The 111,194-nt window shown below is 70.0% G+C and carries 102 protein-coding genes, 2 tRNA genes, 1 rRNA gene and 1 riboswitch (1 of these 106 running past the window's edge); of the genes, 55 read left to right on the top strand and 50 right to left on the bottom strand.

Translation table 11 applies throughout. From position 1 onward, the window contains the following. Window positions 1-112 (top strand): 5S ribosomal RNA (gene rrf, locus FZN60_RS00005); the annotation flags it as partial. 899 nt (window positions 113-1,011) lie between these two features. Here rrf and FZN60_RS00010 read toward each other — a convergent pair. Beyond that, entirely contained in the window at window positions 1,012-2,019 is a 1,008-nt protein-coding gene (locus tag FZN60_RS00010) for a sugar-binding transcriptional regulator (RefSeq protein WP_246726491.1), read from the bottom strand. Window positions 2,020-2,132: 113 nt separating this feature from the next. Between FZN60_RS00010 and FZN60_RS00015 the strand changes: the two genes are divergently transcribed. From FZN60_RS00015 to FZN60_RS00120, 22 genes are all read left to right on the top strand, one after another. Next, window positions 2,133-3,086, top strand: coding sequence for a sugar ABC transporter substrate-binding protein (locus FZN60_RS00015; RefSeq protein WP_246726492.1), 954 nt, complete (start codon window positions 2,133-2,135; stop codon window positions 3,084-3,086). A gap of 100 nt (window positions 3,087-3,186) precedes the next feature. Then, complete coding sequence (locus tag FZN60_RS00020) at window positions 3,187-4,701, top strand: sugar ABC transporter ATP-binding protein (protein WP_158869818.1); 1,515 nt, start codon at window positions 3,187-3,189, stop codon at window positions 4,699-4,701. After that, window positions 4,698-5,684, top strand: coding sequence for an ABC transporter permease (locus FZN60_RS00025; RefSeq protein ID WP_158869820.1), 987 nt, complete (start codon window positions 4,698-4,700; stop codon window positions 5,682-5,684). The genes FZN60_RS00020 and FZN60_RS00025 overlap by 4 nt, the downstream gene beginning before the upstream one ends. A 56-nt stretch (window positions 5,685-5,740) precedes the next feature. Further along, window positions 5,741-6,805, top strand: a complete 1,065-nt coding sequence (locus FZN60_RS00030) for a thiamine pyrophosphate-dependent dehydrogenase E1 component subunit alpha (RefSeq protein WP_246726493.1) — start codon at window positions 5,741-5,743, stop codon at window positions 6,803-6,805. Window positions 6,806-6,808: 3 nt separating this feature from the next. Further along, on the top strand, window positions 6,809-7,783 hold the full coding sequence (locus FZN60_RS00035; RefSeq protein WP_158869822.1) for an alpha-ketoacid dehydrogenase subunit beta: 975 nt from the start codon (window positions 6,809-6,811) through the stop codon (window positions 7,781-7,783). Further along, entirely contained in the window at window positions 7,780-9,339 is a 1,560-nt protein-coding gene (locus FZN60_RS00040; protein ID WP_158869824.1) for an alpha/beta fold hydrolase, read from the top strand. The genes FZN60_RS00035 and FZN60_RS00040 overlap by 4 nt, the downstream gene beginning before the upstream one ends. Further along, window positions 9,336-9,659, top strand: coding sequence for a carboxymuconolactone decarboxylase family protein (locus FZN60_RS00045; protein ID WP_158869826.1), 324 nt, complete (start codon window positions 9,336-9,338; stop codon window positions 9,657-9,659). Before FZN60_RS00040 ends, FZN60_RS00045 begins: the two co-directional genes overlap by 4 nt. A gap of 64 nt (window positions 9,660-9,723) precedes the next feature. Next, entirely contained in the window at window positions 9,724-11,259 is a 1,536-nt protein-coding gene (locus tag FZN60_RS00050) for an FGGY-family carbohydrate kinase (protein WP_158869828.1), read from the top strand. Then, complete coding sequence (locus tag FZN60_RS00055) at window positions 11,256-12,023, top strand: SDR family NAD(P)-dependent oxidoreductase (RefSeq protein ID WP_158869830.1); 768 nt, start codon at window positions 11,256-11,258, stop codon at window positions 12,021-12,023. Before FZN60_RS00050 ends, FZN60_RS00055 begins: the two co-directional genes overlap by 4 nt. A 10-nt stretch (window positions 12,024-12,033) precedes the next feature. Beyond that, window positions 12,034-12,795 (top strand): SDR family NAD(P)-dependent oxidoreductase, encoded by a 762-nt coding sequence (locus FZN60_RS00060; protein ID WP_158869832.1) that lies wholly within the window; start codon window positions 12,034-12,036, stop codon window positions 12,793-12,795. A 198-nt stretch (window positions 12,796-12,993) separates the two neighbouring features. Beyond that, window positions 12,994-13,719 (top strand): DeoR/GlpR family DNA-binding transcription regulator, encoded by a 726-nt coding sequence (locus FZN60_RS00065; protein WP_158869834.1) that lies wholly within the window; start codon window positions 12,994-12,996, stop codon window positions 13,717-13,719. 35 nt (window positions 13,720-13,754) lie between these two features. Further along, a complete protein-coding gene (locus tag FZN60_RS00070) occupies window positions 13,755-14,567 on the top strand; it encodes a BtpA/SgcQ family protein (protein ID WP_158869836.1) in 813 nt (270 codons plus the stop codon). 10 nt (window positions 14,568-14,577) lie between these two features. Continuing rightward, complete coding sequence (locus FZN60_RS00075; protein ID WP_158869838.1) at window positions 14,578-15,567, top strand: ABC transporter permease; 990 nt, start codon at window positions 14,578-14,580, stop codon at window positions 15,565-15,567. Then, entirely contained in the window at window positions 15,564-16,676 is a 1,113-nt protein-coding gene (locus FZN60_RS00080; RefSeq protein WP_158869840.1) for a M42 family metallopeptidase, read from the top strand. Before FZN60_RS00075 ends, FZN60_RS00080 begins: the two co-directional genes overlap by 4 nt. Beyond that, window positions 16,673-18,169 (top strand): FGGY-family carbohydrate kinase, encoded by a 1,497-nt coding sequence (locus FZN60_RS00085; protein ID WP_158869843.1) that lies wholly within the window; start codon window positions 16,673-16,675, stop codon window positions 18,167-18,169. Before FZN60_RS00080 ends, FZN60_RS00085 begins: the two co-directional genes overlap by 4 nt. Window positions 18,170-18,214: 45 nt before the next feature. Further along, a complete protein-coding gene (locus tag FZN60_RS00090) occupies window positions 18,215-19,210 on the top strand; it encodes an autoinducer 2 ABC transporter substrate-binding protein (protein ID WP_158869845.1) in 996 nt (331 codons plus the stop codon). Between the two features lie 102 nt (window positions 19,211-19,312). Next, window positions 19,313-20,797 carry a sugar ABC transporter ATP-binding protein gene (locus tag FZN60_RS00095; protein ID WP_158869847.1) on the top strand — a complete coding sequence of 495 codons (1,485 nt, stop codon included), beginning with the start codon at window positions 19,313-19,315 and terminating at the stop codon, window positions 20,795-20,797. Then, complete coding sequence (locus tag FZN60_RS00100; RefSeq protein ID WP_246726494.1) at window positions 20,797-21,816, top strand: ABC transporter permease; 1,020 nt, start codon at window positions 20,797-20,799, stop codon at window positions 21,814-21,816. The genes FZN60_RS00095 and FZN60_RS00100 overlap by 1 nt, the downstream gene beginning before the upstream one ends. A 32-nt stretch (window positions 21,817-21,848) precedes the next feature. After that, window positions 21,849-22,847: a dihydroxyacetone kinase subunit DhaK gene (locus FZN60_RS00105; RefSeq protein WP_158869849.1), complete on the top strand. Its 999-nt coding sequence runs from the start codon at window positions 21,849-21,851 to the stop codon at window positions 22,845-22,847. A gap of 14 nt (window positions 22,848-22,861) precedes the next feature. Further along, window positions 22,862-23,488: a DAK2 domain-containing protein gene (locus FZN60_RS00110; protein WP_158869851.1), complete on the top strand. Its 627-nt coding sequence runs from the start codon at window positions 22,862-22,864 to the stop codon at window positions 23,486-23,488. Beyond that, complete coding sequence (locus FZN60_RS00115; protein WP_158869853.1) at window positions 23,485-24,546, top strand: aldo/keto reductase; 1,062 nt, start codon at window positions 23,485-23,487, stop codon at window positions 24,544-24,546. The genes FZN60_RS00110 and FZN60_RS00115 overlap by 4 nt, the downstream gene beginning before the upstream one ends. 131 nt (window positions 24,547-24,677) lie before the next feature. Beyond that, window positions 24,678-25,718 carry a zinc-dependent alcohol dehydrogenase family protein gene (locus FZN60_RS00120; RefSeq protein WP_158869855.1) on the top strand — a complete coding sequence of 347 codons (1,041 nt, stop codon included), beginning with the start codon at window positions 24,678-24,680 and terminating at the stop codon, window positions 25,716-25,718. A 151-nt stretch (window positions 25,719-25,869) separates the two neighbouring features. Here FZN60_RS00120 and FZN60_RS00125 read toward each other — a convergent pair whose 3' ends face one another. Then, window positions 25,870-26,586, bottom strand: a complete 717-nt coding sequence (locus FZN60_RS00125; RefSeq protein ID WP_158869857.1) for a hypothetical protein — start codon at window positions 26,584-26,586, stop codon at window positions 25,870-25,872. Window positions 26,587-27,341: 755 nt separating this feature from the next. On the opposite strand from FZN60_RS00125, the gene FZN60_RS00130 reads away from it, so the two are divergent. The 4 genes from FZN60_RS00130 to FZN60_RS00145 all read left to right on the top strand — a co-directional run bounded on the left by FZN60_RS00130 (window position 27,342) and on the right by FZN60_RS00145 (window position 31,512). Next, the gene (locus FZN60_RS00130; RefSeq protein WP_158869859.1) at window positions 27,342-27,896 is read left to right on the top strand and encodes a dihydrofolate reductase family protein; all 555 of its coding nucleotides are present in this window, start codon (window positions 27,342-27,344) and stop codon (window positions 27,894-27,896) included. Window positions 27,897-28,065: 169 nt separating this feature from the next. Beyond that, window positions 28,066-29,013 (top strand): DMT family transporter, encoded by a 948-nt coding sequence (locus FZN60_RS00135; protein WP_199266445.1) that lies wholly within the window; start codon window positions 28,066-28,068, stop codon window positions 29,011-29,013. A gap of 238 nt (window positions 29,014-29,251) precedes the next feature. After that, a complete protein-coding gene (locus FZN60_RS00140; RefSeq protein ID WP_158869861.1) occupies window positions 29,252-29,578 on the top strand; it encodes a hypothetical protein in 327 nt (108 codons plus the stop codon). 311 nt (window positions 29,579-29,889) lie between these two features. Next, window positions 29,890-31,512, top strand: coding sequence for an ABC-F family ATP-binding cassette domain-containing protein (locus FZN60_RS00145; RefSeq protein ID WP_158869863.1), 1,623 nt, complete (start codon window positions 29,890-29,892; stop codon window positions 31,510-31,512). A 387-nt stretch (window positions 31,513-31,899) separates the two neighbouring features. On the opposite strand, the gene FZN60_RS00150 is transcribed toward FZN60_RS00145, so the two are convergent. Next, window positions 31,900-31,984 (bottom strand) — tRNA-Leu (locus tag FZN60_RS00150). A gap of 349 nt (window positions 31,985-32,333) precedes the next feature. Here FZN60_RS00150 and FZN60_RS00155 point away from each other — a divergent pair. Beyond that, entirely contained in the window at window positions 32,334-33,347 is a 1,014-nt protein-coding gene (locus FZN60_RS00155) for a complex I NDUFA9 subunit family protein (RefSeq protein ID WP_158869865.1), read from the top strand. After that, a complete protein-coding gene (locus FZN60_RS00160) occupies window positions 33,344-34,126 on the top strand; it encodes a TSUP family transporter (RefSeq protein WP_246726495.1) in 783 nt (260 codons plus the stop codon). Before FZN60_RS00155 ends, FZN60_RS00160 begins: the two co-directional genes overlap by 4 nt. Here FZN60_RS00160 and FZN60_RS00165 read toward each other — a convergent pair. The 6 genes from FZN60_RS00165 to FZN60_RS00190 all read right to left on the bottom strand — a co-directional run bounded on the left by FZN60_RS00165 (window position 34,116) and on the right by FZN60_RS00190 (window position 40,639). Further along, the gene (locus tag FZN60_RS00165; RefSeq protein WP_422570198.1) at window positions 34,116-34,922 is read right to left on the bottom strand and encodes an ABC transporter ATP-binding protein; all 807 of its coding nucleotides are present in this window, start codon (window positions 34,920-34,922) and stop codon (window positions 34,116-34,118) included. The two genes, FZN60_RS00160 and FZN60_RS00165, sit on opposite strands and share 11 nt — an antisense overlap. Continuing rightward, window positions 34,919-35,770: an ABC transporter ATP-binding protein gene (locus FZN60_RS00170; RefSeq protein ID WP_158869867.1), complete on the bottom strand. Its 852-nt coding sequence runs from the start codon at window positions 35,768-35,770 to the stop codon at window positions 34,919-34,921. Before FZN60_RS00170 ends, FZN60_RS00165 begins: the two co-directional genes overlap by 4 nt. After that, window positions 35,767-36,693 (bottom strand): ABC transporter permease, encoded by a 927-nt coding sequence (locus FZN60_RS00175; RefSeq protein ID WP_158869869.1) that lies wholly within the window; start codon window positions 36,691-36,693, stop codon window positions 35,767-35,769. The genes FZN60_RS00170 and FZN60_RS00175 overlap by 4 nt, the downstream gene beginning before the upstream one ends. Further along, window positions 36,690-37,748, bottom strand: a complete 1,059-nt coding sequence (locus tag FZN60_RS00180) for an ABC transporter permease (RefSeq protein WP_158870596.1) — start codon at window positions 37,746-37,748, stop codon at window positions 36,690-36,692. Before FZN60_RS00180 ends, FZN60_RS00175 begins: the two co-directional genes overlap by 4 nt. Before the next feature lie 63 nt (window positions 37,749-37,811). Continuing rightward, on the bottom strand, window positions 37,812-39,443 hold the full coding sequence (locus tag FZN60_RS00185) for an ABC transporter substrate-binding protein (protein ID WP_158869871.1): 1,632 nt from the start codon (window positions 39,441-39,443) through the stop codon (window positions 37,812-37,814). Between the two features lie 137 nt (window positions 39,444-39,580). Continuing rightward, entirely contained in the window at window positions 39,581-40,639 is a 1,059-nt protein-coding gene (locus FZN60_RS00190) for a dipeptidase (protein ID WP_158869873.1), read from the bottom strand. Window positions 40,640-40,834: 195 nt separating this feature from the next. Here FZN60_RS00190 and FZN60_RS00195 point away from each other — a divergent pair, with 195 nt between their 5' ends. From FZN60_RS00195 to FZN60_RS00215, 5 genes are all read left to right on the top strand, one after another. After that, window positions 40,835-44,191, top strand: coding sequence for a response regulator (locus FZN60_RS00195; protein WP_158869875.1), 3,357 nt, complete (start codon window positions 40,835-40,837; stop codon window positions 44,189-44,191). Further along, window positions 44,188-44,595, top strand: coding sequence for a response regulator (locus FZN60_RS00200; protein ID WP_158869877.1), 408 nt, complete (start codon window positions 44,188-44,190; stop codon window positions 44,593-44,595). Before FZN60_RS00195 ends, FZN60_RS00200 begins: the two co-directional genes overlap by 4 nt. A 232-nt stretch (window positions 44,596-44,827) precedes the next feature. After that, window positions 44,828-46,093, top strand: coding sequence for a putative DNA modification/repair radical SAM protein (locus FZN60_RS00205; RefSeq protein WP_158869879.1), 1,266 nt, complete (start codon window positions 44,828-44,830; stop codon window positions 46,091-46,093). Continuing rightward, window positions 46,093-47,601 carry a UdgX family uracil-DNA binding protein gene (locus tag FZN60_RS00210; protein ID WP_158869881.1) on the top strand — a complete coding sequence of 503 codons (1,509 nt, stop codon included), beginning with the start codon at window positions 46,093-46,095 and terminating at the stop codon, window positions 47,599-47,601. Before FZN60_RS00205 ends, FZN60_RS00210 begins: the two co-directional genes overlap by 1 nt. A gap of 69 nt (window positions 47,602-47,670) precedes the next feature. Next, window positions 47,671-48,552, top strand: coding sequence for an aldose 1-epimerase family protein (locus FZN60_RS00215; protein ID WP_158869883.1), 882 nt, complete (start codon window positions 47,671-47,673; stop codon window positions 48,550-48,552). Between the two features lie 159 nt (window positions 48,553-48,711). Here the strand turns inward: FZN60_RS00215 and FZN60_RS00220 are convergent. Both FZN60_RS00220 and FZN60_RS00225 read right to left on the bottom strand, forming a co-directional pair. Then, window positions 48,712-48,787: transfer RNA gene (locus tag FZN60_RS00220), tRNA-Ala, on the bottom strand. A 203-nt stretch (window positions 48,788-48,990) separates the two neighbouring features. Then, window positions 48,991-49,392, bottom strand: coding sequence for a TIGR02300 family protein (locus tag FZN60_RS00225; protein ID WP_158869885.1), 402 nt, complete (start codon window positions 49,390-49,392; stop codon window positions 48,991-48,993). Window positions 49,393-49,657: 265 nt separating this feature from the next. Between FZN60_RS00225 and aroA the strand changes: the two genes are divergently transcribed. From aroA to rpsA, 3 genes are all read left to right on the top strand, one after another. Further along, window positions 49,658-51,052 (top strand): 3-phosphoshikimate 1-carboxyvinyltransferase, encoded by a 1,395-nt coding sequence (gene aroA / locus FZN60_RS00230; protein ID WP_158869886.1) that lies wholly within the window; start codon window positions 49,658-49,660, stop codon window positions 51,050-51,052. 438 nt (window positions 51,053-51,490) lie between these two features. Then, window positions 51,491-52,150, top strand: coding sequence for a (d)CMP kinase (gene cmk / locus FZN60_RS00235; protein WP_158870598.1), 660 nt, complete (start codon window positions 51,491-51,493; stop codon window positions 52,148-52,150). 123 nt (window positions 52,151-52,273) lie between these two features. After that, window positions 52,274-54,187, top strand: a complete 1,914-nt coding sequence (gene rpsA / locus FZN60_RS00240) for a 30S ribosomal protein S1 (RefSeq protein WP_255475851.1) — start codon at window positions 52,274-52,276, stop codon at window positions 54,185-54,187. Window positions 54,188-54,254: 67 nt separating this feature from the next. Here rpsA and FZN60_RS00245 read toward each other — a convergent pair whose 3' ends face one another. Then, window positions 54,255-54,701, bottom strand: a complete 447-nt coding sequence (locus FZN60_RS00245; RefSeq protein ID WP_199266446.1) for a DUF2141 domain-containing protein — start codon at window positions 54,699-54,701, stop codon at window positions 54,255-54,257. Window positions 54,702-54,764: 63 nt separating this feature from the next. Between FZN60_RS00245 and FZN60_RS00250 the strand changes: the two genes are divergently transcribed. From FZN60_RS00250 to tal, 3 genes are all read left to right on the top strand, one after another. Further along, window positions 54,765-55,046 carry a hypothetical protein gene (locus FZN60_RS00250; protein ID WP_158869888.1) on the top strand — a complete coding sequence of 94 codons (282 nt, stop codon included), beginning with the start codon at window positions 54,765-54,767 and terminating at the stop codon, window positions 55,044-55,046. A 190-nt stretch (window positions 55,047-55,236) separates the two neighbouring features. Then, a complete protein-coding gene (locus FZN60_RS00255) occupies window positions 55,237-55,650 on the top strand; it encodes a helix-turn-helix domain-containing protein (RefSeq protein ID WP_158869889.1) in 414 nt (137 codons plus the stop codon). Between the two features lie 207 nt (window positions 55,651-55,857). After that, window positions 55,858-56,835 (top strand): transaldolase, encoded by a 978-nt coding sequence (gene tal, locus FZN60_RS00260; protein ID WP_158869890.1) that lies wholly within the window; start codon window positions 55,858-55,860, stop codon window positions 56,833-56,835. A 34-nt stretch (window positions 56,836-56,869) separates the two neighbouring features. On the opposite strand, the gene FZN60_RS00265 is transcribed toward tal, so the two are convergent. Both FZN60_RS00265 and FZN60_RS00270 read right to left on the bottom strand, forming a co-directional pair. Continuing rightward, window positions 56,870-57,883: an MBL fold metallo-hydrolase gene (locus FZN60_RS00265; protein ID WP_158870602.1), complete on the bottom strand. Its 1,014-nt coding sequence runs from the start codon at window positions 57,881-57,883 to the stop codon at window positions 56,870-56,872. A 10-nt stretch (window positions 57,884-57,893) separates the two neighbouring features. Continuing rightward, a complete protein-coding gene (locus tag FZN60_RS00270; RefSeq protein ID WP_158869891.1) occupies window positions 57,894-59,615 on the bottom strand; it encodes a catalase in 1,722 nt (573 codons plus the stop codon). A 192-nt stretch (window positions 59,616-59,807) separates the two neighbouring features. On the opposite strand from FZN60_RS00270, the gene FZN60_RS00275 reads away from it, so the two are divergent. Beyond that, window positions 59,808-60,119 (top strand): YkgJ family cysteine cluster protein, encoded by a 312-nt coding sequence (locus tag FZN60_RS00275; RefSeq protein ID WP_158869892.1) that lies wholly within the window; start codon window positions 59,808-59,810, stop codon window positions 60,117-60,119. A gap of 13 nt (window positions 60,120-60,132) precedes the next feature. Here FZN60_RS00275 and FZN60_RS00280 read toward each other — a convergent pair whose 3' ends face one another. The 8 genes from FZN60_RS00280 to FZN60_RS00315 all read right to left on the bottom strand — a co-directional run bounded on the left by FZN60_RS00280 (window position 60,133) and on the right by FZN60_RS00315 (window position 68,000). After that, complete coding sequence (locus FZN60_RS00280) at window positions 60,133-61,074, bottom strand: DMT family transporter (protein WP_158869893.1); 942 nt, start codon at window positions 61,072-61,074, stop codon at window positions 60,133-60,135. Between the two features lie 28 nt (window positions 61,075-61,102). Then, on the bottom strand, window positions 61,103-62,806 hold the full coding sequence (gene lhpI / locus FZN60_RS00285) for a cis-3-hydroxy-L-proline dehydratase (protein ID WP_158869894.1): 1,704 nt from the start codon (window positions 62,804-62,806) through the stop codon (window positions 61,103-61,105). Beyond that, window positions 62,803-63,804, bottom strand: coding sequence for a 4-hydroxyproline epimerase (locus FZN60_RS00290; RefSeq protein ID WP_158869895.1), 1,002 nt, complete (start codon window positions 63,802-63,804; stop codon window positions 62,803-62,805). Before FZN60_RS00290 ends, lhpI begins: the two co-directional genes overlap by 4 nt. 14 nt (window positions 63,805-63,818) lie before the next feature. Then, the gene (locus FZN60_RS00295) at window positions 63,819-65,072 is read right to left on the bottom strand and encodes an NAD(P)/FAD-dependent oxidoreductase (protein ID WP_158869896.1); all 1,254 of its coding nucleotides are present in this window, start codon (window positions 65,070-65,072) and stop codon (window positions 63,819-63,821) included. 1 nt (window position 65,073) lies between these two features. Then, window positions 65,074-65,796, bottom strand: a complete 723-nt coding sequence (locus tag FZN60_RS00300) for an amino acid ABC transporter ATP-binding protein (protein WP_158869897.1) — start codon at window positions 65,794-65,796, stop codon at window positions 65,074-65,076. Further along, window positions 65,789-66,442, bottom strand: a complete 654-nt coding sequence (locus FZN60_RS00305; protein WP_158869898.1) for an amino acid ABC transporter permease — start codon at window positions 66,440-66,442, stop codon at window positions 65,789-65,791. Before FZN60_RS00305 ends, FZN60_RS00300 begins: the two co-directional genes overlap by 8 nt. Window positions 66,443-66,455: 13 nt before the next feature. Beyond that, window positions 66,456-67,121, bottom strand: a complete 666-nt coding sequence (locus tag FZN60_RS00310; RefSeq protein WP_158869900.1) for an amino acid ABC transporter permease — start codon at window positions 67,119-67,121, stop codon at window positions 66,456-66,458. A gap of 72 nt (window positions 67,122-67,193) precedes the next feature. Beyond that, on the bottom strand, window positions 67,194-68,000 hold the full coding sequence (locus FZN60_RS00315; RefSeq protein WP_158869902.1) for an ABC transporter substrate-binding protein: 807 nt from the start codon (window positions 67,998-68,000) through the stop codon (window positions 67,194-67,196). Between the two features lie 179 nt (window positions 68,001-68,179). Between FZN60_RS00315 and FZN60_RS00320 the strand changes: the two genes are divergently transcribed. After that, the gene (locus FZN60_RS00320) at window positions 68,180-69,217 is read left to right on the top strand and encodes an Ldh family oxidoreductase (RefSeq protein WP_158869904.1); all 1,038 of its coding nucleotides are present in this window, start codon (window positions 68,180-68,182) and stop codon (window positions 69,215-69,217) included. 5 nt (window positions 69,218-69,222) lie between these two features. Here FZN60_RS00320 and FZN60_RS00325 read toward each other — a convergent pair whose 3' ends face one another. From FZN60_RS00325 to recQ, 4 genes are all read right to left on the bottom strand, one after another. Then, a complete protein-coding gene (locus FZN60_RS00325; RefSeq protein WP_158869906.1) occupies window positions 69,223-70,194 on the bottom strand; it encodes a dihydrodipicolinate synthase family protein in 972 nt (323 codons plus the stop codon). A 117-nt stretch (window positions 70,195-70,311) separates the two neighbouring features. Further along, the gene (locus tag FZN60_RS00330; protein WP_158869908.1) at window positions 70,312-71,016 is read right to left on the bottom strand and encodes a GntR family transcriptional regulator; all 705 of its coding nucleotides are present in this window, start codon (window positions 71,014-71,016) and stop codon (window positions 70,312-70,314) included. A 181-nt stretch (window positions 71,017-71,197) separates the two neighbouring features. Next, on the bottom strand, window positions 71,198-72,226 hold the full coding sequence (locus tag FZN60_RS00335) for a trans-3-hydroxy-L-proline dehydratase (RefSeq protein ID WP_158869910.1): 1,029 nt from the start codon (window positions 72,224-72,226) through the stop codon (window positions 71,198-71,200). 92 nt (window positions 72,227-72,318) lie between these two features. After that, window positions 72,319-74,214: a DNA helicase RecQ gene (gene recQ, locus FZN60_RS00340; protein WP_158869911.1), complete on the bottom strand. Its 1,896-nt coding sequence runs from the start codon at window positions 74,212-74,214 to the stop codon at window positions 72,319-72,321. 273 nt (window positions 74,215-74,487) lie between these two features. On the opposite strand from recQ, the gene FZN60_RS00345 reads away from it, so the two are divergent. Further along, window positions 74,488-74,970, top strand: a complete 483-nt coding sequence (locus FZN60_RS00345) for a GNAT family N-acetyltransferase (RefSeq protein ID WP_158869913.1) — start codon at window positions 74,488-74,490, stop codon at window positions 74,968-74,970. 48 nt (window positions 74,971-75,018) lie between these two features. On the opposite strand, the gene FZN60_RS00350 is transcribed toward FZN60_RS00345, so the two are convergent. From FZN60_RS00350 to FZN60_RS00360, 3 genes are all read right to left on the bottom strand, one after another. After that, window positions 75,019-75,804, bottom strand: coding sequence for a VOC family protein (locus FZN60_RS00350; protein ID WP_158869915.1), 786 nt, complete (start codon window positions 75,802-75,804; stop codon window positions 75,019-75,021). Next, entirely contained in the window at window positions 75,801-76,523 is a 723-nt protein-coding gene (locus tag FZN60_RS00355) for a DUF1428 domain-containing protein (RefSeq protein ID WP_158869917.1), read from the bottom strand. The genes FZN60_RS00350 and FZN60_RS00355 overlap by 4 nt, the downstream gene beginning before the upstream one ends. A 91-nt stretch (window positions 76,524-76,614) precedes the next feature. Further along, on the bottom strand, window positions 76,615-77,307 hold the full coding sequence (locus tag FZN60_RS00360) for a glutathione S-transferase family protein (RefSeq protein WP_158869919.1): 693 nt from the start codon (window positions 77,305-77,307) through the stop codon (window positions 76,615-76,617). Window positions 77,308-77,615: 308 nt separating this feature from the next. On the opposite strand from FZN60_RS00360, the gene FZN60_RS00365 reads away from it, so the two are divergent. Beyond that, the gene (locus tag FZN60_RS00365; RefSeq protein ID WP_158869921.1) at window positions 77,616-78,440 is read left to right on the top strand and encodes a VOC family protein; all 825 of its coding nucleotides are present in this window, start codon (window positions 77,616-77,618) and stop codon (window positions 78,438-78,440) included. Between the two features lie 6 nt (window positions 78,441-78,446). Here the strand turns inward: FZN60_RS00365 and FZN60_RS00370 are convergent, their stop codons facing one another. Both FZN60_RS00370 and FZN60_RS00375 read right to left on the bottom strand, forming a co-directional pair. Next, window positions 78,447-79,583, bottom strand: a complete 1,137-nt coding sequence (locus tag FZN60_RS00370; RefSeq protein WP_158869923.1) for a GGDEF domain-containing protein — start codon at window positions 79,581-79,583, stop codon at window positions 78,447-78,449. A gap of 135 nt (window positions 79,584-79,718) precedes the next feature. Then, window positions 79,719-80,177: a MarR family winged helix-turn-helix transcriptional regulator gene (locus FZN60_RS00375; protein ID WP_158869925.1), complete on the bottom strand. Its 459-nt coding sequence runs from the start codon at window positions 80,175-80,177 to the stop codon at window positions 79,719-79,721. Window positions 80,178-80,400: 223 nt separating this feature from the next. Between FZN60_RS00375 and FZN60_RS00380 the strand changes: the two genes are divergently transcribed. Beyond that, window positions 80,401-80,691, top strand: a complete 291-nt coding sequence (locus FZN60_RS00380; RefSeq protein WP_158869927.1) for a hypothetical protein — start codon at window positions 80,401-80,403, stop codon at window positions 80,689-80,691. A gap of 13 nt (window positions 80,692-80,704) precedes the next feature. Here the strand turns inward: FZN60_RS00380 and FZN60_RS00385 are convergent, their stop codons facing one another. Then, a complete protein-coding gene (locus FZN60_RS00385) occupies window positions 80,705-82,060 on the bottom strand; it encodes a hypothetical protein (RefSeq protein ID WP_158869929.1) in 1,356 nt (451 codons plus the stop codon). A 63-nt stretch (window positions 82,061-82,123) separates the two neighbouring features. Beyond that, the gene (locus FZN60_RS00390; RefSeq protein WP_158869931.1) at window positions 82,124-83,380 is read right to left on the bottom strand and encodes an MFS transporter; all 1,257 of its coding nucleotides are present in this window, start codon (window positions 83,378-83,380) and stop codon (window positions 82,124-82,126) included. Between the two features lie 104 nt (window positions 83,381-83,484). On the opposite strand from FZN60_RS00390, the gene FZN60_RS00395 reads away from it, so the two are divergent. Genes FZN60_RS00395 through FZN60_RS00410 form a run of 4 tightly spaced genes read left to right on the top strand, consistent with a single transcriptional unit; the run spans window position 83,485 to window position 86,225 of the window. After that, complete coding sequence (locus FZN60_RS00395; RefSeq protein ID WP_158869933.1) at window positions 83,485-84,030, top strand: sigma-70 family RNA polymerase sigma factor; 546 nt, start codon at window positions 83,485-83,487, stop codon at window positions 84,028-84,030. Then, window positions 84,014-84,790: an anti-sigma factor family protein gene (locus tag FZN60_RS00400; protein WP_158869935.1), complete on the top strand. Its 777-nt coding sequence runs from the start codon at window positions 84,014-84,016 to the stop codon at window positions 84,788-84,790. The genes FZN60_RS00395 and FZN60_RS00400 overlap by 17 nt, the downstream gene beginning before the upstream one ends. A gap of 39 nt (window positions 84,791-84,829) precedes the next feature. Then, window positions 84,830-85,552 carry a Bax inhibitor-1/YccA family protein gene (locus FZN60_RS00405; RefSeq protein WP_158869937.1) on the top strand — a complete coding sequence of 241 codons (723 nt, stop codon included), beginning with the start codon at window positions 84,830-84,832 and terminating at the stop codon, window positions 85,550-85,552. 46 nt (window positions 85,553-85,598) lie between these two features. Then, entirely contained in the window at window positions 85,599-86,225 is a 627-nt protein-coding gene (locus FZN60_RS00410) for a DUF2076 domain-containing protein (protein WP_158869939.1), read from the top strand. Window positions 86,226-86,379: 154 nt separating this feature from the next. Here the strand turns inward: FZN60_RS00410 and arsC are convergent, their stop codons facing one another. Next, complete coding sequence (gene arsC / locus FZN60_RS00415) at window positions 86,380-86,781, bottom strand: arsenate reductase (glutaredoxin) (protein WP_158869941.1); 402 nt, start codon at window positions 86,779-86,781, stop codon at window positions 86,380-86,382. Between the two features lie 164 nt (window positions 86,782-86,945). Here arsC and FZN60_RS00420 point away from each other — a divergent pair, with 164 nt between their 5' ends. Beyond that, a complete protein-coding gene (locus tag FZN60_RS00420; RefSeq protein ID WP_158869943.1) occupies window positions 86,946-87,302 on the top strand; it encodes a RidA family protein in 357 nt (118 codons plus the stop codon). Window positions 87,303-87,380: 78 nt separating this feature from the next. Beyond that, entirely contained in the window at window positions 87,381-90,023 is a 2,643-nt protein-coding gene (locus FZN60_RS00425) for a bifunctional acetate--CoA ligase family protein/GNAT family N-acetyltransferase (RefSeq protein WP_158869945.1), read from the top strand. Here the strand turns inward: FZN60_RS00425 and FZN60_RS00430 are convergent. The 3 genes from FZN60_RS00430 to FZN60_RS00440 all read right to left on the bottom strand — a co-directional run bounded on the left by FZN60_RS00430 (window position 90,020) and on the right by FZN60_RS00440 (window position 94,340). After that, window positions 90,020-91,654, bottom strand: coding sequence for a Na+/H+ antiporter (locus tag FZN60_RS00430; protein WP_158869947.1), 1,635 nt, complete (start codon window positions 91,652-91,654; stop codon window positions 90,020-90,022). The two genes, FZN60_RS00425 and FZN60_RS00430, sit on opposite strands and share 4 nt — an antisense overlap. An 82-nt stretch (window positions 91,655-91,736) precedes the next feature. After that, on the bottom strand, window positions 91,737-92,966 hold the full coding sequence (locus FZN60_RS00435) for an alpha/beta hydrolase (protein WP_246726498.1): 1,230 nt from the start codon (window positions 92,964-92,966) through the stop codon (window positions 91,737-91,739). A gap of 123 nt (window positions 92,967-93,089) precedes the next feature. Continuing rightward, window positions 93,090-94,340: an ROK family protein gene (locus FZN60_RS00440; RefSeq protein WP_246726499.1), complete on the bottom strand. Its 1,251-nt coding sequence runs from the start codon at window positions 94,338-94,340 to the stop codon at window positions 93,090-93,092. Window positions 94,341-94,546: 206 nt separating this feature from the next. On the opposite strand from FZN60_RS00440, the gene xylF reads away from it, so the two are divergent. The 3 genes from xylF (at window position 94,547) to FZN60_RS00455 (ending at window position 97,858) form a co-directional block, all read left to right on the top strand. Further along, the gene (gene xylF / locus FZN60_RS00445) at window positions 94,547-95,596 is read left to right on the top strand and encodes a D-xylose ABC transporter substrate-binding protein (RefSeq protein WP_158869951.1); all 1,050 of its coding nucleotides are present in this window, start codon (window positions 94,547-94,549) and stop codon (window positions 95,594-95,596) included. A 115-nt stretch (window positions 95,597-95,711) separates the two neighbouring features. Then, window positions 95,712-97,025, top strand: a complete 1,314-nt coding sequence (locus FZN60_RS00450; RefSeq protein WP_158869953.1) for a sugar ABC transporter permease — start codon at window positions 95,712-95,714, stop codon at window positions 97,023-97,025. An 80-nt stretch (window positions 97,026-97,105) separates the two neighbouring features. Beyond that, window positions 97,106-97,858 carry an ATP-binding cassette domain-containing protein gene (locus FZN60_RS00455; protein WP_158870606.1) on the top strand — a complete coding sequence of 251 codons (753 nt, stop codon included), beginning with the start codon at window positions 97,106-97,108 and terminating at the stop codon, window positions 97,856-97,858. A gap of 15 nt (window positions 97,859-97,873) precedes the next feature. Here FZN60_RS00455 and FZN60_RS00460 read toward each other — a convergent pair whose 3' ends face one another. From FZN60_RS00460 to FZN60_RS00470, 3 genes are all read right to left on the bottom strand, one after another. Continuing rightward, the gene (locus FZN60_RS00460; protein WP_246726500.1) at window positions 97,874-98,896 is read right to left on the bottom strand and encodes a glycerophosphodiester phosphodiesterase family protein; all 1,023 of its coding nucleotides are present in this window, start codon (window positions 98,894-98,896) and stop codon (window positions 97,874-97,876) included. 94 nt (window positions 98,897-98,990) lie between these two features. Then, window positions 98,991-99,659, bottom strand: coding sequence for a ribonuclease HII (gene rnhB / locus FZN60_RS00465; RefSeq protein WP_158869955.1), 669 nt, complete (start codon window positions 99,657-99,659; stop codon window positions 98,991-98,993). 154 nt (window positions 99,660-99,813) lie between these two features. Next, window positions 99,814-100,977: a PA0069 family radical SAM protein gene (locus tag FZN60_RS00470; RefSeq protein WP_158869956.1), complete on the bottom strand. Its 1,164-nt coding sequence runs from the start codon at window positions 100,975-100,977 to the stop codon at window positions 99,814-99,816. Between the two features lie 154 nt (window positions 100,978-101,131). Here FZN60_RS00470 and FZN60_RS00475 point away from each other — a divergent pair, with 154 nt between their 5' ends. Continuing rightward, window positions 101,132-101,647, top strand: a complete 516-nt coding sequence (locus FZN60_RS00475; protein ID WP_158869957.1) for a glycosyl transferase family 2 — start codon at window positions 101,132-101,134, stop codon at window positions 101,645-101,647. Window positions 101,648-102,266: 619 nt separating this feature from the next. Here FZN60_RS00475 and FZN60_RS00480 read toward each other — a convergent pair. The 10 genes from FZN60_RS00480 to FZN60_RS00525 form a co-directional block, all read right to left on the bottom strand. Next, window positions 102,267-102,836, bottom strand: a complete 570-nt coding sequence (locus tag FZN60_RS00480; RefSeq protein ID WP_158869958.1) for a biotin transporter BioY — start codon at window positions 102,834-102,836, stop codon at window positions 102,267-102,269. A gap of 5 nt (window positions 102,837-102,841) precedes the next feature. Beyond that, window positions 102,842-103,465, bottom strand: coding sequence for an energy-coupling factor transporter transmembrane component T family protein (locus tag FZN60_RS00485; protein ID WP_158869959.1), 624 nt, complete (start codon window positions 103,463-103,465; stop codon window positions 102,842-102,844). Further along, window positions 103,462-104,139 carry an energy-coupling factor ABC transporter ATP-binding protein gene (locus FZN60_RS00490; RefSeq protein WP_199266447.1) on the bottom strand — a complete coding sequence of 226 codons (678 nt, stop codon included), beginning with the start codon at window positions 104,137-104,139 and terminating at the stop codon, window positions 103,462-103,464. Before FZN60_RS00490 ends, FZN60_RS00485 begins: the two co-directional genes overlap by 4 nt. 182 nt (window positions 104,140-104,321) lie before the next feature. Further along, complete coding sequence (locus tag FZN60_RS00495) at window positions 104,322-105,113, bottom strand: ABC transporter ATP-binding protein (protein WP_158869960.1); 792 nt, start codon at window positions 105,111-105,113, stop codon at window positions 104,322-104,324. After that, complete coding sequence (locus FZN60_RS00500; RefSeq protein ID WP_158869961.1) at window positions 105,110-106,156, bottom strand: FecCD family ABC transporter permease; 1,047 nt, start codon at window positions 106,154-106,156, stop codon at window positions 105,110-105,112. The genes FZN60_RS00495 and FZN60_RS00500 overlap by 4 nt, the downstream gene beginning before the upstream one ends. After that, a complete protein-coding gene (locus FZN60_RS00505) occupies window positions 106,153-107,172 on the bottom strand; it encodes an ABC transporter substrate-binding protein (protein ID WP_158869963.1) in 1,020 nt (339 codons plus the stop codon). The genes FZN60_RS00500 and FZN60_RS00505 overlap by 4 nt, the downstream gene beginning before the upstream one ends. A gap of 212 nt (window positions 107,173-107,384) precedes the next feature. Next, a riboswitch (cobalamin riboswitch) is annotated at window positions 107,385-107,661 on the bottom strand. 38 nt (window positions 107,662-107,699) lie between these two features. Continuing rightward, on the bottom strand, window positions 107,700-109,064 hold the full coding sequence (locus FZN60_RS00510; RefSeq protein ID WP_158869965.1) for a PepSY-associated TM helix domain-containing protein: 1,365 nt from the start codon (window positions 109,062-109,064) through the stop codon (window positions 107,700-107,702). Window positions 109,065-109,181: 117 nt separating this feature from the next. Beyond that, entirely contained in the window at window positions 109,182-109,571 is a 390-nt protein-coding gene (locus FZN60_RS00515; protein WP_158869967.1) for a hypothetical protein, read from the bottom strand. A 70-nt stretch (window positions 109,572-109,641) separates the two neighbouring features. Beyond that, window positions 109,642-110,799, bottom strand: a complete 1,158-nt coding sequence (locus FZN60_RS00520; protein ID WP_158869969.1) for a metal ABC transporter permease — start codon at window positions 110,797-110,799, stop codon at window positions 109,642-109,644. After that, window positions 110,799-111,194: the 3' end of a metal ABC transporter permease gene (locus FZN60_RS00525; protein WP_199266448.1), read on the bottom strand. The gene runs 735 nt beyond the window's last position; only the last 396 of its 1,131 coding nucleotides appear in the window; the start codon falls outside the window, past its right edge — the gene reads right to left on this strand; it ends in the stop codon at window positions 110,799-110,801. Before FZN60_RS00525 ends, FZN60_RS00520 begins: the two co-directional genes overlap by 1 nt.

The raw sequence follows: 111,194 nt of genomic DNA on the forward strand, positions 1-111,194 counted from the left end.
GGTGGTTCTGGCGGGGCGGCCGCACCCGATCCCATTCCGAACTCGGCCGTGAAACGCCCCAGCGCCCATGATACTTCGTCTCAAGACGCGGGAAAGTCGGTCGCCGCCAGGTCCGCCAAACGCAACAACTGTCCCATGAAAGCTCTCATCCGCCCGCCCCTACAGGGCTCAAGCGGTTGAGCGAGCCAAACGGCAGGCAGGCCGTCTTCACCACCATCCCAGATCCAGAACACGCCGCCAAAATCGGAACACGCCGACCCATCGGCCCGCATAACCTCAGCAAAAGATCATCATCAAAGCCCCGCAGAGCAACACGCTCGCGGGGCTTTGACGCGTTTGGAGGGCCGCTGACCGCGGAGGTCCGCCGCCGAAGGCGCGGACCAGCAGCGCGGGCACAGGAGAGGACGCAGCCTCACGGCGAGCCAATAGCGTCAGGACGATAGCCGACAACGAACCCCACCACCTGCGCCGACGACATCTCGCACGGCTTCAACGCGCTCCGACCGCCGGACAGGCGCCACCCTGGGCGCCTGATTCTCGACATGATGAGCATCACCCTCACTCCCCGCCGGTTTCGACCAAGCCAGCGTCGGTGTCCAACCGCCGACCGCCGGGGAAGGGCGTCGTGACAATCTTCGATCTCTGGGCATGGTCCAGCGGCGAGGGCGGCGCTTACATGAACGCGGCGGCGAAAGCTGTGGAGGTCGTCGGCCTTTGACTCGCCGCGGGTGGGCACCTTCGCGCCTCTTACCGCGGCGGTTTTACATTTTCCTTCGCATGTCCGTTGAGCTCGTAGGTTGGAGGGGCTGCAGCAACAGGAGAGTTGGGTTTCTCATCGACGGTACGAGTCTCGAGCCGGCGTCGTCGTGAAGGCGACCCGCATCGTTGACGAAGCGGATGTGGGTTCCTTACGCGCCGGTCAGCGGCAGTAACCGTGTTCATGACGGCTCGCGGCCCGGTCCCCGGGGAGATCGCACTTGGTCGATCCCCCGCTTGGCATGCGCAGAGACGTCAGCCGGGCTTCGCGAGGAGCTGCAGGGCGGCGTCGCCGTCGATGATCAGGCCCTTGACGAGGCCGCTCGACAGCAGGGCCGCCGCGGCGCGCGTCTTTTCCGGGCTCGCCACCATCAGGACGACGTCGAGATGGCGCAGCGTGTCGAAGGACACGGCGATGGTGCGCCGGTTCAGCTCGTGGTCGACCGGCCAGCCCGACTCGTCGAAGAAGATGCCGTTGGTGTCGCCGATGGCCCCGGCCGCGCGCAGGCTCGCGACGTCCGCCTTCGACAGCATGCCCTGCCGGCGCAGGAGCGAGTTCTCTTCCAGCTCGCCGACGCTGATCATGCAGAGCGTCGCCTCCTCGGCGATCGCCATGGCCTTCGTCACCGAGCGCTGGGACAGGAGCACCTGACGGTCCTCCAGCGTGTCGGCGATGAAGGGCACGGGTAGGAAGTAGCCCTCGCCGCCCGTCCGCTTGGCCAAGGTGTAGACGAGCTCGAACGGGTTGAAGGCCGAGTTCGCGGTGAGCGACCCCATCAGGGAGATGAAGCGGGCGCCCGGCGCGCTGACACCGGCCAGGTGCAGCGTCATTTGCTCGACCGTGCGGCCCCAGCCGAGCCCGACCGTGGAGGGCTCGTCGCGCGCGAGATGCGCGCGCAGGTGATTGGCGGCTAGGAGCCCGACCGCACGGAAGGCCACCTTCTGCGTCGCGGACAGGCCGGCGCGGTCGGTCTCCTCGCGCCCGGCGGGCTTCAGGTCGAGCGCCGGCGTCGCCTGGCAGAAGCGAAGGCCGTAGCGCCGACGCAGCTCCTCCTCCACCGGCACCATGCCGGCGAGCTGCCGGTCCACGGTGATCGACACTACGCCCTCTTCGAGCGCGTCTGCCAGGAGGCGGTTGACCCGCGCTCGGGTGAGGCCCAGCCGTTCGGCCGCTTCCGCCTGGTTGAGGCCGCCGACGTGATAGAGCCAGGCGGCCTTCACCATCAGCGTCTCGTCGTTCTCGATCATCGCGGCCTCGTACATTTGTATTTCCGCTTGACGTTTGTAACAGGTCGGAGCTAGCATTCAACTCGCGTCTGGGAGCGACGCTGGGAGCCGCGCGGAACGAGTGCCCGCGGCATGGGAGGAACTTCAAAATGCAGTTTCGTGCAATGAGGAACGGCGTCCTCGCGGCGCTGGCCGGCCTCGGCGTGTCCGTCAGCGCCCCGGCGCTCGCGCTCGACATCGCCTGGGTCCATGCCAACGCGGCCGCGCAGTCCGAGCAGCGCGTGAAAGCCGGCTTCGACGCCTGGCTGAAAGAGACCGGCAAGGCCGACTGGACCGTCAGCTACCTCGACTCCGGCGGCTCCGGCGAGAAGACCGCCGCCAACATCCAGGACGCGGCCTCGCGCGGCGTCGGCGCCATCATCGTCACCATGGCGGACCTGCGCGCCTCGGCCGCTGCCATCCAGGCGGCAGTCGACGCGGGGATCCCGATCTTCACCGTCGACAGCGGCGACGTGAAGGGCACGATGGTGGACGTGACCACCAACAACTGGGCCATGGGCGCGACCGTGTCGCCCTTCTTCCTCAACGAGCTCGGCCCGGGCTCGAAGATCATCTTCCTGCGCATGGCCGAGCACCACGGCACCCGCAAGCGCGGCGACACCATGGCGACGGTGCTCAAGGAGTATCCGGACATCGAGGTGCTGGCCGAGCACAACATCGACTACACCGCCTTCTTCGAAGACACGACGCGCTCCATGCAGGACTACGCGACGCGCTTCGGGGACGAGATCGACGGTGTCTGGGCGCCCTGGGACGAGCCGGCCCAGGCCGCGCTGAACGCCCTGAAGGCCGCCGGCAACACCCACGCCAAGGTCATCGGCATCGACGGCCACCCGCAGGCGATCGCCGAGGTCTGCAAGGAGGGCAGCCAGATGATCGCGACGGTCAGCCAGCCCTTCGAGAAGATGGGCGCGCAGACCGGCGAGTGGATCGAGGATGTCGTCGTCGAGAAGCAGGACGCGGCCGCCGTGATCCCCTCCAAGGTCGTCTATCTCGACGCCCCGCTGGTCACCAAGGCGAACTGCAAGGACTTCGTGCAGTGATCGCCCGGCCGGCGGCGGGCCTCACGCGCCGCCGGCCGGCCCCTCGCGGCCCGTGCCACGGGCCTCGTCCGTCCTCAGCCAAGCGAGGCATTCCGGCGGCATGGCCATCGTCCTCAGCAACATCGTCATGGACTATCCCGGCACCCGCGCCCTCGATCGCGTCAGCGTCGACTTCCGCGACGACGAGGTTCACGGCCTCATCGGCGAGAATGGCGCGGGTAAGACGACGCTCGTCTCGATCCTCGGCGGCAGCCGCGCCTTCACCGACGGGCGAATGACGCTCGACGGCGAGGAGCTGCGGCTCGCCGGAGCCGGCGACGCGCTCGCCCGCGGCATCGCCCACGTCTCGCAGGAGGGCAGCCTCGTGCCGGGACTGACGGGCGCCGAGAACATTCTCCTCGGCGCCGAGCCGAAGCGCCTGGGTGCCGTGGTCGACCGCCGCGGGCTCAAGCGCCAAGCCCGCGAACTCCTCGCCCGCTGGTTCCCGGACGTTTCGATCGACCTCGACGCGCCGGTGGAAACGCTTCCCTACGCCGACCAGAAGATCGTCGAGATCGTGCGGGCGCTGCGCGGCCGGGTCCGCATCCTGATCCTCGACGAGCCGACCGCGACGCTGCCCGCCCGCGAGAAGGAGCGGCTCTGGGCGATCGTGCGCCGCCTGCCCAAACAGGGCGTCGGCGTCGTTCTCATCAGCCACTTCCTCTCGGAAATCCTGGCGCTGTCCGACCGCATCACCGTTCTTCGCGACGGCCGGCTCGTCGAGACCTTCCCCGCGGACGGCGCCGACGAGGCGCGGCTGGTGAGCCTGATGCTCCAGCGCGGCCAGGCGGCGAGCGCCCGCGAAGCGCCGCGCGAGGCGATTGACGCGGCTGCCCCGCCGGTCGTCGAGGTGTCCGACTGGCAGACGACGGAAGCTGGCGCCGAGCACTTCGCCGTGCGCCCCGGCGAGATCGTCGGGCTGATCGGCCTGACGGGCTCGGGCCACTTCGCCTTCGCCCGCTCGCTCTACGACGCGCCGGACCGCGTCGGGGGACGCTTGCGCTTTCTCGGCGAGCCGGTGGCGGAGGTTTCCGCCGCCGCGATGCGCCGGCGCGGCGTCGCCTTCGTGCCGGACCACCGCATGATCCACTCGCTCGTCGGCGACTGGAGCGTGCGCGAGAACCTCGCGATGGTCCATCCGGACGCCGGCGCCCTGTCCGGCCTCGGCGTCCTCAGCCCGGCGCGCGAGACCCGCGAGGCGCGCCGCGTCATGGAGCGCCTGGCCGTCAAGGCTTCCTCGCCCGAGCAGGTCGTCGCCGAGCTGTCCGGCGGCAACAAGCAGAAGATCTCGATCGGCAAGTGGCTCTACGGCGCCGAGGGGCGCTACCGGCTGATGATCTTCGTGGAGCCGACGGAGGGCGTCGACATCGGCGCCAAGCGCGAGATCCATCAGCTCCTGCGCGATCTCGCCCGCGACGGCTGCGCGGTCGTCGTCGCCTCGTCCGACCTCATCGAAATCGCCGACCTCGCCACCCGCGTCGTGTCCTTCGCCGGCGGCCACGCAATCGGAGAACTGCATTGGCCCAACTTCTCGGAACAGAGCTTCATCGCGGCCATGGCGGGAGTGCGGGCATGAGCGCGACCCTGACCGGCCCGCGCGACGAGGCCGCAGGCCGCCGGCGCCTGAAGCAGGGCCTCCTGCGCTATTCGACGCTGATCGTCCTGGCGCTCCTGTTCATCGGTTTTTCGATCGGCGTCGACCGCTTCCTGACCACGACGAACCTCCTCAACATCCTCCAGCAGATCTCGATGCTGACCATCGTCGCGATCGGGCTGACCTTCGGCTTCGCCGCGCGCGAGATGGACCTATCCGTCGGCTTCATGGCGGGGCTCGCCGGTCTCATCGCGCCGCTCCTCCTCGTCGCCGGCTGGCCGATGCCGGTCGCCCTTCTCGCCGGGCTCGGCGCCGGGCTCGCGGTCGGGCTCACCAACGCCCTTCTCGTCACCCTCGTCGGCGTGCCCTCGCTGATCGCGACGCTCGCCATGGGATCGATCCTCTTCGGCGTGAACTTCCTCCTGTCGGGCGGGCGCGCCATCTATGGCGGGCTTCCCGACAGCTACCTCGTGCTCGGTCAGGGCCGCATCCTCGGCATCCCCGTCGTCGCCTTCATCATGCTCGGCGCCGTCGCGCTCGCCTGGTTCGTGATGGAGCGCACCATCTTCGGCCGCTACGTCTACGCCGTCGGCGGCAACCTCAAGGCCGCCGAACTCTCGGGCATTCGGGGGCGGCGCTACCGGCAGGCGGCGCTGGTGATCTCCAGCCTCTTCGCGGCGATCGCCGGCATCCTCCTGTCGGCGCGCCTCGGCTCGGGACAGCCGAATGCCGGGCAGGACTACCTCCTCGACGGCCTCGCCACCGTGTTCATCGGCATGACCATGTTCCGCCCCGGCACCGCGACGATCGCCGGCACCTTCTTCGGCGCCCTGTTCATCGGCGTCATCAACAACGGTTTGAACCTCGTCGGCCTCGACACCTACATCCAGAGCATCGTGAAGGGCGTCATCATCATCGTCGCCGTCGCGGTCGTGTCCCGCACCACGAAGCTGAAGCTGATCTGAGGGCGCATGCCCCGTTTCGCGCCCCGTCCGCCCCGACACTCAGGACATCCCGCCCCATGACCGAACTTCGACCCGACATCCGCGCGGCCGCGAGCGCGCCCGGCGGCAATTCCGGCCTCCTGCCGCTCTACCGGACCATGCGGCGCATCCGGTCCTTCGAGGAGCGCGTCGGCGAGCTCTTCGTGCGGGGCCTCTCCGCCGGCTCCATGCTGCACCTCTCGATCGGCGAGGAATCGGCCGCGGCCGGCGTCGTGAAGGCCATGGCCCCGGAGGATACGTTCACCACCCACCATCGCGGCCACGGGATCTTCCTTGCCCGCGGCGCGGACCCTGCGCGCATGATGGCCGAGATCGCCGGCAAGGAAAGCGGCTACTGCGCCGGCAAGGGCGGCTCGATGCACATCGCCGACATGGCGCTCGGCCACCTCGGCGCCAACGCCATCGTCGGCGGCGGCATCCCGGCCGTCGTCGGTGCGGGCCTTTCGGCCAAGCGCCTGAAGAAGGACTCCGTCTCCGTCGCCTTCTTCGGCGACGGCGCGACGGGGCAGGGGATCCTCTACGAGAGCATGAACATGGCCGCCCTCTGGGATCTGCCGGTGCTGTTCGTGTGCATCAACAACCAGTACGGCATGGGCACGCGCATCGACCAGGCGACGCGCAACCAGGCCTTCGACGAGCGCGCCCGCGCCTTCGGCCTCAACGGCGCGATGGTGGACGGCGACGACGTCGAGGAGGTCGCGGCGACCGCCCAGGAGCTGATGGACGAGGCGCGGGCCGGCCGCCCGGGCTTCCTCGCGGTGTCCTGCTACCGCTTCTACGGCCATGCCCGCATGGACAAGAGCCCCTACCGCGCCGAGGACGAGGAGGCCGAGGGGCGCCTGCGCGATCCCGTCCTGAAGGCCCGGCTGCGCCTGATCGAGCGCGGCGGCGCGGTGGAAGGCCAGCTCGACGCGATGGACGCCGAGATCGCGGCCGAGATGGACGCGACGATCGATTTCGCCGCGGCGAGCTCCGCCCCGCCGCTCTCCTCGATGTTCCGCGACGTCTACGCCGTGGGCGAGCCGGAGCCCGAACCCTTGCGCGTCCGCCTGAACCGCATCCTGTCCAAGGGAGCCGCCTGAGTCATGGTCCAGATCACCTATCGCGACGCGCTGCGCCAGGCGCTGATCGACGCCATGCAGGCCGACGAGACGGTCGTCGTCATCGGCGAGGAGGTCGGCCGCTACGGCGGCGCCTACGGCGTCACCAAGGATCTCATCAAGACCTTCGGGCCCGAGCGGATGATCGACACGCCGATCTCGGAGCCCGCCATCGTCGGGGCGGCGGTCGGGGCGGCGATGACGGGCCTCAGGCCCGTCGCCGAGCTGATGTATGTCGACTTCCTCGGCATGACGATGGACCAGCTGACCAACCAGGCCGCCAAGATCCGCTACATGTTCGGCGGCCAGATCGGCGTGCCGATGGTGCTGCGCACGCAAGGCGGAACCGGGCGCTCGGCCGGCGCGCAGCATTCCCAGAGCCTGGAAGGCTGGATCATGCACATGCCGGGCCTGCGGCTCGCCATGCCGGCGACGGCCGAGGATGCCTACCACCTCCTGCGCCATGCCCTGACCATGCCCGACCCCGTGGTCTTCATCGAGCACAAGTCGCTCTACACCCGGAAGGAGGAGGCGGACCTGTCCGCGCCCAAGCTCCCCTGGGGCAAGGCGGCGGTGCGGCGCGAGGGCAAGGATCTCGTGATCGTCACCTATTCGCGCCAGGTCCACTATGCGCTTGAGGCCGCGGAAGCCATGGCCAAGGACGGGATCGAGGCAACGGTCATCGACCTTCGCACGCTCAATCCGCTCGACATGGACACGGTCCGGACTCACGTCGAAAAGGTCGGCCGCTGCGTCGTCGTTTCGGAAGGGCCGCTGACGGCGGGCGTCGCGGCGGAGCTCTCCGCGCGCATCACCGAGGAATGCTTCGACTTCCTGCACGAGCCGGTGATCCGCATCGCCGGCGAGGACATCCCGATTTCGGTGTCCCAGGCGCTGGAAGCCGGCAGCGTGCCTTCGCCCGGCCTCATCGGCGACACCGCGAGGCGGCTCGTCGCATGAGCGCCCTCCTCACCATGCCCCGGCTCGGCGAGACGATGGAGGAGGGGCGCATCGTCGGTTGGCTCATCGCGCCCGGCCAGGCCTTCAAGCGCGGCGAGTCGATCCTCGAGGTCGAGACCGACAAGACGGTGGCCGAACTGCCGGCGCTCGCCGACGGGGTGCTCGCCGAAACGCTGGTCGCCCCCGGCGAGATGGTATCGGTCGGCGCGCCCATCGCGCGGCTCGCGGGGGGCGCTGCGCCTGCCGAGGCGAGCGACACCGTGGTGCGCACCCTCGCCATGCCCCGCCTCGGCGAGACCATGGACGAGGGCAAGGTCGTCGGCTGGCTCGTGGAGGCCGGCGCGCGCTTCAAGCGCGGAGATGCGCTCCTGGAGATCGAGACCGACAAGACCGTCGCCGAATATCCCGCCCTCTTCGACGGACGCCTCGTGGAGGTGCTCGTCGAACCCGGCGCCACGCTCGACGTCGGCGCGCCGATCGCCCGCGTCGAGGTCTCCACTGCGAGCGCCAAGCTGGAGGGCTTCGTCGACGAGGCGCCGGACGGGCTCGACGCGGCCGAGGAGGTCGTGCCGGCGCCCGAGCCTGACGCCGTGGCCGCCACGCCCGCGCCGCTCGCGGCGAGCCCGGCCCCCGCCCCGTCGGGGAGCGGGCCGGTGCGCGCCACACCGATCGCCCGGCGCCTTGCGGCGCGGCGCGGCCTCGATGTCTCGACCATCGCCGGCACCGGCCGACGCGGCCGCGTCGAGCTGCGCGACGTCGAGAGCCACGTCGGCGGAGCGCCCGCCGGGTCCGCCGCGGCCGGCCAAGGCGCCATCGCCTTCGACCGCCTCGTCGCGAAAGGCGCCCTGCGCGGCCGTGCTCTCCTTCTCCACGGCTTCGCCGGCGACCGGACGACATTTGCCGGCTTATCAGCTGCGCTCGCCCGCGTCGGCTTCGACGTCCTCGTCCCCGACCTGCCGGGTCACGGCGAGACGCGTGCCGAGGCCGGGCGCGTCGCCGACCTGTCGGCGCCGCTCGGCGCGCTCCTCGCGGCCGAGGATTTCGCGCCGACCGAGATCGTCGCCCATTCGCTCGGGAGCCTCGCCGCCGTCGCGCTCGCCGAGGGCTTGCCCGGCTTGAAGCGCCTGACGCTTCTGGCGCCCGCCGGCCTCGGCCTGGAGATCGACACGGCCTTCGTGGCGGGCATGGCGGCGCGGCCCTCGGCCGGCGCGCTGCGCCACCTGCTGCGCCGCCTGACCGCCCAACCGGCACCGCTCTCCGACGCGGCTGTCGCGGCGCTTGTCGCTGCGCTCGGCGCGGGTCGGCTCGATGGACTGGCCGCCGACGCCTTCGGGCTGGGCGGCCAGCGCGTCGACATCGTCGAACCGCTCGCGCGCCTGGCCAAGCGCATCGAGGTGCGCGTCGTCGTCGGGCTGGAGGACCGGATCATCCCCTGGCGCCAGGTCGAGGCGCTCCCGTCCGCGGTCGCGATCCACCTCGTCGCCGGAGCCGGGCACATGCCGCATTGGGACCGGCCGGCGGAGGTCGCAGCCCTTTTCGAAAGGACCGCCGGATGAGCGAGATCAGGGACATCAACGCGCGGCTCGGCGCGCTCGCCAAGGCGCTGCCCGAGGTCGCCGGCGGCTTCCGCCAGCTTGCCAAGGGCGTGCATGCCGGCTCGCGCTTCACGGGCGCGCAGAAGGAGCTCCTCGCCGCCGCCTTCGGCGTCGTGCGGGGCTGCGAGGATTGCATCGTTTATCACCTCGACGCGGCGAAGAAGCAGGGCGCCGAGCGGGAGGACCTCCTGGAGCTTCTCGGCATCGCCGTCGAGATGGGCGGCGGTCCGGCCATGGTCTACGCGGCGAAGGCCTTGAGCGCCTTCGACGCCGGGAACTGACACCAGAGCGACGATCGGGGCCGCAGCGCAGGAGGCGCGCGGGTCCCGCGGGGAGGAGGAACCGATGGCCTATGTGGTCGCCGTGGACGGCGGAACGGAAAGCCTGCGCGCCGGGATCTACGATCCCTCCGGCGCCTGCCTCGGCCAGGCGACGCATTCTTACGAGACGATGTTCTCGGCCGGCGCGCGTGCCGAGCAGAACCCCGAGGACTGGTGGAGCGCCCTGGGCCACGCGACCAAGGGCGCGCTCGCCAAGGCGGGCATCGATCCGGCCGCCGTCGAGGCGATCTGCCTGACCACCACCTCCTGCACGGTGGTGGCGCTGGACGAGGAGGGCAACGCGCTGCGGCCCGCGCTTCTCTGGATGGACGTGCGCGCCGGCGAGGAGGCGCGCGACGTCCTGGCGACGGGCGACGCCGCGCTCGCCGTCAACGGCGGGGGCCAAGGCCCGGTTTCGGCCGAGTGGATGATCCCGAAATCGCTCTGGCTGAAGCGCCACGAGCCGCACGTCTTCGAGCGCGCCGCCACGATCGGCGAATACCAGGACTTCATGACGCTGCGCCTCACCGGCCGGCGCGTCGCCTCGCTGAACAACGCCTCGATCCGCTGGCACTATTCCACCGCCCGGGGCGGCTTCGCGGCCTCGCTGGTGCGCGCCCTCGGGCTCGACGCGCTTCTCGACAAGTGGCCGGCCGCAATCGTGCCGCCCGGCGGCGTCGTCGGCACGCTGACGGGGCGGGCTGCCGCCCATCTCGGCCTCCATACGGGCGTGAAGCTCGTCCAGGGCGGGGCGGACGCGCTGATCGGCATGATCGGCCTCGGCGTCGCGAAACCCGGCCAGCTCGCGCTCATCACCGGGTCCTCGCACCTCCAGTTCGGCGTGTCCGAGCGGGCGGTCCATCATCCCGGCCTCTGGGGCTCCTACCCGGACGCGGTCTATCCCGGCCGCCACGTCATCGAGGGCGGCCAGACCTCGACGGGCTCGATCCTGCAATGGTTGAAGCGCCTGATGAACGGGACCATGGACCTCGACGCGCTCAACATGGCGGCGGCAAGGTTGGAGCCCGGCTGCGACGGCCTCGTCGTCCAGGACCATTTCCAGGGCAACCGCACCCCTTACGTCGACCCGCTCTCGCGCGGCGCGATCGTCGGCCTGACGCTCGCCCACGGGCCGGAACACGTCTTCCGCGCGGTGATCGAGGGCATCTCCTTCGGCACGCGCGCGATCCTCGACGAGATGGCGGCGGCCGGCTTTCGGGCGGCGGAGCTGACGGTCGGCGGCGGCGCCACGGCCTCCGAGCTCTGGCTGCAGATCCACGCCGACACGGCCGGTATCCCGGTCTGCGTGCCCGCCTCCAGCGCCGCCCCGTCGGTCGGCGCGGCGGTGCTCGCGGCCCACGGCGCGGGGCATTTCGCCTCGATCGACGACGGCATCGCCGCCATGGTCAAGCCCGGCCGCCGCATCGAGCCGCGGGCGCGCGAGAGCGCCCGCTACGACGAGATCTACCGGGGCTACCGCGCGCTCTACCCCGCGCTGAAGGACGTGGCGCGGGCGGCCGCCCCGGCCGCGGCGAAGACCCGGGAGCCCGTCGAGGCATGAGCGGCGACTTCGACCTGTCGGGCCGCACTGCGCTCGTCACGGGCGCTGCGCGCGGCATCGGCGCGGCGATCGCCCGGCGCCTCGCCGAGGCGGGCGCCCTCGCCATCCTGGCCGACCGCGACGCGGCGGAGGCCGCGCGCACGGCCGCGGGCATTGCGAAGGACGGCCTGTCCGCCCAGTCGCTGGAGCTTGACGTGACGCGGCGCCAAAGCGTCGCGGCCGCGGTGGACGAGGTCTCACGCCGCTTCGGCGCGCCGCACGTCCTCGTCAACAATGCCGGCATCGTGCGCAACACGCCCGCCGTCGACACGCCGCCGGAGGAGTGGAGCGCCGTCATCGACGTCAACCTCAACGGCGTCTTCCACTGCTCGCAGGGCTTCGGCCGCCTGATGCTGGAGGCCGGCCGCGGCTCGGTGGTCAACATTTCCTCCATGTGCGGCGAGATCGTCGTCCATCCGCAGCCGCAGGCCGCCTACAACGCGGCCAAGGCCGGCGTGAACCTCCTGACCAAGTCGCTTGCCGTCGAGTGGGCGCCGCGGGGCGTGCGGGTCAACGCCGTCGCGCCGGGCTACGTCGCGACCGAGCTGACGCTCGCCGGCCGCTCCAACGCCGAATGGTTCGACATCTGGATGCGCATGACGCCGATCGGCCGCCTCGGCGAGCCGCGCGAAGTTGCCAATGCCGTGCTCTTTCTCGCCTCCGACGCCGCGAGCTTCGTCACCGGGTCGGTGCTGGCGGTGGACGGCGGCTATACCGCCCTTTGAGGACCGATCCATGATCCAAGCGACCACCGCCCGCACCGTTCTCGTCACCGGCGCCAGCCGCGGCATCGGCCGCGCCATCGCGCTCGGCCTCGCGCAGCGCGGCTTCGACGTCGTCGCCAACGACATCGAGCGCCAGTCCGCCCATCTCGACGGGCTCGTCTCGGAGATCGAAGGGCTCGGCCGCCGCGCCTTCGCCCTCCACGCCGATGTCAGCGACAAGGCGCAGGTGACGGCCATGGCGGCGGCCGCCATCGAGCGGGCGGGCGCGATCGACGCCGTCGTCAACAATGCCGGCATCCTGATCACCAGCCCGGTCGAGACGCTCGACGACGGGATCTGGGACGCCGTCATGGACGTCAACGCCAAGGGCACCTTCCTGGTGATCCAGGCGCTCCTGCCGCACATGCGCGCGCGCGGCTACGGGCGCATCGTCAACATCGCCTCGATCGGCGGCAAGCAGGGCGCGCCCGAGCAGGCGCACTATTCCGCCTCCAAGGCGGCCGTCATGGGCTTCACCCGAGTGCTCGCCCAGGAGGTCGGCGCGCTCGGCATCACCGCCAACTGCGTCTGCCCCGGCATCATCCTCACCGATATGGGCCGCACCAATCTCGAGGACCCGGCCGTCAAGGCGAAGTGGACCGCCAACACCGCCATGCGCCGCATCGGCGCCCCGGAGGACGTCGTCGGCCCCGTCGCCTTCTTCGCTTCCGACGAGAGCGCCTTCGTCACAGGCCAGACCCTCAACGTCGACGGCGGCATCGTCTTCGACTGAGCCGGCTTCGCGGTCGAACGCGGCAGCCGCGGAAGACCTTGTTCCGCGGCAGTGACCTCGATGATTAGGCGTCGATGCATTCCCGTGGTGAGAGCCGGATGGGGTTCGTTGACCGAGACGAAGTGATCATTAATGATCATCTCCATGGGTGACCCGACTCGGCTCCAGATCCGGTTTCCGCAGGAACGCCATCAGCGCATGGCGGACCTGATCGCGGCGCGCGGGCAGATGACGATCGGCGAGCTGATCGAACATTTCCGCGTCTCGGGTCCGACGGCCCGGCGTGACCTGGAGGTGCTGGCACGGGCGGGGCTCGCGACGCGCATCCACGGCGGAGTCATGGCGCCGGGGCGCGGCGGCTCGGTCGAGCCGCTGTTCATGGAGAAGCTGCGCGTTCACCAGGGTGCCAAGGGTCGGCTCGGCGCGGCCGCCGCGCGTCGGGTCGCGGACGGGCAGACCGTGCTCATCGATTCCGGCACGACGACGCTTGCCGCGGCCCGGGCCCTGGCCGGCCGTCCGGTGCGCATCGTCGCCAGCGACGTGAAGGTCGCGGAGATCGCGGCCTCCGGCGAGACGCGTGTCTCGCTCCTCGGCGGTGAGGTGCGCAACGGCTATTTCAGCCTCGTCGGCGCCTGGGCGCTCTTGGCGCTGAAGGATCTGCGCTGCGACGTCTTCCTGATGGGCGCCGACGCGATCGACGCGGACGGCATCTCGAATTCGACCGCGGAAGAAGCCGAGGTGAAGCGCGCCGGAATGGCCTGCGCCGCCCGCACCATCCTCCTCGCCGATCATTCCAAGCTCGATGCGCGGGCGGCGGAGCCCGTCTGCGATCTCGCCGCCGTCGATCTCTTCCTCACCGACCGCAAGGCGGCCCCCCGCCTCGGCCCCTACCGATCCCTGTTCCGGGCGATCGAGCTGCACTGAAGCGCCCGCCCGAACCGCAAGAAGGCCAGCAACGCATGACCATCAAGTTCAGAACAGTCTTCGGCGACAAGAAGCCCGTCATCGCGATGGTGCACCTGTCGCCCCTGCCGGGCTCGCCGCTCTACGACCCGGACGGCGGCGTCCAGGCGATCGTCGAGGCGGCGCGGCGGGACCTGCGGGCACTCCAGGCGGCGGACGTCGACGCGGTGATGTTCGGCAACGAGAACGACCGGCCCTACGAGCTGAAGGTCGACACGGCCTCCACCGCCACCATGGCCTACGTCATCGGCCAGCTGCGCTCGGAGATCGAGAAGCCCTTCGGCGTCAACGTGTTGTGGGACCCGATGGCCTCGGTCGCGCTGGCGGCGGCCACCGGCGCCTCGTTCCTGCGCGAGATCCTGACCGGCACCTACGCCTCCGACATGGGGCCGTGGACGCCGAACGCGGGCGCGGCCATGCGCTACCGCGACCGCCTGCACCGGCCCGACGTCGCCATGCTCGCCAACGTCTCGGCCGAGTTCGCCTACTCGCTCGATCGGCGCGAGCTGTCCGATCGGGCCCGCTCGGCGGTGTTCTCCTCGATCCCCGACGCGATCCTCGTCTCCGGCGCGATCACCGGCGAGGCGGCGGAGATGACCGATCTCATCTCCGTCAAGAAGGTCCTGCCGACGACGCCGGTTCTCGCCAACACCGGCGTCAAGCACGCGACCGTCGCCGACGTCCTCAAGGTCGCGGACGGCTGCATCGTCGGCTCCTCGCTGAAGGTCGACGGCGACACCTGGAAGCCCGTCGATCCCGAGCGCGCGGCCGAGTTCATGCGGCTCGCCAAGGCCGCGCGCGGCGACTGAGGGGCGGGGCATGAGCGTCAGGCGCGACACCACCGGTTCCTACGTCCTCGGCCTCGGCGGGCTGACGCTCGCGATCTTTTTCGTCCTGTCGCTCCTCGCGCCGAACTTCCTGACGCTCGCGAACCTCAACTCGATGGGCTCGCAGTTTCCCGAATTCGGGCTCCTCGCCTTGGCCGTCCTGCCGACGATGATCTCGGGCGGCATCGACCTCTCGGTGGTCGCGGTCGCCAACCTTGCCTCGATCGTCGCGGCGCTGATCCTGCGCGCCGGGCCGGAATATGCTTGGGTGGCGGTGCCGGCCGCGCTCCTCCTCGGGCTCGCCTGCGGGCTCCTCAACGGCTGCCTCATCGCGTACCTGCGCCTGCCGCCGATCCTCGCGACGCTCGGCACGCTGCAGCTCTTCGGCGGCATCGGCATCGTGATCACCGGCGGGCCGGCGATCACCGGCATTCCCGAGTGGTACGGCGCCTTCGGCAACGCTTCGATCGGCGGCGCGGTGCCGGTGCCGCTCCTCGTCTTCGTGCTCGTCGCGCTCGGCCTCGGCCTCGTTCTGCGCTTCACGGCGACGGGGATGCGGGCGCGGCTCTACGGCGCCAACCCGCTCGCCGCGCGCTTCGTCGGCATGCCGGACAAGGCGCTGATCCTCAGGATCTACGCCATCGCCGGCGTGATCTCGGCGCTGGCGGGCCTCGTGATCCTGGCGCGCGTCAACTCGGCCAATGCCGACTACGGCGGCTCCTATCTCCTCCTCGTCATCCTCATCAACATCCTGGCCGGGGTCAGCCCCTTCGGCGGCTCGGGAACGGTGGTCGGCATCGTGCTCGCCGTCGTGACGCTGCAGCTGATCTCGTCGGGCCTCAACTTCCTCGCCTTCACCGCCTTCGCCCGCGACCTCGTCTTCGGCGGGCTGCTCATCCTCGTCATGGCCGCGCGCGTCGTCGCCGACGGGGGCTGGATTCCCCGTTGGCGGACGCGGCGGGCCAAAGGAACACCCGCATGACCGAACCGAAGGCGCGCCTGCGCCAGCTCCTCGCCGACCTGATGCTGGTGCCGGGCCTGTCCGGCCACGAGGACCGCGTGCGCCGCCACATCGCCGGCGTCCTGAAGGGTTTCGGACTTGAGTCCCGCGCCGACCGGCTCGGCAACCTCATCGCGACGCTGCCGGGCGAGCCCGGCGCGCCGAGCGTCATGCTCTTCGCCCACACCGACCAGCTCGGCTTCGTCACGCGCAAGATCGAGGCGAACGGCCTCATCCGTGTCGAGCGGCTCGGCGGCGTGCCGGAAAAGGCGCTGCCGGCCCAGGCCGTGCGCTTCTGCATCGGCGAGGGGCGGGACGTGTCCGGCATCGTCGCCAACAAGAGCCACCACGCGACGCCGCCGGAGGAGAAGTACAAGGTCACGCCCTATGCCGACCTCTTCATCGACGTCGGCGCGGATACGGCCGATGAGGTGCGCGCGCTCGGCATCGAGATCGGCACGCCCGTCGTCTACGAGCCGCGGGTCATGCACCTCAACGAGAACCGCGTCGCCGGCACCTCGGTGGACGACCGGGCCGGCTGCGCCGTCGTCGTCGAGGCCGCACGCCTTCTGAAGGACGTCTCGCCCCGGCCGACGATCCACTTCGTCTTCGCGGTGCTGGAAGAGTTCAACCTGCGCGGCGCGATGGTGGCGGCCCAGGCGCTCAAGCCCGACATCGCCATCCAGCTCGACCTCGCGCTCACCGCCGATACGCCGGACATGACCCATCGCGGCGAGGTGCGGCTCGGCGGCGGGCCGGCGATGAGCCTCTACTCCTTCCACGGCCGCGGCACGCTGAACGGCACCATCCCGCATCCGGCGCTGACGGCGCTCGTCGCGAAAACCGCGACGGAGGACGGCATCCCGCTCCAGCGCACGGCCCATGTCGGGGCGCTGACGGACTCCTCCTACGTCCAGCTCGTCGGCGAGGGCGTCGCCTGCATCGATCTCTGCTTCCCCAGCCGCTACACCCACACGGCGCTGGAGGTCTGCGATCTCGACGACCTCGTCGGCCTGACAAGCCTCTGCGTCGGCGCGATCCGGCGCATGGGCGATGACGGCTTCGACCTCGACCGGGACCTCTACACGTGAGCGGCGCCTTTCTCGGCATCGACGTCGGCACCTTCGAAACGAAGGGCGTCCTGGTCTCCGAGGAAGGAACGGTGCTGGGCCAAGCCCGGCGCGCGCACCGGATGATCGTGCCGCAGGCCGGCTGGGCCGAGCACGACGCGGAAGCTCACTGGTGGGGCGAGTTCGCGGCGATCTCGCGTGAACTGGTGGAAGCCTCCGGCCTCTCGCCCGAGCGCGTCCTCGGTGTCGGCGCGAGCGGCATCGGCCCCTGCATGCTGCCGGTGGATGCCGGCGGAAACCCGCTGATGAACGCCGTCCTCTACGGCGTCGACACCCGCGCCCATGCCGAGATCGCCGAGCTGACCGGGCGGATCGGCGAGGCCGCGCTCCTGGAGCGCACGGGCAACGCGCTGACCTCCCAGTCGGTCGGACCGAAGATCCTCTGGCTGAAGCGCAACCGGCCGGAAATCTTCGACGCGGCCGACGGCTTCGTGAACTCCACGACCTTTCTCGTTGAGCGCCTGACCGGCCGGCGCGTCCTCGACCATTATTCCGCCGGCAGCTTCCAGCCGCTCTACGACGTCGCCGCCCAGGATTGGGCGGACGACCTGATGGAGGGCATCGCCGAGCGGCGGCGCCTGCCCGAGCTCCTCTGGACGACGGAGATCGCCGGCCGCGTGACGCCGGACGCGGCGCGGGCGACGGGGCTCGCCGCGGGAACGCCCGTCATCGCCGGCACCATCGACGCGGCGGCGGAGGCGGTCAGCGTCGGCGTGTCGAAGCCCGGCGACACGATGATGATGTACGGATCCACCGTCTTCATCATCCAGGTGACGGAGAGCCGTGGCCGCGACGCGCGGCTCTGGTACGCGCCCTGGCTCTTTCCCGGCTGCCACGCCCTGATGTCGGGTCTGGCGACGAGCGGCACGCTGACCCACTGGTTTCGCGACCGCTTCGCCCGCGAGCTTCCGGCCGGCGAGGCGATGGGCGTCCTCGCCGCGGAAGCCGCCGCCTCGCCGGCGGGGGCGCGGGGGCTCCTGGTGCTGCCCTACTTCTCGGGCGAGCGCACGCCGATCCACGATCCGCATGCCAAGGGCATGTTCTTCGGTCTGGACCTGACGCACGAGCGCGGCGACCTGTTCCGCGCGACCCTCGAAGGCATCGCCTACGGCGTGCGCCACGTGGCCGAGACCTATGCCGAGACCGGCAACCCGGCGAGCGTGCTCTCGGCCGTCGGCGGCGGCACGAAGAACGCCGTCTGGAGCCAGGCTGTCTCGGACGTGTCCGGGCTGCCGCAGCTTTTGCGTCGCGAGAGCGTCGGCGCGAGCCTCGGCAGCGCCTTCCTGGCCGCGCTCGGCACGGGCCGCGTGGTCGAGGCCGACATCGAGCGCTGGAACCCGCCGGCCGATCGCATCGAGCCGCGCAGCGACCTCGCGCCGCTCTACGAGGCGGGCTTCCGCACTTATCGCGAACTCTACGAACGCACGCGCGATCTCATGCGCGCGCGCTCCTGAGCCAAGTCGAGAACCGGCATGACGCCGAACAAGGGGAGAGAGAACATGGCAGGCAAGTTCAGGACCGCGCTTCTGGGAGCGCTCGCGGCGACCGCCATCGCAGGCGGCATGGTCGGCACGGCTGGCGCCCAGGACAAGAAGGAGATGGTGACGGTCGTCAAGCTCTCCGGCATCGCCTGGTTCAACCGCATGGAGGAGGGCGTCAAGGAATATGCCGAGGCGACCGGCAACAACGCGACGCAGGTCGGCGCCGCGACCGCCGACGCCGCCCTCCAGGTCCAGCTCATTGAGGACCTGATCGCCCGCGGCGTCGCGGCGATCAACGTCGTGCCGAACAGCCCCCAGGCGCTGGAGCCGGTGCTCAAGCGCGCCCTCGACAACAAGATCGTCGTCGTCGGCCACGAAGGCGCGACGCTCCAGAACGTCACCTACGACTTGGAGGCCTTCGACAACAAGGCGTACGGCGAGCACCTGATGGAGGCGCTGGCGCAGAAGATGGGCGGCGAGGGCGAGTACGCCGTGCTCGTCGGCTATCTCACCTCCGTCACCCACAACGAGTGGGTCGACGCGGCGATCGCCTACCAGAAGGACAAGTATCCGAAGATGACGCTGGTCGGCGGCAAGCTCGAATCCGCCGAGCAGCAGCAGCAGGCCAACGCCAAGGTCCGCGAGCTCCTGCGCACCTATCCCAACCTCAAGGGCATCCAGGGCTCGGCCGGCGAGGACGTCGTCGGCGCCGCGCTCGCCGTCGAGGAGGCCGGGCTCAACGACCAGGTCTCGATCGTCGGCACCAGCCTGCCCTCGGTCGCCGGCGCCTATCTCGAGACCGGCGACATCGACATGATCTCCTTCTGGGATCCCGCCAAGGCGGGCTACGCGATGAACGTCGTCGCGGCGAAGGCGCTCGCGGGCGAGACCGTCAAGTCCGACGACGACCTCGGCGTCGAGGGCTACGAGAAGGTCCGCGTCGACGGGAAGGTGATCTACGGCCAGGCCTGGGTCGACGTCACCGCCGAGAACATGGACGAGTACGACTTCTAATCCTTGCCCGGCCCCGGCTCCGCCGGGCCCTCTGAAAAGTCGCGCCCGGCTCCGACCGGGCGCCGATCCCTGTTTTCTGTTTGCGTCAGACCGGAGTTCTTCATGGCCGAACCCGTCCTCTCCATGTCCGGCATCCGCAAGGCCTACGGGTCGGTGCGCGTGCTGGAGGAGGTCGGCCTGCGACTCGAGCCCGGCGAGGTGCGCTGCCTCGCGGGCGAGAACGGCTCCGGCAAGTCGACCCTGATCAAGATCCTGTCCGGCGTCGTGCCGGCCGACGAGGGCACCGTCTCGATAGGCGGCCGGACCATCGCGGGCGACGCGCGCGCCGCCATCGCCGCCGGGCTGTCGGTGATCTACCAGGACTTCTCGCTCTTTCCGAACCTCACCGTCGCCGAGAACATCGCGCTCCTGAAGAGCACGGCCGCGCGCGAGCGCTGGCATCGCGCCCGCGCCGACCGCCGTCTCGCCGAAGAAACGCTGGCGCGCATGGGCGTCGACATCGACCCCGCGACCCTCGTCGAGCTCCTGCCCGTCGCCTCCAAGCAGCTCGTCGCCATCGCCCGCGCGCTCGCCAACGACGCGCGCGTCATCGTCATGGACGAGCCGACGACGGCGCTGACCCGCAGCGAGGTCGCGCGCCTCGCCGGCATCGTCTCGGCCCTGAAGGCGCAAGGGGTCGCCTTCCTTTTCGTGAGCCACAAGACGGAGGAGGTCTTCGCCTTCTGCGACACGATCACGGTTCTGCGCGACGGCCGCGTCGTGGCGGACGGGACGGCGGCCGAGTTCGACGGGGCGCGCCTCGGCCGCGAGATGACGGGCCGGGCGGTGGAGACCCAGCGCATCGAGCGGGCGCCGGCGCCGCAGGCTCCGCCCTTCCTCGTCGCCCGCGGCCTGTCGCGGCGCGGCGACTATGCCGGCATCGACCTCGACCTTCGGCCCGGCGAGGTCGTCTCGCTGGTCGGCCTCCTCGGCTCGGGCCGCACCGAGCTGGCGCTCTCGCTCTTCGGCATGGTCTCGCCCGACGAGGGGCGGATCGAGGTGGACGGACGGCCCGTCCACTTTCCCTCCGCCATCGACGCCATGGCCGCCGGCATCGCCTACGTGCCCGAGGACCGGCTGACGGAAGGACTCTTCCTCGACCAGCCGATCGCCGACAACATCAACGTCGCGACGCTTTCGAGCGGGTTCCTGTCGCGCGCGGCGCTCAAGCGCCGGGCGGTCGAGGCGGTGAAGCGCCTGCGCATCAAGACGCCGGGCGTCGAGCCGAACGTCGCGACCCTTTCCGGCGGCAACCAGCAGCGCGTGGTGCTGGCGCGCTGGATGGAGCGGAGCCCCAGGCTCATGATCCTCAACGGACCGACGGTGGGCGTCGACATCGGCTCCAAGCGCGAGATCCACGAGATCCTCCTGGCGCTCAGCCGCGCCGGAACCGCCGTTCTCGTCGTCACCGACGACATCGGCGAGGCGCTGGCGCTCTCCGACCGCATCCTCGTGATGGTGAAGGGCCGCGTCACTGGCGCCTTCGACGCCGCCGAGATCGAGGAGGACCGCCTCTACGCCGAAGTCACCAAGGAGGCACGGGCCTGATGCCGATGCGCCGCTTCACCAACGCGCTCGCCTCGCCCCAGGCCGTGGTGCTCGCCGCCGCGATCCTGTTCGCCCTCGTCATCGCGGCGTTCAATCCCGGCTTCCTGTCGCTGGCGACGTTGGTCGACCTGCTGCGCAACTCGCTGGTCACCGGCATCTTCGCGCTCGGCGTCCTGATCGTCCTCGCCTCGGGCGGCATCGACGTGTCCTTCACCGCCATCGGCGCCTTCGCCATGTACGCGACGATGAGCCTCGTGATGGGCCTCGACGTGCCGATGCCGATCCTCGGCTTCTTCGTCCTGTCGGCGCTGATCGGAGCCCTGCTCGGCCTCGTCAACGGCGTCCTCATTGGCGGCCTCGGCCTTCCGACGCTGATCGTGACGCTGGGGACGCTCAGCCTGTTCCGCGGCGCGCTCCTGACCTTCGTCGGCACGACCTACATCACCAACGTGCCGCGCAACGTCATCTCGTTCGCCCGCACCATGATCCTGCGCCTGGAGAACGCCGTCGGCCAGCTCGTCTCGCTGCCGCTCTCCTTCGTGGTGCTCGTCCTCGTCACCCTCTTCGTCGCGTTCCTCATGAACCTCACCCGCTTCGGCCGTTCGATCTACGCGATCGGCGGCTCGGAGGAGGGCGCGCGGCGCATCGGCATCGACGTCGCCCGCGTGAAGGTCTGGATCTACGTCATCGCCGGCACGATCGCGGGCCTCGCCGGCATGACGCACATGACGCTGTCGCGCATGGCGAACCCGTTCGATCTGGTGGGCACCGAGCTCAACGTCATCGCCGCGGTGGTTCTCGGCGGTGCGCGCATCACCGGCGGGCACGGGACGGTGACGGGCACGCTGCTCGGCGCGCTGGTCATCACGCTCATCAACACCTCGCTCCTCAGCGCGGGCGTGCCCTCCTACTGGCAGAAGGTGGTGGTGGGCATCCTGATCGTGCTCGGCACCGGCCTGCCGATCCTCATCGACCGCTTCGCCAAGCATCGCGAGCGCCTCGCCCGCGCCGCCGTCTGACACCACGCGTTTCCCAGGGAGGGACGAACCCCGTGAAGAAGATCCTCAACCGCCCCGATTCCTACGTCGACGAGATGCTGGAGGGATTCACGCTCGCCCATCCCGAGTTCTACGCCCAGCCCGAGCGCCGCGTCATCGCGCGCCCCGGCGGCGGGACGAAGGGCAAGGTCGGCATCGTCACCGGCGGCGGGTCCGGGCACCTCCCGGTCTTCACCGGCTATGTCGGCCCCGGCTTCCTCGACGCCTGCGCCATCGGCGACGTCTTCGCCAGCCCTTCGGCCGAGCAGATGGCCGCCGCCATCCGCCACGCGGACGGCGGGGCAGGGGTCCTGCGCCTCTACGGCAATTACGGCGGCGACGTCATGAACTTCGACATGGCCGGCGAGATGGTCGACCTGGAGAACGACATCCGCACCACCACCGTGGTGCTCGCCGACGACGTGGTCTCCGCACCGAAGGAGGAAGCCGAGAAGCGCCGCGGCGTCGCCGGCATGATCTACGCCTTCAAGATCGCCGGCGCTGCCGCCGACACCATGGCCGACCTCGACGAGGTGACGCGCGTCGCTCAAAAGGCGGCCGATGCCTGCCGCTCGATCGGCATGGCGCTCACCCCCTGCATCGTGCCGCAGGCGGGCAAGGCCCATTTCGAGATCGGCGAGGGCGAGATGGAGATGGGCATGGGCATCCACGGCGAGCCCGGCATCTGGCGCGACAAGCTGAAGCCCGCCGACGCCATCACCGACGAGATGATCGACCGCATCCTCGCCGACCGCGCCTTCGGCAAGGGCGACCGGCTGTCGGTGCTGGTCAACTCGCTCGGCGCGACGCCGCTGGAGGAGCTCTACATCATATATCGCCGCGTGAAGGCGCGCTTCGACGACATCGGCGCCGAGATCGTCATGCCGCTCGTCGGGCGCTACGCGACCTCCATGGAGATGACAGGCGCGACGATCACCACGATCGCCCTCGACGAGGAACTGGAGCGTCACCTCAAGGCGCCGGCCGCCTGCGCCTACTGGCGCGTCGGCTGAGGGAGGGCGGCGCCATGACCGGCGGAACGATCGACAGGGACGGCATCAAGGCGGCGCTCGCGCGCGTCGCCGCGGGCGCGGGCGCGGCGGCGGACGAGCTGAACGCCGCCGACGGCCAGCTCGGCGACGGCGACCTCGGCATCACGGTCTCCAAGGGCTTCGCGGAGGCCGCGAGCGCGGATCTGCCGGAGGATGTCGGCCTCGCCCTCCTCGAATGCGCCAAGGCCTTTCAGCGCGTGTCGTCCTCGTCCTACGGGACGCTCGTCGCGACCGGCTTCATGGCCGCGGCCAAGGCGACCAAGGGCAAGACGACCGTCCAGGCGGACGAGCTCACCTCGCTCGTGGCCGCGGCGCGCGACGCGATGATGGCGCGGGGCAAGGGCAGCCTCGGCGACAAGACGGTGCTCGACAGCCTGGACGCCGTGTCGAAGGCGCTGGAGGATGCGGCGGCCGTCGACATGGCCGACGCGGCCCTGTCCGCCGCCCGCGACACGCTGGCGGCCTTCAAGGGCAAGCCCTGCAAGCTCGGCCGAGCGCGCATGTTCGCCGAGAAGAGCGCGAGCCTGGACGATCCCGGGCAGCTCGCCTTCCTGCGCATCGTCGAGGCGCTGGCCGGGCGCGGCGGGGAGGGCGCCGCATGAAGTACCGCACGCTCGGCCGCACGGGGCTGAAAGTCTCCGCCATCTCCATGGGCACCTTCTCCTTCGGTGGGGAGGGCGCCTTCGCCAAGGTGGCGGACCAGGGCGTGCCCGAGGCGCGCCGACTGGTGGATGCCTGCATCGAGGCGGGAGTGAACCTCTTCGACACCGCCAACATGTACTCGCTGGGCCGCTCGGAAGAGATCCTCGGCGAGGTGCTGGAGGGACGGCGCGACGACGTCCTGATCTCCTGCAAGGCGCGCATGCGCATCGGCCCCGGCCCGAACGACGAGGGCGTCTCGCGCCATCACCTGATCCGCGAATGCGAGCGGAGCCTCAAGCGCCTGCGCACCGACCGGATCGACGTCTATCTCATGCACGAATGGGACGGGCTGACGCCGCTGGAGGAGATGCTGGAAGCCCTCGACACGCTGCGCGCACAGGGCAAGATTCTCTACGCCGGCTGTTCCAACTATTCCGGCTGGCACGTCATGAAGGCGCTCGGCATCGCCGAGCGCAGCCGCCTGCCGCGCTTCGCCGCCCAGCAGATCCACTACACGCTGGAAGCGCGCGAGGCCGAGTACGAGCTGCTGCCGCTCTCCGTCGACCAGGGCGTCGGCGTCATGGTCTGGTCGCCGCTCGCCGCCGGGCTCCTCTCCGGCGCCTTCCGCCGCGATCGTGCGCCGGAGGACTCGCGCCAGGCCAAGGGCTGGAGCGAGCCGCCGATCCGCGACGAGGAGCGGCTGTGGCGGATCGTCGACGTGGCCGCTGAAATCGCCGACGCGCGCGGCATCACGCCGGCGCAGGTGGCGCTCGCCTGGACGCTGTCGCGCCCCGCCGTCTCGACGCTCGTCGTCGGCGGCCTGTCGGAGGCGCAGTTCCGCGAGAACTGCGCGGCGACTGAGATCGAGTTGACGGACGACGAGCTGGAGCGGCTGAACCGCGTCAGCCGCGTGCCCTACATCTATCCCTATTGGCACCAGCACAACTTCGCCGCCGGCCGCTTCTCGGATGGCGACCGCGCGCTCCACGACAGCTATCGCGACCTCGGCATGGTCTGAGCGTCGACCGCTCCTGCCTGCCGCCCGGGACCGTGACGGTGGCACTCGTCTCCGACGCGCGTTGCCCCTGGAGCGCCGGGTGGGCGCGGGCTATGAGCCGCGCTGACGATGATGCTGGCCGGAGGTGTCCGATGCGCGCGATGGTTTTCGAGGAGTTCGGCGTGCCGCCGGTCGTGCGGGCGGTGCCCGATCCCGCGCCGACGCCCGGCGGGGTCGTCGTCAAGCTGCGTGCGACGGGCATCTGCCGGAGCGACTGGCACGGCTGGATGGGGCACGATCCCGACATCCGCCTGCCGCACGTGCCGGGCCACGAGCTGGCGGGCGAGGTGGTGGCGATCGGGCGCGAGGTGGCCCGCTTCCGGGAAGGGGACCGGGTGACCGTGCCCTTCGTCGGCGGCTGCGGCCGCTGCGGCGAGTGCCGCTCGGGCAATCAGCAGGTCTGTCCCGAGCAGTTCCAGCCCGGCTTCACCCATTGGGGCTCGTTTGCCGAATACGTCGCGCTCGACTTCGCCGACCAGAACCTCGTCTCGCTGCCCGAAGCCGTCGACGACGCCACCGCCGCGAGCCTCGGCTGCCGCTTCGCCACCTCCTTCCGCGCCGTCGTCGACCAGGGCCGGGTGCGCGGCGGCGAATGGGTGGCGGTCCACGGCTGCGGCGGCGTCGGGCTGTCGGCGATCATGATCGCCCGCGCCATGGGCGCCCATCCCGTGGCGATCGACATTTCCCCCGAGAAGCTCGACTTCGCCAGGCGCCTGGGCGCGGTCGCGACGATCGATGCGCGCGGCGTCGCCGACGTCGCGGAAGCCGTGCGCGAGGTGACGAGCGGGGGCGCGCACCTGTCGATCGACGCGCTCGGCTCGCCGAAGACGAGCTTCAACTCGATCCAGAACCTGCGCTGGCGCGGGCGCCACGTGCAGGTCGGGCTGATGCTCGGCGAGCACGCCACGCCCCGCATCCCGATGGCGCGCGTCATCGCCTACGAGCTGGAGATCTACGGCAGCCACGGCATGCAGGCTTGGCGCTACGACGCCATGCTCGCCATGATGGCCTCCGGCATCCTGAAGCCCCAGGAACTCATCGGCCGGCATGTCGGGCTGGAGGAGGGCGTCGACGCCCTGACCGGCATGGACCGCTCGAGCGACCTCGGCATCACCGTCATCTCGCGCTTCTGACCACGCGGCATAGGCTGTGATGGCCGAAGGCGAGAGCGCGGGGTGTCGCCATCGCCGACACCAGGATGCTCCAGAGGTTATCCCGCCGATGGGCAGCGAAGCCGGCTGCCGCTCCTCGCGCCATCGGAATGGCGGCGTCCTTCTCATGTCTCTAATTCACTGATGTTTTTGCCAGTACCGGTCGCGCCGAGTTGCCGAGGCGTACCAAGCCGCCGGGGCGGTCGATCAGGCCCATGAAGCTGGCCTGCCGTGGCTCCGCCTTCGGCTCGCCGATACGTTCGGGCAGGTAGATGCGCGCGAAGGCGGTGAACTCGGTGAGCTGGCGCAGGAGGTCATCGCCCATCTCGGGGTAACGCCGCGCCGTCAGCGCGTGAATGCCGGTGATGATCCACGTTCGCTCTGCGACGGCTCGGCCTTCGAAGACGTTCCATCGGAACTCGTCGGCTTCGAAGATATCGAGGTAGGCGCGCCACTGGACGCTCGAGAGATAGCGTTGCGGATCGTAGCGCCCCGTGAGCTTGTGGTCGTCGATCCGTTTGCCTCGCATCGCGTCGACCTTGCCGACGAGCGTCACGGTGAGCCCGTCGATCTCGTAGTCGCGCGTTGCCTTCAGTTCGCGGGTCTCGGGCAGATCGATCTCGCCCTCGGCTTCGAACGTGAAGGTGTGGCCCCGCGCAGCGAGGGCGCGATAATCGCCGGGGAGGCAATGTTCGAGCGCGGCGTGGAGCGCGGTGCCGGCGATCATCGCAGGTGTCGGAGGCACCCGCCGACGCAGTTGCGCGAGGAAGTGGTCGAGGTTCGCCTCGTCGTCCTCGCGAAAGCGGCGGAACGCATCAAGGTCCGTGGAGGAGACGCGCAGGGCCGGCATGGGGTAGGCTCGAACGTTGCTGCTGATGCCTCAGGCTTGTTGATCCATACTGCGTGCAAGCCCGCGTGCATAAGCTCGTTCAACCGGCGCGCAACGATCCAGTTCCAACTTAGGTGCCGATCCATAGTGGGGCGAAGGGCGATCTCCCGAGGCCGGCATCCTCGGTGTGGCGCGGCTCGGGCGGGTGGAAAAGCGACCGTCTGCCTCCGGCATTCAAATATTCGATAGCCGCTGCTTTCAGGCGGATTCCGTAGGGACGCTGTGGTATCGCCTCGTGCAGGTTAACGAGGGAGGCTGAGCAAGCTGTTCGTCGTAGACGTCCTTGTCGACATCGTCGGCTATCACACCGCACGGGTGCTCCTTCCCATCCTGAGTATCGGGCAGATCAAAGCGGCCAACTGGACGTCTGAAAAGCCGGGCGGATGGGTTGGCTGCTATCGGGACGAAGAACGCCGCCTTGTTTTTACACCATCAATGGCGGGCTGGATCGGCGTTCTCATGTGGCTGCTGACCTTCGTCATCGTTATCCTTGCGACAGCCAGGTGAGCCTAACCGGGCGGACGGCTCTGAACCCCCGCTTCTCGGTGTGCTGAAGCGAGGCCAGAGCGACGCCAAAGGGTCGTCAACGGTCTGACCGTTTCTAGACATCCGGTTCTACGGTGCCGGTGGGCTTGGCCGGACGATCTCCGCGGATCGGATTTCGGCCGCGAGAAATCCGTCTGCGTTTTTGCGAGCGCGCGGCCTAAGCTCTCCTTATGGGACTCCTGACCTTCAGCATCAACGTCACCCTGGATGGTTGTATCGACCACCAGGAAGGGATCGCGGACGGCGAAACGCATGCTTACTTCACCCGCCTCATGGATGATTGCGGGGGGATACTGTGGGGGCGCACCACCTACGAGATGATGGAGAGTTACTGGCCGGCAGTCGCTCGCGGCGACGTCGAGGCGCCGCCGGCGATCCGCGAGTGGGCGGTCAAGCTGGAGACCAAGCCGAAATACGTGGTGTCGTCGGCGCGGAAGGATTTTCCGTGGACCAACAGCCATCACATCGACGGGGACCTGCGAACAGGCGTGCAGAGGCTCAAGGACGCGACTCCGGCGGGCGTGCTCCTCGGCAGCGGCAAACTCGCGACCGAGCTGGACCGGCTGGACCTGATCGACGAGTACAAGCTCCTCGTCCATCCCAGGATCGCCGGCCACGGCCCGACCCTCTACCAGGGCGGGCTACCCACCACGCGACACCTCGAACTGGTCTCCGCGAAGCCGCTCCGGAACGGCGCAGTAGCCATGCACTACCGGCGCGAATGACCACTTTTGGGACGCGTCCTCGCGGGTCCGTACCGCCGCATTGGGGCCGCCGGCGAACGGGTGGCTTTCCTGCTGACGCTCCAGAAAGCCGGCTTATCTCTTTCGATCCGTTGCGGGGGGCGAGTTTTCGTCACTAGACGCAGCCGGCCGGTCCCTATAGCCGGCGTCGATGACCCGAGTTGCCCCCGCCCATCATGTTCCCATCGATCGGATCCTGCCGGGCATCGGGCTCATGCTGGCCTTCTGCATGGTCGCTCCGCTGATCGACGTCGCCTCGAAGATCGCGGTCCAGTCGGTTTCGACGGGCACGGTGACCTTCGCGCGCTTCCTGGTCCAAGGCGTGCTGATGGCGCCGATCGTTCTTGCCATGCGGCTGCCGGCGCGTCTGGACGCGCGTTCAGGGGGGCTGACGCTGCTTCGCGCCGCGGCCGCCATCGGCTCGACCTTCTGCTTCGTGGCTGCGGTGCGCATGATGCCCATCGCGGACGCGCTGGCGATCGCGTTCGTTTCGCCGTTCATGCTCCTCCTGATGGGCCGCTTCCTTCTCAAGGAGCACGTCGGCCCCCGCCGCATCGCGGCGGCGCTCGTCGGCTTCGGCGGCACGGTGCTGGTGATCCAGCCCTCCTTCGCCCATTTCGGCGCGGCCGCCCTCCTGCCGGTGGCAAGCGCGTTCTGCTTCGCCTTCTACATGCTCGTCACACGCCAGCTCAGCCGCCGGCAGCATCCGGTCGCGATGCAGTTCCACACAGCCATCGCCGCCGGCCTTCTGTGTCTGCCGCTTCTTGGCCTTGGCACAGCCATGGGCCTCGAGCCGATCAGCTTCGTGCTGCCCCAGGGCGCGATCTGGTTCGCGTGCCTCGCAGTCGGCGTCGCCGCCACGATCAGCCACTTGGCGATGACCTATGCGCTGTCCCTCGCGCCGTCATCGACGCTCGCGCCGCTGAACTATCTGGAGATCGTCACCTCGGTGATCTTCGGCTTCGTGTTCTTCGGCGACTTCCCGGCCGGCATGACCTGGACGGGCATCGCCATCATCGTGGCCTCCGGGCTCTACGTCATTCACCGTGAGCGCGTCGCCACGCAGGCGGCGGCCATGCCGGCCGACCGTCCGGTCTAGCAGCCGAACCTCGAGAGCGCGCATCGACCCCGATGGCGCCCGGCAACTCTCGCAAGGGGCGGGGCGGAGCCTCGGCGCGCCGCCTGCTGGTTCACCATGGCGCTTGAGCTTGCCGAGGCATCAACCGGGTTGCGCCGTGAGCTTGACTGCGCGCTTCGCTCCATCCCATCAGTCGCCGCAGGCATGATGGCGCCTTCGCCAGATGCGTCACCTCGTTCCGGAGGTCGGGAGAGTTAAGATGGCACGCAAGGATCGGGATGCGGATTGGATCACGAACGATGCGGTGGACGACAAGCCGGCCGAGACGTGCTGGCTCTGCGGTAGGCCGGTGGGAAAGACCGTGGACCGCTTTCACCCGATACCCAAAAGCCGAGGCGGTCGCGACACCGTACCCGTCCACCCCATCTGCCGGGAAACCATCGACGCCAACTTCACGGCAAGCGAACTGGTCCGGCACGCGGAGGCCGGGAAGGCGCTGACCGACAACGAAACGGTCGCACGTTTCGTAAAATGGGTCGCCAACAAGCCCGCCGATTTTCATTCCGCGACGAAAGCAGGTCGGTAGGAGTTAGGGCGGGGCTGCACCCAGCCCTTATCGAGCATGGCGCAAGCGGTTCACCGCGGCCGCTGTCGATGGATCGAGGCCGGAACGGTGGATTGCCTGCCTTTATCGTCTCAGAAGCAGACGGGCAGATTTCGGCCCATAGCCCTCGCGGATCCCGAGAGCCCTCCGGCTCGGACGACCGGAGTCGACGTGGAAAGCGCGACGGCGCTTGAGCGCCGTCAAAACCGAGCCTGTGACGCCGCGGCCCTTGCGCGGCGATGGACGGGGTGGTTTGAGGCGGCTCCCGCCTCGCGCCCACCTGGAATTCCCGCATGATCCGCCTCGAAAGCATCGGCAAGCAGAACGGCAAGCAGATCGTCTTCATCGAGGCGTCGGCGGCCCTTCAGCGCGGCGAGAAGATCGGCCTCGTTGGCCCGAACGGCGCGGGCAAGACGACGCTGTTCCGCATGATCACTGGCCAGGAGCCGCCGGACGAGGGCCAGGTCTCGGTCGATCGCGGGGTGACGATCGGCTACTTCAGCCAGGACGTCGGCGACATGGCGGGCCGCAGCGCGGTGGCCGAGGTGATGGACGGCGTCGGTCCGGTCAGCGCGCTGGCCGCCGAGATGGCGGAGCTCGAAGCGGCCATGGCCGATCCGGCCCGAGCCGACGAGATGGACGCGATCATCGCCCGCTACGGCGAGGTGCAGGGCCGCTTCGACGAACTTGACGGCTATGCGCTGGACGGGCGTGCCCGCGAGGTGCTCGACGGCCTCGGCTTCAGCCAGTCGATGATGGACGGCGACGTCGGCAAGCTGTCGGGCGGCTGGAAGATGCGCGTGGCGCTGGCGAAGATCCTGCTGATGCGCCCCGACATCATGCTGCTCGACGAGCCGTCGAACCATCTCGATCTCGAAAGCCTGATCTGGCTCGAAGGGTTTCTCAAGGGCTTCGACGGCGCCGTCCTGATGACCTCGCACGATCGCGAGTTCATGAACCGCATCGTCGACAAGATCATCGAGATCGACGCCGGCGCCTTGACCTCCTATTCGGGCGATTACGAGTTCTATCGCCAGCAGCGCGCGATCGGCGAGGCGCAGCAGCAGGCGCAGTTCGAGCGCCAGCAGGCGATGCTGGCCAAGGAGGTCGCCTTCATCGAGCGCTTCAAGGCGCGCGCCAGCCATGCCGCGCAGGTGCAGAGCCGGGTCAAGAAGCTCGACAAGATCGAGCGCGTCGAGCCGCCCAAGCGCCAGCAGACCGTGCGCTTCGACTTCCAGCCGGCGCCGCGCTCGGGCGAGGACGTGGCGACGGTCAAGGGCGTCTCCAAGCGGTACGGCGAGCGCACCATCTACGAAGCGCTCGACTTCCAGGTGCGTCGGCGCGAACGCTGGTGCGTCATGGGCGTGAACGGTGCGGGCAAGTCGACGTTGCTGAAGCTCATCGCCGGCGCCTCGGAGCCCGATTCCGGGACGGTGACGCGGGGCCCCAGCGTCAAGATGGGCTACTTCGCCCAGCATGCGATGGAGCTGCTCGAGGGCGAGCGCACCGTGCTGCAGTCGCTGGAGGACAGCTTTCCGCAGGCGGGCCAGGCCTCGTTGCGCGCGCTCGCCGGCTGCTTCGGCTTTTCCGGCGACGAGATCGAGAAGAAGTGCCGCGTGCTCTCGGGCGGCGAGAAGGCGCGGCTGGTCATGGCCAGGATGCTGTTCGATCCGCCGAACTTCCTCGTCCTCGACGAGCCGACCAACCACCTCGACATCGCCACCAAGCAGATGCTGGTGGAGGCGCTGTCGCGGTTCGAAGGCGCCATGCTGTTCGTCAGCCACGACCGTCACTTCCTGGCGGCGCTGTCCAACCGCGTGCTGGAGCTGACCCCGGACGGCCCGCATCTCTACGGCGGCGGCTATTCCGAATATGTCGAGCGCACCGGCCAGGAAGCGCCGGGACTGCGGACTTAAAGCCCTTGTCGCTCTGAGCAGGTCAGGACGCAGAAGCTCTGCGACGTGCATCGTCGCGCGGCTTCAACGCCGTTCGGCACGCCAACCGATCGAGTGTGTCGACGCCGGGCTGACTCAAGGACGTGGCCGCAATCCACACCTCTGCTGCCACCCGAGGGTGACGCCCGCGGGCCTGCTCGGGGTCCTTCGTGCCGAAGGCATGCTTCACGTCCCACCGTCCGAGTTCCGCCGGGAGATCATCTCGGGGAAGTCGTAGACGCTTGTCTGGGGGTGCTTAACGCGACGCGACATCGAAAGGAAAATACGCCACCCGCTCGTACAAGTCGGGAAGCCGCAAACCTTCGATCTTCGGAAAACTCTAGCCGCATCAACGAGCTAGAGGGGGAATGGTGCCCAGGAAAGGACTCGAACCTTCACGCCTCGCGGCACACGGACCTGAACCGTGCGCGTCTACCAATTCCGCCACCTGGGCACGGGCGGACCATTATGCGGGGGCGCGGCGGAAGTCAACGCGCTCGTTGAGGGTCGGAACGGAAATCCGGCGCCCTCCGCGGAGCGACGAGCGGCGCGTCGCAGCGGCTTCCCGCGGGCGCGCGAACAGGCTACAGGCGGACGGGACGGGCCGCTTCGGCGCAGTGGTGACGGCTCTTCGAGGCGTCGAGCCGCGGGCGTCGGAAGCGCCGGTCCGATGCGGGCGGGCGGCGGCTCGGGAACGGCGGCGACAGCGGCGCGGTTTGGCGACCAAGGACCTGCTCGCGGACAGCGGCGTTTCAGGGGCAGGGCAGAGGCCCGCGGGGCCAGAAGAGCGGAGCGACGGATCGATGGCGATCGACACGAAAGAAACGGTGACGGTGTTCGGCGGCAGCGGCTTCATTGGCCGCTACGTCGTGCGGGCGCTCGCCAAGCGCGGCCACCGCATCCGCGTCGCTTCGCGCCGCCCGCACCTCGCCTATCACCTCCAGCCCAACGGCAATCTCGGCCAGATCATGCCGGTCCAGGCGAACCTGCGCTTTCCCTGGTCGGTGGAGCGGGCGATGGAAGGGGCCCACCACGTCGTCAACCTCGTCGGCATCCTGTCCGAGAGCGGGCAGCAGAACTTCGACGCCCTCCAGGCCGAAGGGCCGCGGGTCGTGGCGGAAGCGGCGGCGCGGGCCGGCATCGGCGTGACGCAGATGTCGGCGATCGGCGCCGACACGGGCTCGCGCAGCGACTATGCCCGCACCAAGGCGGAGGGCGAGGCGGCCGTGCTGTCGGCCGTGCCGGGCGCGCGCATCCTGCGCCCCTCGATCGTCTTCGGCGCCGAGGACCAGTTCTTCAACCGCTTCGCCAACATGGCGCGCTTCTCGCCGGTGCTGCCGCTCCTCGGCGGCGGGGCGACGCGCTTCCAGCCGGTGTTCGTCGGCGACGTCGCCGAGGCCGTCGCCAAGGCGGTCGACGGCGAGGTGGCGGGCGGGCGGATCTACGAGCTCGGCGGGCCGGAGGTGCTGACCTTTCGCGAGATGATGGAGGAGATGCTGCGCGTCGTCGACCGCAAGCGTCCCTTCGTCTCGATCCCCTTCGGTCTCGCCGACCGGCTCGCGGGCTTCGCGCAGCACCTGCCGGGCGCGCCGCTGACACCCGACCAGGTCGTCCAGCTCCAGGTCGACAACGTCGTGTCGGACGAGGCGGTGCGCGAGGGGCGCACCTTCGAGGCCTTCGATATCCGTCCGCACACGATCGACGCGATCCTGCCGACCTATCTCGTGCGCTTCCGCCCGATGGGCCAGTTCACCCGCGGCGGGCCGCTGACGCAGGAAACGCCCCAGGAAAGCGTGCGCGGGCCGACGGGCGTGTGAGCCCGGAGAGCTTCGCCGGCCTTTCGCTTCTGCCCCCGGGCATGGAGCCCGGAACCGGGCTCCTCATGCTGCTCGCCAGCTTCGCCACCTCGGCGCTCACCGCCGCCTTCGGGCTCGGCGGCGGGCTGGCGCTCCTCGCGGCGCTGTCCTTCGTTCTGCCGGTGGCGGCGCTGATCCCGGTGCACGGCCTCGTGCAGCTCGGCTCGAACGTGGGGCGCGTCGTCGTGCAGCGCCGGGCGGTCGCCTGGCGCGTGGTGCCGCCCTTTCTCGCCGGCGGAGCGCTCGGGGCGCTTCTGGGCGCCCGCATGGTGGTGACGCTTCCCGAGCCGGTGCTGCTGACGGCGCTCGGCCTGTTCGTTCTCGCGATCACCGTCCTGCGCCTGCCGCGCCTCGCCGTCATCGGGCCGCTCGGCTTCGCCGCCGCGGGCTTCGGTACGACCTTTCTCACGATGTTCTTCGGCGCCACGGGGCCGCTCAACGCCGCGGTCCTGTCGAAGACCTTCGCGGACCGGATGACGCTCGTCGGCACGCTCGCCGCGATTACTGCCGTCCAGCACGCCCTGAAGGGGCTCGCCTTCCTGGCGCTCGGCGTCGCACTCGCGCCCTATGCCGGGCTGATCGCGGGCATGGTCGCCGTCGGCTTCCTCGGCACGCTCGCGGGCACGGCCTGGCTCCGGCGCACGAACGAGGCGCGTTTCCGGCAGGCGCTGACGGTGCTGCTCGTCCTCGTTTCGCTGGATCTCATCCGGCGCGGCGTGACGGGGCTGATCACCGGCTGACGGGTACGGCCTCCGGTGCCGGCGCGCCGCGGCGGAAGCCTTCGCTCGCGACGAGGAGGGCTCGCGTGTAGTCGGCGGACACGGCGCGGCTGTCGAGGCTCGTGCGCGACAATTCCTCCACCATCCGCCCGTTCTGCATGACAAGGAGGCGGTCGCACATGTGGTCGATCACGGCGAGGTCGTGGCTGACCATCAGGAAGGTCAGGCCCTTCTCGCGGCGCAGGCGATTGAGAAGGTTCAGGATCTCGGCCTGGATCGAGGCGTCGAGCGCGCTCGTCGGCTCGTCGAGAAGAAGGATGTCCGGCTCGGTGACGAGGGCCCGGGCGATCGCCACGCGCTGGCGCTGGCCGCCGGAGAGCTGGTGCGGCAGGCGGAAGCGGAATTCGGGGCCGAGGCCGACGTCGGACAGGACGGCGGAGACGCGCGCATCGCGGTCCTTGAAGCCGTGGATCTGGAGCGGCTCGGACAGGACGCGGTCGACGGTGTGGCGGGGATGGAGCGAGCCGTAGGGGTCCTGGAACACCATCTGGACGCGGCGCGCGAAGGCAAGGCGGCCGGCGGGCGGCGCTTCGCCGTCGATGCGGACCGTGCCCCCGGTGACGGGCGCCAGGCCGCAAATGGCGCGCAGGATCGTCGACTTGCCCGAGCCGGACTCGCCGACGAGGCCGAAGGACTGGCGCGGAGGCACCGTGAACGACACGCCGTCGACCGCGGCGACGCGGCGGCCGCGACCCTCGAAGACGACGGTGAGGTCGCGAACCTCGATGCGCGGCGGGGATGGGGACGCGGCGCTCACGGCAGGGGTGTTTCCCAGCTCGGCTCGCGCGACAGGGTCGCGAGCGGCGCGCCGCCGCCGCCGATGCGCGGCAGGCAGGCGAGGAGGCCACGCGTATAAGGGTGGCGGGCCTGGGGCAGATCCTGCGCGGCGATCTCCTCGACGATCCGGCCGCGATACATGACCAGCACGCGGTCGCAGAAGGTCGAGACGAGGCGCAGATCATGGCTGATGAAGAGGAGGCCCATGCCCCTGTTCCGAACCAGGCCGTCGAGGATCCGCAGGACATCGAGCTGCACGGTGACGTCGAGCGCCGAGGTCGGCTCGTCGGCGATGAGGAGCTCAGGCTCGGGCACCAGCATCATCGCGATCATCACGCGCTGGCCCATGCCGCCGGACAGCTCGTGCGGATGGCTCGCCAGCACCCGCTCGGGATCGCGGATCGCGACCTCCTCCAACATGCGGACCGAGCAGGCGCGGATCTCCGTAGACGACAGCCGGCCGTGGACGCGCAGGGCCTCGGCGATCTGGCGGCCGACGGTCATCACGGGGTTCAGCGAGTACTTCGGATCCTGCATCACCATGGCGATGCGCGCGCCGCGAAACTTCCGCATCTCCCGCTCGGAGAGGCGGGTCAACTCGGCGTCGCCGAAGCGGATGGAGCGCGCTTGCGACCGGCCGGGCGGGCGCACGAGGCCGAGCACGGCGCGGCCGGTCATCGACTTGCCCGAGCCGGACTCGCCGACGATGCCGACGCGCTCGCGCCCGACCTTGAAGGAGATGCCGCGCACGGCCTCGACCGGGCCGCGACGCGTGTCGAAGGTGATGCGGAGGTCCTCGACGGAAAGGAGCGGGGGGCTCGCGCTCATCGCTTGGCCGAGCGCGGATCGAGGACGTCGCGCAGCCCGTCGCCGAGGAGGTTGAAGCCGAGGCTGACGAGAAGGATGGCGATGCCGGGGATCGTCGCGACCCAGGGGTTGGTCAGGAGGAACTGGCGGCCCGAGGAGATCATCGCGCCCCATTCGGCGAGCGGCGGCTGGGCGCCGAGGCCGAGGAAGCCGAGGCCGGCGGCGGTGAGGATGATGCCCGCCATGTCGAGGGTGACGCGCACGATCACCGAGGACAGGCACATCGGCACGACGTGGAAGAGGATGATGCGCGGCGTCGAGGCGCCGCCGAGCCGCGCGGCGGCGATGTAGTCGGAGCGGCGCACGGTGAGCGCCTCGGCCCGCGCGACGCGGGCGTAGGGCGGCCAGGCGGTGAGCGCGATGGCGATCACGGCGTTCTCGATCGAGGGGCCGCGCGCCGCGACGAAGGCGAGCGCCAGGACGAGGCGGGGAAAGGCGAGGACGATGTCGGTGAAGCGCATCAGGACGCGGTCGACCCAGCCGCCGAGCGTGCCCGCCACGGTGCCGATCAGGAGGCCGAAGAGCGGGGCGGTGAGCGCGACGATGGCGACCACCGAGAGCGTCACGCGCGAGCCGTAGACGATGCGCGAGAAGATGTCGCGGCCGAGCTCGTCGGTGCCGAAGATGTGGCCGTTCCAGCCCGGCGGTTGGAGGCGGCCGGCGAGGTTCTGGGCGTCCGGCGCGTGCGTCGCTATCAGCGGCGCGAAGGCGGCGGTGAGAAGAAGTGCGAGGATCAGGAGCGCGCCGAAGACCGTCAGCGGGTTGCGGGCGAGGTCCGACACGGCGCCCCAGAGCGCGATGGCGCGGGCATGGCCGCGCGAGCGGGGCGTGTCGCTGTTCAGCCAGGCGCGAAGGCCGGTCCTTTCGGGGGCAAGGCTCGTCATCGCGCCCTCGGATCGACGATGCGGTAGAGGAGGTCGGACAGGAAGTTCAGGAGGATGAAGGCGACGCCGACGACGAAGGTGCCGCCGAGGACGGCGTTGAAGTCGCCGGCGAAGAGGGCGTTGGTGACGTAGAGGCCGATGCCCGGCCAGGCGAAGATCGTCTCGGTCAGGACCGATCCCTCCAGGAGCGTCGCGTAGGAGAGCGCGACGACGGTGATCAAGGGTACCGCGGCGTTGCCGAGCGCGTGGACCCAGACGACGCGGGCCTCCGAGACGCCCTTCACCCGCGCGGCTGTGACGTATTCCTGGCCGAGCTGCTCCAGCATGAAGGAGCGCGTCATCCGGGCGATATAGGCGAGCGAGAAGTAGCCGAGCACGCAGGCCGGCAGGACGAGATGCGAGAGCGCGTTGCCGAAGACGTCCCAGGCGCCGGACAGGGCGCTGTCGAGGAGGATCGAGCCGGTATAGGGCGTGACGTCGAACTCGTAGGAGAGCTCGAAGGCCGTATCGAGCCGGCCGGGGCCTGCGGTCCAGCCGAGCTGGCCGTAGAAGACGAGGAGCGCGACGAGGCCAAGCCAGAAGACCGGCACGGAATAGCCGAGGAGCCCGACGACGCGGATCAGCTGGTCCGGCCATCGGCCCTGATGCGTCGCGCAGATGACCCCGGCGGGGATGCCGACGAGAACGCCGAGGAGGGTCGCGAGCGTCGCCAGCTCCAGCGTCGCGGGAAAGGCGCCAGCGACGTCCTGGAGGACGGGGCGGGAGGTGAGCGTGGAGCGGCCGAAGTCGCCCGTCAGGACGTCGCCGGCATAGGTGGCGAACTGCTCCCAGAGCGGCCGGTCGAGGCCCAGCGCCACGCGCGCCGCCTCGTACTGCGCCTGCGTCGCGCGGTCGCCGACGATGGCGAGCACCGGGTCGATCGGCACGACGCGCGCGATCAGGAAGGTCACTAGCAGGAGGCCGAACAGCGTGACGAGAAGCGTGCCGAGCGTCGTCGCCGAACGGCGCAGTATGCGGGGAAGCGCGAAGCCCCTGCCGGGGGCGCCGCGCTGCATCTCGGCACGCGGCACGGTCTCGGCGGGAGAGGGACCCGGAACGGTCACGGCGGGGCGCAGGTGCTACTGCGCCGCGCCGCCCTTGCTAACGGTCCAGTAGAAAGCCGAGGAGACCGCGCCGCCGGCCTTGAAGCCCTCGACGCCGTCGCGCACGCCCGTCGGCTCGGAGCGCTGGAACATGATGGCGAAGGGCGAGGACTTCTGGGAGATGCGCTGCATCTCCTCGTAAAGGGCCCGGCGCTTGTTCTCGTCCTTCTCGACGACGGCCTCGGCCACCATCGGCGTGGTTTCGGTCGCGGCATAGGCGTTGCGCCAGGCGAGGTTGCCTGTCAGCTGGCCCTCGTCGGTGTTGTCGGCATTGGCCGCGAAGACCGAGGCGTTGGTGTTGGGGTCGGGATAGTCCGGCCCCCAGGTCTGGAGCGTCAGCTGGTGGTTGCGGGCGCGGAAGATCGACAGCGCCTCGGCGCCGGTGGTCTGGCGGATCGAGGCCTTGATGCCGCCCTGGGCCAGCGAGCCCTGGAGGGCCTGCGCGATGTCGATGCGCTCCTGCTCGTTGCGGATCAGGATCTCGATCGGGAAGCCGTCGGGGTAGCCGGCCTCCGTCAGGAGCTGCTTGGCCTTCTCGACGTTCTGCGCATAGGGCTTGTCGTCGATGGCGCCGAGGAAGCCCTGCGGCAGGAAGGACTGGTGGACCTGGTTGGTGCCCTTGACGATGCTGTTGGCCATGCCTTCGTAGTCGATGAGGTACTTGATGGCCTCCATCACCTGGGGCTTGGCCAGGATCTCGTTCTTCTGGTTGCCGGAGAGGTAATAGATCTGGCCGCGCAGCTCGGTCTGCATGCGCGTGCCCTCCGCCGCCTCGATGGCGTCGATGTCGGTGGGCGCGATGTTGCGGGCGATGTCGACGTCGCCGTTCTCGAGCAGCAGGCGCTGCGTCGCGGGCTCCACCACGTGGCGCACGAAGACGCGCTTCAGCGGCACCGGCCGGTCGAAGTTCGGGTTCGCCTCGAGGATGACGCTCTCGTTCGGCTTCCAGGCGCGCAGCATGTAGGGGCCGGAGCCGGCCGAGTTCACCGAGAGCCAGGCATTGCCGAGGTCCTCGCCCTCGACGTGCTCCATCACCGTCTGCATGTCGACCACCGAGCCGACCTCGGCCGTCAGCGCGTTGGTCACGAAGGTCGGCGCGTAGGGGCGGTCGAGCTTGATGACCAGCGTCTGGTCGTCGGGCGCCGTCACCGTCTGCTCGATGTTTTCCGGCGTCAGGCCGAACTGGGTGAGGATGAAGGCCGGGGACTGGTTCAGCCGCACGACGCGCTGGATCGAGAAGGCCGCGTCCTTGGCCGTCACGGGATTGCCCGAGGCGAAGGCCCGGCCCTGGCGGATCTTGAAGGTGAAGGTCTGCCCGTCTTCCGAGACGGTCCAGCTCTCGGCGAGGCCCGGCACCGGCTGGAGCGTCGTCGGGTCGATCTCGACCAGCGTCTCGTAGATGTTGTTGATCTGGTCGAGGCCCGAGAACTCGAAGGCCTGAGCCGGATCGAGCGAGATCAGGTCGTCGATGCCGTTGGCGATCACCAGCGTATCGGCCGGCGTTTCGGCGAGCACGGCGGGCGCCGCGCCGAAGAGCGCCAGGGCGGCGAGCGCCGTCCCGAGCGCGAGACGGGAGGCGGTTCCGGTGCGGCGGGCGAGGGTCGACATGGGAAGAGCCTTTGTTCGTCGGGTCCGGCCGCCAGGGTGGGACGATCCTGGTGAATCGCCCCTGCGCCGCAACCGCGCGAAGGCTATCCAGCGCCGTATCCCTATGCAAGGCCTGGCTTTGCCGGCTCCCGAGCGGCTCAGCCGCCCCAGGTACGCTGGAGGACCGAGAGCCAGTTCTCGCGCGCGATCTTGGCGACCAGCGCGTCGCCGAAGCCGGCCGCGCGCATGGCGCCGACCAGCCGCGGCAGGCCGGCGGCGTCGCCCACGGCGTGGGGGATGGTCGCCCCGTCGAAGTCCGAGCCGAGCGCGACGCCGTCCTCGCCGAGCCGCTCCACCATGGCGGCGAGGTGGCGCACGAGGACGTCGAGCGCCGTATGCGGGTCCATGGAGCCGTCCTCGCGCAGAAAGGCCGTGGCGAAGTTCAGGCCGACGACGCCCCCGCTCGCCCGGATGGCCTCGAACTGCGCGTCGGACAGGTTCCGGCTGTGCGGGCAGAGGGCATGGACGTTGGAGTGGGTGGCGACGAGCGGCGCCGTCGAGAGCGCCGCGACGTCGCCAAATCCCTTCTCCGTCATGTGGCTGAGGTCGACGACGATGCGCAGCTCGTTGCAGCGCTTCACCAGCGCGCGTCCCGCCTCGCTCAGGCCGCCGCCATGGTCGGCGGTCGCGGGAAAGCGCATCGGCACGCCGTCGCCGAAGACGTTGTTGCGGCTCCAGACCGGTCCCAGCGACCGGAGGCCCGCCGCGTGGAGGACGTCGAGCATGGCGAGGTCCGGTCCGATCGCCTCGGCCCCCTCGACGTGGAAAACGGCCGCCATCGCGCCGCGGGCGATCGCCGCTCGAATCTCGGCGACGGAGCGGCACACGGCGAGCGCACCCTTCGAGGCCGCTTCCAGGCGGAACAGGATGGACGCCATGCCGATCGTCGCGGCGACGCCCTCGGCCGGGTCGAGCGGGGTCGGAAGCGGAATAGCGTAGCCGCCTTTCGGCATCCGGTCGATGAGGTTCGGATCGTGCGGCGAGGGCGGGAAGATCGCGAAGAGGCCGCCGGCAAGGCCCCCGGCACGCGCCCGCGGCAGGTCGATGTGCCCGGCGCGGGTTCCGGACAGGAAGCGGTCGATCGCCCCGTCGCCCTCGTTCCATAGGCGCAGGAGCACGTCGTTGTGCCCGTCGAAGACGGGAAGGATGTCCGCCATGGCAGGGGTCTCGTTCGCAAGGCGCCAAAAGGGCCGGGTGTCCCATCGTCCGGGATCGCGGCGCCGGACGCAAGCGCCGGCCTCGTCGTGGGAGCCGCCATCTGCGAAATCGCCGCCGCCGCCCTAGACTTGTTTCTCGCATCGCGAAGCGGCCGGAACCGGCCGCCGTCCCCCGTAAGTCGTCGCCGGAGTCCCATGGGCCGTCATCCCCAGCGCATCGTGATGGTGCTTTGCAGCTTGGCCCTTCTCGGTGCCGTTCTCGCCTATGGCTGGGCCTCCTGGCAGAACGGAGAGCGGCGCGAGGCGGTGCTCGGCGAGATCGCCCTGCGCGACCAGCTCGCAGCCCTGCTTCTCCAGGTGACCACCGTCGAGACCTCGCAGCGCGGCTTCACTCTGACCGGCGACGAGGCCTTTCTGCGCCCCTATGACGGGGCGGTGAAGGCGGTGACGCCCGCTCTCGACACGCTGGGCAAGACGCTCGCGCAGATCGGGCGGCCGGAAACGGACCTCGCGCGCATCCGGGAGGAGGTCGCCGCGCAGACCGATTTCGCCGGCCAGGTGGTCGAGGCGCGCCGCGTGGAGGGCTTCGAGCCGGCGGCCGCGTTGGTGCGAAGCGGCCGCGGGCTGGAGATGATGGAATCCGTGCGCGCGGCGGCCGACGACCTGCGCGCCGCCTCCTTCGACCGCAGCGCCCGCCTGACGCGGCAGGCGGGATCCATCGAGACGCTCGCCAACATCGCCTTCTTCGTCGCGGCCGTGGCGGCGCTGCTTCTGGCCGCGACCGCGCTCTGGCGCCAGCGGCAGAACAAGCGCACCGCCGACGCGCTCGCCAACGTTCTGCGCTATTCGCCGGTCGGGCTCGGCTTCGTTGGCGAGGATCTGCGCCTGCGCCGGATCAACGAGAGCCTGTCCGAGATGACCGTGGACGGCGCGCCGCTCGCCGAGGGCGACACGCTGGAGCGGCTCTTTCCCGGTCAGCGCGAGCGCGCCGAGCGCCTCGTGCGGCAGGTGCTCGACACCGGCGCCACGCAGCTCAACGTCGAGTTCGTGCTCGGCGGCGTGGAGGCCGAGAAGGAGCGTCTGCTTCTCGCCAGCTTCTATCCCCTGAACGCGGCAGGCATCTCGAATGCTTCGTCGAAGGAGCGCGCCTGCGGCATCGCGGTCATGGATTCGACCGGCCGCCACCACGCCCAACGCCGGCTGTCGCGCTCGGAAAAGCGCTTCCGCTCGCTGATCGACGCCGTCGCGGCCATCGTCTGGTCGACCTCCGACACCGGCAGCTTCGAGGAGCCGCAGCCCGCCTGGGAGCGCTTCACCGGCCAGAGCTTCGACGAGTATCGCGGCGCCGGGTGGATCGACGCCGTTCATCCCGACGACCGGGAAGCAAGCGCCGCCACCTGGAACAAGGCCATCCACGAGCAGAGCCCCTACGCCACCGAGCACCGGCTGCGCCGGCGCGACGGGGCGTGGCGGCACATGCTGGTGCGCGCCGTTCCGATCCTCGCCGACGACGGCTCCGTGTCCGAATGGATCGGCACCCACGCCGACATCACCGAGGCCAAGACCATCGAGGCCAAGCTCGGCGAGGCCAACCTCCAGTTCAAGGTCCTGGCCGACAACATCCCCCAGCTCGCCTGGACGGCGACGCCGAAGGGCGAGATCTTCTGGTACAACAAGCGCTGGTTCGAGTTCACCGGCACGACGCTGGACGAGATGCGCGGCTACGGCTGGCACAAGGTCCATCATCCCGACCATCTCGAACGGGTCGTCACGAAGTTCCAGCTCGCACTGTCCGGCGAAGAGGAATGGGAGGACACCTTCCCGCTGCGGCGCGCCGACGGCGAATATCGCTGGTTCCTGAGTCAGGCCGTTCCCGTGCGCGACGAGCGGGGCCGCGTGGTGCGCTGGTTCGGCACCAACACCGACGTCACGCTCCAGCGCGAAGCCGAGCGCGAGCTGGCCGACGCCAAGGACGCGGCCGAAACGGCGAACCGGGCCAAGAGCCAGTTCATCGCCAATATGAGCCACGAGCTGAGAACCCCGCTCACCGCCGTCATCGGCTATTCCGAGATGATGGAGGAGGAGCTGGAGGAGATGGGCGAGACGGCGCTGACCGCCGATCTGTCCAAGATCAAGGGCAATGCCCGCCACCTCCTGTCCCTGATCAACGACGTCCTCGACCTGTCCAAGATCGAGGCCGAGCGCATGGACGTCTACGCCGAGAGCTTCGACGCCCTCGCCACCGTGACCGAGGTCGTCTCGACCGTCGATTCGCTGATCGCCAAGAAGAACAACCGCCTCGTCCTCGACGCGGACGAGAGCCTCGGCACCATGCACACCGACCAGGTCAAGCTGCGCCAGTGCCTGATCAACCTCTTGTCCAACGCCTCGAAGTTCACCGAGAACGGGACGATCACGTTGCGGGCGGTGCGCGAGCCGGGCGCGTCGGGACAGCCGGACGTCGTGACCTTCTCGGTCTCCGACACCGGCATCGGCATGAGCGAGGAGCAGCTGGCCAAGCTGTTCCAGCGCTTCACCCAGGCCGACGCCTCGACGACGAGGAAGTTCGGCGGCACCGGCCTCGGCCTTGCCATCACCCGCGCCTTTTCCGAGATGCTCGGCGGCTCGATCGAGGTTTCCAGCCGGGAAGGGGAGGGCTCAACCTTCACCATCCGCCTGCCGGCGGTCCTGCCGGAGACGGCGGCACCCGAGGTGCCGAGCGACGAGGCGCCGATCGGGCGCGAGGAGCGCAAGGCGTCCTCCGGTCTCGTGCTCGTCGTCGACGACGACCCGCACATGCGCGACCTCGTCGGGCGCTTCCTCGTCAAGGACGGCTTCATCGTGCGCTCGGCCGCCGACGGCGCGGCGGGCCTCGAGCTCGCCGTCCAGCTCAAGCCCGACGCGATCCTTCTCGACGTCACCATGCCCCGCCTCGACGGCTGGTCGGTGCTGTCGCGCCTCAAGGCCGACCCGACGCTCTCCGACATTCCCGTCGTGATGCTGACCAACCTCAACGAGCAGGGGCTCGGCTACGCGCTCGGCGCCTCGGACTATCTCGTCAAGCCCGTCGAGTGGAACCGGCTGAAGAAGGCGCTCGACCGCTACCGCTCGAGCCCCGACGGCTATGTCCTGGCCGTCGACGACGATCCGGACGCGCTGGAGCGCACGCGCCGGCTGATGGAGCGCGAGAACTTGAAGGTCGTGACCGCCAAAGACGGCGCGCAGGCCCTGGAGCGCATGCGCGAACTCGTGCCCGACCTCATCCTCCTCGACCTCGTGATGCCGGTGATGGACGGCTTCGCCTTCCTCAAGGCGATGCGCGACGAGCCGGCCTGGAACGAGGTGCCGGTGCTCGTGTTGACGTCGAAGGACCTGACCGCCGACGAGCGCGCCTATCTCAGCCAGGATGCCGACCGGGTGCTCGCCAAGGGCGAGGTCGACCTGAGGAGCCTCGCGCGCCAGATAAGGAAAGTGACCGTCGGCGACCTGCCGCCGACGGACGTCGCAGCGCCGCGCGATGCCGCGGACGCCAGAGTGGAGACCAAGCCATGACCCGGATCCTGCTCGTCGAGGATCATGAGGAGATCTGGGATTTCCTGTCCCGCCGCCTGAAGCGGCGCGGCTTCGAGGTGATCCTCGCCCATGACGGGCAGGACGGCGTCGAGAAAGCCAAGGTCGCCCAGCCCGACATCATCCTCCTCGACATGAACCTGCCGGTTCTCGACGGCTGGACGGCCGCGCGCACGATCCGCGCCGACAGCTCCATTCCCCGCATGCCGATCATCGCGCTCACCGCCCACGCCATGTCCGGCGATCGCGAGAAGACCATCGCCGCCGGCTGCGACGACTACCACGCCAAGCCCGTCGACTTCGCCAAGCTCGTCGCCCAAATCGAGGCGCTGGTGCCGGTCAAGGAAGGCGCGATCGACGCCGGGGAAACGCAGACGGGGATCTGAGGGGGCGGGTGACACCCTCGCCCGGCGCTTCGCGCAACCCTCTCCCGCGAGCGGGCGAGGGAGGGCGCCCAATTCCACCGGCGCCTTAGCGAGGGACGGGCCGGCACCCCACCGCGCCGACCCGCCTCCCGGCGCTTTTGTCGCAGGAAAACCTCGCGCGTTCCGGCACTTGTCCACCGGTGATCGCCTCATCCGTGTGGCTTGAACGAAGAGCGAACATTATATCCTCGCCATGGCCAAGACGACGCTCATCGACAAGCTCGCCATCCTGTCCGACGCGGCGAAATACGACGCGTCCTGCGCCTCCAGCGGCTCGGAGAAGCGCAACGCGGTGAAGGCGAAAGGCATCGGCTCGACGGAAGGCTCGGGCATCTGCCACGCCTACGCGCCGGACGGGCGATGCATCTCGCTCCTGAAGCTGCTTCTGACCAACTTCTGCATCTACGACTGCCTTTACTGCGTGAACCGCTCCTCCTCGAACGTGGCGCGCGCCCGCTTCACGGCGGAGGAGGTGGTGCAGCTCACCATGAGCTTCTATCGCCGCAACTACATCGAGGGCCTGTTCCTGTCCTCGGGCATCATCCGCTCCTCGGACTACACGATGGAGGAGATGGTGCGGGTGGCCAAACTCCTGCGCACGCGGGAGAATTTCCACGGCTACATCCATCTGAAGACCATCCCCGAGGCTTCGCCCGCCCTGATCGAGGAGGCGGGGCTCTACGCCGACCGCCTGTCGATCAACATCGAGCTGCCGACCGACGTGACGCTGGAAAGCCTGGCTCCCGAGAAGAAGCCGCGCGACATCCGCCAGGCCATGGGTCGCCTGCGCATGAAGATCGACGACGCCAAGGGCGAGGCCGCGGATGCCGGGAAGAGCCGCGCCAAGCCGCGCCGCTTCGCACCCGCCGGGCAGTCGACGCAGATGATCATCGGCGCGGACGGCACCGACGACGACCAGATCCTCGGTCGCTCGGAGAACCTATACGGCAATTACCAGCTGCGCCGCGTCTACTACTCCGCCTTCTCGCCGATCCCGGATTCATCGAGCCGCCTGCCGCTCGTCAAGCCGCCGATGATGCGCGAGCACCGGCTCTACCAGGCCGACTGGCTGATGCGCTTCTACGGCTTCAACCGCGAGGAGATCGTCTCGGGCGGCGAGGGCGGCATGCTCGACCTCGACATCGACCCGAAGCTTGCCTGGGCGCTGAAGAACCGCCACCTCTTTCCCGTCGACGTCAACCGCGCGGACCGCGAGATGCTCCTGCGCGTTCCCGGCTTCGGCACGCGCACGGTGGAGCGCATCCTGTCCTCCCGCCCGCACCGTCGCTTGCGCCTCGACGACGTCGCCAAGCTCTGCCGATCCGCCATCGCCAAGGCGCGCCCCTTCGTGGTCGCCGCCGACTGGTCGCCGGGCGGTGCCACCGACCGCACGGACCTGCGCCTCGACTTCGTGCCGCGGCCGAAGGCACCGGCGCCCCAGCAGCTGAGCCTGTTCTGATGGGAGCGGCCGTCTACCTCGCGCGGCTCGCGCATCCCGCCGACTTCGAGGGCTGGCGAGTGGCCGCGCGCGACGCGCTGGCGCTCGACCTGCCGCCCGAGCGCATCGCCTTCGCCGTCGACGGCGATCCGGCGCCGCTCTTCGGCGAGCCGATGCCGGAAGCGCCGACCCAGGCCGAGGCGGTCAACGTGCCCCGCGCCTTTCCCGAGCTCGCCAGACAGGTCGTCTGCCATTCCGACGACGACCGCTTCCTGCTCCTTTATCGCCTGCTCTGGCGGCTCGCGCACGAGAACCGCCATCTCCTCGACGTCGCGACCGACCCGGACGTGATGCGTGCCCGCTCCATGACCAAGGCCGTCTACCGCGACGCGCACAAGATGAAGGCCTTCGTGCGCTTCCGCGAGGTGCCGACGCCGGACGGGGGCACGCACTCCATCGCCTGGTTCGAGCCCTTCCACCACGTTGTCGAGCTGACCGCCCCGTTCTTCATGCGCCGCTTTCCCGGCATGGTCTGGTCGATCGTCACGCCGCGCCGCTCCGTCCACTGGGACGGCGAGGCGCTCTCCTTCGCGCCCGGCGGCAGCGCGGCCGACCGGCCGGCGGACGACGCGGCGGAAGCGCTCTGGCTTACCTACTACGCTTCGATCTTCAACCCGGCGCGGCTGAAGGTGAAGGCGATGCAGGCGGAGATGCCGAAGAAGTACTGGCACAACCTGCCCGAGGCCGCCCTCATCGCGCCGCTCATCCGCGGCGCCGAGGAGGCGTCGCGTCGCATGCTGGCAACCGCGCCGACGCTGCCGAGTTTCCGCCACGAGAAACAGGCGGAGCGTGACACCATGGCAAGGGCCGCGATCAAGGCGCCGGCGACGATGGAAGCCTTCGGCGGCTTCAACCGGAAGCCGGAGGATATCGAGGAAGCGCGCGAACAGGCCAAGCACTGCAAGGCCTGTCCGCTCTGGGAGCCGGCGACGCAGACCGTCTTCGGCGAGGGACCGGCCGACGCGTCGGTGATCTTCGTCGGCGAACAGCCGGGCGACCAGGAGGATCTCGCCGGCCACCCCTTCGTCGGCCCGGCCGGAAAGGTGTTCAACGAGGCTTTGGCCAATGCCGGCATCGACCGGGCGCAGGCCTACGTCACCAATGCGGTGAAGCACTTCAAGTTCGAGCCGCGCGGCAAGCGGCGCATCCACTCCAAGCCCTCCATGGGCGAGGTGAAGGTCTGCCGCTGGTGGCTGGAGCTCGAGCGCGAGCTGATCGCGCCGAAACTCATCGTGGCGCTGGGCGCGACGGCCGCCGCGGCGGTGCTCGGGCGCACCGTCACCATCCGCGACACGCGCTCGAAGCTCATCGACCTGCCGGGCGGCGACACCAAGCTCCTCGTCACCGTTCATCCCGCCTATATCCTGCGCCTGCCCGACCCGGAGGCGCAGGCGCGCGAGCGCGAGGCCTTCTTCGCCGACATGGCGCGCGCCAAGGATTACGTGCCGCAGATCGCCTTGGCGGCCTGACGGCCCTTCAATCCGTCGCCACGCGCCGTTAGGCTCGCCGCATCGCGACGAACGGCAGGAGCATGAGGCATGGACGGGGATACGCACGGGATCGGCTCGGCTGAACTGTCCGCATCGGTCAAGGCGGACGGCGCGGAGCTGACGAGCCTCAAGGCGGCGGACGGGCGCGAGCTCCTCTGGCAGGCCCGGCCCGAATGGCCGCGCCACGCGCCGATCCTGTTTCCCATCGTCGGCAAGCTCGCCGGCGACACCCTGCGCCGCGGCGGTACGGCCTATCACGTGACGCAGCACGGTTTCGCTCGCGACAGCCGCTTCGAATGGACGGCGAAGACGCCGAGCCGCGCCGTGCTGCGCCTCGCCGATTCGCCCGAAACGCGCGAGCGCTTCCCCTTCGCCTTCGATCTGGAGCAGGCCTACGCGATCGAAGGCGGGCGGCTGACAGTCTCGACAACCGTCTCGAATCCCGGCGCCGAGCCTCTGCCCTGCGCCATCGGAGCCCATCCGGCCTTTTCCTGGCCGCTCGCCGCGGGCGTGCCGAAGGCCCGCCACCGCCTCGTCTTCGATTCGCGCGAGCCCGGGCCCATGCGCCTCATCGAGGGCGGCCTTCTCGGAGCTGAGGCTCCCTTGCCGTTCGACGGCGCCGTCCTGCCGCTCGACGAGGCGCTCTTCGCCGGGGATGCCCTGGTCATTCCGGACGTTTCGAGCGCCAGCGTCCGCTTCGAGGCGCTGGGCGAGGGCGGCGAGGTGGTTCGGGCGATCACCGTCGCCTGGAGCGGCTACAAGGACCTCGGCATCTGGTCGAAGCCGAGCGGCGCGGACTTCCTGTGCATCGAGCCGTGGTACGGCATGGCGAGCCCCGTCGGCTGGGACGGCGAGTTCGACGACAAGCCCGGCATCCTCCGCCTCGCCCCCGGCGCGTCGCGCCGCTTCGAATGGAGCGTGGAGGTCTGAGGCGGAAGCCGCCGAGAAGGACGTCCCGTCCCATCCGCCCTGCCGGCGCCGTCTTCCACCCTCGGGAAACCGAGGATGCGTCGGCGCCGTGCGCACAACCGGACCCACTTGCCGAAAACGAAAAAGGCCGGTTCCTCTTGCAAGGAACCGGCCTTCGATTGGTGGAGCCAAGCGGGATCGAACCGCTGACCTCTACAATGCCATTGTAGCGCTCTCCCAGCTGAGCTATGGCCCCGCGAAGCCGGCGTGCCGGCCTCGAAACTCGGTGTCGCTTCAGGGCTTTCGTGTGCCCCGCGGCGTCTGGTGGAGCGGGTCATAAGGGGGTCCGCTCCGGAGATCAAGCGCTTTTTTCACGAAGGCCGCGAAGGCCTTGCGAAGCTTGCGCGAAGCCCGCGTGGCGGCGGGCAGGCCGGGGCCGCGACCCCTGGCGAAGGCCGATCAGACCTCCTCGTCCTCGTCGCGGCCGCCGATGATGTCCGACATGTCGTCGTCATCCTCGTCCTCTGCCTCGAGGAACGTATCGTCGTCGTTGACGTCCGGCGTCTCGTCGTCCGAATCGTCGATGTCGGCGATGGGATCCTGCGCGTTCTCGTCCTCGTCCTCGACGTCGTTCAGCGAGACGGTGTTCGGCGTCTCGTCGACCTCCACCGTCTCCGTCTCGGTTTCCTCGTCGTCGACCGGCGCCGCGCGGCTGCTGGCCTTGGCCGCGGTCACCTCGAAGAAGGACAGGGGATAGGACTTGCCCGTATAGGGCGAGACGATCGGGTCCTTGTTGAGGTCGTAGAACTTGCGGCCCGTTTCCGGGTCGATTCGCTTGGTGCCGAGTTCGGGTTTGGCCATCCGTGCCTGCCTTGTCGCTTGAACTGCCGCCGCGGGAAACAGCGGTCGACGCGTGCCCTGGTCCCCCGACCAGGCCGGGCGCGCGGCAACGCGGCCGCGCGCGGGCGATCGACCGTTGAAATCGGCCGTCCCTTAGGGCTTGACGGAAAGCTTGTCAAAACGCATCCGGCCTGCGCAAGAAGGGCCGCGCCCAAGCCCGCCGCACCGGCCTTCCGGCCCGAGCGTCGCGGGGTCCGACCCACCGCCCATCTCCTTAAGTCGACCCATGAATCCTGACGCCGCCTCGCCCCGCCCCTTGCGCGCCCGCTCCTCCGGCGCCCTTCGGGGCCGCGCGCGCGTGCCGGGCGACAAGTCGATTTCGCACCGCGCCTTCCTGTTCGGTGGGCTCGCCAGCGGACGGACCCGCGTGTCCGGCCTCCTCGAAGGAGAGGACGTTCTCGCCACGGGCCGGGCCATGAGCCAGATGGGCGCGCAGATCCGGCGCGAGGGCGCTGACTGGATCGTCGACGGCGTCGGCAACGGCTGCCTGCTCGAGCCCGAGAGCGTCCTCGACTTCGGCAATGCCGGCACCGGCTCGCGTCTCACCATGGGCCTCGTCGGCACATACGACTTCGCCGCCACCTTCGTCGGCGACGCGTCGCTGTCGCGCCGTCCGATGGGGCGCGTCCTCGATCCCTTGCGCGAGATGGGCGTCCAGGTGCTCGCCCGCTCGGGCGACCGCCTGCCCCTCACGATCCACGGGCCGCGCGTCGCCGCGTCCATCACCTATCGCGTGCCCATGGCCTCCGCGCAGGTGAAGTCGGCCGTGCTCCTCGCCGGCCTCAACGCGCCGGGGATCACCACCGTGATCGAGCCGATCGCCACCCGCGACCACACCGAGCGCATGCTGTCCGGCTTCGGCGCGAACGTCGAGGTGGCGGTGGACGGGGCAAGCGGCGCGCGCACCATCCGCCTGGAAGGGCAGGGGGCGCTCAAGGGCGTTCCGGACTTCGTTGTGCCGGGCGATCCCTCCTCGGCCGCCTTCCCGATCGTCGCCGCGCTCGTCGTGCCCGGCTCGGACGTGGTGGTCGAGAACGTCCTGATGAACCCGACGCGCACCGGGCTCGTGGAGACGCTGATCGAGATGGGTGCCTCGATCGAGGTCCTGGACAAGCGGATCGCCGGCGGCGAGGAGGTCGCGGACCTTCGCGTGCGCCACTCCCGTCTCAAGGGCGTCACCGTGCCGGCGGCGCGCGCGCCCTTCATGATCGACGAGTATCCCGTGCTGGCCGCCGCCGCCGCCTTCGCCGAAGGCACCACGCGGATGGAGGGGCTGGAGGAACTGCGCGTCAAGGAAAGCGACCGCCTCGCGGCCGTCGCGGCGGGTCTCGCCCGCGCCAACGTCGCGCACGAGTCGGGGCACGACTGGCTGACGGTGACGGGCGATCCGGAGGGCCGCGGCTATGGCGGCGGCCCGGCCGTCGAGACCCATCTCGACCACCGCATCGCCATGAGCTTCCTCGTCCTCGGCCTCGCCTGCCGCAAGCCCGTTACGATCGACGACGCGCGGATGATCGCGACGAGCTTCCCGGAGTTCGAGGCGCTGATGACCGGCCTCGGCGCTTCCTTCGAGACCGACGACGCCGGAAGCGCCTCGGCGCTCGCCCTGGGCGGCGACTGAGCGGACGGGTCCGGGCGCGTGGAGGCCGGCCTCGTCCTCGTCCTTCTTCTGACGCCGCTCGGGCTGATCTACGCGCGCAGCGTCGCCCGCCGCTTCCGCTTGCGCCTCGTCGCGGGCGTGGCGAAGCCGCTGCCCGGCGCCGCGTGGCGGATCGTGCCTGCCATCCTCGTCGCGCTCGCGCTCGTCGTCTACGCCGCCGGGCCCGACGCGGTACTCCTGCCGGTTTGGGCCGCGAGCAATGGCGGGGCTCTCCTCGTCCTCAACGCGCTGCGCAGCCTCGGCGGCATCGCTGCCATCCTCTTCTTCCTGTCGATCCCCTTCGTGATCGGCCGCCTCATCGGCACGCTTTCCGCGCTCGCCGGCTTTCCCCGTGCGCCGGAGCCCGATCCCGAACGCGAGCGTTTCGTCCGCTTCCGCCTGCCCTCCCGGAGTGAGCCCATGCCGGTACGCCAGCCCCTCGTGATCGCCATCGACGGACCCGCCGCGGCCGGAAAAGGCACGCTTGCCCAAAGACTTGCGCAAGCCTACGAGCTTCCCTATCTGGATACGGGGCTGCTCTACCGGGCCGTCGGACGCCTCGCCCACGAGGCGGGCGTCGACCTCGACGATCCCGATGCCGCGGGAAGCGTCGCCCGACGCCTCCAGACGGAGCATCTCGAGGATCCGAACCTTCGCGGTCGCGAGGCCGGCGAGCGGGCGAGCCGGGTGGCCGCGCATTATCCCGTGCGCACTGCGCTTCTCGCCTTCCAGCAGAACTTCGCGCACCGCCCCGAGGGCGCGGTGCTCGACGGGCGTGACATCGGAACGGTGATCTGCCCGGATGCCGACGTGAAGATCTTCGTGACGGCGAGCCCCGAGGTCCGGGCCCGCCGCCGCTCCGACGAGCTGATCGCCAAGGGGCGCGACGCGCCCTATGAGCGCATCCTCGCCGAAACGCGCGAGCGGGACGCCCGGGATGCCGGGCGCGCCATCGCGCCGCTGAAGCCCGCGGCGGACGCGCACTTGCTGGACACCAGCGATTTGGATATAGAGGCCGCGTTCCGGGCCGCCTGCCAGATCGTCGACGATGTCCTGGCGAGGCGCGCGGAACGGGATTGAGCGACGGGCCGGTTCTTCCCCGAGGGGGCAAGGACACGGCCCTTTGGCTCATGGAGCTTCGGTCTCTCGCATACGCGGGCGGGCGGGCGCTCCGATACGCAAGACGCAAGACCTGAAATCCGCATGCGGGTTTCGTCCAACGCGCCAGGCGCCGCATCGAGACCCAGCCCGAACCGGGCGCGGTCCTGCGGCGTGGCCCGACCGCCCGAAGCGGCCGCGGCCGGACGAAGCCCGACCCGTGCGAAACGCAACACCAGACCCGCCGGGGAGGTTTCCCCGTGGCGCATCCGCCCGCACCGGACCGATCACGAACAAGCCGGCGCGGGCGCTCAAGGAGAACGAATGTCCAACGCTACCGCCTCGCGAGAGGATTTCGCCTCGCTTCTCGAAGCGTCCTTCCATGACCACGACGTCGCCGAAGGCGCGGTGGTCAAGGGAACGGTCGTCGCGATCGAGAAGGACATGGCCGTCATCGACGCCGGCCTGAAGGTCGAGGGCCGCGTCGCCCTCAAGGAATTCGGCGGCCGTGGCTCCGACCTGAAGGTCGGCGACACCGTCGAGGTCTATGTCGAGCGCATCGAGAACGCCCTTGGCGAAGCCGTTCTGTCGCGCGACAAGGCGCGCCGCGAGGAGAGCTGGGTCAAGCTCGAAGAAAAGTTCAACCGCGGCGAAAAGGTCGAAGGCCAGATCTTCAACCAGGTCAAGGGCGGCTTCACGGTCGACCTCGACGGCGCCGTGGCCTTCCTGCCGCGCAGCCAGGTCGACATCCGTCCGATCCGCGACGTCGGCCCGCTGATGAACACGCCGCAGCCGTTCCAGATCCTCAAGATGGACAAGCGCCGCGGCAACATCGTCGTGTCGCGTCGCACGGTTCTCGAAGAAAGCCGCGCCGAGCAGCGCTCGGAGATCGTCCAGAACCTCGAAGAGGGTCAGGTCGTCGACGGCGTCGTCAAGAACATCACCGACTACGGCGCCTTCGTGGACCTGGGCGGCATCGACGGCCTGCTCCACGTCACCGACATGGCCTGGCGCCGCGTCAACCACCCGTCCGAGATCCTGCAGATCGGCCAGACCGTCAAGGTCCAGATCATCCGCATCAACCAGGAGACGCATCGCATCTCCCTGGGCATGAAGCAGCTGGAAGCCGATCCCTGGGACGGCATCGGCGTCAAGTACCCGATGGGCGTCAAGGTCACCGGCCGCGTCACGAACATCACCGACTACGGTGCGTTCGTCGAGCTCGAGCCGGGCATCGAGGGACTCATCCACGTCTCCGAGATGTCCTGGACGAAGAAGAACGTCCATCCCGGCAAGATCCTCTCCACCTCGCAGGAGGTTGAGGTGGTCGTCCTGGAAGTCGACCCGAACAAGCGCCGCATCTCGCTCGGCCTCAAGCAGACGCTCCAGAACCCCTGGGAAGCGTTCCGCGACCAGTTCCCGATCGGCACGATCGTCGAGGGCGAAGTCAAGAACAAGACCGAGTTCGGCCTGTTCATCGGCCTCGAAGGCGACGTGGACGGCATGGTCCACCTCTCCGACCTCGACTGGAACCGTCCGGGCGAGCAGGTCATCGAGGAGTTCAACAAGGGCGACCTCGTCAAGGCCCAGGTTCTCGACGTCGACGTCGAGAAGGAGCGCATCTCGCTCGGCATGAAGCAGGTCGGCGGCGATCCCTTCGTCGAGGCCGCCGAGGCCGGCGAAATCCGCCGCGGCTCGGTCGTGACCTGCGAGGTGACGGCGGTCAACGAGGGCGGCATCGAGGTCAAGATCGTCGATACCGATCTCACCTCGTTCATCCGCCGCTCGGACCTCGCCCGCGACCGCGACGACCAGCGCCCCGAGCGCTTCTCGGTCGGGCAGAAGCTCGACGCGCGCGTCACGCAGTTCGACAAGAAGGCTCGCCGCGTCGGCGTGTCGATCAAGGCGCTGCAGATCGCCGAGGAGAAGGAAGCGGTGGCCCAGTACGGCTCGACCGACTCCGGCGCCTCGCTCGGCGACATCCTCGGCGCCGCCCTCAAGGGCCGCGACAGCGAGTAAGCTTCCGTCTCGGAAGCCCGATGGAATAGACAAGGGGCCGCGCCGCGAGGCGCGGCCCCTTGTCGTTTCAGCGGTAGCGCACGCGCACGGAGAGGCTTCCGCTGCCCTCCAGGCGCACCGCGGCATCCCGGAAGCGCGGCGCGGAGAAGGTCGGCAGCGCGTCGTTCGAGACGCCGATGCCCTCCGTCGGGATGCCGAGGAAGTTGGTGCCGAGGCGCCCGTCGGCGTTCTCGTCGTGCAGCGCCGCCACGGCGTAGGTGCCGGGGGCAAGGTTCCGGAACACGACCGGCCGCCCGGCCTCGCTCGCCCGCACCGTCTGGCGCCGCGCCGCCGGATCGCCGTCGCAGCCCGGAAACGCGTCCGCCTTCGCCGTGACGCAGACGGAAACGACGCCTTGCGCGTTTCTCAGGCCCTCGATCCGCACGGACAGGTCGGCGGCGCGCGCCGAAGCGGGCGCGCAGGCCAGCGCGGCGAGGCATGCGAGGAGCAGGCGAGGGGCAGCGGAACTGGGCATCGTCGAGGCGTCTCCGATTTCATGACGAAGCGCAGTTAGCACGTCGGCATCGTCCGGAAACCGATGCGAAGCGGATCGGCGCTGGTCGTCGCGGACCGATGGGCCTGGCTCGGTGCCGGCGCGCTCGGCGTCTTCACGGCCCTGACGATCCCAATCGTGCATCACGTCGGGAGCATGACGGAGGAGCCGTTCCGCACCATCGCCGTCCAAGCCGCGACCGAGCATGTCGGCATGACCGGCGCCCTGATCCTCGTCGCGATCCTGTGGGCCCACCGGCACGGCCTGGACCAACGAGATGCGGGCGGGCAACCCGTCGCTCGGCTGGTCGCCGCTGATTCGCTTTGAACGGCGAGCGACGGAGCCCGGAACCGGCGGAATAGCGGCGCATCCGCGTGCAATTGCACTCCCTTTCCGGGAGTTTTGCACGCTAAAGTTATAGTTCTCAGGGACGGTTCAAGCAGGGGAAGAAGAGCGTGCTGCCATATGTGGCTTGTCTTGTTCCATCCCCAGAAGTTGCTATACCTGCGCCGCCGAGTTGGGGTTCGTCGACGACGGGCCGAAGGCGTGGAGTGAGATGGAAATGCCCAAGGATCCGATCGATATTCACATCGGATCGCGCCTGCGCAGCTTGCGCGAGCGGCGTCATCTTTCCTTGTCGGCCGTCGGCCGCGGAGTGGGCACGACCTATCAGCAGGTTCGCAAGTACGAGTCCGGCGACAATCGCATCAGCGCCAGCACGCTCTTCCGGCTGGCCGACATGATGGAGGTCAGCCCGTCCTTCTTCTTCGAAGGGCTTCCGCGTCGAGCCGCCCAGGATGCGAACGGCGCGGCGCTCGACGCCGGGGATGCGGCCATGACGTCCTCGCTGGAGCAGATCGCCGATCCGGAGCTGCGCCATCACCTGGAAGGCCTACTCAACGCGCTGACGGTGCGCTCCGCCTCGCGTTGAAGTTGCTGTCCTGATCTGGTGAGGGCGGCGAATTCGCCCCGCACTATTGTCGTTCGTCCTGGACTTCGCCACATTGAGGTCAAGCCCGAAGCGATTCCGCGCCGTTCTCGTTCTCACGGCCTTTGCGCGGGAGGATGGTCGGGGATCGTCGAAACCTCATCGCCGGCCGGTGCGTGGGCGGTGTTTCCAGGAACGAGAGATACGACAATGGCCTCCAAGCTCGAACAGCTGCGACAGATGACGACCGTCGTCGCCGACACCGGCGACATCGAGGCCGTGCGCAAGCTCAAGCCGACCGACTGCACGACGAATCCGACCATCGTCCTCAAGGCGCTCGGCACGCCCATGTTCGAGGACGCCTTCGCCGAGGCGCTGAATTGGGGCGCATCGCAGAACGGAGCGAGCGACGCCGTCACACACGCGGTCGCGGACCGCCTCGCCGTGTCGGTGGGCGTCGCGCTGGCGGAGCTGGTGCCGGGCCGCGTTTCGACCGAAGTCGACGCCGACCTGTCCTTCGACGTCGAGGGTTCGCTGAAGCGCGCCCGCGCGATCATCGCCGACTACGAGGCGCGCGGCGTGTCGCGCGACAAGATCCTGATCAAGCTCGCCTCCACCTGGGAGGGCATCCGCGCCGCGGAGCAGCTTCAGAAGGAGGGGATCGACTGCAACCTGACGCTCATCTTCTCCAAGGCCCAAGCCATCGCCTGCGCCGATGCGGGCGTCTTCCTGATCTCGCCCTTCGTCGGCCGCATCATGGACTGGTACGCCAAGTCCACCGGCAAGACCTTCGGGCCGGAGGAGGATCCGGGCGTCCATTCGGTGCGCGAGATCTACAACTACTACAAGGCCAACGGCATCAAGACGGTGGTCATGGGAGCCTCGTTCCGCAATGCCGGCGAGATCGAGGCCCTCGCCGGCTGCGATCGCCTGACCATCTCCCCGGCTCTTCTCCAGGAGCTCGACGCCGCCCAGGGCGCGCTGGAGCGCAAGCTCTCGCCCGACACGGTCGGCAAGGTCGAGCGCATCGAGATGAGCGAGAAGCATTTCCGCTGGATGATGAACGAGGACGCCATGGCGACGGAAAAGCTCGCCGAGGGCATCCGCTCCTTCGCCAAGGACCTCGACGCCCTGCGCGCCCAGGTCAAGAAGCGCATCGAGGGCGGCGGCTCGCGCGCCGCGGCCTGATCGACCCCTTCGTCGAAGCAACCAGGGCTCGGCGTCACTTCGGCGCCGCGCCTTTTCCATGTCCGGCGAAGGCCGCTTCGAAGGCGGCGCGAACATCCGCCTCGCGCTCGAGATAGCGGGCGGAGAAGTGGAAAGGGATCGCCCGGCGCACGCCCGCCCGCCGCGCCAGGGCGCCGGCATCGGCCGCGGTCATGTGGTGCTTGGCGCGCGCGAGCGCCTCGTCGTCGGGGAGGAAGCCGGCTTCCACGAAGAACAGGTCCGCGCCCGCCGCCAGCCGCGCGGCGGCGTCGAGATTCGCCGCGCTCGCGGCCATGTCCGTGACATAGGCGACGCGCTGGCCGGGACCGACGTGGAGGACGCCGGCCTCGCGCAGGACGCCGAGCGACATCGTCCGGCCGGGCGCCGCCTCGAAGCGCGTCTCGGGCCCGAAGCCGGCGCGCACCGCGCGCTTGGCCTGCGTCAGCCAGGGACCAGGGGCGAGCCCCATCTCATCGAGGCGCGCCCGGTGAACGTTGACGCGCAGGCGCTCCTGCAGCCCGAAGCCGAGGCAGGGAATGCCGTGGTCGAGCACGGCCGCCTCGACCGTGAATTCCGGCTCGTCGAGAAGGATGCCCGGCGGCAGGTCGGGGAAGGGCGTATCCCTCCGCCGGAACGCGTCGCGAGCCCGGAAGACGCCGGCGGCGCGGAAGCCCGCGCCGTCCCAGTCGAGGGCGAGGATCGAGAAGTCGGCGGAGTGGGGTCCGAGGAGGTTCCAGGAATAGGCCGCGAGCTTCGCCTCGACGCCCCGGACGAGGCCCGGCGGCCCGACGATGCGCAAGCACCGCTCCTGGTAGAGGTTCAGCCGCAGGAGCCGGTCGAAGCCGGCGAAGTGATCCATGTGGAGGTGGGAGACGAAGACGTCCCCCACCCGCAGGATCTCGCGCGCAGACAGCGCCGCGACGTCGCCGAGATCGAACAGGATCGCGCGGCGGCCGAACCGGACGTCGAGAAAGACGCCCGGGTCGGAGAAGGGCTCGTTGACGAGCCGGGCCTCGACGAAGCCGGCCAGAAGCCCGGCCTTATTCGGCGGCCTGGCTCATGCCCTCGGCATCCTTGACGCTTCCCAGGCCCTTCAGCACCTCCTCGGCGCTGGCCCGGTAGTTCTTCACCGAGCTCGTCCACTGGCCCCAAACGTTCGGGTCGATCTTGTCGCCGTTGCGGCCGAGGTTCTGGAGGCGCTTCTTGTCCTCTTCGGTGAGGACCTGTTTCGGCAGCGGCTGGAGGTGGCGGACATCGTCGGCCGAGACGCCGATGCCCTGACCGACGCGATTGCCGTAATCGTCATGAATGAGCAGGAAGTGCCAGACCATGCGCTCCTGCACGTCGCGCTCGCACTGGCCGAGGAGGTCGACCATGTTGGCGATCAGGTCGTCGCGCTCCCAGTCCATCATGGTGTTGAAGCGCCCGCGCGCCTGGACGTAGTCGTTGCGCCGCTCGATGACGGAACGGGTCAGCCGCCCGCGGATCTCCGGCTGCTCGTTCGGCGCGTCGCGCGTCGATTCGGTCAGGCCATTATGGATCGAGGGCTCGAAGTTGACGTGCGGGTTCTGCCCCGGCGCGAGGTCGCGCCCGAAGCTCATCTGGCCGCCGTCGTAGTTGGTGGCGACCTTGGCGTTCTTGGCGCTGTTGACGGGCAGCTGCAGGTAGTTGGTGCCCACCCGATAGCGCTGCGTGTCGGAATAGGAGAAGGTCCGCCCGACCAGCATCTTGTCGTCGGAGAAGTCGAGCCCGTCGACGAGCACGCCCGTGCCCATGGCGATCTGCTCGTTCTCGTTGAAGAAGTTCTCGACGTTGCGGTTCAGCGTCATGGTGCCGACGTGGCGGAGCGGAAAGTCCTTCTCCGGCCAGATCTTGGTGTCGTCCAGCGGGTCCCAGTCGAGCTCGGGATGGTCGTGGTCCTCCATGATCTGCACGAACATGTCCCATTGCGGGTAGTCGCCGCGTTCGATCGCGCCGTAGAGGTTCTTGGAGGCCGAGCCGAGGTCCTGCCCCTGCACCTTGGCCGCTTCCGCCGCGGTGAGGCTGGCGATGCCGGCGCGCGGGTGGAAGTGGTATTTCACCAGCACCGTCTCACCCTGCGCGTTCACCATCTTGTAGGTGTTGACGCCGAAGCCCTCCATGTGGCGGTAGCTCGCCGGGATGCCGCGCGGGCTGAACAGGTGCGTCAGCATGTGCATCGACTCGGGCGTCTGGCTCATGAAGTCGAAGATGCGGTTCGGCTCCTGGCGGAAGGTGATCGGATCGGGCTTCAGCGAGTGGATCACGTCCGGGAACTTGATCGCGTCGCGGATGAAGAACACCGCGAGGTTGTTGCCGACGAGGTCCCAGTTGCCGTCCTCGGTGTAGAACTTGACCGCGAAGCCGCGCGGGTCGCGGGCGGCTTCCGAGGAGTCGCGCCCGCCGATGACAGTCGAGAAGCGGATGGCGAGCGGCGTCTTCTTGCCGGCGGTCTGGAAGAGCTTGGCGCGGGTGTACTTGGAGGCCGGCTCGTCGCCGATCTTGCCCGTCACCTCCAACTCGCCATAGGCGACGAAGCCGCGCGCGTGGACGACGCGCTCGGGAATGCGCTCGCGATCGAAATGGGTGATCTTCTCGAGGAAGTGGTAGTTCTCCAGCGTCGCCGGCCCGCGAGAGCCCACGGTGCGCTGCGACTGGTTGTTGGTGATCGGATGGCCCTGGCGGTTGGTGAGGACCTTGTCCGAACCGCCGGACGCTCCCGCGCCGTTTCCGTTCGTGCCCATCGATGTCTCCGTTGCTGCGGTGTTCGAGGCGCCGCCATGCCTGTCCGGCCTTGCCGCGGCGACGAAACGCGTTTGGAGCGGTTCCAGATAGGGGCGCCGCCCATGGTCTCAATCGGCAGGACCCCGGAGCGTTCCCGGCCACGGGAAAACTTCCGCGCCGCGCACCGCTGCTTTCCGTGCTATGGACCAGGCATGACCGACATCGATCCCGGCTTCGACTGCCGGAGCTGCGGCGCCTGCTGCGCCTATTCGGCCGACTGGCCGCGCTTCTCCACCGAAAGCGACGAGGCGCTCGACGCGATTCCTCCCGAGCTCGTCTCGGCTGACCTTTCGGGAATGCGCTGCGAGAACGAGCGCTGCGCCGCGCTCGACGGCACCCTCGGCGAGGCGGTGAGCTGTCGCATCTATGCCCTGCGCCCCGAGGTCTGCCACACCTGCCTGCCGGGCGATCCGGAATGCACCATGGCGCGTGCCGCCCGCGGCTGGGCGCCCGTCGCCGCCTGACGCTCTCGACGGATCAGCCGAGACCGATCAGCGCGGTGCCGGCGATGGCGAGGACGGCGCCGGCCCAAGCCGGTGCAGGAGGGCGGCGCTTTTCGCGCAGCCAGACGAGCGGCAGGATAAGGACCGGCGTCGTCGAAGCGAGCGTCGAGACCACGCCGACGTCGCCCGTCGTCAGCGCGGCCATCAGGAGCGACATGCCGAGCGTCGTGCCGACAAAGGCCGAGGCGACGGCGAGGCCCATCGCGCCCGGCGACAGGCGCGCGGCGCCCGCCCGGCCGATGGGCAGGGCGAGGAGGGCCAGGAAGAACAGGGCGGCGAGGCCCGAGCGCACGGCCATCGCCGTGAAGGGCTCGACGCCGGCCGCCATAGCGGGACGCGCGAAGAGGCTGCCGAGCGCCTGGCCGAAGGCGGTGACGGTGCCGAGCGCGATGCCGCGCCAAGGCGGGCCGGTGACGGGCGGCGCCGGCGGCACCGCGAGCGGCAGGGTGGCGGGCGCGACGGCCGGCATCGGTGGCGCCGCGCTGCCGCGCTTCAGGAAGCGGCGCGGCACGCCGATCGCCAGGACGACGCCGAGCAGCACCAGCGCGATGCCGAGCCCCTGCGGGCCCGAGATCGTCTCGCCGAGCGCGACGTAGCCGAGAACGAGCGCGAAGGGCGCCGTCAGCGAAAAGAGAAGGGCGGTCATGCGCGGCCCGACCGCGTCGATCGCGGCGAAGTAGGTCGTCGTCGCGATCATGATGCCGAAGAGCGAGGACGCTGCGAGGAAGCCGACCTGCCAGGCTTCGAGGCCGCGCCACCCGCCGACCGCGACCGAGAGCGTCCCCGTCATGGCGAGCGTCGCAACCATCTGCCAGCGGGCGAGCTGGAGAAGCGAAATCCGCCCCTTCAGCTCGCCGATCAGCATGGTGCCGACGGCCAGACACAGGGCGGAGGCGAGCGCCAGGGCTTCGGACATGGAATTCTCGGGGTGAGGGCGGCGCGGCTCAGGCCAGCCAGGCCGGCAGGCGCGGCGGCGCGCGGCCGGTGGCGAGCGCCTCGGCGCAGTCGTCGAGCGTGCCGAGCCGCACCGCGCAGCCCGACAGGCCGGGGCCGTAATGGGCGTATTTGCCCGATGTCGTGAGAACCGCCCTGGCACTGACGGGGAAGACCGGCCGCGAGATCGAGCACCAGCACAGGTCCGGGATCATCTCGACGCCGGAGGCGAGGAGCCGCGCCCGCGTGCCGTCGGTGTCCGCGGCGGCGATGACCTGCCGCCCGGCCGTGACGATCGCCGACACGCGCGGCATCCGCGGTCGGCCGCCTAGCGCGTCGGCCAGCGCCCGGCACTCGGCGAGCGAGGCGTGTGGGCTGCCGATCGCGACGAGGTCCACCGCCTCCGGCCCGTCGTTCAGCCGCCGCCAGCCTGCGGCGAGATCGGCGCGGGTGATCGCGACGCGCGGCGTGTCGGCGTCCGCGGCGCCCGCGGCGCCCGCGGCCTCGGGTGTCACGCCCTCGACGTGGAGCATGGGCGTGGCGGAGGTCGTGCCGAAGGCGGCGCAGAGCGCCTTGAGGTCGTCGCGCGTCGGAGCGCCCGCCGCGAGACCGGTCAGGAGCGGGATGCGGTCGGGCGCGGCACGGCCGGCGAGATAGCCGATCAGCGGCCAGACGGCGGCGTCGGTGCCCTCCGGCAGCTCGACGTCGACGATCAGCCGGGCGCGGCGCTCGGCGTCGAGATAGGGGCCGGCGAGGGGCGCGCGGCCGGTCAGCGCGATGCAGAGGTCGAGGAAATCGGGGTGCTTGGCCGTGCGTGCGCCGAGGACGCTGTTGGCGAAGATGACGGCGTTGGACTCCGACCAGCCGATCGCCTCGCCGGTCTCCGGCGCCTCGTCGAGAAGGTAGGGCGCGCAGGTGAAGGTCGGCCGGGCGCCCATCGCGACATAGGCGTCGGCGAGCCGCGCGGCCGGGGCGCCGAAGTCCGCGGGCACGCCCTGGGCGCGCCAGTTCTCGTAGTCGACGGAGATGGCGTTCATCGTGGTCGGCACGACGACGCGCGCGCCCTTGGCCTCCATCGCCTCCGCGAAGACGAGGTTGGCGGGGCTCGCATAGATGCAGCCGTCGATATGGGCGCGCGTCACGTCGGTGAGCCGCGCCGCGCCCTGCTGGCGCGCCATGGCGACGAGGATGCGCATGGCCTGCGCCGCGGCCTCGCCCTTGGCGCCCGCGAGAAGGGCGCGGTCGTTGTCGCTCAGCGCGAGCGCGGCCTCGAGGGCGGGCGCGATCGGGATGGTCAGGTCGCCGGCCCGGATCGCCTCCGCCGTGATCCGCGCCGAGCCGGCTGCCGCCAGCGCCGCGAAGCCGGGCTCGGGCAGGCGCAGGACCGGAAGCTCGCGGTCGAACATCTCGGCGGCGACGAGCGCGCCGAGCGTCGCGACGTCCTCCGGCCCGGAGAAGACGAGCGCTGCCGGCGCGCGCCCCGCCAGCGCCAGTTCCAGGAGGACGCCCGATCCCGTGCAGGAGCCGCGCGTCGAGGAGACGACGACGATCGCGCCCGCGAGGTCGGCGCCGGCCTGCGGGTGGCGCGCGTCGATGACGCGGCCGGTCGCCGGATCGACGCCGCCCCAGAAGCTCAGGGGCTCGGAGAGGGCGACGACGGGGCCCTGAGCGACGCCGGCGAGGATCGACAGGGCCTGGCCGAGGTCGCCGCTCATGTCACGACGAAGCCGTGGGCGAAGGGATCGCGGTCGTCGATGAAGATGGTGTTGATGCCCGTCTGGCGCGCCCAGCCGGCGATCGAGGGCACGATGGCCGGCTTGTTGCCGACGAGGGCCTCGGCCTCGACGCGGCCGCGGAAGAGCGAGCCGATGATCGATTCGTGGACGAACTCGTCGCCGACCTTGAGCTTGCCCTTGGCGGCGAGCTGGGCCATGCGCGCCGAGGTGCCGGTGCCGCAAGGCGAGCGGTCGATCGCCTTGTCGCCGTAGAAGACGGCGTTGCGGGCGTGCGCCTCCGGGTGGCGCGCGGCGCCGGTCCACTGGATGTGGCTGAGGCCCCGGATCTCCGGATGCTCGGGATGAACGAACTCGTACTTCTCGTTCAGCGCCCGGCGGAGCTTCGGCGAGAAGCCGATCAGCTCACCGGCGGTGAAGTCGGCTATGTCGCGGAAGTTCGCCTGGCTCTCGACGATGGCGTAGAAGTTGCCGCCATAGGCGACGTCTACGACGATCTCGCCGAGGCCCTCGACTTCCGCCGTCAGCCCTTCCGAATGAAGGAAGCCGGGCACGTTGGTCAGGCGCACCTCCTCCACGAAGCGGCCTTCCTGGCGATAGGTGATGTCGACCTTGCCGGCCGGCGCGTCGATGGACAGGCGGCCCGGCTCGCGCGGGGTGACGAGGCCGTTCTCGATCGCCATGGTGATCGTGCCGATCGTGCCGTGGCCGCACATGGGCAGGCAGCCGCTCGTCTCGATGAAGAGCACGGCGACGTCGCAGTCGGGGCGGGTCGGCGGGTAGAGGATCGAGCCCGACATCATGTCGTGGCCGCGCGGCTCGAACATCAGGCCGGTGCGGATCCAGTCGAACTCGCGCAGGAAGTGCGCGCGCTTCTCTAGCATGTTGGCGCCTTCGAGGCGTGGGCCGCCCCCTGAGACGAGGCGGACCGGATTGCCGCAGGTGTGGCCGTCGAGGCAGGAGAAGGTGTGGTTGGCCATGGGGTCGGCTCCGGTCAGAAGCGTTGGGGCGAGAAGGGCGCGAGGTCGATCGCGGGACAGGCGCCCGCGACGAGCTCGGAAACGAGCCGGGCGGTGCCGGCCGACTGGGTGAGGCCGAGATGGCCGTGGCCGAAGGCGTAGACCACGCGGCGCGTGGCGCGGGCCGGGCCGATGGCGGGAAGCGAGTCGGGCAGCGAGGGGCGGAAGCCCATCCACTGCTTGCCGCCGTCCGTCTTCAGCCCCGGCAGGAAGCCGGCGGCCTTCCGCAGCATGGCCTCGGATCGCTTGAAGTTCGGCGCGAGGTCGAGACCGCCGAGCTCCACCGCCCCGCCGACGCGGATGCCGGAGGTGAGGCGCGTGACGACGAAGCCGTGGCCGCCGAAGGTGACCTGCGTGCGCAGGTCGAAGGCACCCGCCGGCAGCGTCGTGTTGTAGCCGCGCTCGGTCTCAAGCGGAATGCGCTCGCCGAGCGTCGCGGCGAGCCTATGCGAATGGGCGCCGGCCGCGACGACGACGTGGGCCGCCTCGCGCGGCCCGGCAGCGGTGTCGATCGCGACGCCGGTATCCTTCGCTCGCAAAGCCGTCACCTCGGCTTGCTCGATCGTCCCGCCCTTGGCGCGGAAGCGCTCGGCCAGCGCCAGGACGTAGTCCTTGGGGTCGGCGATCGAGAACCAGCCGGGGGTGAAGGTGCCGTGGGTGAACCGGGGCGAGAGGCCGGGCTGGATCTCGGCCATCTCGTCCGGCCCCATGTGGCGGAACTCGATGCCGTGGCGCTCGCGCGCCGCCCAGCCGGGCAGCGAGCCGACGAACTCCGCCTCGCCCTCGTAGACCTGGAGGTTACCCTCGCGCCGGAGCATGCCGGCAGTGCCGGTGGCGGCGAGGAAGCCGTCGAGCTCGGCCTTGGAGAGGTCCATCAGCGCGGTCTGCGCCGCCGTCGAGGCCGCAACGCGGCTGGGATGGCAGGCCCGCCAGAACCGCCACATCCAGGGCGCGATGCGGTGCGCGTAGGCCGGCGGCAGGCTGAGCGGCCCGAGCGGGTCGAGGAGCCAGCGCGGCGCCTTCCTGAGGATGCCGGGCGAGGCGAGCGGCAGGATGTCGGTGAAGGCGAAGGCGCCTGCATTGCCCGCCGAGGCGCCGGCCGCCGGCCCTTCGCGGTCGAGGACGACGACGCTTAAGCCCCGCGCCTGGAGCGCGAGCGCCGCGGAAAGGCCGACGACGCCCGCCCCGATCACCGCCACGTCCGGGCGGTTCTGCGTGGGTACCGCCATCTCAGTGCGTCGCCGCGAGGAACTTCTGCGTCTCGGGTCGCTTGGGCGCGTCGAAGAGCTCGGCCGGCGGCGCGATCTCGGCCATGACGCCCTGGTGGAAGAAGGCGACGCGGTCCGAGACCTCGCGGGCGAACTTCATCTCGTGGGTCACGCAGATCATCGTCATGCCCTCGGATGCGAGCATGCGCAGCGTGTCCAGCACTTCGCCGACCAGCATCGGGTCGAGCGCCGAGGTCACCTCGTCGAAGAGCATGTATTCCGGCGACATGGCGAGCGCGCGGGCGATCGCCATGCGCTGCTGCTGGCCGCCCGACAGGCGGCTCGGATAGACCTTGAGCTTGTCGGCGAGCCCGACATGGCCGAGCTGCTTGACCGCGATCTCCTCGGCCTCGCGCTTGGACAGGCCGAGCACCTTGCGGGGCGCCAGCATGACGTTCTCGATGACGGTGAGGTGCGGGAAGGCGTTCCACTGCTGGAACACGATGCCGACCTTGCGGCGTAGCTTGTCGAGGTTCGTCGACTTGGCGTGGACCTCGACGCCGTCGATGCGGATCGAACCCGAATTGATCGGCTCCAGCCCGTTGATGCAGGTGAGGAGCGTCGACTTGCCCGATCCCGAGCCGCCGATGATCGAGACGACCTCGCCCTTGTCGACGGTGAGGTCGATGCCCTTGAGGACCTCCAGCGGGCCGAAGGATTTGCGAACGTTCTGGATCTCAATCATGGGGGGACCAGCGTTTCTCGAGATGACCGCCGAGCCGGGCGATGGGGAAGCTGAGGAGGAAGTAGATCGCCCCGCAGATCATGAGGATGAAGAGCGGCTCCTGGAGGCGGGTGACGAGGATCTGCGAGGCGCGAAGCAGCTCGATCAGCCCGAGCCAGAGGACGAGCGCCGAATCCTTCATGACGCCGAGCGTCAGGCCGATCCAGGAGGGGAGGGCGATGCGCAGGCTGAGGGGCGCCACGATCTCGCGCATGTCCTGGCCCCAGGTCATTCCGAGGGACCGCGCCGCCCGTCGCGTGGTCACGGGCACGGACTCCATGCTCCCGCGCACGATCTCCGTGCAGTAGGCGGCGGTATAGAGCGAGAGCACGGCGCAGGAGGTGGTGAAGGGCCCCCAGCCGAGCTTCAGGATCGACTGCAGCGCGTTGCCCAGCACCAGCTGGATGAGGAGCGGCACCGAGCGGAAGATGTCGAGGAGAAAGGTCAGCGGCGCGAACCAGATCGGTCCGAACTGGAAGCGCAGGACGCCGAACAGGATGCCGAGGATCGTGCCGACCGTGACGGATACGGCGGTGACGGCGAGCGTCATCCCCGCGCCTTGCGCGAGGAACAGGAGGTCGTTCAGCGTGAGGGCTGTATCGAACATCGGGAGCCCTCGATCAGTAGCGGAACAGGCGGCGGGCGACGAGCCGCGCGCCGAGCGTCACCGCCTTGGCGATGAGGTAGTAGATCACCGCCGCGATGGCGAAGAATTCGAAGGTGCGGAAGGAGCGCGCGTTCAGCTCCTGCGTGATGCCGGCAAGGTCGGTGTTCATGCCCACCGTCACGCCCAGCGAGGTCATCAGGATCGCCCAGACCATCTGGTTGGTCATCGGCAGGAAGGCGATGCGCAGCATCTGCGGCAGGACGATGAGGCGGAAGGCCTGGAGCGAGCCCATGCCGAGCGAGCGGCCGGCCCGCGCCTGCGTTTCGGGGATTGCCTTCAGCGCGCCGCGGAAGTTCTCGGCGAGATAGCCGGCATTGTTGAAGGCGATGCCGGCGAGCAGCGCCGCGAAGGGGCTGAGGTGGATGCCGAAATTGCCGAGGCCGAAATGGGCCATGTAGATCTGGAACAGCGCCGGCGTGTTGCGCGCCACCTCCACCCAGGCGACGGCGAAGCCGCGAAGGATGCGGCTGTCGGAGCGGCGGAAGAGAGTCAGCATGATGGCGAGGGCGAGCCCGATCACCATGGACAGGATGGCGACCTGCAGCGTGACGAGAGCCCCGTCCAGCATCTGCGGCAGCGCTTGCAGCGCCTGGTTCCAGCGGAAGGTGTAGCCGAACATTCGCTCTCGCCCGTGAAGAAGAGGGCGGCGCGCGACGGGGTTCGCCGCGCGCCGCCCGGACCGTTGCGAAGCTTAGCGGTAGACGCCGGGAACCGTCAGGTTCGGGGCTTCGCCGCCCACCCACGTCTCGTAGAGCTCGGCGTAGCGGCCCGTGCGGACCTGCTGGTTGATGAAGAGGTTGAGGTAGTTGATCAGCCCGTACTCTTCGCGGTTGGTGAAGAGCGCGACGTAGTCGGTGTCGAAGGGCGCCTTGCCGACGACCGCTATGTTCGGGTAGCTGCCCGTCTTCACGTTGGCCTGCGCGACGGTCGAGGTCGAGACGGTGGCGTCGAGCTGGCCCTGGCTCAGCGCCAGGAAGACGTCGGCCTGCGTCTGGTAGGGCCGGAAGGTGCCCTCGCCCCAGGCCTTGACCTGCTCCTCGAGGGCGATCGCCTCGTAGGTGCCGGCGGTGGCGCCGACGGTCTTGCCTTTCATGGTCTCGAAGGAGGTGACGCCCGAATTGGTGTTGGCCGTCACCGCCATCTCGAAGGCGAAGTAGGGGATGGTCATGCCGACCGTCTTGGCGCGCTCCAGCGTGTCGGAGGTCGAGGCGACGCCGACGTCGACGCGGCCCGACATCAGCGCCGGAATGCGCTCGGGGAAGGGCGTCTCGACGATCTCGGCGGTGACGCCCAGCGCCTTGGCGAGGTCGTTGCAGTAGTCGACGTCGAAGCCGACCGGGTTGTTCTGCGCGTCGCGCGAGCCCATCGGCGGGAAGTCGAGAACGACGGCGCAGCGCAGCGTGCCCGACCCGATGATGTCGTCGAGCTTGTCGGCCTTGGCCGGAACGGCGAGCGCTGCCGCGGCCATGAGGCCGATCGTGATGGCCTTGATCTTCATAGTGGAAACTCCCCCGGGATGATTCGGCACCGAGTCCCCTGCGACGCGGCGGCCATGCCTGATCAAACAAAAAATACAATTAGTGTGCAAGAGTGTTGACGCCGATTCCGCTCCTCGCCCACCATTCGCGACGGCGCGTCGCGCCCATTTCATATCCTGCCTGCCCGGAGCCGAAGACGATGAACGACACGACCCGCCTCACGATCGAGGACCTCTACGCCCGCGTCGTGGCGATCCTGACCAAGGCCGGGCTCAACGCCGTGCAGGCCGGAGCGCTCGGTTCCGTGATCGTCGCGGGCGAGCGAGACGGGGCGAAGTCCCACGGCATCTACCGTATCGAAGGCGTCATGCGCACGGTCAAGGCGGGCAAGGTGGTGCCGGACGCCGTCCCGGAGTTCGGCGTCGACGACGGCACGGCGATCCTACGCGTCGATGCGCGCGGCGGCTTCGCCAATCCCGCCTTCGAGCTCGGCCTGCCGCACCTCGCCGAGCGCGCTCGCAAGCTCGGCCTCGCCGCCCTCGTGATCAACGACTGCACGCATTTCGCCGCCCTCTGGCCGGAAGTCGAGGCGATCGCGGGACACGGGCTGGCGGGGCTCGCCATGTGCCCGAGCTACGCTTCCGTTGCGCCGACGGGCGGCACGCGCCCGCTTCTCGGCACGAACCCGCTCGCCTTCGCCTGGCCGCGGACGGACGGCACCCCTTACGTCTTCGACTTCGCGACCTCGGTCGCCGCCCGCGGCGAGATCGAGCTGAAGCGCCGCGCCGGCGAGCCCTTGCCCGAAGGCTGGGCGATCGACCCGCAGGGCCAGCCGACCACGGACCCGGAAGCGGCGCTCGCCGGTGCCATGCTGTCCTTCGGCGGACACAAGGGCTCGGCCATCGGCACGATGATCGAGCTCCTCGCCGGCATCATGATCGGTGACCTGACGAGCCCGGAATCGCTGGAGCAGCTCGGCACGACGACGCTCGCGCCGGCCCATGGCGAGCTGATCCTCGCCTTTTCGCCGGAAGCCTTCGCGAAGGGGCGGCCGCGCGATCCCTTCGCCCGCGCCGAGGTTCTGTTCGAGGCGATCCTCGGCCAGGGCGCGCGGCTGCCATCCCAGCGGCGCTTCGCCGCGCGCGAGCGCTCGCGCTCCGAGGGCATCGTTCTGAGCGCGGCCGAGACCGCGCTCCTCGATCGACTCCTGGAGCGCGGCCTCGACGCGGTTTCCTGATCGGCTCAGGCGGCCGCGGCGCGCTGCGGCGCGCCGAGGCCCTCGGCCCGGCTCCAGCTGGCGTACCAGGCTTCGAAGAGCTTGAGCTGCGCCTCGACGTAGCCGCGCTGGCTCTCCGACAGGGCGTCGGTCTCGTTGAAGTGGAGCGCGTACTCGGCGTTCCCCTTCAGCACCATCATGTGCTTGTAGAAGAGGACGAGGTCCGGCCCCTCGTCGAAGGAAGACAGGACGGCGAGCGCCGATTCCAGCTCCAGCGCGCGGCGGCGGGCCACCGCGTCGCCGTTCGCCGCCGCCTTCGACAGATCGCAGAGCTGGATGACCTCGCGCGGCAGAACGTTGCCGATGCCGGTGATCGCGCCCGTCGCGCCGCAGTTGACGAAGCCGTGGAAGACGGCGGTGTCGACGCCGACCATCAGGGACACGCCGTCGTCGCGGCTGGTGATGTTCTCGGCGGCGTAGCGAAGGTCGGACGGGCCGCCGAACTCCTTGAAGCCGACGAGGTTCGGGTGCTCGGCGCGCAGGGCGAAGAACAGGTCCGCGCGGGTCGCGAAGCCGTAATAGGGGCTGTTGTAGATCACCGCCGGCAGCTCCGGGGCGGCCGACAGGATCGCCTTGAAGTGCGCGGCCTGCGCGGCGGGCGAGGGGCCGCGCGAGAGCACCCGCGGGATCACCATCAGGCCCTTGGCGCCGACGGACTGGGCATGGGCGGCGTGCGCCGCGGCCGAGGCCGTATTCACCGCGCCGGTTCCCACGATCACCGGCACGCCGGCCTCTGCGAGACGGGCGACGCCTTCCATGCGCTGCGCGTCGGTGAGGAGCGGCCAGTCGCCCATCGAGCCGCAATAGACCACGGCCGACATGCCGGCCGCGATCAGCTCGCGGCCCTTGGCGACGAGCGCGTCGAAGTCGGGCGTGCGGTCCGCGCGGCAGGGGGTCATCAGCGCCGGAATGACGCCGGAAAAAATCTCAGCTTTCATCGCGATTCCTCGTCGATCGTCGAAACGGGCCGCGGGGGCACGAAGCCGCGCCGGAGCCGGACGAGGCGCACTATCTCCTATTGCATTATGTTTGTCGACAAGATTTCTGAGCGATGGTCACAGCTCCATGTCGAGACGTCCGCCGCGCAGAAACAAGGACTGGACCTTGTGGGCGATCTGCTCGCCATGGGCCTTGGCCAGGGCATCGGCGGCGGCAACGTCGCGCCGCTCGATCGCGGCGATCATCGCCTCGTGCTCGTCCACGAACTCCCGGGGCAGGCGGTCCTCGTAGGCGTTGTAGTAGATGCGCAGGATCCGCCGGCCCTGGTCGAGGAGGCGGTTGAAGAAGGCAAGGAAATGCGGATTGCGCCCGGCCTCGGCGATCGCCGTGTGAAAGGCGGCGTTGGTGTCGATCATCGCCAGCGCGTCCTGCGCGGCGACGGCCTCGGCGAACTGGAACTGCGCCGCGCGGATCGGCTCGAGGTCGGCCGGCCGGTGGTGCTCGGCGGCGAGGCGCGTCGTCACGCGGTACATCAGCACCAGCGCATCGAAGTAGGTGTGGAGGTTCAGGTAGTCGATGTTCGACACCATGGTCGAACGGTTGGGCAGCGTGTTGACGAGCCCTTCGCCGGCGAGGCGCACCAGCGCCTCGCGGATGGGGGTGCGCGACACGCCGAAGCGCTCGGCGAGCTGCACCTCGTCGATCGCGCTGCCGGGCGGCAGGACGAGGTCGAGGATCTCGTCGCGTAAGGAGTCGTAGACCATCCGCGCGCCCGAGCCGCGCTTGCGCTCCGTCGGGGCGGGCCCCGGCTCCTCGGTCATGCAGCTGTCCTCGCGGCGGTCGGGGCGGGTATCGGTCCCATGGGCAGGTCTCGAAGGGCCAGGGCTGTGCTCGCGCCGGCGGATCGGCGATTCGCGCGGCCTTCAAGCTGTGGACGGCGCGCGCGCGGTTCGCAACGCCGCCCTGAGACGGCAAGCGCCCCCGCTGCCGCGCAGCCTCGCCTCAAAGGTCCATCGGCCAGGTGTCGGAGAGGCGGTAGCCGGCGGGGAAGGGGTCGGCGGGGTCGACCATGAGCTGCTGGGTCCCGACGATCCAGGCGCGCCCCGAGATGATCGGGCTGATTGCCGGCTTGCCGCCGACCTCGACGCCCGCGTCGATGCGGCAGTGGAACTCGGTGTCGATGATCGAGGTGCCGACGAAGCGCTCGCCGACCTGCATCTCTCCCCGCGCGTGAAGAACGGCCATGCGCGCCGAGCAGCCCGTGCCGGTCGGCGAGCGGTCGACCTTGCCCGGCCGGATCGCCACCGCGTTCTTGCCCCACAGCACACCGTCGCGCCGCTCGACCGGATTGGTCATCTGGCAGAAGGAGATGTGGTTCCAGTCGGTCGTCGGGTGCCGGAAGCCGAGCTGCTCGTTGGCGGCCGCCGTGATCCGCACGCCGAGCCGCGCGATGTCGCGGGCCTGATCCGGCCTGATCTCGACGCCGATGGAGGCGGCGTCGACGATCACGAAGCTGTCGCCGCCATAGGCCGTGTCGACGGTGATCGTGCCGAGGCCCTCGACTTCGAGCTTGGCGTCGAGCCGGTCGGCGAAGGAGGGGACGTTGCGCACGCTGATGCGCTCGGCCTTGCCGTTCCGGCAGTCCGCCTCGACCTCGACGAGGCCGCCCGGGGCTTCCAGCACCATGCGCGTCACCGGCTCCTCCATCGGCACGATGCCGGTGTCGAGGAGGACGGTGGAGACGCAGATCGAGTTGGAGCCGGACATCGGCGGCGTGTCGGCCGGCTCCATGATGATCCAGCCCATCTTCGCGCGCGGGTCCTTCGGCGGCACGAGGAGGTTCACGTGCCGGAAGACGCCGCCGCGCGGCTCGTTGAGGACGAAGTTGCGCAAGCTCTCGTCCTTGGCGATCCAGCGCGACTGCTCCCAGACCGTGTCGCCGGGCGGGGGCGCGACACCCCCGACGATGACGTCGCCGACCTCTCCTTCCGCGTGGCAGGTGACGACGTGAACGACCTTCGACGTGCGCATTTCCGGATGATCCTCGGGATGGGCGGGGCTGTCGGGCCCCTTCGCGCGGGAGGATAGCGCCCGGCAGTGGCGCCGCGCCACACACTCCCGCGCTAGTCCGCCGCTTCGAGGACCTCCAGGAAGGCCTCGCCGTAGCGCTCCAGCTTGGCCTGGCCGATGCCGGGGATCCTGGACAGGGCGGTCATGCTCCTCGGGTGGGCCTCCGCCATCGCCCGCAGCGTCGAATCATGGAAGACGACGTAGGGCGGCACGTTCTGGTCGCGGGCAAGCTGCAGGCGAACCTTGCGCAGCGCCTCGAAGAGGCCGAGCTCGGTCTCGTCGAGCCCCGCGACGGATCCCCCCGGCCCCTTGCGGTCGCGATCCCGGCCGCGTCCGCCCCGCCCGCCGCTTCCGCTCTTCCTCGGCCGGTCCTGGCGCAGCGTGACGGGCCGTTCCTTGCGGAACACGGCGCGCGCCGGCTCCTCTTCCAGGCGCAGCGCGCCGAAGGCGTCGTTGTCGACGCGGATGAGGCCCGCCGCCGTCACCTGCCGCAGCACCGACTGCCAGGCGCGCGCGTCGAGGTCCGACCCGACGCCGAAGACCGGCATTTCGTGGTGTCCGAAGCGCTCGACCTTGTCCGTGCGCTTGCCAGTCAGGACGTCGATGACGTGGCCGGCGCCGAAGCGCTCGCCGGTGCGGTAGACCGCGGCGAGGAGCTTGATCGCGACATCCGTGCCGTCATAGGTCTCGACCGGGTTGAGGCAGGAATCGCAGTTCCCGCAGCCCCCTGGATGGCGCTCGCCGAAATGGTGCAGGATCGCCGCGCGCCGGCACGCCGTCGTCTCGCAGATGCCGAGCAGCGCGTCGAGCTTGGAGCGCTCGACCCGCTTGATCTCCTCGCCGGCCTGCCCCTCGTCGATCATCCGCCGGCGCTGGACGACGTCCTGCATGCCGTAGGCCATCCAGGCCTCGGCGGGCTCGCGGTCGCGCCCGGCGCGGCCGGTTTCCTGGTAGTAGGCCTCCACGGAGCCGGGCAGATCGAGATGGGCGACGAAGCGCACGTCCGGCTTGTCGATGCCCATGCCGAAGGCGGTGGTGGCGCAGAGAACGAGGCCGCCAGCGCTCTTGAGAAACGCGTCCTGGTTCGCCGAGCGGTCCTCGGACGGCATGCCGGCGTGATAGGCGAGGGCGCGGATGCCCTCCTTGTTCAGGAAGGCGGCGGTCTCCTCGACCTTTCGCCGGCTGAGGCAGTAGACGATGCCGTCCGCGCCGTCGTGGCGGGCGAGGAAGTCGAGGAGCTGGCGCCGCGCATTGTCGCGCTCGACGATCTCGTAGCGGATGTTGGGCCGGTCGAAGCTCGTCTTGAAGACCGGCGCGCCTTCGAGGCGCAGGCGCTCGACGATGTCGCCCTGCGTCGCCGGATCGGCGGTGGCGGTCAGCGCGATGCGCGGCACGTTCGGGAAGTCGTCGGCGAGCGCCGCCAGCTCGCGATATTCCGGCCGGAAATCGTGGCCCCAGGCGCTGACGCAATGCGCCTCGTCGATGGCGAAGAGCGACACGTCCACCCGCGAGAGCGCCTGCCGGAAGCCCGGCGTCGTCACGCGCTCGGGCGTTACGTAGAGGAGCTTGAGGCGGCCGTTCATGAGGTCGCGGCGCACCGCGTCGCGCTCCTCCTCGGCCATGCCCGAGTTCAAGGCCGCGGCCGCGACGCCGGCCTGGCGAAGCGCCTCGACCTGGTCGCGCATCAGCGCGATCAGCGGCGAGACGACGACCGCCGTGCCGCGGCGGCAGAGCGCCGGCACCTGGTAGCAGACCGACTTGCCCTCGCCGGTGGGAAACAGGACGACCGCGTCGCCGCCGGCCACCAGCCGCTCCACCACCGCCTGCTGCTGCCCGCGAAAGGCCGCGTGGCCGAAGACCGCCTTCAAAACATCTTGCGGGTCGCGTCCCTCGAGATCGGCGACGGGGTTCCGGGTCGTGGGCGGAGCGTCGGGAGCGGATCGGAGCATTCGCGTCAGTTGAATCCCATGTCGTGCGGCGTCGAGCAGCCGGCGGGTTCGCGACCGGTTTGGTGAAGGCAAGCGCGTCCCCGTGTCAATCGAGCGACGCGTCCGCTTCCCACCGCAGCGCTCCCGCGTCCCGGCATCCTGCATGTGGGCGTTGGAACAGAAGCACGAAAGACCCGGACGCGGTCGCGCCGATCGTGTCGGGCGAATGCGACGGAACGAGGAGCGCCGCCGGCCGATCTTTCCAAGGCGCGCGGGAGCCACTATCGCTCGGCCATGCTGATCAGACCCGCCCGCCACGAGGACCGCGCCGCGATCCTCTCGATCATCCGGCCCGTCGTCGAACAGGGCGAAACCTACACGCTCGACCGGGACATGAGCGATGCCGACATCCTCGCCTACTGGTTGGGCCCGGACAAGGAGGTCTTCGTCGCCGAGGACGAGGGCGGCCTCGTCGGCACCTACTACATCCGGGCCAACCAGGCGGGTGGCGGGCGCCACGTCTGCAATTGCGGCTACGTGACGGCCAGCGAGGCCGCGGGCCGGGGCGTCGCCCGCCGCATGTGCGGGCATTCCCTCGACCACGCCCGGTCGCGCGGCTTTCGCGCGATGCAGTTCAACTTCGTCGTCAGCACGAACAGCCGTGCCGTGGCGCTCTGGCAGGCCATGGACTTCGCCGTCGTGGGACGGCTGCCCCTGGCCTTCGAGCACCCCGCGCACGGCTTCGTGGACGCGCTGGTGATGTTCCGGGCGCTCTAGCAGCCGATCCGGGACGGACCGGCCGCGCCCGTCGTAGGGCTTCGCCGGTTAGCCGGCGGCGGAACCGCGCCGGCCGACGAGGCCGAAGCGGGCGCCTCGGTCGTCTTCGGCGACGACGATGAAGGCGCCGCCGGGAACCTCGTCCGGCCCCTGCAGCGATCGACCGCCGGCGCTTTCGAGCCGGGCCTTGGCTGCATCGACGTCGTCCACCGAGAAGTAGACCAGCCAGCCCGGCCGCCCGTTCGGCATCTCGCCCATCACCGCGCCGATGCAGTCCGGTCCGGCATGGATGAAGCGGTACTCGCCGAACTCGCCCATCGGCATGCCGCCCTCGTTGCGGATCGACAGGACGCGCTTGTAGAAGTCGAGCGCCGCGTCCGGGTCCGGGGTCGACAGCTCGTTCCAGACCGCATGGCCCTGCGGAGCCTCGCCGCCCCCGACGAAGGCGCGCGAGGGGGCCTCGCTCGTCCCGCGCATGAGGTAGAGCACCTGTCCCTGCGGATCGGCGAGAAAGGCGAAGCGGCCGATGCCGGGAATGTCGGTCGGGGGGATGTGGATCGCCGCGCCCGCCTCGCGCGCGGCGGTCGCCGTGCGGTCGACGTCGTCGACGCCGAAGTAGACGAGCCAGCGCCGCGGCATCTCCATGCCGGCCGGCCTCTTCATGATGCCTGCGACGCCTGTTCCGCTTGCCTCGGCGACGCGGTAGTCGCGCTCCAGGCCGCCAGGCGGGCGCGAGAAGCGCCAGCCGAGCACCGTCCCGTAAAAGCGCTCGGCCTCGTCCGCGTCCTCCGCGACGAGCTCGTACCAGACCGGGGTCCCGTGAGCGTTGGTCATCCCCGATCCTCCCGGCTGACGACGTCGAAGCCGCCATAGATCATCCGTTTGCCGTCGAAGGGCATCGGGTTGTCGTGCATCGTGCTCTCCATCTCGGCGAACACGGCCTTCTGCCCGGCGATCCGCGTCGCCTTGTCCGGCCATTCGATCCAGGAGAAGCAGACCGTCTCGTCGGGGCCCGCCTTCACGGCGCGCGCGAAGTCGGTGACCTTGCCGTCGGGAACGTCGACGCCCCAGCATTCGACGAGGCGCGTCGCCCCGTGGCGCAGGAACACGGGCGCGGCCTCGCGGCAATGCCGCACGAAAACCTCCCGGTTGGCCGTCGGCACGGCGATGACGAAGCCCTCGACGTAAGTGAAGGCGCCGCCCGGCCCCTCGTCGACGACCGGATCGAAGCCGCCGAAGATCATCCGCTTTCCGTCGAAGGCCATGTCGGTCATGTCCATGCGCGGATCGGCCATCATCGTCGCCTCGGCGGCGTCCTTGGTCGCCTTGTCCGGCCAGACGATCCATCCGAAGGCGACGAGCTCGTCGTCCCTCGCCGCGACGGAGCGGTGGAAGTCGGTCACCTCGCCCCGCGGCACGTCGTCCTGGAGGGCGTCGAGGACGCTCAAGGCTCCGAACTCGCGGAACAAGGGAGCGACCATCCGGGCCTGTTCCACGAAGCGCTCGCGCTTCGATCCCTCGACGGGGATCACGCATCCCATGACATAGGACATTGGCGGTTCCTTGGTTTGATGTGATCGGTCAGGCGGTCGGCTCGCCGCACGCGAGGGCACGGGGCGTCGGCGATGATAGCGGCGACGGATTTCAGCGGCCCGCCGCGTAGCGGGCGGCGTTCTTGCGGAACGGCTCCATCTGCGCTTCGAGCGCCCGGCGGAAGGCGGGGCGGCTCGTGTGCCGTTGGACATAGGCCTTCAGCGTCGGAAAGGCGTCGAGATCGCCGGTCGGCTCGACGTTGCGCAGAACGAAGCTCGCGGCGAGGTCGGCCACGGTGAAGCTGTCCCCGACCAGGACGGGGCGGCCCCCAAGCGCGTCGGCGAAGCGGGCGAGCTTCGCGCGCAGGTGCTCGCTTGCCTGCGGCTCGAGCCGCCGAGCCGCCTCGCGATCCTCGGCGAAGACGCGCAGGAAGGCGAGAAGGTCGACCGGCGGGCTCAGCGAATCCAGCGCCGCGAAGAGCCAGGAGAAGCAGGCGTTCCGCTCCGCCTGATCGGCGGGCAGCAGCGCGTCGCTCGCCTCCGCGATGCGCCAGAGGCAGGCGCCGCTCTCGAACATCGAGCGGCCCGCGACGCTCAGCGCCGGGACCTGACCGAAGGGCTGGCGCGCCAGATTTTCCGGGCTTTCGCGCTCGGCGTGGGGCAGGAGCTCCGCTTCGTAGGGGAAGCCGGCTTCTTCCAGCGCCCAGCGAAGCCTGAGATCCCGCACGAAGCCCTGCGCCAGCTCCGGCACCCAGTCATAGGCGGTGACCGTCACCGGGCCGGCAAGGAAGTCCTCGCGCTTCATCGACCCGCCTCCGAGGTCGCGGCCGGGCAAAGCATGCGTGTGATCTCGGCGCGGTCCATCTTGGACGCGGACATGATGGCGGATGAGGTCTCGTCCGAAAGCATGGCGACTCTCCCGTGGCGCCGGTTTCGATGCGTTCGTAATTGAGTTGATATCAACGTTGTTCCGCGGAGTCAAACTCGGCGCCGTGCCGCTGCCGACGCGAAAACGGTCGTCGCGGGGTCCCGATCCCTCTAGATCTGGCGGCACCGTCGAGGCAGGGGGCAAATCCCGGTGCCGTGTCCGGGGCGGGGGGATGGAGGGGCCGAATGGCGCGTCGCATCGATCATCTGGTTGTGGCTGTTCGCGATCTCGACGCGGGCGCCGATCTCTACCGGCGGCTCGGCTTCCAGGTCGGGGCCCGCAATCGCCACCCCTGGGGGACGGAGAACCGCCTCGTCCAGTTCGCTTCGTCCTTCGTCGAGCTGATCACGGTCGGCGACGACGCGGCGGCCATCCCGGCACACGGGCCGCGCGCTTTCAGCTTCGGCGCCTTCCTGCGCGACGCCCTCGAGGCGCGCGAGGGCCTTGCCATGCTGGTGCTCGACAGCGCCGATGCCAAGGCCGATGCCGAGCGCTTCGCGGCCGCCGGCATCGGCGACTTCGAGCCCTTCTTCTTCGAGCGGACGGGCCGCCGTCCCGACGGGAGCGAGGCGCGCGTCGCCTTCACGCTCGCCTTCGCGGTCGACGAGGCGGCGCCGGATGCCGGCTTCTTCGTCTGCCAGCAGCACGTCCCCGAGAACTTCTGGAACCCGGCGTTCCAGAACCATCCGAACGGGGCGACGAACATCGCCGCGGCAACCCTGTCGACGCCGCGCCCCGCGGCGCACGAGGCCTTCCTGTCGGCCTTTACCGGGGAGCGGGGGCAGTCGGGGAACGGGCTGGTCTTTCCGCTCCAGGGCGGCCGGATCGAGGTGCGCGAAGCATCGTCAACGGCGCCCCGCTTCTCGTCCTTCGCGGTGGCCGTCCCGAACATCGAGGAGCAGGCCGCCCGCCTGTCGGAGGCCGCGATCCCGTTCGAGGCGAGGGATGGCGGTCTCGTCGTGCCGCCGAACGCCGCGTACGGCGTCGCGCTTCGCTTCGAGCCGACCTGAAGGCCGTCAGGCCGCGGCGGTGACGGATGCGCCGGGGACGGGCGGATCGGCATAAACGGCGACCCGGTTTCGTCCGGCGCGCTTGGCCATGTAGAGGGCCGCGTCGGCGCGGCGGATCCCGTTGCGGATCGAGTCGCCCTGCATCGTGCTGGACACGCCGATGCTGACGGTGACGGCGATGGCCGTTCCTTCGTAGTCGAAGCGCCGGGCCTGCACCGCGTCCTTCAGGCGGATGGCGAGCGCCTCGGACTGGGACACGGACGCACCCGGAAGGAGAACGACGAATTCCTCGCCGCCGGTTCGGGCGAGGATCGAGCCGGGCGGAAGCGTCGCTTCGACGCGGCGGACGAAGGCCCGCAGGGCCTCGTCGCCGGCCGCGTGGCCGTGCCGGTCGTTCAAGCGCTTGAAATGATCCAGGTCGGCGACGAGGACGCCGTGGGGTCCCGGCGCCCTCTCCTTGTAGGCCACGAGACCCGCGCGGTTCAGGCAGCCGGTCAGCGCGTCGCGGTACACCATCCGATCGAGACGGCGATTGTCGCGCTCGATCACCATGCCGAGCACACTGGCGATCACGATCGTGCTGCAGACCTGATCGGTGAGCGAGATCGCCAGCGTGACGTTCTCGGGCGTGATGATCGCGGCGCCCCAGACGATCACCGACACCGTGACGGCGAGCTGGGTGGCGAAGGCCGTGCCGGCCAGCCAGCGGAAGGCGAGGCGGTCCTTGTTCTGGGCGAGGACGTAGAGCGGCACCTGGACCGAGATCAGGCAGCTGAGGACGAAGGTCGCGAGTTCGGGCCACTCCGATCCCGGGACCGTGCGCATCAGCAGCACGTGGGCCGCCGGCGGGAGCGGCAGCGACAGGAGCATCAGGGTGGAAAAGGCGCGGCGGCCGTCGAAGCTCCGGAAGCCCGCCAGCATCAGAAGCGTGCCGGCGACGAGCGCGCCGTAGGTCAGCGCCCCGATCGCGGGGTGCGTGACGCCTTCGATCTGCAGGACGAGCCCGACGGCGAACACCATGAAGGCGCTCGCCCACCAGCCCAGGCAGACCAGCTTCGGCTTGACGAACCAGCCGATTGCCAGGACGAGGCCGCAGGTGACGTTCGTGATGGCGCTCGAAACGTGAAGCGTATGCAAGTCCATCGGGGCAGCCTGGTACCGTGAGCCTCGCTCAATGGTTATGCCGCCCACAGCCAAGGGGTGATTAACGCCACGCGTGCGTGCGTGCGAAGTGCGTAGCTACCTAGTTTCAAGGGCCCGGCGCGCAATCGATGGGTTTCACGCCAGAGCGAGAAGGGCAGAGCGGAGGCGAGCCGCTTCCGCGTCGCCCAGGCGCGCCTCGATCTCGGCGTGGGTCGACGTCCAGATCGGAACGGCGCTCGCGAGCCGTGACAGGCCCTTCGCCGTCAGGTGGAGGCGACGGGCGCGCCGATCCTCGGGGTCGACCTGCACGACAATGAGGCCTTCGCGCTCCAGCGGCTTCAGGTTCGCCGTCAGCGTGGTCCGGTCCATCGCGAGGAGCTGGGCGACGGATCCGACCGTCGGAGGCGCCGGGCGGTTCAGCGACATGAGGAGCGAGAACTGACCGTTCGTCAGGCCCACGGGGCGCAGGGCGTCGTCGAAGCGCCGCGCCAGCGCGCGGGCGGCGCGCTGGGCGTGCAGGCAGAGACAATGGTCGCGCACGAGCAGCGTCGTGGCGAAGGGAACCTGCGGGGGATCGGACGGCGTGTTCAGCATGGTCGATATCTGTTGATATCAACGATACCCGTCAAGGCGGGCGCCGCTTTACCCCCAAGTCTCGTTTCGCCTGACGCCTCAGATCGATGCGACCCACAGCGGTCTGTGTTCGCGCACGCTTCCCGGGGGCCGGCTGCGCATTGCCGGGGCGGGCCACCCGCCTAGCTCCGGTCCGACGCGGAGATGCCGTTTCGCCGCGCCCAGAGCAGAGGAGCCGCCGCCCATGAACACCGCCAACCTCCAGATCGAAGGTCTGCTCGTCGCCGTGTCCACGCTGATGGAAGCCTTGCGGGCGCGCGGCGCGTTGACGGCGGCGGAGATCGACGGCGCCCTCGCGGAGGCCGAAGCCGCGCTTCTCGCCGACCCCGAGCGGCCGCCGGAGCTCAGCCACGCCCATGTCGAGGCGATCTGCTTCCCCGTGCGCTACCTGCGCCTCGCCAACCGGTCGGCCGGGCAGGGCCGCGTGGAGAGCTTCACCGACCTCGCCGCCCGGGTCGGGCGCGAGAAGCCTTGAAGCGGAACCGCGCTCAGGAGCGCGGGCGCTTCGGCGTGGACGACGTTGAGGACGAGGACGATCCGCCGCTCGGGGCCTCCCCGCCCTCCGCCTTCAGATAGTTGTTGCCGCCGATCACCAGGAGGTCGTCCGAACCCTCGTCGGGAGCGAAGAGCGACAGGCGCTCGGTCTGCCCATCGTCGCCCGTCAGCACGATCGCGTAGCCGTCGACCCGGTAGCGTCCGCTGGCGGACGGTCGCTGGTTCGACACGGTGACGCCGCTCGTTCCCCCGCCCGCGTCGCTCGTCGAGGAGGCGCCGGTGAAGCCGCTGCGCTCGAAGCGCCCGTTTCGCGACAGGGTCAGGATCCGCTCGACCGCGACGCTGCCCGACGACGTCGCCATCATTCCGGACGAGGCGTAGAAGTAGCGCCACGTGCCGTCGAAGGGGGTGCCGGCCGGGGGCGGCGGCACGCGCGAATGAACCGTGCCGTCGATGGTCAGCCCGCCGCTCGATTGTTCGAGCGGCTTCGTTTCCGCCTCCAGCGTGCCGAACTCGTCGGCGACCTCGCGCATCTCGATCTGCCGCGCGCCGCCGAAGAAGCCGCCGCCGGTCACCTTGTAGAGGCCGCAATCGGTCGGCGTCGCGCGGCAATGGGCTTGGATGTCGCCGGTCTCCGGCAGCTCCGTCGAGAACAGGCCGGACGGATCGAAGACGGTGATCTTGCTGTCGGAATAGAAGTCGGTGCCGCCGAAGGCGTTCGGCATGACGCCGGTGTCGAGATGGGTGAAGACGCCGTCCAGACCCCCGTAGCCGCTGGCGGGCACCAGTGCGAAGGGCTTGTCCGTCGGCTCCAGGCGGACCGAGCGGATCATCGACGCGAAGGCTGCCTCCACCTCGTCCTGCCGCTCGTCCCGCAGCTGGAAGTCGACGAGCGAGAAGAAGGCCTGGTTGCGCTGGGAGGCGATGCCGACCGTGCGCAGGCCCGCCGACACGCTGCCGATGCTGGCGCAGCAGCGGTAGTCGGAGCGGATGCGGTGGCCGTTCGAGGTGGTGCCGGCCGCCTTCAGCATCGGGTCCTCCTCGGCGAAGCCCTTGATCATGCCGACCGTCGTATCGAAGTTGCGGTCGAAGGCTGCCTGCGGCTCGGCGAAGGGGCCGAGGACGTGGATCATCGCCCCGCCCTTCCTGTTCTCGGCATCGGCGGGAAACTGCTTTTCGAGGATCAGCCCGCTCGTCACGCTCTTTGCCGTCCAGCCTTCCGGCGCGTCGAAGTGCAGGGCGCCGATGCTGCGCGGCTCGGTGGCGGCGGCGGAGGCGGCGATCGAGCCCTCTATGGCGAGGGCGACCAGCGCGACGAGCGCGGGGCGAAGCGTTCGGCGGAAGATCATCTGCGTCTCCTGGCGACGATCTGAAAAGCCTGACGCAGGGGCATGACCAGAAGATGGCGCGCCTCAGGCACGCGCCTCGCGCATGCGGGCGGCCAGGACCAGGGCGGCCGCCACGAAGACGAAGCAGAAGCCCGCCACCGCGCCCCAGCCGCCATGCTCCCAGGCCCAGCCGGCCGCCGAGCCGCTGATGCTCGATCCGGCGTAGTAGAAGAGGAGGTAGAGCGAGGCGGCGTGACCCTTGGCCGGACCGGCCAGCGGGCCCACCCAGCCACTCGCCACCGAATGGGCGGCGAAGAAGCCGATCGTGACGAGCACGATGCCGAGAATGACGAGGACGAGCGGCCCCGCGAGCGTCGTCGCGACCCCCGCCGCCATCAGCCCGAGCCCCGCCAGGAGCAGCGACCGGCGGCCGAAGCGGTCGGCGAGGCTTCCGGCCGTCGAGGACGCGAAGATGCCGAAGCCGTAGGCCAGGAAGATCATGGCGATCGCCGTCTGCCCGAGCGCGTAGGGCGGCGCCGAGAGGCGGAAGCCGGCATAGTTGAAGATCGTCACGAAGACGCTCATCACGCAGAAGGCGATGAGAAGGATGCGCATGAGCGCCGGCCGGGCGAGGAGCCCGCCCCAGGTCCGCAGGTGGTGGCGCGCGCCGAGGCCCCGCTGGACCGTGGCGTTGCGCGAGGGCGGCAGGAGAAGAAGGAAGCCGACCGCCGCCAGGAGGCAGAGCCCGCCCAGGATCGCCATGGCGACCTGCCAGGAGGCGATCTCCGTGAGGAGGCCCATGCCGACCCGCCCCATCATGCCGCCGAAGGCGGTGCCGGCGACGTAGAGGCCCATCGACTTGCCGAGGTTGCGCGGATGGATCTCCTCGGCGAGGTAGGCCATGGCGACCGCCGGCACGCCGCCGAGAACGAAGCCTTCGAGCGCGCGGGCGAGAAGAAGCAGCGGCCAGTTCGGCGCCGCCGCCGCCGCGAGGTTGAGGACCGCCGCCGCCGCCATGGAGCCGAACATCAGGCCGCGCCGCGGCAGGCCTTGCGACAGGGCGCCGGCCAGGAGAATGGCGAGCGCGAGGAAGCCGGTGGTGAGCGAAAGGGCGAGCGAGCTTTCCCCGGGGCTCACGCGGTAGTGCCGCGCGAACTCCGGCAGCAGCGGTTGGACGCAGTAGAGCAGCGCGAAGGTCGAGAAGCCCGCGAGAAACAGCGCGAACCCGACCCGCGCGAAGGCAGGCGTGCCCCGCTCGATCCAGGCGGGCGGGGGAGCGCCGCCCTCGTTCGGCGGCTCGAGGCTTTCCGCCGAAGCGGGCGGGATGCGGGGCGAATCCATGACGATCGCGAAGATAGCCGGTTCGAGCCGCCGGTCGCGCTTCGGCGACGCAAAAAAATCCTTCGAGGCTGGATGGAAGCCGGGAGTCCGTCCGTATACGGGGCATGAGCGACACCAAGCGCGACATCGACGTCATCGGCCTCCTGGCGCCTCTGCGGCGCTACGCCCTGTCGCTGACGCGCGACCCCAACGAGGCCGAGGACCTCGTCCACGACGCGCTCCTGCGCGCCTTCGAGCGGCGCGACCAGTTCCGGCAGGGCCGCCAGCTCCGCCCCTGGCTGATGTCGATCCTCCACAACCGCTTCGTCGATTCCCTGCGCACCCGGCGGGCGGAGGCCGTGCGCGACGCCGAGATCGGCCTTCGCGTCGATCCGGCCGCGGAAGCCGCGCAGGAAAGCGCCACGCGCCTCGCCGAAGTGCGCCGCGCCTTCATGGCGCTGCCCGACGAGCAGCGCGCGGCGCTCCACCTCGTGACCGTCGAGGGTCTGTCCTACGACGAGGCCGCCGCCTCGCTCGCCATTCCCGTCGGCACCCTCGTGTCCCGCGTCTCGCGCGCCAGGGCGAAGCTGCGCGAGATGGAGGAGGGCGTCCCCGCCGGCAACGTCGTTCCCTTGACGGCCAGAGGAGGCTCGGATGCACCGCGATCCTGATCCGATCACCGAGGTCGACCTCGCGGCCTATGTCGACGAGCAGCTCTCCTCCGCCCGCCGCATCGAGGTCGAGGCGCATCTCGCCGCCCGGCCGGCGGAGGCCGCGCGCGTGATGGCCGAGCTTCGCACCCGCGACGAGCTTCGCCTGGCGCTGCGCGCCCAGCCGCTCCCGGTCAGCGTGCCGACCAACGCGATCGCCGGCCGCTTGGAGCGCTCCCTGCGCAACCGGGCCGTGATGCGCCGCGCGGCGCGGGCCGCGGCCCTCGTCGCGCTGCTCGGCGCTGGCTGGGTGGCGCATGCCGAGTTCAACGCGCTCAGCGTCCGCCAGAGCGTCGCCTCCGCGCCGCCGCCGGCCTTCGTCGCCGACGCGCTGCGCGCCCATTCCACGAGCGCGCTGCGCGCCGAGATGGTGTCGCAGCCGGAGAGCGCCGTCTTCGACCCGGCCGAGATCCTGTCGGCGACGGCGATCCGCGTGCCGGACCTGCCGACGGGCTGGGCCGTGCGCGACGTCCAGGTCTTCCCCTCGACCTTCGGGTCGAGCCTCGAAATGGCGGTCTCGTCGCCCGAGTTCGGCCCGCTCTCGCTCTTCGCCGTGCGGCCCGGCTCCTTCGACGTCGTGCCCTCCAGCGCGGTCACCCAGGGCGAGGAGACCGCGGCCTACTGGCAGGTCGGCGAGGTCGCCTACGCCCTCATCTCGACCGGTGCCGGCCGGCAGGCGCTGGAGCGCGAAGCGCGGCGCATCGAGGCCAGCCTCCACTGATCCCCCAAGCGTCCTGATCCCACAAGGAGTTCGACCGACATGAACACGCCCTTCCGCGGCTTCGGCGTTTCCGCCGCGCCGGCACGCGACCAGGTCCTCTTCGACGAGGGCCTGCGCCAGCACATGCTGCGCATCTACAACTACATGGGGCTCGGCCTCGTGATCACCGGCCTCGTCGCCTTCGCGGTGGCGAACACCCCGGCACTCTACGTGCCGATCTTCTCCTCGCCGCTGAAGTGGGTGGTGATGCTCGCCCCGCTCGCCTTCGTGATGTTCCTGAGCTTCCGCATCGAGCGCGTGTCCTTCGCCACCGCCCAGATGCTGTTCTGGACCTTCTGCGCCGTCATGGGCCTGTCCATGGCCTCGATCTTCCTGGTCTTCACCGGCGCCAGCATCGCCCAGACCTTCTTCATCACCGCCAGCGTCTTCGGCGTCATGAGCCTCTACGGCTACACGACGAAGCGCGACCTGTCGGGCATGGGCACGTTCCTGTTCATGGGCCTGATCGGCGTCGTCGTCGCCAGCCTCGTGAACCTCTTCCTCCAGTCCTCGGCGCTGCAGTTCGCGGTCTCGGTGATCGGCGTCCTCGTGTTCACCGGTCTCACCGCCTACGACACGCAGCGCATCAAGGAAGAGTATTCGGAGCACTACGGCGCTGAGGCCGCCGGCAAGATCGCCGTCATGAGCGCGCTGTCGCTCTATCTGAACTTCATCAACCTCTTCCAGCTGCTGCTGCAGTTCACCGGCCAGCGCGAGGAGTAAGCGGCGGCCTCCCGCCCGCCGTCACTCAGACATCGAGGAATCCAAGATGAACCGCGACGAACAGAACCTGATCCAGAACCTCTTCGGCAAGCTTTCCGAGGCGGAGCGCACAGCGCCGCCCCGCGAAGCCGAGGCGGATCGCTTCATCCAGGAAAGCGTCGCCCGCCAGCCGGCTGCGCCCTACTACATGGCGCAGACCATCATCATCCAGGAGCAGGCGCTCGAAGCCGCGCAGGCCCGCATCCAGGCGCTCGAGGCGCAGGCCAGCCGACCCCAGTCGTCCGGCGGCTTCTTCGGCTCGCTGTTCGGCGGCGGCGCGGCCGCGCCCCGTCAGCAGCCCGCCGCCTATGGCCGCCAGCCCGGCTACGGCCAGGCCGCCGCGCCGCAGGCCTCCGGTCCCTGGAATTCCGGCCCGCAGGCGGGCTACGGCCAGCAGCCGGGCGCCATGGCGGCGCCGGGCCGCGGGGGCGGCGGCTTCATGGCCGGCGCCGCGCAGACTGCGATGGGCGTCGCGGGCGGCGTCGTTCTCGGCTCGATGCTCTCCGACATGATGTTCGGCGACGATCCGGCGGCGGCCGTCGAAGGCGCGGTCGCCGATGCCGGCGCTGCGGCCGAGGAGCAGGTCGCCGACATGGGCGGCGAGGACTTCGGCGGCGACTTCGAGGATATCTGATCTCGAACGACCGGGCGCACCAGCGTCCGGCCCGATGGATCGGGCGCGCTTTCCTCCCCAGATGGGCGCGCCCCAAGCCGCCGGCCTCCCGTCCCAATCGGCCGCGGCACGGCCGGAGCCCTTCCCGGCTCCGGCCACACGCGTTTTCAGGGCATCAGTTCGCCGTGACGGTCCTGCCGTCCTCCTTGGTGAAGGAGGCGACCGGCGCGTCGAGGAGCGACAGCACCTTCTCGGACGGCCGGCACAGCGCGACGCCCTTGTCCGTCACGACGATCGGCCGGTCGATCAGGATCGGATGCTCGGTCATGGCGTCCAGCAGTTCCTCGTCGGAAAGCTTAGGATCGTCGAGGCCGAGCTCGGCATAGGGCGTGCCCTTCTTGCGCAGGATGTCGCGCGGCCTCAATCCCATCGCGTTCAACAGCTCGGTCAACGTTTCGCGCGAAGGCGGCTCCTTCAGGTATTCGACGATGGCGGGCTCCTCGCCGGACTGCCGGATCATCTCCAGCGCGTTGCGCGAGGTGCCGCATTGCGGGTTGTGATAGATCGTGACGGTCAATCGGGCCTCTGTACGAACGGGATGCGGCATCGCCGCGGACGATCATATTTAGCGCCGCCGGACGCCGATTGCAGGCATGGCGCTCGCCGGTGGATTTCGGGCGGCGGCTGGGCTACCCCCGCGGGCGCATCCAACCCCATCATCCCGCCGAGGAGACGAACCCCATGTCCGAGATCAAGCGCCTTCAGCCCGGCACCCGCATGAGCCAGGCCGTCGTCCACGGCAACACGGTCTATCTCGCCGGCCAGGTCGCGTCCGGCGCCCCGGGCGCGTCCGTCGCCGACCAGACGCGCGACATCCTGTCCCGGATCGACGCGCTGCTCGGCGAGGCCGGCACGGACAAGACCAGGATCCTCTCGGCGACGATCTGGCTCTGCGACATGGGCACCTTCGCCGAGATGAACGGCGTCTGGGACGCCTGGCTCGCGCCCGGCTGCGCGCCGGCCCGCGCCACCGTCGAGTCGCCCCGCCTCGCCGCGCCCGACTACACCGTCGAGATCGGTATCATCGCCGCCCTTTGACGGACGCCTGAGCGGAACGCGGCGGGGCCGAGCCTCATTCCCGCCGCGTCCCTTCTCGTCCCGCGAGGCGCCGGCGCCATGTCGACCCGCAATCTCGACGCTCTGTTCCAGCCCAAGGCGATCGCGCTCATCGGCGCGAGCAACCGGCCGGGCTCGGTCGGCGAGGTGCTGGCCCGCAATCTCTTCGGTGCCGGCTTCGAAGGGCCGGTCATGCCGGTCAACCCGCACGAGACGGCGATCCGCTCGGCGGTGAACTTCCGCTCCGTCGCCGATTTGCCGCTGACGCCCGACCTCGCGGTGATCGCGACGCCGGCGCCGAGCGTGCCCGGCATCGTCGACGAGCTCGGCCGACGCGGCTGCCGCGCGGCCGTCGTGATCTCGGCCGGCTTCGACGAGGGCACGCTGCGCCGCGACCTCCTGGAAGCGGCGCGCCCGCACCTCCTGCGCATCGTCGGGCCGAACTGCATCGGCTTCCTGTCGCCGGTCGCGCGCATCAATGCGAGCTTCGTGCATCTCACCCCGAAACCGGGGGACCTCGCCTTCGTCACGCAGTCCGGCGCGGTCGCGAGCGCTGTGCTCGACTGGGCCGACGTGCGCGAGATCGGCTTCTCCCACGTCGTCTCGATCGGCGACACGAGCGACGTCGACGTCGGCGATCTCCTCGACCACCTCGCGCTCGACCCGAAGACGCGGGCGATCCTCCTCTACGTCGAGGCGATCGGCGACGCCCGAAAGTTCATGACCGCCGCGCGCATCGCCGCGCGCGCCAAGCCCGTCATCGTCATCAAGGCGGGGCGCGGGGACGCGGCCTCCGACGCCGTCCACGACGCCGCCTTCCGCCGCGCCGGCATGCTGCGGGTGGAAACGCTGCGCGAGCTCTTCGAGGCAGTCGGGACGCTCGCGAGCGGGCTTCGCCCCAAGGGCGACCGGCTGGCGATCCTCACCAACGGGGAGGGCGCCGGGATCCTCGCCGCCGACGCGCTGGCGGGCCTCGGCGGCCGCCTCGCCGAGCTCAGCGCCCAGACGCGCGAGCGCCTTGCCGGCATCCTGCCCGCCCACGGCTCGGCCGCCAATCCCGTCGACACGTTGCGCGACGCCTCGGCCGAGCTCTACGGCGAGGCGGTCGCGGCCCTCCTCGCCGATCCGAACCAGGACGCCGTCCTGGTGCTGCATTGCCCGCAGGCGATCGTCGCCGGCCGCGCCGCGGCCGAGGCGAGCCTCGCCGCCGCCGCGGCGCGGCCGGCGCAGGGGCGCTCGCCGCTCCTGACCTGCTGGCTCGGCGAGCGCGACGCGCGGGACGCCCGGCGGCTCTTCGCCCGGGAGGGCGTGCCGACCTATCAGACGCCGGACGAGTCGGTGCGCGCCTTCATGCAGCTCGTCGACTACCGCCGGAACCAGGACCTCCTGATCGAAACGCCGCCCGCCGTGTCCCCCGGCCGCCGCGAGCCGCAAACGGCGGCGCGCCTCGTGTCCGCGGCGGTGGAAGGAGAGGGACGCGTCCTCGCCGAGCCGGAGGCCATGGCGCTGCTGGCCGCCTACGGCATCCCCGTGGTGGAGACGCGCATCGCCGCCTCGCCCGCCGAGGCCGCGCTGATCGCGAGCGAGATCGGCTTTCCCGTGGCGCTGAAGATCCTGTCGCGCGACATCGCGCCCAAGTCCGACGTCGGCGGCGTGCGCCTGGAGCTCGACACGTCCGACATGGTGGCGGAGGCCGCCGACCACATGCTGAAGCTCGTCTCGGAGCGCCGGCCCGGCGCGCGCATCGAGGGCTTCACCGTGCAGCGCATGATCCGCCGCCCGCGCGCCCGGTCCCTGTCCGCCGGCGTCAAGATCGACCCGGTCTTCGGCCCGGTGGTGCGTCTCGGCGGGGGCGATGGCGCCGCGCCGGCCGACGAGGCGGTGGGCCTGCCGCCGCTCAATCGCATCCTCGCCGAGGACATGATCGCGCGCACCCGCGCGGCACATGCCGCCGACGGGCGGGGCGAGCGAGCGGCGAAGGAGCGCGCGGCGCTCGCCGACGTCCTCGTCACCCTCTCGCAGATGATCGCGGACTTCGACGAGATCGGCGCGATCGACATCGATCCGCTTCTCGTCGACGAAACGGGCGTCGTGGCTCTCGACGCGCGGATCGCGGTCGCCCCGGCGAGCGGAAGCCGGCGCGCCCGCTTCGCCATCCAGCCCTATCCCGGCGAACTCGAGCGCGACGTTCGCTCGCGCGCCGGCACGGCCTTCCGCCTGCGCCCGATCCGCCCGGAAGACGAGGGCGCGGTTATCGCGATGATCGAGGCCTCGGATCCCGACGACATCCGCCTGCGCTTCTTCCGGGCGATCCGGAAGGTCGGCCACGCCTTCGCCGCGCGCCTCACCCAGATCGACTATGCCCGCGAGATGGCCTTCGTCGCCGAGCCGGACGCATCGGGCGACGGGGAGCCGCCGGGCACGATCCTCGGCGTCGCCCGCCTCATCATGGATCCGAACGAGGAGGTCGCCGAGTTCGGGATCATGGTGCGTTCCGACCAGAAGGGGCGCGGCCTCGGCTCGATCCTGATGAACGCCATCCTCGACTACGGCCGCCAGCGCGGCCTTCGCCAGGTCTACGGCGAGGTCCTGGCGCAGAACACGACCATGCTCGCCATGGCGGGCGACCTCGGCTTCCGCCGCGAGATGCATCCGGAGGATCCGGGCCTCCGGCGCGTCGTGATCGATCTCTCGAAGTCCTAGCCGCCGTAGCGGGTCTCCAGGAGGTCCAGCTCGCGGATCAGCTTGCGGGCGGTTTCCGAGCCGAGCTCGCCCCGGCGCACCATGCCGAACAGCGCGGCGCGCTCGGCCTTGAGCGCGGCGAGCCGCATCTCCGCCTCGATCCGCTCGCCGAGGCGCGCCTCCGCGTCGGCCTCGCCGTCGCCGCCGTGGCTGCGCCGCTCGATGCGGCGGCGGTAGAGATCGCCGGTGCGCGAGGCGGCCGCGTCCAGAAGTCCGGCCCGGCGCGCTTCCTCGCCGCTTTCGCGCTGGAACGCCTCGATCGCGGAGAGCGCGGCCCTCGCGGCGGCGATGCGGGCGGTGTCCTCTTCGGCCGCGCGGGCGGTTTCGGGCGGCAGTCGCAGGCCTTTCAGGAAGACCGGAAGCGCGATCGACGCGGCGAGGAGCGACAGGATGATGACGCCCATGGCGATGAAGATGGCGAGCTCGCGCGCCGGAAACGGCGAGCCGTCCGGCAGCGCCAGCGGCAGCGTCAGAACGCCCGCCAGCGTCACCGCGCCGCGAACGCCCGACAGCGACATGGCCGCCACGATGCGCCAGCCCGGCGAAACGTGGCGCGAGCGCCGGCGCAGCAGCGTCAGCTCCAGCGACACGAACACCCAGACGAAGCGCAGGCCCGCGAGCCCGGCCGTGATCAGGACGACGTAGACGGCGAGCCACCAGGGCTCCTGCTCGCCGACGGCGCGCACGGTTTCGGCCGCGCTCGACAGGATGAAGGGCAGTTGTTCGCCGAGCAGCACGAAGATGATGCCGTTAAGCGTGTACTGGATGGCGTTCCAGACATTGGTTCGGCTGACGCGGGTCTGCGCCATGACCAGCCCGCGCGCTTCGGCGCGGCTCATGCCGATGCCCGCCGAAACGGCGGCGAGGATCCCCGAGCAGCCGAGATGCTCGGCAAGGAGATAGGCGCCGAACGGGATGAGGAGGGTGATCAGGATCTGCGAGCTGCTGTCCTCGCCGAAGCGGTCCGAGATCCAGTCCTTGGTCCGGGTGACGGCGAGCGTCAGGAGGAAGCCGACCGCCAAGCCCCCGAGCGCCAGCCAGACGAAGCTGAGCGAGGCCTCCGCCAGCGAGAAGCCGCCGGTCATGGCCGCGGCGACGGCGAAGCGGAAGCAGACGAGGCCGGACGCGTCGTTGAGGAGCGATTCGCCCTCGATGATGTGCAGCATGCGCCGGGGGATGGGCGTGCGCTGGGCGATGGCCGAGACGGCGATCGGGTCGGTCGGCGAGAGGATCGCGGCGAGCGCGAAGGCGACGGCGAGCGGCACCGCCGGGATCAGCCAGTGGATGAAGAAGCCCATGCCGACGACGGTGAAGACCACGAGCCCGAGCGCCAGCTCCATGATCGTCGTCCAGTCCCTCAGCATCTCGTCGCGCGGGATGCGCCAGCCGTCGAGGAACAGGAGCGGCGGCAGGAACAGGACGAAGAACAGCTCGGGATCCAGGAGGACCCGCAGCTCGACGAACAGCCCGAGCAGGCCGCCGACCGCGATCTGGACGAGCGGACGCGGCACCGCGACGGGCAGGATCCGCGCCAGGATCCCGCTCGCGACGACCGCGAGCAGCAGGACGAGGGCGGTGGTCACGGCTTCCACGTCGCGGCTCTCCCTTTCGTGCGGCGAAATCCCTACTGCCGCAGCCGCGCCGAGGCTTCAACGGCGACGATGCGTCGCCGCGCTATCGGCCGATCGCCGTTTGGAGCGAGCCGCCGAGGCTGCGGCCGGCACGATCGAGGTTGCTGCCGAGCCGCTGGCGGGACTCGCCGCTGACGAGGGCGCCCGGCAGCTCGATCGCCGCGCCGACGGCGGAGCCGAGGCCTTGCGTGGTTCCCACGACCGTCGCGTTGATCGCGTCGGCGAGGCCGAGCCGACCGTCGGACAGGCCGTCGCCCGCGATCAGGCGATTGCCGATTGCCTGGACCACGGCGGGGCTCTGGGCGAAGGTGGTGTGGTTCAGCGGGTCTCCGGTGCGGATGCCGCTGATGTCGACCACGACGATGCCGCGCCGGGCCATTTCCGCCCTCAGATCCGGGCGCGACAGGTTGATCGAGCCGAGGCGCTGCGAGCCGCCGGCGAGCCGCCGCGACACGAGAAGCGCCTGGTCGTCCTGCGCGGCGAAGATGGTGATGCGATCCTGCGCCGGGCCGAGGGCGTCGAGCTGGGTGCGGAAGACGCCGAGGTCGATGTCGGGCGCGGCGAGCACGATGTTGGCGAGCTTCGGGGGAAGGCGTCCCTGGCGGATGGCGAGCTGGCGCACCGCCTCCATGGCCAGCCAGCCGCCCATGGAATGCGCCATCAGCGTGATCTCGCCGACGTCCGGGCTGGCCGCGGCCCCGGCGATCACGGCTTCCAGGCTGTCGCGCGAATAGTTGGCGCTGTCGCGGTCGTAGAGGTAGTCGAAGACCGAGCCGCCCGAGGGCCAGGTGAAGAGGATCGGCGCGGCATCGGCGCCGCTGTCCTGGCTGATCTGGGCGAGGCGGAAGACCGCCTCCTCGTAGCTCGAATTGAAGCCGTGGACGAAGATGAGGATGCGCCGCTTGGGACGGGCGACCCGCTTGTACCAGGCGCGCGCGCCGGCCGGATCGAGCGGTTCGACCTTGAGGGCCACGAACTGGCGGGCGGGATCGGGCGCGCCGGGGGAGGGATAGGCGATGTCGCCCGGCTTGCGGAACCGGGCCGGCGGAATGGACACGACGATGTTCTCGAGCGACAGCCCACGCCCGCGCTCGGGACCGAACACGACGCCCGACACGTTCGAGGGCGCGCGGGTCGTGGCGACCAGCATGTCGACGCGCTGGGCGCCGGGAACCGTTTGAGCGACAGGCGTCAGGGTCGCGTAGGGGCGCGACGCGCAGCCCGCGATGAGCAGCATCAGGAGCGCGAGGAACCGGATCGGCGGCGTGGGCACTCAGTCCTCGGCCAAGCGTGATCGTCATGCGAGTGCTAGCAGCCGCGCGCGCAACCGGCCATGACCGGCAGGCATCCCGGCGACGCCCGCCCTCCGCCTGTCGCGCGCGCGCCACACTCTACCTCAGGCGACCTGGCGCTCGTCGGCCGGCCCTTCGCGCGCGAAACTCTCGTCGAGGCTCGCAAGGGCATGGGCGGTGCCGGCCTCGAAGACGAGGGCGTCGACGTCCGCGACGTGGCCGAAGGGGACGGCGGCACCCTGACCGGCGACCGCGCTTTGCGTGATCCCCCGGCGGATCGCCGGCTCCAGGAGGTCCATGGCGTGCGCGCCCGAGCCGGTGAACACGATCGGCAGCGGGTCGATCAGCGTGAAGAGCCGGCCGAGCCCGTAGCCGATGGCGAGGCCCGCCTGCGCGAAGGCGTCGCGCTCCGGCCCGTCGCGCTCGCGCGCCGCGCCCGCCAGCACCCGCATCTCCGCGTCGGTTACGCGCCGCGCCGGCACCGCGTCGACAGGTCCCCCGAGCGCGCGGCGCTGGATCGCGTAGTCGCCGGCATAGGCCTCGACGCAGCCGCGATTGCCGCAGCGGCAAAGGGCTCCGTCCGGGCGGTGGTTGAGGTGGCCGAACTCGACCGCCGAGGACAGGGGGCCGCCGAAGGTCTGGCCGCCGAGGCGCAGGCCCATGCCGACGCCGAAGCCGATGAAGAGGGTCGCGAAGTCGCCCGTGCCCAGATCGAGCCCGCCCCGATCCGGCCGCCAGCGGAAGGCCTCCGGCATCAAGGAGCAGTCGTTGCAGATCTCGACCTCCGTGCCGGTGAGGGCCTGGATCATCCCGGCGATGTCGAGGTCGCGGCGCTTGAGGGCCGGGGACCAGAGGATGCGCCGGTGACCGGCATCGGTCATGCCCTGCACCGCCACGACCATGCGCGAGGGTTTGGGCGTTTCGCCCGAAAGGCCGGACGCGGCCTCCTCGGTCAGGCTCGCCAGGATCGAGGCGATCTCGCTCGCGTCGAGGTCGGCAACCGGGCGCTCGGCCGCGGCGGTGGCGAGCGGCCGGCCGGCATAATCGGCGAGCTGCACGAAGAGGCCGCCGACCGCGAGCTTGGCCGCGGCGACCGTGGCCGCGCTTCCCGCCACCCGCAGCGTTTTTTCCGGACGGCCGCGGCGGGCGCTTCGCCCGTCCTCCTCGACCTCCTCGAAGATGCCGCTCCGGATGAGGTCGGTCGCGATGGCCGAGGCCGACGATACCGACAGGCCGGTCGCCTGGGCCGTGGCGCGCCGCGTCGACGAATCCGCACGACGCAGATGATCGATCACCACGCGGCGATTGTGCGCGCGCACGGCTTCCGCGTCGGTCTTGGCGAAGAGACCTTTCACGTTCCGCATCCTCCCTCGGCCAGCCCGGATTGTTTCCGATTCGTTTGCCGGCTTGCAAGCCCCCCTCGGCTCGGCGCGATCACGTTGACACGGATCGAATTGTCTGTCAGCCTTTTTTCCGAGACTTGGAAAAAGTCTCGGAGCCCGCGGGAGGAACGCTTCGGCTCCGGAAGGATCGGCGCGGGGGCGCGCCAGGGAGGACATCGATGAAGACCTTGAAGCTCGCGCTTGCCGGCGCGGTGTTTTCGCTCGGCCTGTCGGCCATCGGCCCGGCCTTCGCTCAGGACGCGCTGACCGTCGGCGTGTCGTGGTCGAACTTCCAGGAAGAGCGCTGGAAGACCGACGAGGCCGCCATCAAGGCGGCGCTCGAAGCGGCCGGCGCCACCTACATCTCGGCCGACGCCCAGTCCTCGGCCGCCAAGCAGCTGACCGACGTCGAGTCGCTGATCAGCCAGGGCGCCGACGCGCTGATCATCCTGGCGCAGGACTCCTCGGCCATCGGCCCGGCGGTCGAGAGCGCCGTGTCGAACGGCATCCCGGTGGTCGGCTACGACCGCCTGATCGAGAACCAGGACGCCTTCTACATCACCTTCGACAACAAGGAGGTCGGCCGCATCCAGGCCCGCGAGGTCCAGAAGGCTAAGCCCGAGGGCAACTACGCCTTCATCAAGGGCTCCGCCGCCGACCCAAACGCCGACTTCCTGTTCTCCGGCCAGATGGAGGTCCTGAAGGAGGCGATCGACGCGGGGCGGATCAAGAACGTCGGCGAGGCCTATACGGACGGCTGGCTGCCCGCCAACGCCCAGGCCAACATGGAGCAGATCCTCACCGCCAACGACAACAAGGTCGACGCGGTGGTCGCCTCCAACGACGGCACGGCCGGCGGCGCCATCGCTGCGCTCGACGCGCAAGGCCTCGCCGGCTCGGTTCCGGTCTCCGGCCAGGACGCCGACTTCGCGGCGCTGAACCGCATCGCGCGCGGCCAGCAGACCGTGTCGGTCTGGAAGGACTCGCGCGAGCTCGGTAAGCGTGCGGCCGAGATCGCGCTCGAGCTCGCCGGCGGCAAGGCGATGAACGAGGTCACGGGCGTCACCACCTTCAACGGCGGTCCGAACAAGGTCGAGATGCAATCGATCTTCCTCACCCCCGTCGCGATCACCAAGGACAACCTCCAGACCATCATCGACGCCGGCTGGGTGACGAAGGACGTGGTCTGCCAGGGCGTCACGGCCGGCTCCGTGCCCGCCTGCTCCTGACCGCCTGGAAAAAACCGGAGCCGGCCCGCGCATGGGCCGGCTCCGGCTCCTTTGAACGTTCTAGCAAGGCACGGGTGCCACGTGGACAAGTGGCGGTCGGGCGCGGGAGGCGAGGATGAGCCAGGCATTGGAGCCGGCCCGGCCGGCAGCGGCGCGCGGCGCCGGGGAGGGCGGGCTCAAGGGGCTCGTGCGGGCGACCGAGATCGACACGCGCATGCTGGGCATGGTCGGCGCGCTGCTCGTGATCTGGCTCGTCTTCCACGTCGCTTCCGGCGGCGTGTTCCTCACGCCCCGCAACCTTTGGAACCTCACCGTCCAGACCGCCTCGATCTCGGTGATGGCGACGGGCATGGTGCTCGTCATCGTCACGCGCAACATCGACCTGTCGGTCGGGTCGATCCTCGGCTTCTCCGGCATGGTCATGGCGGTGATGCAGACGGCGGTCCTGCCGAACCTCCTCGGCTTCGGCAGCCCCGTCCTCTGGATCGCCGCGCTTCTGGCGGGCCTTGCCGTCGGCGTCGCGATCGGCGGGCTCCAGGGCTACGTCATCGCCTATCTCGGCGTGCCCTCGTTCATCGTCACGCTCGGCGGACTTCTTGTCTGGCGCGGCGCCGCCTGGTGGGTGACGCAGGGCCGCACCGTCGCCCCGCTCGACGACACCTTCCGGCTGCTCGGCGGCGGCGCGGACGGGGCGCTCGGCTCCTTCTGGACCTGGGTGCTCGCGGGCCTCGCCTGCCTCGCCTTCGCGGCCGGCCTTCTTTCCCAGCGCCGCCGGCGCCTGCGCTACGGCTTCCCGCTGCGCCCGGTCTGGGCGGAGACGCTGATCGGCCTCGTGGTCTTCGGGGCGATCCTGGGCGCTGCCGCGATCCTCAACGCCTATGAATGGCCGGCCGCGATCACGCGCCGCTATGCCGAGGCGAACGACATCGCGATTCCCGAGGGTGGCCTGCGGATCGGCTACGGCGTCGCCGTGCCCGTGCTCGTCGCGATCCTCGTCGGCATCGTCATGACCTTCGTCGCCAAGCGCACCCGCTTCGGCCGCTACGTCTTCGCCATCGGCGGCAATCCGGAGGCCGCCGAACTCGCGGGCATCAACACCCGGCTGGTGCTGACCAAGGTCTTCATGGTCATGGGCGGTCTCGCCGCGCTCGGCGCCGCGATCTCCACCGCCCGCCTCAACGCCGCGACCAACGCGCTCGGCACGCTGGACGAGCTCTACGTCATCGCCGCCGCCGTGATCGGCGGCACCTCGCTCGCGGGGGGCGCCGGCACCATCGTCGGCGCCATGATCGGCGCGCTGGTCATGCAGTCGCTGCAGTCGGGCATGGTGCTCCTGGGCATCGACTCGCCCATGCAGTCGATCGTGGTCGGCATCGTTCTCGTCATCGCCGTGTGGATCGACACCGTGTATCGCCGGAGGGCCGCGTGAGCACCACCTTGGACGCCATCGCCGACCACGGGCGCGGCTTCTCGGACGCGATCGACCGGTCGGGCCCGCCGCTCGTCGACATGCGCGACATCTCGATCTCCTTCGGCGGCATCCACGCCGTGGAGAAGGCGAGCGTGAACCTGTGGCCCGGCGAGGTCGTCGCGCTCCTCGGACACAACGGCGCGGGAAAGTCGACGCTGATCAAGATCCTGTCCGGCGCCTACAAGCGCGATTCCGGCGAGATCTTCGTGCGCGGCGAGCCGGCGCGCATCGACAATCCGCGCGACGCCAAGGCCGCCGGCATCGAGACGATCTACCAGACCCTGGCGCTCGCCGACAACGTGGACGCGGCAGCCAACCTCTTCCTCGGCCGCGAGATCCTGACGCCCTTCGGGACGCTCGACGACGCGGCCATGGAGGCCGAGGCGCGCAAGGTGATGGGCCGCCTCAACCCGAACTTCCGCCGCTTCAAGGAGCCGGTGAAGGCCCTGTCGGGCGGCCAGCGCCAGTCGGTGGCGATCGCGAGAGCGATCCTCTTCGACGCCAAGATCCTGATCATGGATGAGCCGACCGCCGCGCTCGGGCCCCAGGAGACCCGGCAGGTCGGCGACCTCGTCAAGGAGCTGAAGCGCGAGGGGATCGGCATCTTCCTGATCAGCCACGACATCCACGACGTCTTCGACCTCGCCGACCGGGTGATCGTCATGAAGAACGGGCAGGTCGTCGGCGAGGCGCTGACGAGCGACGTCACCAAGGACGAGGTGCTCGGCATGATCATCCTCGGCAAGTGCCCGCCCGGCGCCAAGCCCGGATCGGGCGCCGCGCGGGCCTGAGGGGGCGGCCGCCCGTCAATCCTCGTAGGGGATGCGGTAGCCGTTGGCTTCCAGCCAGGCGATCGCGGCCTTCGGCTCGTCGGTCTGGATCATCGTCGCGCCCTGCTCGGCCCAGAAGCCCCAGACCTCGCCCGGCAGGTCGGCGCGCACCGCCATCTCGTCGCCGCGCCCGCCCGAGCGCATGCCGTTGCGCGTGTCGTCGTAGAGCGTGTTGATCCAGAGATGGAGGTCGTAGCGGGCGGCGAGCGCCCGGCTCTCGGCACGAAAGAACAGGCCGCCGTCGGCGGTGAGGGGCTCGCCCGTCTCGTAGGCGTTGCGCAATTCGGCGGCCTCGGGGGTGAGCTCGCGCACGGCCGCCTCAAAGGGCGCGAGGTCGGCGACGACCTCGTCGCTGAGCTGCGGCATGAACTGGATGTCGTCGCCCGTGGCGCGGTGGACCTCGAGAGCCGCCGCCAGCTTCTCCGGCGTGTCGACATAGGCCTTGGACACGATCTGGTCGGCCATGCCGAGCTCGCGCGCCATGGCGATCATCGCCGTCAGGTTCTCGATGCCGAGCTTGCTGTCGAGGTTGACCATGACCCGGTCCTTGGCGGCCGAGAGCAGCTCGCGCAGCGTCGGCACCCTCTCCCCGGTCACCTCGCCCGTCCCCTCGACCACGAGGCGGCACTGCCGGATCTCGGCGAGCGGCTTGTCGGCCGCCTCGCCCTTGCAGGTCGTGGTGCGGTCGAGGCTGGTGTCGTGGAGGACGACGAACTCGCCGTCCCGGCTGACCTGGACGTCCACCTCGATCATCTCGACGCCGAGCTCGACCGCCCGCTCCAGGGCCGAGAGGGAATTCTCGGCGAGGCGGATCTCGCCGTCCTCCATCCAGCCGCCGCGGTGCGCGACCACCATGACGTGGCCGCGCCAGGCATTGGCATCGCGGAAGCGCTCGACGATCGCGTCGCTGCGGGTCTCCTCGGCCGAGGCCGGACCCGGCACAGCGCCGAGGAAAAGCGGCAGAACGAGAAGGATGAAGGCTCGAAAGGTCCGCGGCACGATCGTCGTCTCCTGTTTCCTTCTCCGTGTAGTCGAGGGGAATGACACGATCTTGACGGGTGGGGAAATCTCCTTCCGGAGAGGTGCCTCCGCCTCAGCGCCCCGACAGCGGGCGGAAGCTCATCCGATGGATCGGGCAGGGGCCGAGAGCGGCGATGGCGGCCTTGTGCGAGGGCGTCGGATAGCCGGCATGGGCGGGGAAGCCGTAGCCGGGAAACAGCGCGTCGGCCCGGCTCATCATGCGGTCGCGCAGGACCTTGGCCACGATGGAGGCGGCGGCGATCGAGGCGGAGAGCCCGTCTCCCCCGATGAGGGCGGTGGCGGGGCAGGGCAGGCCCGCCGGCACGTCGCGGCCGTCGACGAGGACGTGGCCGGGCGCGAGCGCGAGGCCGCGGACCGCCTCGGTCATGGCGAGGAGGCTCGCCGCGCGGATGTTGAGACGGTCGATCGAGGCCGCGGACCGGCTGGCGACGGACACGGCGAGGGCGCTTTCGAGGATGGCGGCGAAGGCGGCCTCGCGCTGGGCAGCTTTCAGCGTCTTGGAATCGGCGAGGCCGGGCGGCAGGCGGGCGGGATCGAGGATCACGGCCGCGGCGACCACGGGGCCGGCGAGCGGTCCGCGCCCGACCTCGTCGCAGCCGGCGACCAGCCCGGCGCCGGCCGCGATCAGCGCCGCCTCGCGCGTATAATCGGGCGGCGGGCGAAGCGCTGCGGCGGGACGCTTCGGAAGGGGGCGCGGAGAATCGGAGGGTCGGCGAGCCATGTTGCGGCGAGGCTCGCACCGTTCTCCGATCCTCCGCAAGACGCCCCGCGCTCCTTCGAGGGTGCGAGGGGAACGCGGGGCGCCATGATGCCGGCAACGCGGGGGACGCGAGACCGGCGGCGCGGGGGCGATGCGGCGCCCCCGCGCGTTCCTGTCAGAGCAGCGAGAGCTGGACGCCCGCCGCGCTCGCCTTGGGGGGCGAGAAGAGGTCGGTGCGCAGCGGCGCGCGGCCCCGGTTCAGCTCCAGCCGATCGGCCGCCAGCTCGAAGCGGCGGCGGATCTGCATGGCGTAGGCGCCCGTGCCGGTCATGCGCCGGCCCCAGTCGGCGTCGTAATCCTTGCCGCCGCGCATCGAGCGCAGGAGCGAGAGGACATGGCGGTAGCGGCCGGGATAATGGCGCAGGAGCCATTCCTTGAAGAGCGGCGCCACCTCCAGCGGCAGGCGCAGGAGGACGTAGCCGACGTCGCGCGCGCCCGCCGCCTTGGCGGCTTCGAGCAGGCGCTCGATCTCGTGGTCGGTGAGGCCGGGAATGATCGGCGCCGTCATCACCATGGTGGGCACGCCCGCCTCCGACAGCGCCCGCACCGCCTCGAGGCGCTTCGTCGGCGTCGAGGCGCGGGGCTCCATGGCACGGGCGAGCGTGCGGTCGAGCGTCGTGACCGACAGCGCGACGCGGGCGAGGCCCTTGGCCGCCATGCGCGACAGGATGTCGAGGTCGCGCAGGACCAGCGCCGACTTCGTCACGATGCCGACCGGATGGTTCGCCGCCTCCAGCACCTCCAGCATGGCGCGCATCAGCGTCTCGCGCCGCTCGATCGGCTGGTAGGGATCGGTGTTGGTGCCGATGGCGAGCGGCTTCACGACGTAGCCGGGGCGGGCGATCTCCTCGGCGAGGAGGCTCGCCGCGTTCGGCTTGACGAAGAGGCGCGTTTCGAAGTCGAGGCCGGGCGACAGGCCCAAATAGGCGTGGCTCGGCCGGGCGAAGCAGTAGACGCAGCCGTGCTCGCAGCCGCGATAGGGATTGGCCGAGCGGTCGAAGGAGATGTCGGGCGAGGCGTTGGTGGTGATGATGGTGCGGGCGGTCTCGGCCTGCACCTCGGTCTTCAGCGCCGGCAGATCCTCCAGCGTCGACCAGCCGTCGTCGACGGGCCCGCGCGCGAAGGGCTCGAAGCGGCCCGACGGGTTGACGCCGCTGCCGCGCCCGCGGCGCCGGTCCGGTGCGACGCGCAGGCCGGAGGCGTTGACGAGGTGGTTGGCGAGGTCGACGCCCTGCGTGCCCGAGAAGGCGGCGCGGTCGGCGATGCTGATGGCGCGCATGACGGATCCTCCGACCGGGCGGCAGGGCGCCCTTACGTCGTTCGATGGTCGGAACCTAGCGCCGAGCCGAGAACATTTCAAGAACATATTGGCTGCCGTTCGCGGCCGGCGGATTGCTCTGGCGCCGGCCCGCGCCGTCCGATAGTCACGATGCATGATCAGCGTGATGATGGATTGCGGGGCCGACGACGCCCGCCTCGCCATGACCCTCGCCGCCCTTGTTCCGGGCGCGGTGGACGGCATCCTGCGCGACGTCACGCTGTTCGACCGCGACATGGACGAGGCGACGCGGCGGGTGGCGGACCATGCCGGCGTGTCGGTGGAGCATCCCGCCGCCTTTCACGAGGCGATCGCGCGGGCCAAGGGCACGTGGCTCCTGCTGCTGGAGCCCGGCGCGCGGCCGATCGAGGGCTGGATCGAGGCCTGCGAGGCGCACATGGCGCGCGGCCTGACGGGCAAGGTCGCGGCCGCCCGCTTCAATCGCTCCAGGCTCGACCGGCCGAGCTTCTTCCAGCGCTTCGGCGCGATCCGCCACGCCTTGTCGGAAGGGTTGCTCCTGCCCAAGGCCCAGGCGGTCGGCGTCTCGCACATGGCGCTGACGCTGGAGGAGATGGCCCGAGGCCTGGCGGCGCGCCAGCTCCAGGCCGACATCCGGCCGCGGGTGGGGTGAAGTGCGGACCGGCACCGAGGCGCGCGGATGCGATCCCGCGCCGCGTGGAGGCGGCCGGAGCGTTGAAGCAGTCGGTGCCTCCCTTGCGGGGAGGGCTGGGGGCGCCGCAGGCCGAACCTGCGACGTATGCTAATCGTCAGAAAGGGTCCGCCTGCGGCGCCCACCGCGAGGGACCGCGTCGCTTTTCCAGTGCGGGGCCATTCCGCACCGCGCGCGTCGGAGCCAGAACACGGGCGGCTTCACCCATGCCTGACGGCGTCCTCCCGAGTTCGGGTCTGTCCCAACCGGGTCCCGGGTCTGCCTTCGGGGATACTCCACGGCACGGGCCGTTACAGCCTGCACCGCTCCTCGCGCGTCGCGCCGCCCGGGCAGCCGCTCCTCCGGAAGAAGCGAACCGCACCGGACCTCACCCGCCGGCCCTCTCGAACGATCCCGGTGATCATTCGCGCCCATCCGAATGGGCCGGCGGTGACGCGGAGAATAGGGGCGAAGCCAGAGGGCGTGGACAACTTCTCTGGAAATGAAGCAACCGACCAAGCTGCAATGATCGAGTCGAGAACCTCATTGGGTGGTTTGCAGAACGGTCTGCTAATGAACCTTCACGGCCGGTAACTGACGCTCAGGCCGCTTTAGCTGCGCGCAGTCGGTTACCAAGATTCACGTAGATTAGCAGACCTGCATATGCTGCGACTGCCGCCTTCAGCAGATCGCCCGGAACAAAAGCCAAATCCCCGAGGATCGCGGCGGACGGGGACATCCCGACATAAGCGATTAGCCAAGCAATCCCAAAAGCGTGGTCTACCAGCACGCCGACCACGGCAGCAACGAAAAAACCAACAAATGTCTTCCACCCGCCATCGGTCTGCAGAGCGACGCGATCGGCAAACCAGCCCGTCACGAAGGCAGCAGGTAAAAATCCAACCAGATACCCCGCAGTAGGGCTGAGAAACACCGCTAGGCCACCGCGACCGCCAGACAGGACGGGCAGGCCGATTGCGACGAGCGCGATGAGTAGGAGCACAGATAGGGTGCCTTTTCGGGCACCGAGAACAACGCCGGCAAGGAGAACTCCCAGGCTTTGTGCATGAATGGGGACAGGAATGAACCCGAGCATGATCGGGGGAATAAGGCCCAACACAACGATGATTGCGGCAAACAGTGCAATCGAGACCAAAGACCGACTATCCACCTGTGTTATCCTTGTTTGTAAGAATGGGATTCGGAACGAATGGATCTCGCATCGAGAGCGTCTGCGATGTCCTCAGCGTTCAGCATCGTGCCGACGATCATCGGTACGAGAACAGTTGATACCCGGAGTTTGAGACCCCGAGCCCGGTGCGCGTCGGCAACGTCTCTGTAGCGTTGCTGTACCAGCGGGATGAAACGGATCACAAGACCGATAGCCAGTCCGATATCACGAGCTTTGCCAACGCCGAGCGTTTCCAGTGGACGCGCGCATCGTGTGATAACGTTGATGAACTGACCGACCGTCGTCGTTGTCGTGACCAACGTGGCAAACAGGCTCAAGGACCCAAGGCGTAGGAGAACGGCCGAAGATGCCTCGAAACCTTCCGCATAGGCTGTCCAGCCAGCGACAATCGCAATTGTCAGGAGAAGCTGCCAGGACTTCAGCCATTGTAAGACGGATGCACGACTGACTAGGAGCGACCCAGCAACAACGATTCCCGCCAATTCTGCGAGAATTATGACCGAGCTTGTGGCAAACACAACGATGCTGAGACCGAAGAGAGCGATCAGCTTGATCCCTGCCGGGACTCGGTGAAGGGTGCCAGCGCCGCTATTCTCGACCACGATCATGCAACTATCGTCCGATAGCGGGCGATAGTTTCTGCTGCCGAACCATCCGCAACCAGTTCGCCATCGTGAAACATCAAGACGCGGTCGAACCCAGATACCAAAGCGAGGTCATGGCTCACCACGATGACGTTCTCGGCCAACTCATGGATGGTTCGCTCGACGAGTTTGCGGTTCCGCAAATCAAGCTGGTTCGTCGGCTCGTCCATGATGACGATATCAGGGGACGTGACGAGAACGGAGGCAAGCGCAGCAAGCTGAACCTCACCTCCAGATAACTCATGTGCTCGGCGCTCGGCCAGATGGGTGATCCCGACGCGCTCGAGGACGGTTCGAACGGCCTTGTCGGTGACCTGCTTGTTGAGCCCACGAGATTGCGGCCCGAGCGCGATATCGTCCTTGATCAACGGCAGAACGATCTGGTTCGATGGATTTTGGAAGACGTAGCCTACGGCGGCGCGAACGTGAGTACCCTGACTTACCGTTTCATGACCATTGGTGACGACACGACCAGACGACGGTAGGACAAGCCCGTTGATCATCCGAGAAAAGGTGGACTTCCCCGATCCGTTCAATCCGATGATGCCGATACGCCGTTCGGAGAGCCGTAGCGAAAGGCATTTCAATGCCACTCGTGGACCGAACTTCGCTTCAGCATTTTCGAACGAAACGTCCAAGTGCCAGCCTCCAATATACGGGTCCCGCTTTGCCCTTCGCTCGTATGGTGGTCAACCCGCGCGAGACGGTCGCGCTAGTCAGGGTGCATCAGACAAAACATCCGCATGTCGGCGATGTCTGTTTTCTGGTAAGCGCTTCGACGTTTGCCGTCGTCGTACTTGGGTCGACATCGGCCTTGGCGTCACCAGGCGGGCGTTTCGGCCGGCGCGGGGGCGGGCGGGGCGTAGCGGATGAAGGGGCGGTGGTCGGGGCCGGTCTCGATGCTGGCGCGCACCTTGAAGACGGCGGCGACGAGGTCGGGGGTGAGGACGTCGGCGGGGGTGCCGAGGGCGACGAGGCGGCCGGCCTGCATGACGGCGATCCGGTCGGCGAACATGGCGGCGTGGTTGAGGTCGTGGAGGGCGGCGAGCACGGTGCCGCCGCGGCGGCGCACGAGCGCGAGGAGGCCGAGCTGATGCTCGACGTCGAGGTGGTTGGTCGGCTCGTCGAGGATCAGCACCTTCGGCTCCTGGGCGAGGGCTCGCGCGATGTGGAGGCGCTGGCGCTCGCCGCCTGACAGCGAGTGCCACATGCGATCCGTGAGAAGCGCCATGTCGACGGCTTCGAGCGCTTCCCGGACGATCGCCTCGTCGCGTCCGCTCCAGGGGACAAGGGCGCCGAGATGGGGCGTGCGCCCGAGCTCGACGGCCTGGCGCGCCGTCAGGCGCTCGCCCGTTTCGGCCTGCTGCTCGACGAGGGCGAGGAGGCGGGCGGCCTCGCGCCGGGGCAGGGCTGCGAGCGGCCGGTCGTCGAGCGCGACGGCCCCGCCATGGGGGCGCTTGAGGCCCGCCAGCATGGCGATCAGCGTCGACTTGCCCGAGCCGTTCGGCCCGACGAGCGCGAGGAACTCGCCGGAGCGGACCTCCAGCGACACGTCCTCGACGATCGCCCGCCCGGCGGCGCGCCAAGTGAGGTTGGCTGCCGAAAGCCTCATCGCGCGCCCATCCCGCCGACGACCGGCCGGTGGATCAGGATCAGCGCGAAGGCGGGCGCACCGACGAGCGCGGTCATGACGCCGATGGGCAGGACCTGGCCCGGCAGGAGGGTGCGTGACAGGACGTCGGCGGCGATCATGAACAGGGCGCCGATGAGGGCGGAAGCCGGCAGCAGCGCGCCGTGGCGCACGCCGACGACGAGGCGGGCGGCGTGCGGGATCACGAGGCCGACGAAGCCGATCGAGCCGACGATCGACACCATCACCGCCGTCATCAGCGCCGTGGCGCCGATGAGGACGGCGCGCACCCGCCGCACGGGAATGCCGAGCGCGGCGGCCGAGGCCGTGCCGAAGGCGAAGGCGTCGAGGGTGCGGGCGTGGACGAGGCAAACGGCGAGGCCAACGAGCGCCACGGGGACGGCCAGCCCAGCATCCGGCCAGCGCACGCCCGACAGGTTGCCGAGGAGCCAGAACATGATGCCGCGCGCCTGATCGGCGGTGGCCGACTTGGTGACGACGAAGGCGGTCAGGGCGTTGAAGAGCTGCGAGCCGGCGACGCCCGCCAGGATGATCGCGGCCAGCCCCCGGCCCGCGAGCACGGCGAGGCCCGACACGAGGCCGAAGGCGAGAAGCGCCCCGGTGAGCGCGCCGAGCGGCAGCGACAGGAGGCCGCCGCCGAGGCCGAGGATCGCGACGGCGACCGCCCCCGACGAGGCCCCGGCCGAGATGCCGAGGAGGTAAGGGTCGGCGAGCGGGTTGCGGAGCAGCGACTGGAGGACGGCGCCGGAAACGGCGAGCGCCGCTCCGCAGGCGCTTGCGACCACCGCGCGCGACAGGCGGTAGTTCCAGACGATGCCCTCGTCGATCGGGTCGAGCGCATGGCCGCCCGCCCAGAGGCGGTTGGCGACGGCCTTCGCGACCGTGTCGAAGGGAATGCGCGTCTCGCCCACCGCCGCCCCGAAGACGAGGGCGGCGAGAAGAAGTACGAGCGCCGCGGCGGCGAGGCCGAGGACGCGCGCCGCGGGGAGGCCCGGCCGGCTCACTGCGCGAGGCCGGCCTTCTGGAGCGCGTCGGCGAGACCCTCGATGCCCTCGACGGTGCGGATCGTCGGGTTCATGGCCTGGGCGTCCATCTCGACGATGCGGCCCTGCCTCACCGCCGGCATGAGGCTGGTGACGGGATCGGTCTTCAGGAAGTCGAGCTTCACCGAAACGTCGTCGGCGGGATAGCGGCGGCGATCCATCCGGCCGACGACGATCACGGTCGGGTTCGCCCTCGCGATCGTCTCCCAGCCGACCGTCGGCCATTCCTCCTGGCTGTCGATGACGTTCCGGACGCCGAGAAGGGACATGATGGTGCCCGGCGCGCCGCTCTGGCCGGCGACGTAGGGATCGATGTCGAGCTCGGCCGACGAGAACCAGAAGACGGCCGAGGTGCCGGGCCGAAGCCCCGCGATCCTGGCCTTCGCGGCTGCCTCGCGGGCCTTGAGGTCGGCGACGAGCTCGGCGCCGCGGTCCGCCACGTCGAAGATGCGGGCGAGGTCCGTGATCTCCGTGTAGACGAGGTCCATGGTGAACTTGGCCGTGCGCGTGCCGTCGCTGCCGACGGCGTTGTTCTTGTTCTCGCAATCGGCGGGCGAGGTGTAGACGGGGATGCCGAGCTCGGCGAACTGCTCGGGCGTCGCGACGACCCCTTGCGGGCCGACCTGCCACTCGAACTGCGTGGTGACGAGGTCGGGGCGTTCTGCCACGACGCTCTCGAAGCTCGGATCGTTGTCGGCGAGGCGCTTCACCTTGGCGTTCGCCTCCTCGTAGCCGGGAAGCACCGGGCCGACCCAGACGGCGGTGCCGGCCACCTTGTCCGCCAGGCCGAGGAGATACAGGATCTCGGTGGTCGACTGGCCGATCGAGACGGCGCGCTCGGGCGCCTTGGCGAAGGTGAGCGTGCGGCCGCAGTTCTCGAGCGACAGCGGGTACTGCGTCGGGGCGGCGACGGCCGAGCCCGCGGCGAGAACGACGGCGAGAAGGCCGAGGAGGGAGGCGCGTCGAGGCAGCGTCATGGGGTGATATCCAGTGGCCGATGGGCGAGCGCATCCGCGCCCCGGCCCGGTTGGCCGGGCAGCCCGAGGGAGAAACGGCGGACGGCGAGCGGACGCGGGAATCAGCGTCGCGCGGGCGAACGGAGGCCGGGGGCGATGAGGAGGGCGTTGGCGCGATCGCGCCGTCGATGGGCCGTCATGGGCATCCTTTCCGGGCATCCCCGCCCGAACGAGTGGATCGATGGATGACGGCAGGTCTCCTGGCTCGCGGACATCGCACCGATCATCTGCCTTCCCGCGTCGGCCCTCGAAGGGCCTTGGCAGTGGCATGGCGCCGGGTGATCCGGCGGCCCGCCGCGACGCGCGGGGCGCATCGCGGGGATGATCGGCATCCGCTTACAGTTGCGGGGGCAGCCGCGGTCTCGGTCCCGACCTTGGTCGGGAGATCTCACCGCGTTCCCTTTTAATCCCCTCGACTCGTCGCCTCGGGGAACCGTCCGCCCATGGGTAGGCGCGCGGGGCGCGCGCCGTCAACCCTTTCGTCCGCCTTACGAGAAGGCGCGCCGCAGCGGCGCGACGTTGCGCACCAGGAGGTCGACGGCGACCATCGCGACGATCAGGAGGCCAGACAACGGGAACAGGATGCCGAAGGCGATCGCCATCGCCCAGAGCGCGCCGTAGACGCGGCGGCTCGTGGGATAGGGCGGCACGCCGAGCCGGCCGGCCGGGCGGCGCTTCAGCCACATCACCAGCGCCGCGACCGACGACAGGATGATCGCGAGGCAGGTCGCCAGCATCAGGAGCTGGTTGGCGAGGCCGAACTCCTGGCCCATGTGGACGTTGATGCCGAGCTCGGTGAGCTTGGCGAGCGCGCCGTAGTCGGCATAGCCGATGTCGACGAGCGGCTCGCCCGCGTACTGGTCGATGTGGATCGTGCGGACCTTGGCGAGATCCGCCGGAAAGACGGCCGCGGTGTAGACGCCCGCGGCATCGGCGGGCGGCGTGACCTCGAAGCCGGGCGCCATGCCCTTGCTCCGGGCGACGGCGACCGCCCGGTCGAGGCCGATCGGGGCCGCTGCGGCTGCGTGCGACATCGGCATCGGCGAGGACTCCATCGTCCAGCCCACCGTGTCCATGGCGTGCGCGGCGTGCTCGCCCGAGGTCGGGACGGCGTCCCAGAGCGCGGCCGGGTAGCCCGTGCCCGTCGCGGTCGCGATCTCCGTCAGCTTGCCGCCCCAGAAGCTGGACCAGGGCAGGCCCGACACAGCGAGGAAGGCGATGAAGAGGCCGGCGACGGCGCCGGTCACGGCGTGGGTGTCGCGCCAGAAGACGCGCTTCGACGGCGTTCCCCGGACGGTGACGACGCCGCCCGTCTGCCGGCGCGGCCACCAGAGATACAGGCCCGACACGACGAGGATGATGGCGAAGCCCGCGATCGCCTCGATCAGCCGGTTGGCGTAGGACCCGAAATAGTCGAGGCTGTGCAGCTTGCGCACCACCTCGTTGAACTCCTGGCGCTTGGCCACGGTGTCCAGCACTGCGCCCGTGTACGGGTTCACGAAAGCGTAGACCGCTTCCCCGTCGGCCCGCAGGGCGATCCGGGCCGAACCGGTGGGGCCAGCGGGCTCGCGATAGGCGGACAGGGTCGATCCGGGAACGGCGGCCTGCGCCCGCGACACGAGCTCGCTCGGCGGCAGGGGCGCCGAGGCCTGCGCGGCGACGACGTTGCGGTGGGCGAAGAGCGTGCCGTCGATCTCGTCGCGAAAGAGGTAGAGCGAGCCGGTCACGGCGAGCAGGATCATGAAGGGCACGGCGATCAGCCCGGCATAGAAGTGCCAGCGCCAGATCGCGCGGTAGGTGTCGATCGCGAGCGTGCTCGATGGAGCCCGCGCGGAAGCGGTCAGGTCGGTCAAGGGATGAGGCCTCGGCTGTCGAACGGCCCGCCTTGGCGCTGCTCCCTCGGGATGCTCAGCGCGGCGTCAACCGTTTCCGAACGGGAATGACGGGGGTAGGGCCCCCGATGGATCGCGTCAGATCGAGGCGGCCGGCGGCCCCTGGGCCTCGTAGGATCGTCCCGGCGGGAGCGCCGCCATGGGCGCGGCGTGGTCGACGGCGATCTCGATGCGGTCCGCGAAGCGGATCGGGATGCCGGACGTGTCCGTCGGCGCGGGCGCCGCGCCGAGATGCACGCCGGCCGCGCAGAGATCGGCGCAGGGGCAGGGCTTGGCGTGGTCCGGCGCGGCCGGGCGGTGCCCGGTGCCGCCCGAGGACGTGCAGATGATCGAGAGCGGATCGGGGGAGAGCATGGCGGCAGCGGCCCGGCTGGCCCCGGCGATCTGGACGCAGAACGACAGGAGAAGGAGGGCGCAGAGGGCGCCTCCCAGCAGCCTGTCCTTCAGAACGTCGCGCCAGATCCTCATGCCAGCCGCATCGCATGGAGGTTGCGCGATGTCGAGGGGGTGGCGGGCGCGGGCGGACCCGTCACCCTGGTCAGGCGGCGACGCGCGCGCCGCCCGTTCCCAGCTCCCAGGGCTCCAGGATCTCGCGGGCGAGCGCCCGGCCCTTGGGCGTCAGGCGCAGGAGCTCGCCCTCGCGGATGACGAGGTTCTCGTCGAGGCTGCGGCGCAGGACCTCGCGCGCCCGCGCCTCGCTCCAGCCGAGATGGTCGCGCAGCGCCCGGGCGACGTTCTCCTCGCCCTCGCCGGGTCCGTCCTCGTGGCTGAAGAGGTGGACCGCGAGCGTGCGGCCCTCGTTGGCGCGGGCCTGGGCGCGGCGGCGGATCAGCTGCGCCGCCATGCCGTAGCGGGGCCCGAGCAGGAGGGCGAGCATGAGGAAGAGGCCGGTCATCGTCGCCATCATGCCGCCGATCGAGACGTTCCAGAGGACCGCGAGCCAGTAGCCGAGGACGCTCGAGGCGATCGAGATCGCCGCGCCGATGACGAGCATCAGCCAGAGCCGGTCGGTCAGGAGATAGGCGGCCGAGGGCGGCACGATCACGAAGGCGATGAACAGGATGACGCCGACCGCGTCGAAGGCCGCGACCGCCGTCGAGCTCGTCAGCATCAGCAGCGCGTAGAACAGGAGGCCGGGCGCGAAGCCCAGCGCCTTGGCGAGCGCCGGGTCGAAGGTGGCGAGCTTCAGCTCCTTGAAGAAGAGGACGACGAAGAGGAGGTTCACCAGCGTCATCGCGCTCATCCACAGGAGCGAGCGCGGGACGGGCAGGTCCGCGACCGCCACCGTGTCGAGCCAGACGAAGCCGATCTCCCCGAGCAGCACCGTATGCTGGTCGATATGGACGTCGCGGGCATAGAGGTTGATCAGGAGGACGCCGATCGAGAACAGGACGGGGAAGACGAGGCCGATGGCCGCGTCGTTCTTCACCCGGCCCGTGCTCACCAGAAGCTCGGTCAGGAACACCGTCAGAACGCCGGTGAGCGCCGCGCCGAGGATCTGCACCGGGCCGCTCTGCTCGCCGGTCAGCAGCCAGACGACGACGATGCCGAAGATGATCGAGTGGCTGATCGCGTCCGACAGCATGGAGTTGCCGCGCAGGACGAGAAAGGTGCCGACGAGCGTTGCCGCGCAGCCGACCAGCGCGCCGGTGAGGACGATCATCAGCGCGACGTTGTTGAACAGTTGTTCGAGCATCACGACGCCTCCCGGCCCATGGCGCCGAGAATGCGCTCGGCCTCGGCGATGCCGGCCGGGGTCAGGGTCCAGTGCCGGGTCGATTCCGGCGCGTGGCGCGCCGGCCGGACGAGGCCGCGGCGCTGGAGCGTTGCCAGGGCGCCGCGCGTGGCCGTGCCGTGAAAGGCGTCGACGCTGCCCTGTTCGGACGGGTAGGCGGGGTCGCGGTGGTGCGCGGCGAGGCCGTAGAGCGTGGTGAGAACCTGCTGGCCCTCCAGCTGGCCGCGCAGCCGCCAGCGGCGCACCGCCTCCCAGAGGAGGCCGCGCCCGGGCGCGATGAGGAGCGAGACGAGAACCACGGCCGAGACGGCGAGGATGATCAGGGGACCGGTCGCGAGGCCGCGGCCGAGCGCACT

Origin of the sequence: Antarcticirhabdus aurantiaca (assembly GCF_009765365.1) — a bacterium.
GTDB classification, from domain to species: domain Bacteria; phylum Pseudomonadota; class Alphaproteobacteria; order Rhizobiales; family Rhizobiaceae; genus Antarcticirhabdus; species Antarcticirhabdus aurantiaca.

Excerpts from the sequence above, each read along its gene's own strand:
- FZN60_RS00010 (WP_246726491.1), bottom strand. The coding sequence starts at position 2,019 with ATGTACGAGGCCGCGATGATCGAGAACGACGAGACGCTGATGGTGAAG.
- FZN60_RS00015 (WP_246726492.1), top strand. The coding sequence starts at position 2,133 with ATGCAGTTTCGTGCAATGAGGAACGGCGTCCTCGCGGCGCTGGCCGGC.
- FZN60_RS00020 (WP_158869818.1), top strand. The coding sequence starts at position 3,187 with ATGGCCATCGTCCTCAGCAACATCGTCATGGACTATCCCGGCACCCGC.
- FZN60_RS00025 (WP_158869820.1), top strand. The coding sequence starts at position 4,698 with ATGAGCGCGACCCTGACCGGCCCGCGCGACGAGGCCGCAGGCCGCCGG.
- FZN60_RS00030 (WP_246726493.1), top strand. The coding sequence starts at position 5,741 with ATGACCGAACTTCGACCCGACATCCGCGCGGCCGCGAGCGCGCCCGGC.
- FZN60_RS00035 (WP_158869822.1), top strand. The coding sequence starts at position 6,809 with ATGGTCCAGATCACCTATCGCGACGCGCTGCGCCAGGCGCTGATCGAC.
- FZN60_RS00040 (WP_158869824.1), top strand. The coding sequence starts at position 7,780 with ATGAGCGCCCTCCTCACCATGCCCCGGCTCGGCGAGACGATGGAGGAG.
- FZN60_RS00045 (WP_158869826.1), top strand. The coding sequence starts at position 9,336 with ATGAGCGAGATCAGGGACATCAACGCGCGGCTCGGCGCGCTCGCCAAG.
- FZN60_RS00050 (WP_158869828.1), top strand. The coding sequence starts at position 9,724 with ATGGCCTATGTGGTCGCCGTGGACGGCGGAACGGAAAGCCTGCGCGCC.
- FZN60_RS00055 (WP_158869830.1), top strand. The coding sequence starts at position 11,256 with ATGAGCGGCGACTTCGACCTGTCGGGCCGCACTGCGCTCGTCACGGGC.
- FZN60_RS00060 (WP_158869832.1), top strand. The coding sequence starts at position 12,034 with ATGATCCAAGCGACCACCGCCCGCACCGTTCTCGTCACCGGCGCCAGC.
- FZN60_RS00065 (WP_158869834.1), top strand. The coding sequence starts at position 12,994 with ATGGCGGACCTGATCGCGGCGCGCGGGCAGATGACGATCGGCGAGCTG.
- FZN60_RS00070 (WP_158869836.1), top strand. The coding sequence starts at position 13,755 with ATGACCATCAAGTTCAGAACAGTCTTCGGCGACAAGAAGCCCGTCATC.
- FZN60_RS00075 (WP_158869838.1), top strand. The coding sequence starts at position 14,578 with ATGAGCGTCAGGCGCGACACCACCGGTTCCTACGTCCTCGGCCTCGGC.
- FZN60_RS00080 (WP_158869840.1), top strand. The coding sequence starts at position 15,564 with ATGACCGAACCGAAGGCGCGCCTGCGCCAGCTCCTCGCCGACCTGATG.
- FZN60_RS00090 (WP_158869845.1), top strand. The coding sequence starts at position 18,215 with ATGGCAGGCAAGTTCAGGACCGCGCTTCTGGGAGCGCTCGCGGCGACC.
- FZN60_RS00095 (WP_158869847.1), top strand. The coding sequence starts at position 19,313 with ATGGCCGAACCCGTCCTCTCCATGTCCGGCATCCGCAAGGCCTACGGG.
- FZN60_RS00100 (WP_246726494.1), top strand. The coding sequence starts at position 20,797 with ATGCCGATGCGCCGCTTCACCAACGCGCTCGCCTCGCCCCAGGCCGTG.
- FZN60_RS00110 (WP_158869851.1), top strand. The coding sequence starts at position 22,862 with ATGACCGGCGGAACGATCGACAGGGACGGCATCAAGGCGGCGCTCGCG.
- FZN60_RS00115 (WP_158869853.1), top strand. The coding sequence starts at position 23,485 with ATGAAGTACCGCACGCTCGGCCGCACGGGGCTGAAAGTCTCCGCCATC.
- FZN60_RS00120 (WP_158869855.1), top strand. The coding sequence starts at position 24,678 with ATGCGCGCGATGGTTTTCGAGGAGTTCGGCGTGCCGCCGGTCGTGCGG.
- FZN60_RS00125 (WP_158869857.1), bottom strand. The coding sequence starts at position 26,586 with ATGCCGGCCCTGCGCGTCTCCTCCACGGACCTTGATGCGTTCCGCCGC.
- FZN60_RS00130 (WP_158869859.1), top strand. The coding sequence starts at position 27,342 with ATGGGACTCCTGACCTTCAGCATCAACGTCACCCTGGATGGTTGTATC.
- FZN60_RS00135 (WP_199266445.1), top strand. The coding sequence starts at position 28,066 with ATGACCCGAGTTGCCCCCGCCCATCATGTTCCCATCGATCGGATCCTG.
- FZN60_RS00140 (WP_158869861.1), top strand. The coding sequence starts at position 29,252 with ATGGCACGCAAGGATCGGGATGCGGATTGGATCACGAACGATGCGGTG.
- FZN60_RS00145 (WP_158869863.1), top strand. The coding sequence starts at position 29,890 with ATGATCCGCCTCGAAAGCATCGGCAAGCAGAACGGCAAGCAGATCGTC.
- FZN60_RS00155 (WP_158869865.1), top strand. The coding sequence starts at position 32,334 with ATGGCGATCGACACGAAAGAAACGGTGACGGTGTTCGGCGGCAGCGGC.
- FZN60_RS00170 (WP_158869867.1), bottom strand. The coding sequence starts at position 35,770 with ATGAGCGCGAGCCCCCCGCTCCTTTCCGTCGAGGACCTCCGCATCACC.
- FZN60_RS00175 (WP_158869869.1), bottom strand. The coding sequence starts at position 36,693 with ATGACGAGCCTTGCCCCCGAAAGGACCGGCCTTCGCGCCTGGCTGAAC.
- FZN60_RS00180 (WP_158870596.1), bottom strand. The coding sequence starts at position 37,748 with ATGCAGCGCGGCGCCCCCGGCAGGGGCTTCGCGCTTCCCCGCATACTG.
- FZN60_RS00185 (WP_158869871.1), bottom strand. The coding sequence starts at position 39,443 with ATGTCGACCCTCGCCCGCCGCACCGGAACCGCCTCCCGTCTCGCGCTC.
- FZN60_RS00190 (WP_158869873.1), bottom strand. The coding sequence starts at position 40,639 with ATGGCGGACATCCTTCCCGTCTTCGACGGGCACAACGACGTGCTCCTG.
- FZN60_RS00195 (WP_158869875.1), top strand. The coding sequence starts at position 40,835 with ATGGGCCGTCATCCCCAGCGCATCGTGATGGTGCTTTGCAGCTTGGCC.
- FZN60_RS00200 (WP_158869877.1), top strand. The coding sequence starts at position 44,188 with ATGACCCGGATCCTGCTCGTCGAGGATCATGAGGAGATCTGGGATTTC.
- FZN60_RS00205 (WP_158869879.1), top strand. The coding sequence starts at position 44,828 with ATGGCCAAGACGACGCTCATCGACAAGCTCGCCATCCTGTCCGACGCG.
- FZN60_RS00210 (WP_158869881.1), top strand. The coding sequence starts at position 46,093 with ATGGGAGCGGCCGTCTACCTCGCGCGGCTCGCGCATCCCGCCGACTTC.
- FZN60_RS00215 (WP_158869883.1), top strand. The coding sequence starts at position 47,671 with ATGGACGGGGATACGCACGGGATCGGCTCGGCTGAACTGTCCGCATCG.
- FZN60_RS00225 (WP_158869885.1), bottom strand. The coding sequence starts at position 49,392 with ATGGCCAAACCCGAACTCGGCACCAAGCGAATCGACCCGGAAACGGGC.
- aroA (WP_158869886.1), top strand. The coding sequence starts at position 49,658 with ATGAATCCTGACGCCGCCTCGCCCCGCCCCTTGCGCGCCCGCTCCTCC.
- cmk (WP_158870598.1), top strand. The coding sequence starts at position 51,491 with ATGCCGGTACGCCAGCCCCTCGTGATCGCCATCGACGGACCCGCCGCG.
- rpsA (WP_255475851.1), top strand. The coding sequence starts at position 52,274 with ATGCGGGTTTCGTCCAACGCGCCAGGCGCCGCATCGAGACCCAGCCCG.
- FZN60_RS00245 (WP_199266446.1), bottom strand. The coding sequence starts at position 54,701 with ATGCCCAGTTCCGCTGCCCCTCGCCTGCTCCTCGCATGCCTCGCCGCG.
- FZN60_RS00250 (WP_158869888.1), top strand. The coding sequence starts at position 54,765 with ATGCGAAGCGGATCGGCGCTGGTCGTCGCGGACCGATGGGCCTGGCTC.
- tal (WP_158869890.1), top strand. The coding sequence starts at position 55,858 with ATGGCCTCCAAGCTCGAACAGCTGCGACAGATGACGACCGTCGTCGCC.
- FZN60_RS00270 (WP_158869891.1), bottom strand. The coding sequence starts at position 59,615 with ATGGGCACGAACGGAAACGGCGCGGGAGCGTCCGGCGGTTCGGACAAG.
- FZN60_RS00275 (WP_158869892.1), top strand. The coding sequence starts at position 59,808 with ATGACCGACATCGATCCCGGCTTCGACTGCCGGAGCTGCGGCGCCTGC.
- FZN60_RS00280 (WP_158869893.1), bottom strand. The coding sequence starts at position 61,074 with ATGTCCGAAGCCCTGGCGCTCGCCTCCGCCCTGTGTCTGGCCGTCGGC.
- lhpI (WP_158869894.1), bottom strand. The coding sequence starts at position 62,806 with ATGAGCGGCGACCTCGGCCAGGCCCTGTCGATCCTCGCCGGCGTCGCT.
- FZN60_RS00290 (WP_158869895.1), bottom strand. The coding sequence starts at position 63,804 with ATGGCCAACCACACCTTCTCCTGCCTCGACGGCCACACCTGCGGCAAT.
- FZN60_RS00295 (WP_158869896.1), bottom strand. The coding sequence starts at position 65,072 with ATGGCGGTACCCACGCAGAACCGCCCGGACGTGGCGGTGATCGGGGCG.
- FZN60_RS00300 (WP_158869897.1), bottom strand. The coding sequence starts at position 65,796 with ATGATTGAGATCCAGAACGTTCGCAAATCCTTCGGCCCGCTGGAGGTC.
- FZN60_RS00305 (WP_158869898.1), bottom strand. The coding sequence starts at position 66,442 with ATGTTCGATACAGCCCTCACGCTGAACGACCTCCTGTTCCTCGCGCAA.
- FZN60_RS00310 (WP_158869900.1), bottom strand. The coding sequence starts at position 67,121 with ATGTTCGGCTACACCTTCCGCTGGAACCAGGCGCTGCAAGCGCTGCCG.
- FZN60_RS00315 (WP_158869902.1), bottom strand. The coding sequence starts at position 68,000 with ATGAAGATCAAGGCCATCACGATCGGCCTCATGGCCGCGGCAGCGCTC.
- FZN60_RS00320 (WP_158869904.1), top strand. The coding sequence starts at position 68,180 with ATGAACGACACGACCCGCCTCACGATCGAGGACCTCTACGCCCGCGTC.
- FZN60_RS00325 (WP_158869906.1), bottom strand. The coding sequence starts at position 70,194 with ATGAAAGCTGAGATTTTTTCCGGCGTCATTCCGGCGCTGATGACCCCC.
- FZN60_RS00330 (WP_158869908.1), bottom strand. The coding sequence starts at position 71,016 with ATGACCGAGGAGCCGGGGCCCGCCCCGACGGAGCGCAAGCGCGGCTCG.
- FZN60_RS00335 (WP_158869910.1), bottom strand. The coding sequence starts at position 72,226 with ATGCGCACGTCGAAGGTCGTTCACGTCGTCACCTGCCACGCGGAAGGA.
- recQ (WP_158869911.1), bottom strand. The coding sequence starts at position 74,214 with ATGCTCCGATCCGCTCCCGACGCTCCGCCCACGACCCGGAACCCCGTC.
- FZN60_RS00345 (WP_158869913.1), top strand. The coding sequence starts at position 74,488 with ATGCTGATCAGACCCGCCCGCCACGAGGACCGCGCCGCGATCCTCTCG.
- FZN60_RS00350 (WP_158869915.1), bottom strand. The coding sequence starts at position 75,804 with ATGACCAACGCTCACGGGACCCCGGTCTGGTACGAGCTCGTCGCGGAG.
- FZN60_RS00355 (WP_158869917.1), bottom strand. The coding sequence starts at position 76,523 with ATGTCCTATGTCATGGGATGCGTGATCCCCGTCGAGGGATCGAAGCGC.
- FZN60_RS00360 (WP_158869919.1), bottom strand. The coding sequence starts at position 77,307 with ATGAAGCGCGAGGACTTCCTTGCCGGCCCGGTGACGGTCACCGCCTAT.
- FZN60_RS00365 (WP_158869921.1), top strand. The coding sequence starts at position 77,616 with ATGGCGCGTCGCATCGATCATCTGGTTGTGGCTGTTCGCGATCTCGAC.
- FZN60_RS00370 (WP_158869923.1), bottom strand. The coding sequence starts at position 79,583 with ATGGACTTGCATACGCTTCACGTTTCGAGCGCCATCACGAACGTCACC.
- FZN60_RS00375 (WP_158869925.1), bottom strand. The coding sequence starts at position 80,177 with ATGCTGAACACGCCGTCCGATCCCCCGCAGGTTCCCTTCGCCACGACG.
- FZN60_RS00380 (WP_158869927.1), top strand. The coding sequence starts at position 80,401 with ATGAACACCGCCAACCTCCAGATCGAAGGTCTGCTCGTCGCCGTGTCC.
- FZN60_RS00385 (WP_158869929.1), bottom strand. The coding sequence starts at position 82,060 with ATGATCTTCCGCCGAACGCTTCGCCCCGCGCTCGTCGCGCTGGTCGCC.
- FZN60_RS00390 (WP_158869931.1), bottom strand. The coding sequence starts at position 83,380 with ATGGATTCGCCCCGCATCCCGCCCGCTTCGGCGGAAAGCCTCGAGCCG.
- FZN60_RS00395 (WP_158869933.1), top strand. The coding sequence starts at position 83,485 with ATGAGCGACACCAAGCGCGACATCGACGTCATCGGCCTCCTGGCGCCT.
- FZN60_RS00400 (WP_158869935.1), top strand. The coding sequence starts at position 84,014 with ATGCACCGCGATCCTGATCCGATCACCGAGGTCGACCTCGCGGCCTAT.
- FZN60_RS00405 (WP_158869937.1), top strand. The coding sequence starts at position 84,830 with ATGAACACGCCCTTCCGCGGCTTCGGCGTTTCCGCCGCGCCGGCACGC.
- FZN60_RS00410 (WP_158869939.1), top strand. The coding sequence starts at position 85,599 with ATGAACCGCGACGAACAGAACCTGATCCAGAACCTCTTCGGCAAGCTT.
- FZN60_RS00420 (WP_158869943.1), top strand. The coding sequence starts at position 86,946 with ATGTCCGAGATCAAGCGCCTTCAGCCCGGCACCCGCATGAGCCAGGCC.
- FZN60_RS00425 (WP_158869945.1), top strand. The coding sequence starts at position 87,381 with ATGTCGACCCGCAATCTCGACGCTCTGTTCCAGCCCAAGGCGATCGCG.
- xylF (WP_158869951.1), top strand. The coding sequence starts at position 94,547 with ATGAAGACCTTGAAGCTCGCGCTTGCCGGCGCGGTGTTTTCGCTCGGC.
- FZN60_RS00450 (WP_158869953.1), top strand. The coding sequence starts at position 95,712 with ATGAGCCAGGCATTGGAGCCGGCCCGGCCGGCAGCGGCGCGCGGCGCC.
- FZN60_RS00455 (WP_158870606.1), top strand. The coding sequence starts at position 97,106 with ATGCGCGACATCTCGATCTCCTTCGGCGGCATCCACGCCGTGGAGAAG.
- rnhB (WP_158869955.1), bottom strand. The coding sequence starts at position 99,659 with ATGGCTCGCCGACCCTCCGATTCTCCGCGCCCCCTTCCGAAGCGTCCC.
- FZN60_RS00470 (WP_158869956.1), bottom strand. The coding sequence starts at position 100,977 with ATGCGCGCCATCAGCATCGCCGACCGCGCCGCCTTCTCGGGCACGCAG.
- FZN60_RS00475 (WP_158869957.1), top strand. The coding sequence starts at position 101,132 with ATGATCAGCGTGATGATGGATTGCGGGGCCGACGACGCCCGCCTCGCC.
- FZN60_RS00485 (WP_158869959.1), bottom strand. The coding sequence starts at position 103,465 with ATGATCGTGGTCGAGAATAGCGGCGCTGGCACCCTTCACCGAGTCCCG.
- FZN60_RS00495 (WP_158869960.1), bottom strand. The coding sequence starts at position 105,113 with ATGAGGCTTTCGGCAGCCAACCTCACTTGGCGCGCCGCCGGGCGGGCG.
- FZN60_RS00505 (WP_158869963.1), bottom strand. The coding sequence starts at position 107,172 with ATGACGCTGCCTCGACGCGCCTCCCTCCTCGGCCTTCTCGCCGTCGTT.
- FZN60_RS00515 (WP_158869967.1), bottom strand. The coding sequence starts at position 109,571 with ATGAGGATCTGGCGCGACGTTCTGAAGGACAGGCTGCTGGGAGGCGCC.
- FZN60_RS00520 (WP_158869969.1), bottom strand. The coding sequence starts at position 110,799 with ATGCTCGAACAACTGTTCAACAACGTCGCGCTGATGATCGTCCTCACC.